We start from the raw sequence: 115343 nt of genomic DNA, 5'->3' as shown, positions 1-115343 counted from the left end.
GCGCTGCAGCCGTTGGCAGCCAAGGATGCCGCCGCGCGGCTCCGCATCACACTGAACGGATCAATGTCGCCCTATGTCTGGTCGATCAATTCGGAAACCTTCGGCCAGCATCACCCCTTGGAGGTGCGCGAGGGCCAGCGCGTCATCGTCGAGATGGTCAACCAGAGCATGATGGCGCATCCGATGCATCTGCACGGCCATCATTTCCAGGTGGTGGGCCTTGATGGCAGCAACTTCCAGGGTGCCATGCGCGATACCGTCCTGGTGCCCATCGGCGGTTCGGTGAGCATCGCCTTCGATGCCGACAATCGCGGGCGCTGGCCGTTCCACTGCCACAACCTCCTGCACATGGCCACGGGCATGATGACGGAAGTCGTGTACGCCTAAGGTAGCGACGGCCCCGGTGATCGCCGGGGCCGCGCTCACTTCCGGGCCATCCCGCTGATAAGCAGGTTCGCAGTCGCCGCGTTGCAGGCGAAGGGGATGTCGTAAAGGATGCTGAGGCGGATGAGCGCCTTGACGTCGACGTCATGGGGCAGGGCCGTCATCGGGTCGACGAAGAAGATCAGCGCCTCTACCTTCTTCTCGGCGATGAGGGCCCCGATCTGCTGGTCGCCGCCGAGTGGCCCGCTTTTGAGGCGCTTGATCTTCAGGCCGGGGCAGGCGGCAGCGACGATGCCCCCGGTCGTCCCCGTCGCGAACAGGCGGTAGCGGCTGAGCAGCTTTTCATGCCGCCTCGCCCAATCCCGCATGCCGTCCTTCATCTGGTCGTGCGCCACGATGGCGAGGCTGGGTGCGTGGCTCTTTGGGCTATCCATCTGTCAATCCTCGGAAATTCAGGATCCAGTTAAGGAAAACTCGGCCCTGTCGCAAGAAACGCTTGCTTGTCTACTAAGTCAGTAGAGATTTATCTTCAGCGCTGGAAGGGCGGCATGTGCAGGCACAAAGACTGCCTCAGCGAACGCGTATTTGAAAGCCTGGGAAAGGTGGGACCACGTGAGCAATCGCATCATCGCCGACCGCATCAAAGTCGAGCCCTTGGGGCCCGCGATCGGTGCGCGGGTCGGCGGCATCGATCTTGGCCGCCCGCTTGATGCTGCCAGCCGCGAGAAGCTGGGCGACGCCCTCATCGCGCATAAGGTCCTGTTCTTCGAAGACCAGATCATCACGCCGCAGCAGCAGCGCAACTTCGCCGCCGCCTTCGGCAAGCTGCATATCCACCCGATCTATCCGCAGGTCGAGGATGTGCCCGAGATCATCGTGATCGACACGGGCACCGAGAATCTGCCGGACAACGATAATTGGCACACCGACGTCACCTTCATCGAAACGCCGCCGCTGGGCGCCGTGCTCTATGCAAAGGAACTGCCGCCGACCGGTGGCGACACCCTCTGGGTCAACAATGAGGCGGCTTTCAATGCACTCTCGCCCGCTTTCCGCGCTTTCCTGGAACGCCTGACGGCGACGCATGATTTTGCCAAATCCTTTCCGGCGGAACGCTACGCGCGGACACCTGCGGAAGAGAAGAAATGGCTGGCGGCCAAGGCCAAAAACAAGCCGGTGAAGCATCCTGTCATCCGCACCCATCCGGTCAGCGGCGCCAAGGGGCTTTTCGTCAACGAAGGCTTCACCACGCGCATCAACGAACTGTCGGCGACCGAAAGCCGCCTGGTGCTCGACCTGCTTTTCACCCATGTGAACAGGCCGGACTTCCAGGTGCGACATCGCTGGAAGGCGAACGATGTGGCCATGTGGGACAACCGCTCGACCCAGCATTACGCGGTGGCCGATTACCTGCCGCACCGGCGCGTGATGCACCGCGCCACCATTCTCGGCGACAGGCCGTTCTGAGCTAATCATGGCGGCTGTCGGCGATCGTAGCGGACGGCGCATAGCCATCATCGGTGGCGGGTTCAGCGGTTCGCTGCTGGCCCTGCATCTGTTGCGGCGGTGTCGGCCGGAAGACCGCATTTATCTTGTCGAGCGCAATCAGAATTTCGGTCGCGGCCTTGCTTACACGACGGGAAATCCCAATCACCTGCTGAATGTCCGCGCCGGCAATATGAGTGCCTTCCCGGATCAGCCGGACCATTTCGTGCGCTGGCTGCAGAACCTGCCGGCCGACCAACGGGCCGGGATCGGGGAACCCAATACCGCGACCCTGGGTGCGTCGACATTCGTGCCGCGTCGCGTCTACGGCAACTACATCCAGGAGCTGCTCGGCGACAAGATCTGGCGCGAAGGTCAGGGGCACAACTTCTTCCTGCTGACGGATGAAGCGGTGGCATTGCATCGCGACGGCAAGGGCCTGTCGCTGGAACTCGCCGTTGGTCGCCGCTATCCCGTCGATCATGTCGTGCTGGCCGTCGGCAATTTCCCACCGACCGCCTCGACGCCAGGCTATTTCGGCGATCCCTGGAGCTCGACCTGCTTTGAGGGCCTCGCCCCCGATGCGCCGGTGCTCATGCTTGGCACCGGCCTCACCTTCATCGACACGGTGCTGTCGCTGCAGGATCGCGGCCACACCGGCAAGATCTATGCGCTCTCGCGCCGCGGCCTGCTGCCGCGGGTCCATGCCGCCGTGCCGGCACCGTGGCAATACGAGCTGCCGCCCTCCGGTCGTAATCTCGTCAAACTGCTGCGCGAGGTGCGTGGCATTGCCCGCATTGCCGAAAGTGCCGGCGTCGGCTGGCGTGCGGCCATCGATGGTCTGCGGCCGCATACCCAGCGCCTGTGGCAGGAAATGTCGCTCCCTGAACGCGCCCGCTTCCTGCGGCACCTGCGTCCCTGGTGGGACGCGCATCGTCACCGGGCAGCACCCAGGGTGATGGCACGAATCGAGCAAGCCATCGGGTCGGGCCAGGTCGAACTCCTCAAGGGCCGCATCGGCGATATGGCCCGCCTCGACGACACCAGTCTGGTTACCATTAACCTGCGCGGCGACAATGGAAGGCGCGAAGTGATCGTCGACCGTGTGATCGACTGCTCCGGTCCGCGCTCCGATGCGACCAGGCTCGACCAGAAACTCATCCAGCATCTGCTGGCCAGCGGGCAGGTCCGGCCCGATCCCTTGCGCCTCGGCCTCGACGTGGACCGCCATGGCAATGTCATCGATGCCGAAGGCAATGCGACACCCGATCTCCACGCCATCGGCCCCATCACCAAGGGTACCTTCTGGGAGATCATCGCCGTCCCCGACCTCCGCATCGCCTGCGCGGCGCTGGCGGAGCGGTTGCTGTAAGGTCCCTTTCGTCATGCCGGGCACCGTCGGCGAATGCCGACATTCGTCGGCTGGCCGGGCATCCAATCTCGTCGGCAAGCAGTGGATCCCCGGGTCCCCGCTGACGCATGTCGGCAAGCGCCGACAGGGCCTGGGGATGACGAACAGAATGGCGGACGACCTCAACAAATCCAAACAAACAAAACGGGGCCATCTCTGGCCCCGTTTTCATTTCACCCTAAAAAAGCTGCCGATCAATTCGCCGTCTGATAGATCTGGTCGAAGGTCCCGCCATCGCCGAAATGCTCGGGCTGCGCCTTTTTCCAGCCGCCGAAGGTGTCGTCGATGGTGATGAGATTGACCTTGGGGAAATCCTTCTCATGTTCCGCGGCAATCTTGGGATCCGTCGGGCGGTAGAAGTTCTTTGCGGCGATCTCCTGGCCTTCCGGCGTGTAGAGATAGTTGAGATAGGCTTCCGCGACTTTGCGGGTGCCGCGCGCATCGACCACCTTGTCGACCACCGCGACCGGCGGCTCGGCGAGGATGCTGACGCTGGGGACGACGATGTCGAACTGGTCCGGGCCCAGTTCCTTCACCGCCAGGAATGCCTCGTTCTCCCAGGCCAGCAGAACGTCGCCGATGCCGCGCTGGACGAAGGTGGTCGTGGAGCCTCGCGCGCCGCTATCCAGTACCGGTACGTGCTTATAAAGATTCTGCACGAAGGCCTTGGCCGTTTCCGGCGAACCACCCGGCTGCTTCAACGCCCAGCCCCAGGCCGCCAGATAGTTCCAACGCGCACCGCCCGAGGTCTTCGGATTGGGCGTGATCACTTCGACGCCTTCCTTGGTGAGATCGCCCCAATCCTGGATGCCCTTCGGATTGCCCTTCCGGACGAGGAAAACGATGGTCGAGGTATAGGGCGATGAATTATGCGGCAGCTTTGCCTGCCAATCGGCGCTGAGGAGCCCGCCCTTGGCGGCGATCTCATCGATGTCGTAGGCAAGGGCCAGGGTGACCACGTCGGCCTCAAGTCCATCGATCACGGCGCGGGCCTGCTTGCCCGACCCACCATGAGAGGCCTCGATGCTGAGATCCTCGCCGGTCTCCTTCTTCCAATGGGCGGCGAAGGCGTCGTTGAACGCCTTGTAAAGCTCGCGGGTCGGGTCATAGGACACGTTCAGCAGCTTGGTTTCAGCTTGCGCCAGGGATGGCAGCTGCGTTGTGGCGAGGGCCGCCAGGATCACCGCGATGGAAAGGGAACGTCGCGAAATCAACATCTTAGCCTCCAATGGCGCGGCTGACGCGCCGGTTTCTGTCCCCAGACGGGTGTCTGGTTGGAAGAAATACTAAATCTCTATCGATATAGTAGACAAACGAGCTTCACTTGAAAAGGCCACAAGTTTTTCTTAGGGCCGCCGGATTGGGCGGGCAGGGTCAAAATCCGCCCGTGACCGCTTCGCTCTATGCTAAACACCTCAGATTGCTTGGCGATTCCGTGTCGCCCCGGTTTGTGATGCCCAGCCCCGCGAGAGTATCCGTCTCAGATGTTTTCCCTGCGCTCCTTCGCCACCGTTGGCGGCATGACCTTGATGAGCCGCATCCTCGGCTTCGTGCGCGAGGTGCTGATCGCGCAGATTTTCGGCACCGGCCCCATCGCCGACGCCTTCATCGTCGCCATGCGGCTGCCCAATCTGCTCAGGCAGATTTTTGCCGAAGGGGCCTTCAGCGCGGCCTTCGTGCCCGTCTTCACGCGGCACCTCACCGAGCGCGGCATGTCGGGCGCCCGGATCTTTGCCGAACAGGTACTCTCGCTCCTCCTCATCGCGCTCCTCGTGGTGCTGGTGGGGGCGGAATTGGCGATGCCCTGGCTCATCCACATTTTTGCACCCGGCTTCGATGCCGATCCGGCGAAATTCCAGGCGGCGGTGCTCTTCACCAGCATCACCTTTCCCTACATCGTCTTCATGTCGCTCTGCGCGCTGCAGGGCGGCATGCTCAACGGGCTTCAAAAGTTCGCCGAGAATGCGGTGGCGCCCGTCATCCTCAACGCCATCCTCATCGCCACCATGTGGTTCATCAAAGGCAACGAGCTCTTCGTCGGCGAAGCGCTCGCCTGGTCCGTGACGCTTTCCGGCCTGGTGCAGTTCCTCTGGCTGACCAGCGCCTGTCACCGCGCGGGCCTCCGCCTGCGCTTGCCGCTGCCGCGTCTCACGCCCGATGCCGTGCAACTCTTCAAGCTGATGGTGCCCGGCCTGTTCGGCGCCAGCGTGGTGCAGATCAATCTCGTCGTCTCCACGATTCTTGCGACGCTTCACCCGGGCTCGGTCTCGGTCATCTATTACGCCGATCGTCTCTATCAATTGCCCTTGGCACTTATCGGATCGGCGATCGGCGTCGTTTTGTTGCCGGCACTCACGCGAGCGCTCCGCAGCGATGATCCGCAGGGTGCCATGCATATGCAGAACCGGGCGCTGGAACTGGGTCTCGTCTTCTCTCTGCCGTCGATGGTGGGCCTGATTGTCGCGGCCTTGCCGATCGTCACCACGGTCTATCAGCGCGACAAGTTCACCCCGGAGGATGCGCAAAACGTCTCGCTCGCGCTGATGATCATGTCGGCGGGCTTGCCTGCCTATGTCGCCAACAAGGCGCTGACCGCCGCCTTCCTGGCGCGCGAGGATACGACGACACCTTTCCGCCAGGCGGTGATCTCGGTCGGCGTCAATATCGCCATCAGCTTCTCATTGACCTTGCCCTTCGGCTATATCGGTGTCGCCATCGGTGCCATGGCTTCGGCCTGGGTCAACGCGATCCTGCTCGGCACCATCCTCTATCGCCGCGGCTTCCTCCGCCTCGACGCACGCTCGAAGCGGACCCTGCCGCGTCTCCTCCTCTGCTGCATCGGCCTGGGGTTCGCCACCTGGGCTGCCGTCTTCTGGCTCTGGCCGGGGCAGGCCGCAGCGACCCATACCCAGATCGTCGCCCTGGTCGCCATTATCGCCATCGCGGCGGCGGTCTTTGCCGGCCTTGTCCTGCTGTTCCGGGTCGTGGGCCTTGCCGAGTTGCGCAATCTGCGGCGCAAACGCTGATCCCTGTCGAAACTGGATTGGCAGGCGCCCCGTCGGGTGACTAAGCTGCGCCACCCGCCAGTTGATCCGGATTCTTGCCCATGTTCACGCCGACGCCGCGCCAGAATGAGATCCTTGGCCTTGCCCGCCTCAACGGCCGGGTCAATGTCGAGGAACTGGCTGCCAAATTCGACGTGACCCCGCAGACCATCCGCAAGGATCTGAATGACCTCTGTGGCCAGCGGCTGCTGACCCGCACCCATGGCGGGGCCATCCTGGCCTCCGGCGTCGAGAACGTGGCCTATGAGGCCCGCCGGCATCTGGCGGACGATGAGAAGCGGCGCATCGGCGAACATGCCGCCAGCCTCATTTCCAACGGTTCGTCGCTCTTCATCAATATCGGCACGACGACGGAAGAGGTGGCGCGCGCCCTTCGCGCCCATGAAGGCCTGCTGGTCATCACCAACAATATCCATGTGGCCGGCATCCTGCTGCCCTCGCAGCGTATCGACGTGATCGTCGCCGGCGGCATGCTGCGCCGGTCGGATGGCGGCATCGTCGGCGAGCAGGCGGTCGATTTCATGTCGCAGTTCAAGGTCGACTACGCCGTCATCGGCGTCTCGGCCATCGACGATGACGGCGCTTTGCTCGATTTCGACTATCGCGAGGTCCGTGTGGCGCAGGCGATCATCGCCAATGCGCGCAATGTCATCCTGGTGGCCGATTCGATGAAGTTCACCCGCACCGCGCCCGTGCGCATCGGCCATCTTTCCGAGATCAACATCTTCGTCACCGACCGCAATCCGCCGGAAGGCATCGCTGAGATCTGCCGCCACAGCGGCACCACCATTGCGGTGGCGCCCGGCGCCCCAGCGGACGAAATGGTGGAGGAATCCGAGCCCGTCTAGGCGGTTAGGCCATCTTTCGCATCTGCGAAACACGCAAATCAGCCCGTTCGTTTGGTGCGTTTATCCCTCGGATCTGAGTGGATTCGAACCAGAAGCGCCAGGATATTTTCCCTTGTCTTTCGTTTAGTTTCGTTTCACGATCCGCAGCGAAAGTAACGAAACTGATCACCTGCAACGACGCCGCCTCTGGCAGCAAGGTAGCTGTCTTTGGCGAGCCAAGGCCCGATTTTCACAAAGATCGGGGTCGGCGGTGATCGGATGCGGAGGAAGTGCCAGATCATGCCCAACGGGGCCGAAATCTTCGACATTGCCGTCATCGGCGGTGGCATCAACGGATGCGGAATCGCGCGCGATGCCGTCGGCCGCGGCCTCAAGGTCCTGCTTGCCGAGCAGAACGACCTCGCCAGCGGGACGTCCTCTGCATCGACGAAGCTGATCCATGGCGGATTGCGCTATCTCGAACATTACGAATTCCGCTTGGTGCGCGAGGCGCTGATCGAGCGCGAAGTGCTGTTACGCGCGGCACCCCATATCATCTGGCCGCTCCGGTTCATCCTCCCGCACCACAAGGGCTTGCGCCCCCGCTGGTTCATCCGCTTAGGGCTGTTCCTTTACGACAATCTCGGCGGCCGCAAGATCCTGCCCGGCACCCGCAGCATCGACCTCCGGCATGACGCGGCCGGGGCACCGTTGAAGCCGGGCTTCACGCATGCTTTCGAATATTCGGATTGCTGGGTCGAGGATGCGCGCCTGGTGGCCTTGAACGCGCGCGATGCCGCCGAACGCGGTGCCGCCATCCATGTGCGCACCCGCTGCAGTTCGGCGCGTCGCGTCGGTGATCTGTGGAACATCCGCCTCGAAAGCGAGAATGGCGCCGTGACCGAGATCAAGGCGCGCGCACTCGTCAATGCGGCCGGGCCCTGGGTCTCGAGCTTCCTCGGTGGCGCCGTCGGCATGAATGCGCCGGACAAGATCCGCACCGTGAAGGGCAGCCATATCGTCGTTGAAAAACTGTTCGACCACGACCGCGCCTATATCTTCCAGAATGCCGATGGCCGCATCTGCTTCGCCATCCCCTATGAGCAGGACTTCACGCTGATCGGCACCACCGATGCCGATTACCAGGGCGAACCCGGCAAGGTCGCGATCTCGGAAGCCGAGACCGATTACCTGCTTTCCGCCGCCAACGAATATTTCCAGGCGGCGGTGACGCGCGCCAATATCCGCTGGACCTATGCCGGTATCCGGCCGCTTTACGATGACGGCGCCAGCAAGGCGCAGGATGCGACGCGCGATTATGTGCTGAAGCTCGACCAGAAGGCCGGCGAAGCGCCGCTGCTGTCGGTCTTCGGCGGCAAGATCACCACCTATCGGCGCCTGGCTGAAGCGGCGCTCGAGAAGCTGCAGCCGTTCTTTCCGGCCATGAAGGCGCCGTGGACAGCCGCGGGCACTCTGCCGGGCGGCGATTTCCCCGTTAATGCATTCGCGGCCCAGGTGGGTTCCTTGCAGCAGAAATTCCCGTTCCTCGAGTTGAAGCAAGCGCGCCGCCTCATCCGCGCCTATGGCACGCGCGCCCTGCGCATCCTGGACAACGCCAGGAGTGCCGGCGATCTCGGCCGCAAATTCGGTCCCAGCTTGACCGAGGCGGAGGTTAATTATCTCATGGACCAGGAATGGGCCAGAAGCGCTGAAGACATCGTCTGGCGCCGTTCCAAATTGGGCCTGCATATGGCAGCGACGGATATCGACGCGCTGCAGGCCTATATCGCCGGTCGCATGGCAGCGGCTGCGCCAACCGCATTAACGGGTAGGTGATTTTCGTGGCAGTCGAGCTTGAAAATGTGGGGCTGACGGTGCGGGGGGCGGTGCATATCCACCCCACCTCGCTGCGCCTGGAACGTGGCACCATCAACGTGTTGCTGGGGGCGACGCTCTCCGGCAAGACGACGTTGATGCGCTTGTTGGCGGGCCTCGATCAGCCGAGTTCGGGCCGCGTCACTTATGACGGCCGCGACATGACGCGGGTGCCGGTCCGCAAGCGCAACGTCGCCATGGTCTACCAGCAGTTCATCAACTACCCGGCGCTCAGCGTTTATGAGAACATCGCCTCGCCGCTGCGGGTCCAGGGTATGTCCCGGGCGGAGATCGAGACCAAGGTGGCGCGAGCCGCATCCCTGCTGCGCCTCGAACCCTATCTCAAGCGCACGCCGCTGGAACTTTCCGGCGGTCAGCAGCAGCGCACCGCCATCGCCCGCGCGCTGGTGAAGGGTGCCGACCTTGTTCTTCTCGACGAACCGCTCGCCAATCTTGATTACAAGCTGCGTGAGGAACTCCGCGCCGAGTTGCCGCGCATCTTCAGCGAATCCGGCGCCGTCTTCGTCTATGCGACGACGGAACCCTCGGAGGCGCTGCTGCTCGGTGGTAACACCGCCACGCTGCATGAAGGCCGCGTCACGCAATATGGCCGCACGGTCGATGTCTATCGTCATCCGCATGACCGCATCACCGCTGAGGTTTTCTCCGATCCGCCGATGAACTTCGTCGACCTCGTTCTCGACGGTGCCCACGCGCATTTGCCGAACGGGCAAAACATCCCGCAGATCGGCACGCTGCAGGGCCTGGGTTCCGGCAGCTATGTCGTCGGCTTCCGGCCCAACCATGTGGCCGTTACGCAGCGCCCTGGCCTGGTGCCGGTTGCCGCCAAGACAGCCGTCAGCGAAATCACCGGCTCCGAGAGCTTCATCCATGTCGATGTCAGCGGCTTCCGCTGGATCGCACTCGAGGCCGGCGTCTACGAACTCAATCCGGGCACCGATCTCACCATCTATCTCGACCCCGCGCGCTTCTTCGTGTTCGACGGCCAGGGCCGTCTGGTGCGCACCCCGCAATCGGAAGGGGGCAGGTAAGCTCCATGGCCAAGATCGAACTCAAGAACCTCGCCCACTCCTACAAGCCCAATCCGAGCCAGCCGGCGGATTACGCACTGAAACCCATGAACATGACCTGGGAGCAGGGCGGCGCCTATGCGCTGCTCGGCCCCTCGGGCTGCGGCAAGACCACGCTTCTCAACATCGTCTCCGGCCTGGTGAAGCCGAGCCAGGGGCAGATCTTCTTCGACGGCAAGGATGTGACGGCGCTGCCGACCGAGAAGCTCAATATCGCCCAGGTCTTCCAGTTCCCGGTCATCTACGACACCATGACCGTCTATCAGAATCTCGCTTTCCCACTGAAGAACCGGCATGTGCCGGCCGCCGCCATCGACGCGCGCGTGCACGAAGTGGCGAAGATGCTGGATCTCGAACGCGATCTTTCGCGCAAGGCGCGTGGCCTCACCGCCGACATGAAGCAGAAGATCTCGCTGGGCCGTGGCCTTGTGCGCGCGGATGTTGGCGCTATCCTCTTCGACGAGCCCCTGACCGTCATCGATCCGCATATGAAATGGATGTTGCGCGCGCAGTTGAAGCGCGTCCATGAACAATCCAACGTCACCATGGTCTATGTGACGCACGACCAGACCGAGGCGCTGACCATCGCCGACAAGGTCATCGTCATGTATGACGGCGAAGTGGTGCAGATTGGCACGCCGCAGGAATTGTTCGAGCGTCCGGCGCATACCTTCGTCGGCTATTTTATCGGTTCGCCCGGCATGAACGTGATCGCGGCCGACATCACCGGCGATGTTGCGCGCATCGGTTCGCACCAGCTGTCGCTCGGCCGCGCCGTCACGGCACCGGCAGGCGCCAGGAAGATCGAACTCGGCATCCGTCCCGAATTCCTCACGCTGGGTGGCGATGCCGACGGTATCCCGGTGACGGTCAAGCGGGTCGAGGATACTGGCCGTTTCCAGATCGCCCGCGTCGAGCTCGACGGCATGCCAATGGCCGTCATCATGCCGGAGGATGCGCGCATCGACGGTGATGTCGCGCGACTCAGCGTTGATCGGAAGCATCTCCATGTCTATGCCGACGGGCATCTGGTGGAAGGATAAGGGACCATGGACAAGCCAATCGACAATCGCGCCTGGTTCCTGGCTCTGCCGGTGGTGCTCATCGTCGCCTTCAACGCGATCGTGCCGCTGATGACGGTCGTCAACTATTCGGTCCAGGATACGTTCGGCAATAACGAGTTCTTCTGGAACGGCCTCGGCTGGTTCCAGGAGTTGCTCGACCCCTCGACCGACCTCGGCGGCCGCTTCTTCGACTCGCTGGGCCGCAACGCGCTCTTCTCGGCGATCATCCTTGCCATCGAAGTGCCGCTCGGTGTCCTGGTCGGCCTCTGCATGCCCAAGAAGGGCGCCGGCGTCGCCTTCACGCTGGTCGTCATGGCGTTGCCGCTGCTGGTTCCCTGGAACGTGGTCGGCACCATCTGGCAGATCTTCGCGCGCGAGGATATCGGCCTGCTGGGCTGGATCGTGAACCATCTTGGCATCGAGTATAACTACACCCTGGGGCCGCTCGCCGCCTGGATCACCATCGTCACGATGGATGTCTGGCACTGGACCTCGCTCATAGCACTCCTCTCCTATGCCGGTCTTCGCTCGATCCCCGACGCCTATTACCAGGCGGCCAAGATCGACGGCGCCTCGCGTTTCGCGGTCTTCATGACGATCGAACTGCCGAAACTCCGCCGCGTGCTGCTCATCGGCGTGCTGCTTCGTTTCATGGACAGCTTCATGATCTATACCGAGCCCTTCGTCGTCACCGGCGGCGGCCCCGGCAATTCCACCACCATTCTCTCCATCGATCTGGTGAAGCTCGCTCTGGGTCAATTCGACCTCGGCTCTGCTGCCGCCATGTCGATCGTCTACAACCTCATCATCCTCGCTGCGTGCTGGCTGTTCTACACGGTCATGACCAATGTCGACGCGCAGCGCGACCCGGTCGAGAAGGGGGCCTGACACCATGAAAAGCCGCCATCTCATCCTCGGGGCTTACCTCGTCTTTCTCATGCTGCCGATCTATTGGCTCATCAATATGAGCTTCAAGACGACGACCGAGATCACCACGTCGATGACCCTGTTCCCGACGGCGCCGACTTTGCAGAACTACCATGAGATCTTCACCAATCCGGCCTGGTTCGACGGCTTCGTCTTCTCGCTCACCTATGTCGCCATCAACACCGTGATCTCGATCTTGGTGGCGCTCCCGGCGGCCTATGCCTTCTCGCGCTACCGCTTCATGGGCGACAAGCATCTCTTCTTCTGGCTGCTCACCAACCGCATGGCCCCGCCGGCGGTGTTTGCGCTGCCCTTCTTCAATCTCTATTCGGCGGTTGGCCTCTTCGACACGCCCTGGGCCGTCGCCTTGGCACATTGCATCTTCAACGTGCCGCTGGCGGTCTGGATTCTGGAAGGCTTCATGTCCGGCGTCCCGCGCGAGATCGACGAGACGGCCTATCTCGACGGCTATTCCTTCCCGCGTTTCTTCGTGAAGATCTTCGTGCCGCTCATCGCTTCTGGCATCGGCGTCGCCGCCTTCTTCTGCTTCATGTTCTCCTGGGTCGAGCTGCTGCTGGCGCGCACGCTCACCAACAACCAGGCGATCTCCTCGATCATGACTCGCACGGTCTCGGCCTCGGGCGTCGATTGGGGGCTTTTGTCGGCGGCCGGCGTGTTGACGCTCATCCCGGGTGCCCTGGTCATCTGGTTCGTCCGCAACTACATCGCCAAGGGCTTTGCCCTGGGCCGCGTCTAAGGGGAGGGCCTACACAATGGAAACAGCTTGGATGGCCTGGACCTGGCAGACGGGTCTCTTCTTCATCCTTCTCGCCAGCGTGCTAACCGTCATGACGCTGCTGGCGATCTTCAAGCCGGAAACCGAGCGGGTGGGGTGCTTGCGTATTCCAACGACACGCGGCGACCGCCTGTTCATCTCTCTGCTTTGCGCGGCCTTCATCCACATCGTCTGGATCTACCTCATGGGCAACAACCCGATCACGACGCTGCCGATCGGCGAGGAAGGGTTCGAGGTGACGAGTGTGTGGATCGCGACACTGATTTCCTTGGGGCTCGCCGGCGTGATCTTCCGCTGGGTCTGAGCCGTCAAGGGACAAGAAGACCGGCCTGGGTTGGCGTGCATCTCGGGTGGGTCGTTAAGTCAATCGCACGCATGGAGGAACTGGCATGAAAATCCGTTCAGGGGTGTCGGCAGCGGTCCTGCTGCTGGTCCTCGGTCCGGTCCACGCGATGGCTGATGAAGCCGCCGCCAAGAAGTGGATCGATTCCGAGTTCCAGCCTTCGACCCTGTCCAAAGAAGACCAGATGAAGGAGATGGAGTGGTTCATCAAGGCCGCCGAACCCTTCAAGGGCATGGAGATCAACGTCGTCTCCGAAACCATCACGACTCATGCCTACGAGTCTGAAGTGCTGGCCAAGGCCTTCACGGAAATCACCGGGATCAAGCTGAAGCACGATCTCATCCAGGAAGGTGACGTCGTTGAAAAGATCCAGACGCAGATGCAGTCTGGCAAGAATATCTACGACGCCTGGGTCAACGATTCCGACCTCATCGGCACGCATTTCCGCTACAAGCAGGCGATTCCGCTGACCGACTGGATGGCGGGCGAGGGCAAGGACGTTACCGACCCCTATCTCGACCTGAAGGATTTCATCGGCCTGTCGTTCACGACCGCGCCGGACGGCAAGGTCTACCAGCTGCCCGACCAGCAATTCGCGAACCTCTATTGGTTCCGCTATGACTGGTTCACCAACCCGGACATCAAGGCGAAGTTCAAGGCCAAGTATGGCTACGAGCTCGGCGTGCCGGTCAACTGGTCGGCCTATGAAGACATCGCCGATTTCTTCACCAACGACATCAAGGAAATCGACGGCGTCAAAGTCTATGGCCACATGGACTACGGCAAGAAGGATCCGTCGCTCGGCTGGCGTTTCACCGATGCCTGGCTCTCGATGGCGGGCTCCGGCGACAAGGGCATTCCGAACGGCCTGCCGGTTGACGAATGGGGCATCCGCGTCGAAGGCTGCAACCCGGCGGGTTCGTCGGTCGAACGGGGTGGTGACACCAATGGTCCGGCCGCCGTCTACTCGATCGAGAAGTATGTCGACTGGCTGAAGAAGTACGCGCCGGCCAATGCGGCGGGCATGACCTTCTCTGAATCCGGCCCGGTGCCGGCCCAGGGTGCCATCGCCCAGCAGATGTTCTGGTACACCGCCTTCACCGCCGACATGGTGAAGGACGGCCTGCCGGTCGTGAACGCGGACGGTACGCCGAAATGGCGTATGGCTCCGTCGCCGCACGGTGCCTATTGGCAGGAAGGCATGAAGCTCGGTTATCAGGACGCCGGTTCCTGGACCCTGCTGAAGTCGACCCCGGTCGATCGCCGCAAGGCCGCCTGGCTCTATGCCCAGTTCGTCACCTCGAAGACCGTCAGCTTGAAGAAGAGCCATGTCGGTCTGACCTTCATCCGCGAGAGCGATATCTGGGACAAGAGCTTCACCGAACGGGCTCCCAAGCTCGGCGGTCTGGTCGAGTTCTATCGCTCGCCGGCCCGCGTGCAGTGGACCCCGACCGGCACCAATATTCCTGACTATCCGAAGCTGGCTCAGCTCTGGTGGCAGAACATTGGTGACGCCTCGTCGGGCGCCAAGACTGCGCAGGAAGCCATGGACAGCCTCGCCGCCGCCCAGGACAAGGTCCTTGAGCGTCTCGAGAAGTCCGGCGTCCAGAAGGAATGCGGCCCGAAGATGAACCCGAAGAAGTCGGCCCAGGAATGGTTCGACGCCCCGGGTGCCCCGTTCCCGAAACTCGCCAACGAGAAGCCGCAAGGCGAGACCATCGACTACGACACGCTGATCAAGAGCTGGCCGGCCACGCCGCCCAAGCAATAAGTCAGGCATGTCCTAGGAACAGCTTGCTGCTCCCAACTGAAGGCCGGGCCCAAAGCCCGGCCTTTTTTCTTTTGGAATGGGCGGGCCGAATGTAAGCTGACGGACCAATATTACTGAACCCAGCTATGCAAAGGGGCCGGCCATGAAGGGCGACAAGAAGGTCATTCAGATCCTCAATAAGGTCCTGAAGAACGAACTGACGGCCATCAACCAGTACTTCCTCCACGCCCGCATGCTCAAGAACTGGGGCATGAAGAAACTCGCCGACGTGACCTATCACGAATCGATCGACGAGATGAAACATGCCGACAAGCTGATCGAGCGCATCCTCTTTCTCGAGGGCCTGCCCAATCTGCAGGATCTTGGCAAGCTGATGATCGGCGAGAATGTGAAAGAGATTCTGGCCTGCGATCTGAAGCTGGAGATGATCGCCCATCCCGACCTCAAGGCCGGCATCGTGCTGTGCGAGCAAGTGGGCGATTTCGTTTCACGCGAACTGCTGACCGACATCCTGGAATCCGAGGAAGAGCATATCGACTTCCTCGAGACCAATCTCGAAATCCTCGAGAAGATGGGCCTGCAGAATTACATCCAGTCGCAATATGAAGCGGGCGAGGGCGGCGGCTCCTGAGAGCTGCCGAGGCACGCCGATCCGCCTCGTCATGCCCGGGCCCGGCGCTGGTCCTTCTGGCCGGGCATCCAGCTTTGTGGAAATTGAGCGGCGGCTTTATTCCGCGGCGAGCGGCAGGGGCGTGGTGTCGTTCGACGCCTTCTGATGCGTCCCGTCGATGATCTCCTGCGCCATCGGCAGGCAGGAGCCGCAGCAGGGCGCGCTGCCCAGTGCTGCATAGACAGCGTGCGGGCTGGTCAAGCCGCCGGCACGGGCGGTCTGTTCAATCTCGCTGTCGCGATACCCATTGCAGATGCAGACATACATCGGTCATCGACCCGGCAATTGAGCCCCTAAAGGAGCGTGCCGGGTATATTTGGTATTCTGCGAATGATTGTCAATATCACAGTTCGGTGAGAGTGTCGCATCCCCTGCAAATGCGAATAATTATCACTTGCTGCGCATCGGTGGATTTGTTATCAGCTTAGTTGTTGCGAATTATTCGCAACTGGCGCGGCCCTGACAGGCCGCAAAATGCCCCAAACCGGTCGCAGGAGTGGAAACATGGACAGAGACGCACTCGATTTTCACCGTTCCGCCGCCCATTCAAATGCAGCGGTCGATCAGATGCCCATTTCCGACCATCGGCCCCCGCAGCGCCGCCTCGAACTCCGCCCGCGCGAGGTAACAGCCCGCGCCGTGCAGACCGTCGCCCTCAATTCGATCCTCAAGGGTGCGCGCGAGGCGATCATTGATTTCGACGGCGCCGCCTATCGTCTGCGCATCACCCGCAACCATCGACTCATCCTGACGAAATAGGCTCCTCCCGGGATCTTCCAGGCCCTTTGCCCCGTATCAATTAAGGGGGCAGGCGGCCTGGATATCGCGCCACCATCGCCTATATCTTCCCGACCGCCATACCTCAAGAAGGCCAAAGCAACCAGGGAGAGAGACCGATGAACCAGCGCGTAATCGACCTTTTCGACCGCTATACCCATGGCGAAATGGATCGCCGCAAGTTCCTGGAAAAGCTCACCTTGCTGGCCGGTTCCTCGGCCGCTGCCCTGGCCCTGCTGCCGGTCCTCGAAAACAACTACGCCAAGGCGGACCTCCTGCCCGAGGGCGATCCCCGCATCAAGACCGAGACGGTCGCGGTCCAGGGCATCAACGTCTACCTGGCCAAGCCCAGCAGCGGCGAGAAATGGCCGGCAGTCCTGGTCATCCACGAAAATCGCGGCCTCAACCCCCACATCAAGGACGTGACGCGCCGCCTGGCAGCGGAGGGCTTCCTCGCCGCCGGTGCCGACTTCCTCTCGACGGCCGGCGGGACACCGGCGGATGAGGACAAGGCGCGCGAGATGATCGGCGCCCTCGACAAGGCGGCGACGGAAGCAGCCGCCCGCAACGTCGTCGCGGCACTCCGCGCCCGCCCTGACAGCAATGGCAAGGTCGGTGCGGTCGGCTTCTGCTGGGGCGGCGGATTGGTCAATCGCCTGGCGGTAACCGACCCCACGCTCGACGCCGCTATCGCCTATTACGGCATGCAGCCCGATGCCAAGGATGTGGCCGGCATCAAGGCGCCGCTGCTGCTGCACTATGCCGGTCTCGACGAACGCATCAATGCCGGCATCGCCGCCTATGAAGCGGCGCTGAAGGCGGCGGGCAAGACTTACGAACTCAATGTCTATGACGGCGTCAACCACGCCTTCAACAACGACACCAATGCCGCACGCTACGATAAGGCGGCGGCGGACCTTGCCTGGTCGCGGTCAGTGGCGTTCCTGCATAAGACTCTTGGTTGATAATACTGCCGGGTCGGCGGCTGCCGGCTGCAAACCCGTGTAACACCGGGTTATCTGTTCCTTAATCCCTGGCGCTTTAGATGGATTGGTGGCGGCGTCGCTCATGCGGCGCCCTGCCAAGCCAGGGTAGGGAACATGTTCCGAGCGTCACTTTCATGGATCTTGGCAGGCTTTGTGACGACTTTCGTCCTCGCCAGCGGCCACGCCGGCCGGGCCGAAGAGCGCCGCGTCGTGCTTGCCTGCAATGATTTTCCACCGCTCAAGATCGAACGTCCCGGTGCCGATGGCCTGCAGGGAACGGATGTCGATGCCATCGCCGAAATCGGGCGTCGTGCCGGCCTGCGTCTTGAAGCGCATTTCATGCCCTGGAAGCGCGGCTATGCCGAAGCGTCCGAGGGCATAGTCGACGGCTTGTGCAGTTGTTCCTATCGCGAGGATCGCGCCGCTCTCTTTCATTTCTCCGAGGCGATCGGCAAGACGTCGGTGGGCATCTTCCACGCGCCAGGCGAGAATCCGGACCCGATCGCGAGCCTGGCTGAGATCAGCGAGGCGCGTATCGGCAAGGTCGGCGTGGTGAAAGGATACAATCTCGAAGCCGAACTAGACGATGCCAAGGTCCCCCATGTTGCCGTAAGCGGCGACAAGCAGGCCTATGACATGCTCATCAACCACCGCCTCGATCATCTCTATTCCTTCCGCGCGCCGATCGATTTCATCGCCTTGCATCAAAGCGGCAAAGTGGTGCCTTATAGCGAAATGCGCGCCTCGCCCTATTTCATCTGCCTCAGCAAGAAAGTGCCGGATACCGCCGCCATGATGCCCCGCATCAACGCGGCCATCGCCGCCATGCAGGCCGACGGCACTTTCGACGCGATCCAGCGGCGCTACGGCCAGGCCCCGATCAACTGACATGGCGCCGCGCGTAGAAGCAGCCGTCATCGGCTGCGGCCTGATCGGCGCCAGCTGGGCAGCGCTCCTCGCCGCCCACGGCCACGCGGTCAAGGCCTATGATCCCGACCCTGCGCGCCGGGCACAGCTTGCCGAAACAGTGGCACGTCTGCGCCGCCAGTTGCTGGAATTACGGGCCGACGCTGGTGGCAGTGTCACCGTCGCTGGCGATCTCGCCGCGGCCCTGGACGGTGCCACCTTCGTCCTCGAATCCGCGCCGGAACGCCTCGATCTCAAGGTCGACCTGCTGGCGGAGATGGACCGGCATTGTCCGGCCGATGTCGTCATCGCCACCAGCACCTCCTCGCTGCTGCTGAGCGACATGACGGCCAGATGCGCGCATAGGGACCGCTTCATCGTGGCGCATCCGTTCAATCCGCCGCATCTCATGCCCCTGGTCGAATTGTTCGGCACGTCGCCATCGGTGCTTGATCGCGCCGAGGCTTTCTTCCGGGCGCTCCATAAGCAGACGATCCGCCTGAAGCGCGAAGTGCCGGGCCACATCGCCAACCGCCTCGGTGCGGCCTTGTGGCAGGAAGCGGTGCATCTGGTGGCGAGCGGTGTGGCGGACGTGGCCGACATCGACGCCGCCCTTATCCATGGCCCCGCCATGCGCTGGGCGGTGCAGGGGACGCATCTCACCTATCATCTGGGCGGTGGGGCCGGCGGCATCCGCCACTATCTCGACCATCTCGGTCCCAGCCAGGAGCGGCGTTGGCAAAGTCTCGGCAAAGTCCAGCTCACCGCTGATGTGAAGAAAATGCTCATCGACGGTATCGAGCAAGAAGCGGCCGGCCGGTCGGTCGCCAATCTGGAAGCCGAACGCGACCGGTTTCTCATCGATCTGCTCAAACTGCGCGATCATCTCTAGACGAACCAGCAGCGTCCCGCCGATAATGCCAGCCTCATCCAAGGACGGCGGCGCCATGACCAGCTACGATTCGAAGAAGATCAGCGACATTCACCAGCATCTCCATAGCGAGCTGCCGAGCGATCCGGCCTTGCGCGTCAAGGCCCTGGAAAGCCTGCTGGTGGAAAAGGGCATGGTCGACAGCGGCGCCATCGACGCCTGGATCGACCTCTATGCCGAGGAGATCGGCCCCAAGCGTGGCGCGCGCGTCGTGGCAAAGTCCTGGGTCGATCCCGCTTTCAGGGCGCGGCTGCTGGCCGACGGCACGGCGGCCATTTCCGAGTTCGGCTATCAGGGCCATGCCACCGGCCATCTGGTGGCGGTCGAGAACACGCCAAAGATCCATAACCTCGTCGTCTGCACGCTCTGCTCCTGCTATCCGTTCTCGCTGCTCGGCATGTCGCCCGGCTGGTACAAGTCGCAGGAATACCGCGCCCGCGCTGTGCGCGACCCGCGCGGCGTCCTCAAGGAATTCGGCGTGGCGCTCGGCGATGATGTCGAGATCCGCGTCTGGGACAGCACGGCGGAACTGCGCTATCTCGTCGTCCCCGAACGGCCCGCCGGCACCGACGGCATGAACGAGGACGCGCTGGCCACCCTCGTTACCAGGAATTCCATGATCGGCACCGACCGCAACCTCAAGGCAGGAGCCTGAGCCATGCCGCGCGTGCACGATATGGGTGGGCTTCCGAACCAGGGTCCCATCGTCATGGATGCCGACGAACAGCCTTTCCATGCGACATGGGAAGCGCGCATGTGGGGCATCAATGAAGCGATGGAAGGGCCGGATGGCTGGTCGCTCGATTGGTGGCGCTATGTGCGCGAACTCATCCAGCCGGACGACTATCTCCAGCGGCCCTATTTCGATCAGTGGATGCAGGTCTATGCGGCGATGATGGTCGATTCCGGCATCGCCAGCGTCACCGAGATCGCCAGCGGCCACGCCACCAGTCCGAAGCCCGATTTGCGCAAGCCCATGACGGCCGCCGACGTCGCCAAAATCTCGGCCATCACGCGCGATTTCCGCCGTCCGGCCGCGCAGCCGCCGGTGTTCAAGGCCGGCGACAAGGTGCGCGCCAAGATCCTCACCGGCAACGCGCATACGCGGCTCCCCGCCTATCTCATGGGCAAGTCCGGCACCATCCACGCGCATCGCGGCAACCACCTGCTGCCGGATTCCGGCGCCAGGGGCGGCCATGACGCACAGCATCTCTACACCGTCTCCTTTGCCGCCGCCGATCTGTGGCCGGAAGGGCAGGGCAAGAACGACCGCATCTTCGCCGATCTGTGGGAGAGCTATCTTGAGCGCGCCTAAAGCCTGCATCGAACCGCCGGCCCCCTTGCGCTCGCGTGACGGCGACCCGCTCTTCGCCGAGCCCTGGCAGGCGCAGGCGGTGGCGCTTGCCTCGGCGTTGGTCGAACAGGGCCGTTTCACCGCGACACGCTGGTCCGAAGCCCTCGGCGCCGAGCTGCGCCGCGCTGCGGCAGCAGGTGCGCCGGACGACACGGCCACCTATTATCAATGCGTACTCACCACACTGGAAGCACTCTCCGCCGAGCACACGCTGACAGACCCCGCCGAACTGGCGCAACGCAAGGCGCAATGGATCCACGCCTATGAGCACACGCCGCACGGCCAGCCGGTCAAACTCACTGTTGCGGCCGGTGAATGAGACCCTCAATAGTCTACTGCTTGGCGGCGATGATACTTGCCAGTTCGGAGATGGCTCTGGCGCAAGAAGAGAAATTTGCTTGGACCCAGTGCGATGGGATGGGAACCGCGGCTTGCTCTCGGTTGATGGACTCACTAGATGTGCCAAACACCGAAAGAGAGGTAACTCACAAAGCGAGGGCCTCTTTGTTGCTCATGGGTGGCGACACTTTAGGAGCGATCGATGAGTATCGAGCATCTGTGTCAATCAATCCCGGCGACGGGATAACCTACAAGAATCTCGCCTATCTGGAGGGGCTGGCTGGAAAGTGGCAAGAAGCTGTCGTCGATATCCAAGCTTCTATTGGGTTAATGCCGGGCGATGCGGATTTGCGGCCGATGCTCGCCATAGCTCTTGCAAAGAGTGATCAATGCGTGGCTGCCACAAATGAGCTCCGACAACTAGAGTCGAATGCTCCAGTGTCGCCAAGAATCAACGAATCAAAGTCGATCGTCGCTGATCTCTGTTCTTAATATATGCACGCCTTAAATACCCTTCTTCGTCTTTTGCACCGCCAGCTCCAGCGCATTCAAAAACCGTGACCGGTCCGCGGCAGTGAAGCTCGGCCCGCCGCCTTTGATCTCACCCATATCGCGCAGTTGGCTTGAAAGCTCGCGCATGGCCAGCGCCGTGCCGATGCTGTTTTCGGTGAAGGGCTTCCCCGTCATCCCCAGCACCTGCGCGCCGGCCTTGAGGCAGCGATCGGCCAGCTGAATATCCGCCGTCACCACGATATCGCCGGGCCGGATGCGCTCGACGATCCAGTCATCGGCGGCGTCGAACTTGTCGCTCACCACCACATTGCGCATGAGCGGATTGCCGCTCGGGCGGAAGCCGCTATTGCTGACGATATGCGTCACGATCCCGTGCCGCTCGGCGACGCGCTGGATTTCCGCCTTCACCGGGCAGGCATCGGCATCGACATAGATCTCGCTCACCGCGCCACCTCGACTAGGACGCGGTCGCGCTTGACGCTTTCCACGCCCAGCAATTCCCGCGCCGCGCGGTGCCCGTCATGCACCGCCGTGGCGATGAAGGCCGGCGCCTTGCAATCGCCGATCCGCTGCACGGAAAAGCCGGTCTCCTCCGAGAGATCGCGCCAGAGCTGGTCGTCGGGTTCCCGCGACGTCACCGGCACGAAGCCGCCGCAAGGAATTTCCCGCGCGCTGCCGGTGAAGACGCATTTCAACAAGGCGCTGCCCGGCCGCAAGGCGGCCACCGTCTGGCTGACGATGATCTTGACGCCGGAATCAATGAGGCGCGCCTGCACGAGATGCTGCTCGTTGGTATAGAAGGACCAGGCCGACACCAGCCCGGCCGTGGCCACATAAGTGACGTCGCGACCTTCCTTGGCCAGCAGTTCGGCCAGCGCGCTTGCCATCATATAGCCTTCGTCGTCGAAGATGACGATCGGCCCCTCCGGGCGCTTGCCGGCCATGATCTCGTTGGCGCTCAAGGTGCGCGGGTCGGCAAAGCTTTCGACCGGTGCCAGATGCGTGCGCCCCAGCCCGTTCTTGCGCCAATGGCTGCCGGTGGCGACCAGCACATGGGCGGCACCAATCGCCCGCACATCCTCGGCGCTCATGTGGCTTTCCAGATAGACGCTGACATTGTCGAGCTTGCCGATCTGGTGCGCGCGGTAATCGCGCACACGAATCCATTCCCGAAGGCCCGGCAGTTTCGCTTCCGTGATGACGCGGCCGCCCAGTTCACGCGCAGCTTCCGTCAGCATCACCTCATGTCCCTGGCGGCCCAAGGTCAATGCCGCCTCGAGCCCCGCCGGCCCGGCGCCCACCACCAGTACCTTCGCGGTCTTTGCGGCCTTGGTCACGATTTCCGGATGCCAGTCCCGGCGCCATTCCTCACCCATGGTCGGGTTCTGCGTGCATCGCAGCGGCACGCCCTGGATGTCGCTCGCATAGCAGATGTTGCAGCCGATGCATTCGCGGATGTCGTCGCTGCGCCCTTCGGCGATCTTCCTGGGCAAAAACGGGTCGGCAATCGATGGCCTTGCCGAACCGATGAGGTCGAGCGTGCCGGACTTCACCAGCGCCAGCATCGCTTCCGGCGACGTGTAGCGGCCGACGCTCACGACCGGCTTTCCCACCCATTGCCGCACGTCCTTGAGGAACGGCTCCAGCGAGCCTTGCCCATGAAAGCGCGAGACCCCCATCTCCTGACCGTAATCGCTGATGGTGACGTCGAAGAGATCGGGGAGATCGCGGATCATCTCGAAGAGGGCGCGTTTCTCGCCAGTAGGATCTGATCCTGGCGAAACCTCGTCATCGAGCTCGATGCGCACGGCCACCGCGCATCTGTCGCCGATCGCCTCCTTGGTCTCCTCCAGCAATTCGCGCAAGATGCGCGCCCGGTTCTCCAGCGACCCGCCATAGCCGTCGTCGCGCCGGTTGATGTCCCGGTTGAGGAACTGGGCGATGAGATAGCCGTGCGAGGCATAGACATAGACGATGTCGAACCCGGCCTCGCGCGCGCGAAGGGCCGCCGCCTTGTGCGCGCGGCGATAGTCGCGGATGTCGGCCAGATCCATGCGCCGGCTCTGGACCGGTGCCTTGCCGGCCATCTGGCTCACCGGCCCCATCGGCGTCGCCCGGCTCAAGAGGTTCGATGAGCGGAAGCCGCCATGCCACAATTCAACGCCCGCCAGCGATCCGTGCTTGTGCACGCCTTCCGTCATCCGGGCCATGTTGCGCACATCGCCCTGGTCCCAGAGTGTCGCGTAAGGCGAGGGCAGGTCGTCGGCCGATGCGTCGATCGAGCAATATTCGGTGCACACCACGCCCCAGCCGCCCTCGGCCTTCATCGCACGCATGGCCGCCAGGGTTTCCGGCATCGCAAAGCCCATGCCAGTGCAATGCGGCACCTGGTAGAAGCGGTTGGGCGCCGTCACCGGGCCGATCTTGAGCGGCGCGAAGAGCGGGTCGAAGCGGGGATCACGCGGCATGGCTGGTCCTGATTCTGGCGTCGGCTGACGACACTCTGCCCGGAATCCGGTCTGTGCGACAAGGCTATGACCCTCGTTCGCAACGGTTTTTCCCGATATGCGCAATTGTGCCGCGCCCTTTGCGCCAATGAAGCATGGTGTTTTGCGGCCGTCTCCTGTATCAAGCGCGCTTAACCGATAGGCGCGCCGCCACGGGCCAGACATCCAGCAAATCGATCCAGACGCCGATTTAGGGGCAAGGGATCGTCGGATGGGCCGGAAAAGAGGTGCCCCGTCACCTTTTTTCCAGATGACCTTCAGAAGGTCGTCTCATTTCCCAGATCGGACAGACATGCCTTTCCCCAAGACGAATCCCGCGCTCGAACGAGCCTTGGCCGCGCGCGCCTATAACGAACCGACTGCCGTGCAATCCGCGGTCCTGGCCGACGAAGCCGCTGGCCGCGACCTGCTCGTCTCCGCCCAGACCGGCTCCGGCAAGACCGTCGCTTTCGGCCTCGCCATGGCGGCGACCCTGCTCGGCGATGCTGAGCGCTTCGAGCGTGCAGCCGAACCCCTGGCCCTCATCATTGCGCCGACGCGCGAGCTTGCCGTTCAGGTGCATACCGAACTTTCCTGGCTCTATGCCGATGCCGGCGCCCGCGTCGTCTCCTGTGTCGGCGGCATGGATGCCCGCGCCGAGCAGCGCCTGCTCAGCCAGGGCTGCCATATCGTCGTCGGCACCCCGGGACGCCTGCGCGACCATCTCGAACGTGGCCGCCTCGACATCTCTGCCTTGAAGGCCGTCGTCCTCGACGAAGCCGACGAGATGCTGGACCTCGGCTTCCGCGAGGATCTCGAATTCATTCTCGACGCGACGCCGAAATCGCGCCGTACCTTGCTGTTCTCGGCCACCATTGCCCGCGAAATCGCCAATCTCGCGCGCGACTACCAGCAGGATGCCCTGCGCATCGACACCCAGGTGCGCAACCAGGCCCATGGCGACATCGAATACCGCGCTGTCCGCGTTGCGCCGACCGACACGGACCATGCCATCGTCAATCTGCTGCGCTTCTATGAAGCGCGCGCGGCGCTCATTTTCTGCCACACGCGCGAAGCGGTCCGGCATCTCCATGCCAGCCTGTCCGAGCGCGGCTTTTCGACCGTGGCCCTCTCGGGCGAGCTCAGCCAGTCGGAACGGACCCATGCGCTGCAGGCCTTGCGCGACGGCCGCGCCCGCGTCTGTGTCGCCACCGACGTCGCCGCGCGCGGTCTCGATCTCCCGGATCTCAGCCTCGTGATCCATGCCGATCTGCCGCGTGAGAAGGCCACCTTGCTGCACCGTTCGGGCCGCACCGGCCGCGCCGGCCGCAAGGGCATCTGCGCGCTCATCGTGCCGTTCCCGCGCCGCCGTCATCTCGAACGCCTGCTGGCCGACGCCAGCATCAAGGCGATCTGGCAGGACCCGCCCAAGGCCGAGGAAATCCGTGCCCGCGACCAGGAGCGCATGCTGGAAGACCCGGCCATCAAGGAACCGGCGACGCCCGAGGATCTGGTCCTCGCGCAAGCCCTGCTAGCCAGTTATCAGGAGCAGGGTCGTCCGGCAGAGGAAATCGCCGCCGCCCTCATCCGCTTCTACCGGTCGCGCCTGCCGGCGCCCGAGGATATGTTCGACAGCGGCCCGGCGGATCTGCGCCAGGAGCGCTACGAAGAGCGTGGCGAGCGCAAGCGCCGCGACGATGGCGCCCGTAGTGACCGAGGGGGCAGTGACCGAAGCGAGGGCGGCCCCGTCTCCTGGTTCCGCCTTGATGTGGGCCGCGAGAACAATGCCGACCCGAAATGGCTCATTCCGCTCATCTGCCGCCGCGGCCACATCACCAAGCGCGAGATCGGCTTCATCAAGATCTTCGACCGCGAAACCAAGTTCGAAATCGCCGCCGATGTCGCCCAGCGCTTCATGGACGCGGTGGAGAAGTCCGGCGACCAGGAAGTGAAGATCCAGCCGACGACGCCGTTCGAAAAGGATCGCGGTCGCTCGAACGCCGATCGCCTTACCCGTGAGTCTCCCTCTGGAGACGAGGGCGCCTCGGCGCGTCCCCCGCGCAAATACGAGGGCGACAAGCCGCGCCCCTTTGTTGCCAAGCGCAGCGAAGGTTTCGCGCGTCCGAGCGACGACAGGAAACCGTTCCGGCGTGACGAGCGTTCTTCCGAGCGGCCGGCCTTCGAAGGCCGCCGCTCCAACAACCCGAAATTCGCCCACGCCACGCTGGACGAGCGCTCGGGCGACCGGCCCAAATACGACCGCCCCAAATTCGACAAGCCGAAATTCGGCAAATCCAAGTTCGACAAGCCGAAGTTTGATGGCCCGAAATCTGACAGGTCAAAATCCGACAGGCCAAATTCCGATAGGCCCAAGTTCGACAAACCCAAATTCGAGGGCAGCGGCAAGCCGAAGAAGCAGCACCGCAAGGGTCAAAGCCGGGCCTGATCATCGGCCTCGGCATCGGTTGATCTCGCATCGAAACGGCACGCCGGCGCAAGCCGGCGTGCCGTTTCCCTGTGATGCGTGCGCCAGACGCCGCCGCTTACAGCAAGGGTTGCTGGCAATTTAGGAAAATCGAATCTTAGTCGCTCTCGAGAATCATGCCGGGCGTGTTTGTTGCGCCGCGATAACCGATTCTTAACATGCGCCTGCGATGTCTTGGCCAAGGAAACCTGAGTCCAGGAGAGGCAAGATGCTCGATCGTCTGTCGGTAAACGCAGTTCTGAAATCCGTCGTCATCATTCTGGCAGGCATCGTGACGCTCATGCTGGCGGTCGGTGCCTGGCAATCCTGGCAACGTGTCGACGCTTCTGCGCGCATTTCCAAGGCGGCGGAAGCCGCAACCTTCGCCTTCCAGGCGATGCATAATCTGCGCACCGACCGCTCGACCACGCTGCGCGGTCTCGATACCGACGCGCCGATCAACGACAAGGCCCTCGCGGCTCTCGACAAGTATCGTGGGGCGGAAGTGCCGGCGCTTAGCTCGGCGCTGCAATTGCTGCCCGACCTCGACTATCCGGACAAGGGCAAGCTGCTGCCCCAGCTGCAATCGCTGGCCGCGACACTCGAGAAGCTGCACCCGGAATCGCGCGACGCCGCGCAGAAGCCGAAAGCGGAACGCCCGGCTGATCTTTCGGCGCAGTTCAAGAAGGTCGCGACCGATCTCATCAACAATCTGGACGCCACCTCGCAGAGTCTGACGGCTTCGGTCAAGCATGAGGACGCCTTCATCGACCAGATGCTGGCCATGCGCCAGCTCGCCTGGATGGTGCGCAATCTGGGCGGCGACGCGTCGCTGCTCGTTTCGAATGCGATGGGCGCCGGCAAGACGACACCCGAGCTGCTCGCCAAATACCACAATTCCGTCGCCGGCTCGGAGGCTGCCTGGGGTGCCCTCGAAAGTCAGGCCTATGGCGTTGTGCTGCCTCAAATACTCACCGATGCGATCGCCGCAGCCAAGCAAGACTATTTTGACGCTGCCTATATCGCTACCCGAGACGGGTTGATGGACGCGCTTACCAACGGCCAGGCGCCGTCCATGGATATCGACCAATGGACGGAACTCACCGTCGGGCGCCTCTCGGCGCTGCTCAAGGTGGCCGAAGGTGCGCTCGAAGGCGCCAAGCAGCATGCGGAGCAGGCATATACCGATGCCGTGCAGAGCCTCGTCGTCAAACTCACCCTGCTCGCCGCCGCCATCCTTCTGGCAATCGGTGCCAGCGTCCTCATCGGTCGCCGCGTCGTGCGCCCCTTGCACATCATCCGCGACGCGATGCTGCAGGTGGCTTCCGGTGACCTGACCGGCGAGGCGGCGTTCCCCGGTCGCCAGGATGAAATCGGCGCGCTGGCCGGTGCGCTCGGTACCTTCAAGCAGAACGCCGTCGACAAGGCGCGCTTCGAACAGGAGCAGAAGCAGCAGCATGAGCAGGAGCGGCTGCGCCAGCAGACGATCGAAGCCAATATCCTGCGCTTCGAAACCGACGTCAAAACCGCCCTTGATGCGCTGGGCCAGGCCTCGCGGCAGATGCTCGATACATCGAACGGCATGTCGCAGGCGGCCGAGCGCAGCAACCAGCAGGTTCGTATCGTCGCCAATGCCTCGTCCGAGGCTTCCTCGAATGTGGAAACGGTGGCGGCGGCGTCCGAAGAACTGAGCGCTTCGATCAACGAAATCAGCCGCCAGGTGTCGACCGCCGCGGAAATCGCCGGTCGCGCCGTTGCCGAAACGCGCGAAACCGATCGCACCGTGCAGAGCCTTGTCGAGATCGCCGGCAAGATTGGCGAAGTCGTCGGCCTCATCAACGACATCGCTGGCCAGACCAACCTGCTCGCACTCAACGCGACCATCGAAGCAGCGCGCGCGGGTGAAGCGGGCAAGGGCTTTGCCGTGGTAGCCTCGGAAGTGAAGTCGCTCGCCAACCAGACGGCCAAGGCGACTGAGGATATCTCGGCGCAGATCACAGCGGTGCAGAACGTGACCGGTGAAGCGGTCGGCGCCATCAAGCGCATCGGCGGCACGATCGCCGAAGTGAACTCGATTGCTTCGGCTATCGCCTCGTCGGTGACCGAACAGGGCGCCGCCACGCAGGAGATCACACGCAACACCCAGCAGGCGGCGGCGCGCACGCGCGACGTCTCCGAAAATATCGCCGGTGTGACGAACGAGGCCGATGCCACCGGCGCAGCTGCCGACGGGGTCAAGGCGGCTGCCGAAAGCCTCGGCCAGCAGGCCGAAAAGCTGCGCGGTCAGGTCGACGCCTTCCTGGCGCAGATTCGCGCTGCCTAGAGGCGCTGATCAGCTCACAGTGCTGAGCAAAGGTTTGAAGTCGAGCGCGGCGCGGTCCGGGGCAACCCAGACCCGCCGCGCTTCGACCGACATCAGCCGTTCCTTGCTCCAGAATTTGAGCGGCAGGTCGCGGGCTCCCAAGGGGCTCGCCATGAAGCCGGCCACGATTTCGCTCAGAGCTCGGCCCGCCGGAACCTGTGCCAGATAGGCTTTGACGGCGGCGATGTAGAAGCGCGTGATGGTCTCGTGATAGCCATCCGCATCGGTGTTCGCCGTGCCGGAAACTTCGTTATAGCGCCAGATGATGCCGGGCAGTTCGACCGCCACATCGATGTCGCGCCTCTCCCGCAGCAGATAGATACAGGCCGCGCAATGCGCGGCATGGGTCCAAGCCGCCTTGGGCAGGCTGCGCGCCAGCACGGCCTCGCCGAGCGCGATGATTTCCTGGTCGGAATACATGGTGATCCTATGACATGATGGCGTTGTTCAGCCGGTCGGCTGCGGCAGCTCCCAGGGCATGATGTCGATGCGCTCGGGAAAGGCGGTGTATTCCTCGATGGCCAGGCATTGGCGGATGATGCCGTTCACCTTCAGCGGAAACAGGCCGAAGCGCACGTCCATTTCGATGCCGGCCTGGTTGGGCCACGGATAGCTGTCGATCACCGCCTCGCCCGTGCGCCAGGCGCGGCGGTAACATTCGATGATATGCCGGATGGGTGCCCGCGGTTCCACGGCCAGGAACTCGTCGAGATAATGCCCGACGATGCTGACGCCCAGCCATTCATCCACCGCCGTTCCGGTCAGCCGGTAACGCACGCGAAACGGCTCGTCCTCGAACTCGGCGATGTAGAGATAAGGCAGCAGGGCTTTGAGGCGCCGCGGGTCGAGCAGGTCCCGTTCCGGGGCAGCGCCCCCGCCCAGCGCCATCCAGACCGCTTGCAACGCCGCCACGCTATTGGACGGTTGCCCCATCAAGCCTCTCCAAGCCCGGCGCGGCATGCGCCCTTATCCGGATATATGTAAGGGGCTTTAACCGCCGACGCAACCAATCCACCCGCTGTGCAATGCTGGGGCGGTTGTGGTCCTAACTATTTGAAAAGATTGGCGCACCCGATACGATTCGAACGTACGACCTTTGCCTTCGGAGGGCAAGGCGTCGCACTGGTAACATTCATAAATCCAGTATTTTCAATCATTTAAGATCGCTACGTGTCGCTGCTTGTCGCACTTTGTCGGACGGCAATGTGCCAAATCTGTGCCAAGGTTTGTGCCACGAAGAGCGCCAATAAATCCAGTAAAAATGGGCATTTCTGCGACACCATACGACAAGCTGAGATTCATGGCGATAGCCCATGGCACAATCCGGCACAATTCATACCCGTCCCGAACACGGCTCTGGCGTTGTTGCTGTCGATGGCTGCTGACGGCAGCAAAAGGGAGCGCATCGAGGGTTACAGCCTGATGTAACCGTAGTTTCATACACACGCTCTTTCATTTCAATTATACCGGAAATATGGAAAACGACAGCATCGCCAGTGGCTTTACGGCGCTCGGACAAACAACGCGTCTTGATCTGCTGCAGACGCTCCTGGCTGCAGGCGCGACGGGTTTGGCTGCGGGTGAGATTGCCGATCAACTCGGCATTGCCCCGTCAACCCTCTCCTTTCATCTCCGCGCTCTGGAACAAGCGGAACTGATCGTTGTCCAGCGGCATGGTCGCAGCCTGGTCTACGCCGCTCATATGGCGCGGCTTCGCGATCTGCTCGCCTTTCTCGCCAAGGCGTGCTGTGGGTTCGACCAGGGCCGCAATCTGGAACTCAGCCGATTTCTCGACTCTCTGACCTCGGAGGCTACTGCCATGCAACCCGATCCTTTCAATGTCCTCTTTCTATGCACGCGCAACTCCGCCCGCTCGATCATGGCGGAGGCGATCCTTCAGAAAATCGGCGGGTCACGGTTCCGTGCCTATTCGGCGGGATCGGAGCCAGCCACAGAAGGGCCGATGCCAGAAGTTCTGGCGCAGCTCAAGGCGCTGGGCCATGACGTTTCCGGGCTCCGCTCCAAATCATGGGATGAGTTCGTCAAACCGGATGCCCCGCAAATCGACTTTGTGATCGCGCTCTGCGATATCGTCGCTGGTCAGGTTTGCCCGGATTTTGGTGTCAGTGTTGTAACGGGGGCATGGCCCTTACCTGATCCGTCGAAGTTCACGGGCAGCGCCATCGAACGCACGACACTCATCAACGAAATCTATGCCGGACTTCGCCGACGCCTGGAGATCTTCATCAATCTGCCGCTGAACTCGCTAAACAGGATGTCCTTGAAGTCGAGGCTCGACGATCTGGCCGATCCTCATGTTCTCTCGCAAAGCGCCGCTGGGACAAGGTGATATCTGATGCGCGTTGGTATCAGCGGCATGGGCCGGATCGGGCGCCTAGCGTTTCGTGCGGCTCTCGGGGCCGCAGAACGGCCGGAAGACGATCCCCGCAAAGGCAATGGCCTTGAGATCGTCCATGTGAACGAGATCAAGGGAGGTGCAGCGGCCACCGCTCACCTCTTGGAATTCGATAGCGTTCAGGGGCGTTGGCGTGGGGCCGATATCTCCACAGATGGGCACAAGGCCATTCGCATCGGTAGCCGCCAAGTCGGGTTCTCGTCCGAGGGCGAGCCGGGCGCTATTCCATGGGGTGATCTCGGGGTCGATCTGGTTCTGGAATGCACAGGCAAGTTCCTGACACCTGCGGTCTTGCAAGGACATCTGGATCGTGGCGCCAAGCGGGTCGTCGTAGCAGCTCCGGTCAAGGTCGAAGGCGTTCTAAACGTAGTCGTCGGCGTCAATGACCATCTGTATGACCCGGCGAAGTACCCAATCGTCACGGCCGCTTCCTGCACCACCAACTGCCTCGCACCCGTGGTGAAGGTGGTCCATGAGGCGATCGGCATTCGGCATGGGCAGATCACGACCATTCACGATCCAACCAATACCAATGTCGTGACCGATGCGCCGCACAAGGACCTCCGGCGCGCCAGAAGCGCCATGCTGTCCTTGCAGCCGACGACAACGGGAAGTGCGACGGCCATTGCCCTCATCTATCCTGATTTGAAGGGAAAGCTAAACGGCCATGCTGTGCGGGCGCCCGTGCTGAATGCCAGCCTCACGGACTGCGTCTTCGAGCTCAATCGGGAAACGACCGCAGACGAAATCAATGGTCTCTTCAAGGCTGCTGCATCGGGGCCACTTGCTGGCATTCTCGGTTACGAAGATCGACCCTTGGTTTCGGTCGACTACGCGCACGATACCCGCAGCAGCATCATTGATGGCCTTTCGACGCTCGTGACCGATGGCACCATGCTCAAGGTATACGCCTGGTACGACAATGAGATGGGTTATGCCTGCCGCATGGTCGACTTGGCCTGCATTCTTGAGAAAGCGGGACTCTAAACAGCATGACGGCGTCATTGTCGGCACCAAGCGCCTCTGCCGCTACGCGCAATTACGCGATTGTCACACTGGCCTATTGGGGTTTCACGCTCACGGATGGCGCGCTTCGGATGCTGGTGCTGTTGCACTTCTTTCGCCTCGGCTATTCGCCTCTGACATTGGCATTTCTGTTCCTGCTCTATGAGGCGGCGGGCATCCTTGCCAACTTGATTGGCGGCTGGCTGGCTACTCATTTTGGCATCCCTCGGATGCTGATGGTTGGATTGGCGACTCAGATAGCGGGCTTTTTGATGATGTCGGCGCTGATGCCCGACTGGAGCGCGCTCGCCTCCGTGGCGTGGGTGGTCGCGGCCCAAGGCATCTGCGGTGTTGCAAAGGATCTGACCAAGACGGCCAGTAAGTCCGCTATTAAGCTCACAGCAGGAGACGCCGCGGGGAAGCTCTTCCGATGGGTGGCATGGTTCACCGGAAGCAAGAACGCGATGAAGGGCTTCGGCTTCTTCCTTGGCGGCGTCCTGCTCGAATTTCTTGGATTTCGTGGAGCACTTTGGGCGATGGCGGCGGCATTGGCCGTCGTGCTGCTGGGTGTCCTTCTGTCATTGCCACCAAAGCTCGGCAAAACGCAGGCTTCCCGTTCAGCCCGCGAGTTCTTCTCCAAGGGCCGCGGCGTCAATCTGCTGGCAGCGGCACGTGTCTTCCTGTTCGGCGCGCGCGATGTCTGGTTTGTCGTTGGGTTGCCAGTCTTCCTTTACTCCACAGGCTGGACCTTCACGATGGTCGGCACTTTCCTTGCCCTGTGGACCATTGGCTATGGCGTGGTGCAGGCGGGCGCGCCAGCTATTGTTCGACGCGGTGATGGCAGTCATCATACAGGCATCTCAGCCGCCAGATGGTGGTCACTTATCCTGGCGGCTATCCCGACGTTGATGGTCATTTGGCTGGTTCTGGGCCGCAATGAGGCCGCACTGATCGCGGCCTGGCCGGAGCCGCTTGGATCTTCGGCGTCCTGGCTCTTGCTGCATCCAGACGGTCCCGTCGTGCTTGGTCTTGTGCTCTTCGGAATCGCCTTTGCCGTGAATTCGTCGATTCATTCCTATCTTGTCCTTGCCTATGCGGGATCGGAGAAGGCCGCCGAGGATGTCGGGTTCTACTACGCCGCAAACGCAGCAGGCCGCTTTTTGGGGACGCTGCTTTCGGGATTGCTGTACGGCTGGGGCGGCCTAGAGGCCTGCCTCGCGGGTTCAGCCGCGATGCTGGCAGCCTGCTGGCTCTTCACACTGGCACTGCCACCGATTGGCACCAGAAGCCTATCCCTGCGTTGAGGCGCTCAGTAATCGCGATCCAAACGGCGCAAGAAATAGTTGGTGCGTGAAATGGTGGCGTGGCTCACTCAGGATGAGAGTTGGCACCCGCACCTTGGCGCTGGATCTTCCACGTAGAAATTCGCGCACGGATATCATGCAGCCCGAACTTCATTCTGAGATTACCTGTCCTCAGTGCGGCCACCGCAAGGTGGAGACCATGCCCACGAACGCCTGTCAGTTCTTCTACGAATGCGAAGGTTGCCACGCTCTCTTGAAGCCGCAGCCGGGCCATTGCTGCGTGTTCTGCTCCTATGGTTCGATCCCATGTCCTCCCATCCAGCTTGAACGTCAGGGCCAGGGCGATGGCTGTTGCCGAGCTGACTCCTCAACAAAGGCTTAGTGCTTCGGCGGAGAAGACAGGCCATTTCGCCTGACGGCTCCGCCAGATTCGTACCAGCTCTTGCTGGAATTCACGATCTTGACGACCGACAGCATGACTGGGACTTCGATCAGCACACCGACGACCGTTGCCAATGCCGCGCCGGAATGAAAGCCAAAGAGGCTAATGGCAGCGGCCACGGCCAGCTCAAAGAAGTTGCTCGCCCCGATCAGGGCAGACGGCCCCGCGACGCAGTGAGCCTCTCCGGTCCAGCGATTGAGCAAATATGCAAGGCCCGCATTGAAGTACACCTGGATCAAAATCGGGACCGCCAGCAACGCGATGATGATCGGCTGGGCGATAATCTGTTCCCCCTGAAAACCAAACAGCAGCACCAATGTCGTCAGAAGCGCGACGAGCGAGAGTGGCTGCAGGGCGTGAATGGCGCGACCAAATGCTTCTTCTCCGGCGGCGCGAAGGATGCGGCGCGCGACTTGTGCCACGACGACCGGGACAACGATGTAGAGGCCCACCGACAGAAGAAGGGTATCCCAGGGGACGGTGATCGCGGACAGGCCCAGGAGGAGGCCAACGATCGGCGCAAAGGCGATCACCATGATCACATCGTTGAGTGCCACCTGGCTCAAGGTGAAATGTGGCTCGCCGTCCGATAGATTGCTCCAAACGAACACCATCGCTGTGCAAGGAGCCGCCGCCAGGAGAATAAGACCCGCGACATAGCTGTCGATCTGCTCGCCTGGAAGGTAGGGTCGGAACAACCACCCAATGAACACCCACCCCAGTAGCGCCATCGAAAACGGCTTAATGGCCCAATTGATGAAGAGGGTGACGCCGATACCCCGCCAATGTTCTTTGACCCGACCCAACGCGGCGAAATCGATCTTCATCAGCATTGGAATGATCATGAGCCAGATGAGCACCGCCACGGGTAGATTGACCTTGGCGATTTCTGCCGCGCCTATTGCCTGGAACACGGCCGGAAAGATGTGGCCGAGAGCAATGCCGACCGCGATGCACAGGGCGACCCAGAGGGTCAGGTAGCGTTCGAAAAGGTTCACTTTGGAGCGTCTCCGGCTTTGAGCAGTGGTGGTGAGCTTTGGAAGCTATCTGTGCCGCCACATTTTGATGGCGGATATGATGAGGATGGCGACCAGGCCCGGTATGATGAAGCTGCTCGGTATGACCTTCAGAAGAAGCGCGCCGACAAACGTCCCTACAATTGACCCGATGGCCATGACGATCAGGAACGACCAGTTCCGGCTAATCACCGAGAAACTCGCATCTTTGCTATAGCGCGTAAAACCGACAATCATGGTCGGCAGGCTGATGACCAGTGAAAGGCTGCCAGCCAGTTTGATATCGAGTCCGTAAAGAAGAACCAGGGTGGGGATCAGTAGTTCGCCTCCAGCGACGCCAAGCAACGAGGCGATCGCGCCGATGGCAAATCCCGCCGTCACGCCGATCACCATTTGTGGCACGCCAGCAGACACAGCATGACCTTGACCGGAGGCTTCATGGCTAAAGGCGAGGACGAGTGCGATGACGAGCAATAGGATGGAGATGATGCGGTAGAGCTGCCCCGACTTTAGCCTCGTTGCCCAACTTGCGCCTACCCATGCCCCCAATAGGCTTCCAGCCAAAAGATTGACGATCACCTCCCATTGGGCGGCGACAGCGGCAAAAGGGATTGTCCACATGCGAAACGGCAGCGCGCTGGCAACAACGACCAGGCTAGTGGCCTTGTTGAGAATGACGGCTTCCAGCGCAGCGAAGCGGAAGAAAGCGATAAGGACAGGCAGGCGGAATTCGGCGCCGCCCAAGCCAACCAAACCCCCGAGGGTGCCAATTATAGCGCCGCTGCCGAACGCAGCTATGCCTCTTTTCTGCTTTAGGGAGTTCAAACGCGTTCTCCCTCCAGATCGATCTCACTGTTTCTGTGCAACGGCACCCCGTATCTGATTACGGGCAGCATGACGGCAACACGGCTTGCAGGAGCTTGTTGCACTCGGTTGCCTTGCCTTTGCAGCAATCTCTGACCAGGAATTCCAGCAGGCCTTTGACGCCATCCAGGTCAGCCGAATAGAAAATGGTGCGTCCCTGCCGCTCGGACCGTGTGAGTCCGGCCCGCGTCAAAATCGCCAAATGGGACGACATGGTGCTCGGCGGAACATCGAATTTGAGGGCGATGTCACCCGCCGAGACCTGATCCGGCAGTCGTTGGACCAATAGCCGGAACACGCCCAGGCGAGTTTCCTGCGCCAAAGCGGACAGCGCTGATATTGCTTGCGTAGCTTTCATATTTCCATAATCATAGAAATGAAGATCGCTTGTCAAGGCGACGACTGTAACAGTTTCGAGACGGCATGCTGCGCTGTGCGGGACTGGCTGGGAGGAGAATCGCTGTGCCGAACTCGTGCATGGAAGCGCTGCTTGCACGCCATTCAGTCGCCGTAAAGCGGCTCGGGGCGCCAGGCCCATCTGCTGCCGAACTGCTGTCGATCTATGAGGCCGCCACCACGGCGCCCGATCACGGTGCCTTGCGCCCGTGGCGGTTGATTGAGATCGGGAATGAGGCACGCCCCCAATTGGCGCAGCTCTTCATCGACGGGAAGCGACGCAGCCAGTCCGAGCTCTCTGCTGCCGAGATCGAGCGGGAGCGCGAGAAGGCGGTGCGACCTCCCGTGCTGTTGGCTTTCGTCGCGCGTCCGATAGCTAATCACCCGACGGTTCCGGCCGTCGAGCAACTGGCATCGGCGGGTGCCGCCATGCAGCTTGTCCTCGTGGCCGCACATTTCCTCGGGTATGGCGCGATTATCTTGAGCGGCGCACGCTGTGCCGACCGAAATGTGATGGCGAGCTTGCAAATCGGCGAGGATGAGATTTTCCTCGGATTCATCAGTATCGGTTCCATCGTCGATGAACCGCGTTTCGGCAAGCGGCCTGAGATTCATCAGGTCGTATCGAAGATGGAGCGGCTGAAGATCGAGTTGCGCGAAGAGGCCACGGTAGTCTGACCTTGCGATGATCGAAGGGATCACGCCGATGAAGAGACGAACACTGGTCAAAGCGATTGCAGGAATGGGCTTGGCTCAAGCGTTGCCATTTTCCGTGCCTGCCACAGCACAAGAACCCTTTAGTTTCGGCCTGACGCCTGTCTTCCTCGACTCAGATATCGAGCTGCTAAATGAGTTGGAGGCATATCTATCGGAAGCTATGAGTCGCCCGGTCTCCCTGGTGAAGCGACGAACCTATCAGGAGATAACGGCACTGCTCCTGTCAGGAGAGTTGGATGCTGCGTGGATCTGCGGCTTCCCCTTCGTTCAGCATGTTGACAGATTGGCTCTTGTTGCCGTCCCCCTGTATCGGAAACAACCACTCTATGAGTCGTACATCATTGTGCCTGCCAACCGCGGGATCACGCGCTGGGAGGACTTGCGGGGCGACATCCATGCGTTCTCCGATCCGGACAGCAATTCAGGATATCTCGTGACAGCGGCTCTTTTGGCACAAAGCGAACTCACGCCCGGTACATTCTTCTCCAAGACCTTCTTTACCTATGGGCATCGCAATGTCATTCGCGCGGTTGCCTCTGGTCTGGCTCAAAGTGGGAGTGTCGACGGCTATGTCTGGGATGTCATGAGTGCCAGAGAGCCGGAACTAGTTTCCCAGACCAAGGTTCTGCGAAGGTCTGAAGAGCTAGGTTTTCCACCCATCGCCTGCCTGCGTACCAATCTGGATACAGAGGAGATTGAGAAGCTCGCCGATGCACTCGTGTCGATCTCCAAGAATGAGACCGGACGGAATGTTCTCAGCATGCTTCAGCTCGATGGCTTCGCTGTGGAGCCGGAAACGACCTATGCGGGAATTGCGGCCAAATATGAGCTTGTCCAGCGTAAGGGCGGCTGATGCGGCGCCTCTACAGGATATTCGACAACCTACCCCTGGCGATAAAAGTGCCAGTGTCTGTTGCCGTCCTGACCGTCGTAGTTGCCGTGGTCATCTCTCAGGTCGTTCTGTCGCGGTTGGCGGACGAGCAGGAAGCTTCGCTGCGGAGCCTTGCTACCGCCTTTATGGACGGGGTGTCGACCGCGGTGACGCCCGGCCTGCTGCGACAGGATGTGTGGGAGACTTTCGATAGCCTCGATCGGGCTCGTCGCCAGTATGGCTCCGTCAAAACCCTCTTCGTTGTGGTCCTGCTGCCAAACGACCAGGTCCTGGCCGCGTCTGAACCCGAGCAGTTTCCGGTATCGTCTGTGCTTCCACAGCACCTCGCTCCTTTGGTGAAGATCGCGCGATCACTGACGCTCGATGAAGATAAGGGGAGAGCTTGGGCCGTTCGGCCGATAGATCAGGAGAATTTCAGAATCGGCACCGTGCTTGCCGAGCTCGATATCAGCGAAATCCTCGCTGTTCGAAATGAGGTCCTATGGACATTGATCCTGGTCAATACTGGTCTGGCCGCGATCTTCAGCTTGGCCGGATATATCCTGGTGCGCCGAATGGTGTCACCTCTCTCCGTCATTCAGCAACATCTGACAGCAGCGACAACAGGGCATCCTGAGCTGATTTCGGAGCGTGAATTTGCGCGCGCACCCGCCGAGTACGAGGAACTTTATCATCGCTTTAACGCCATGATCCGAGGGCAGGCTGAACGTGAAGCGTTAGCCGCCGAGCTGGCCAATCAAGAAAAAATGGCGATGTTGGGGCGGTTGGCCTCAGGGATGGCTCATGAGGTGAATAACCCCCTCGGTGGTCTCATGAATGCAGTGGATACCCTTGATGTCCATGGTGACAAGGAGAGTGTCCGACGGCGCACGATCGACCTCCTGAAAAGGGGCTTGGCGGGTATCCAAAATGTCGTCCGCGCGGCGCTGGTGACCTACAAGGCACCCGCGGGCTTAGGTCTTACCAAGGTCGACCTGGATGATCTCCCTTTCCTTATCCAGCACGAGATCGGTGCCAAACAGATCAATCTGGAATGGCGTAACGAGATCGAGGCCGTCATTCCGGTTGACGCCTCCGCGGTTCGGCAAATTGCCCTTAACCTTCTGCTCAATGCGTGTGCCGCGTCCCCTCAGAGCAGCACCATTAAGTTTTACGCCGTGGCTGCCCAGGACCAGTTCACGCTCATCGTTGAGGATGAAGGCCCTGGATTGCCGGAGGCAGCTCACCAGGCCGTCACAATTGGCGCCTCTGGTGCCAATGCCCCAGACGGTAGGGGACTTGGCCTCTGGACGGTTGGCAGGCTTGCTGCCAGACTTGACGCAAAAATGACCCTGCAATCGGGCCCCAGCCAAGGCGCCGTCATAGAACTGACGGTGCCGCTAGGTGAAGAGCGGGAGGAAACACATGTCGCCACGCGCGCGCATCGGGTTGGTTGAAGACGACCCGATAATGGGTGAGTCGATCGCCCATCGACTTGATCTTGAAGGCTACGCAGTCACTTGGTGGAAAACGGGCCAGACGGCGGTTTCTGGGGCACGGGCTGATACGCCAGACCTCGTCGTCTGCGATATTCGACTGCCGGATATGAGCGGTGAAGCGTTATTCAGCAGACTCATTCCCGAGAAGCCAGGCCTTCCATTCATCTTCATTACGGGCTTTGCCCAAGTTGATCAGGCCGTCCGCTTGATGCGAGCGGGCGCCGCCGATTATGTGGCCAAGCCCTTCGCGATGACGGACTTTCTCGACAAGGTCTCCTCGCTCCTGCAAGGCCGTATGGAGACCGAACAAGTGCTCGGTCAGTCATCTGCCATGGCGCAAGTTGAACAGACGTTACGCCGCGTCGCTGACATTGAATCGACCGTTCTGTTGTCGGGCGAAAGTGGTGTCGGCAAGGAAGTGGCCGCTCGCTTCCTGCATGCTGAGTCGGAGCGGGCAGAAGGCCCGTTTGTGGCGGTAAACTGTGCTGCAATCCCTGCAGATTTGCTGGAAAGCGAGCTGTTTGGGCATGAGCGCGGCGCCTTCACGGGTGCCGCTACACGGCATCTCGGCTATGTGGAACGGGCCGGAAGCGGTGTGCTCTTCCTGGACGAAATCGGGGAAATGCCGATGGGCCTTCAGGCGAAGTTACTTAGGTTGATCGAGACGCGCCGCTTTCAAAGGCTGGGTGGCGAGAGCGAGCTTCAGTGCCACGCCCGCATCGTATGTGCGACGAACATTGATCTGGATAGCGCCGTTCGCCATGGGCGTTTTCGCGCTGATTTATTGTTCCGCATTCGCGTCATCGACATTCTGATCCCGCCTCTCAGGGAACGGCCGGAAGATGTGCGCGCCCTCCTGGATCTGTTTCGGGCGCAGTTCTCTGCGGCATTCGGGCGCCATGTTGCGGGCTTTCACCAGGAAGCCATCGAGATGGCGCTCGTTCATGCTTGGCCGGGGAATGTCCGCGAGTTGAAGAACCGGGTCGAGCGTGCCGTCGCCCTAGCCGACGGTACTTGGATTGGAAAAGGGCAGTTGTTCCCGGACCTGACGCCACCTTCGATCAGCCCTGCCGATTTCGCCACCCTTGCATCGATGCGGGAACGGGTAGAGCGGCAACACATTCGGTCGGCCCTCGAACGAACCGAAGGGCGTGTCGATGAAGCAGCGCGACTGCTCGATGTTTCGCGGTCGACACTATTCGACAAGATGAAACGCTTGAGGGTTGAACATACCCGGTAATCCGGAAAATCGGACCCATCCAGGTGCCTGAGTCCGGATTTCCGGACTATGCTGCAATGCCGTCATCTAATTCGCAGCAAATTGACACACAATCTCGCGTCGCAACATGGCACGGTGCGCGCTCTTCCCAGGGCAATAACAAGATCAACTCTGGGGAGGCTTTCAATGACAAATCGTTGCAATAAGCTCGTCGACATCGGTCGGCGGCAGTTCCTTCGTGGTGGCAGTATCGCCGCGGCGGCAAGCGTTGTCACTGTGGTGGCTGGGGCTCCGGCGAAGGCGAACTCGCCGCTCGCGCGCGTAGATTATCCGAGCAATCGTTTGGGTAACATCAAGGATCTCAAGCCGAACGAGCCGCTCGACGTGTCCTATCCCGACGAGAATGCGCCGGGCGTGCTGTTGAAGCTCAGCAAGCCAGTGCCGGGCGGCGCGGGACCGGATGGCGACATAGTGGGCTTCACCACAATCTGCCCGCACAAGGGCTTCCTGCTTTCCTACAGTGCCTCGGACAACACTTTCAACTGCCCTGGCCACTATTCACGCTTTGATGCCGAGGCGGGCGGGCTGCAGGTGTGGGGACAGGCTACGCAGAACCTCCCGCAGTACACGCTTCGAGTGGACGACAAGGGCGACATCTATGCCGAAGGCGTGGACGAACTGCTCTACGGCCGCCTCAGCAACGTGCTTTAAGGGAGAACGGACATGGCTTTCAAACGACAGATCGACCGCCTGCCGATCATCCCGGCCGACGCGAAGAAGCACAATGTGACCTGCCATTACTGCATCGTAGGTTGCGGCTATCACGCCTATACGTGGCCATCCAATAAGCAGGGCGGCACCGACCCTAAGGCCAATGCCTTCGGCGTAGACCTTTCTCAGCAGCAGGCGGCCGAGACAGATGCGTGGTACTCGCCGTCGATGTACAACATCGTGAAGCAGAACGGCAAAGACGTTCACATCGTCATAAAGCCGGATCACGAATGCGAGGTGAATTCAGGGCTGGGATCAGTTCGTGGTGCCCGCATGGGCGAGTCCCGTTTCAGTGAAGCGCGTAGCACCCAGCAACAGCGCCTTACAGACCCGATGGTGTGGCGCTATGGATCGATGCAGCCGACCTCATGGGAGGATGCGTATGATCTCGTCGCCCGAGTCACTGCAGCGGTTGTCAAAGAACAGGGCGAAGACGGCCTTTTCGTCTCCATGTTCGACCATGGCGGATCGGCGGGCGGATATGAAAACACCTGGGGAACCGGAAAGCTGTACTTCGGTTCGATGAAGGTCAAGAACGTCCGCATCCACAATCGCCCAGCCTACAATTCGGAAGTCCACGCGACGCGCGACATGGGCGTGGGCGAACTCAACAATTGCTACGAAGACGCGGAACTAGCCGACACGATCGTCGCGGTCGGCACGAATCCTCTGGAGACTCAGACAAACTACTTCCTGAATCACTGGATTCCGAACCTGCGTGGTACGTCGCTTGACAAGAAGAAGGCGCAGCTTCCCGACGAGCCGCATGAGCAGGGGCGTATCGTCATCATTGATCCGCGCCGCACGGTCACTGTTAACGCCTGCGAAATGGAAGCTGGCAAAGACCGGGTTCTTCATCTGGCGCTCAACTCAGGCACGGACCTCATCCTGTTCAATGCCATCTTCACGCACATTGTCGAGCAGGGTTGGATTGACAAAGCATTCATCGAGAAGAGCACGATCGCTGAAGGAACAAAGCGACCAGCTCTCTACCCGGCGCGCGGCGAAGCGGATGGCAAACCGGGCCATCTGACCAATTTCTCAGGGGCAGTCGAAGGCTGCAAAGTCTCGCTGAAAGAAGCCGCCAAAGTGACCGGGCTGAAGGCAGAGGACATCGCCAAGGCCGCTGAGTGGATCGGTAAGCCAAAGGATGGTGGGAAGCGTCGGCGCGTCATGATCGGCTACGAGAAGGGGTTGATCTGGGGCAATGACAATTATCGTACGAACGGCGCCCTTGTGAACATCGCTCTGGCGACAGGTAATATCGGTCGCCCTGGCGGCGGTGTGGTGCGCCTCGGCGGCCATCAGGAAGGTTATGTGCGCCCGAGCGACGCCCATGTTGGCCGCCCCGCCGCTTATGTCGACAAGTTGCTGATCGAGGGCAAGGGTGGCGTACATCATGTGTGGGCGTGCGATCACTATAAGACGACGCTGAATGCACATGAGTTCAAGCGCGTCTACAAGAAGCGCACAGACATCGTAAAGGACGCCATGAACGCGGTGCCTTACGGTGATCGTGACGGCATGGTGAAGGCCATCTTGGCGGCCATCAAGGAAGGTGGCCTGTTCTCGGTCGATGTCGACATCATTCCGTCCCAGATCGGTCAAGCAAGCCATGTCTGGCTGCCCGCCGCAGAATCCGGCGAGATGAACCTTACCTCCATGAACGGCGAGCGCCGGATGCGTTTGACCGAGCGGTATATGGACCCACCCGGCAATGCCAAGCCGGACTGCCTGATTGCCGCCGGACTTGCCCAGCATATGGAACGCGTCTTGCGCGGCATGGGCGACGAGAAATATGCGGACCAGTTCAAAGGCTTCGACTGGAAGACTGAGGAAGACGCCTTCATGGACGGGTATCACAAGAACGCCGGAGGCGGCGAGTTCGTGACCTATGAGACTCTCCGTGCCATGGGAACCAACGGCTTTCAGGAACCAGCGACCGCCGTGAAGGATGGCAAGATCGTCGGCACGAAGCGCCTCTATACGGAGGGAGTCTTCTCGGGGGAGGATGGCAAGGCACGCTTCATGGACGCACCCTGGCGCGGCCTACAGGCTCCCGGCAAGGAGGAAGAGAAGGCCAAGTTTAAATTCCTGATCAACAACGGGCGCTCCAATCTGGTCTGGCAGAACGCGTTCCTGGACCAGGCCAACGACTTCGTCATGGATGCGTCGCCATATCCGTTCATCGAGATGAACCCGGAGGATATGGCGACCCTGAGTCTTGGCGCTGGCGATCTCGTGGAGGTATTCAACGATGCCGGATCGACCCAAGCGATGGTCTATCCGACGCCCACGGCCCGTAAAGGCGAGACCTTTATGCTCTTTGCCTTCCCAACGGGCGTGCAGGGCAACGTCGTCAATGATGGGGTCAATGAGCTGGTCATTCCCAACTACAAGCAGTCGTGGGGTGACATCCGGAAGATCGCGGCCGCTCCGGAGGTGACCAAGTCACTCAGCTTTAAATCGCGTGAATATAGAGTCGATTGAGCTCGCCTCCCTTCCCACCGACAGCGGGGTGACTCCATGTCACCCCGCAACTTTCCCCGTAAAGAGACCGAAACAATGGAATTGACGAAGCGTAAGCTGATCGGCATCAGCATGCTAACTGAGCCGACCTTCAGCATGATGATGATCGGCATTATGATGCTGGCACTGATGACGATGATGATGGGGCCGGGGTCGGCGGAAGCGCAGGATGCAAAAGCCGGAGAGGCGGTTTTCCGGCAGTGTGCAGCCTGCCACACTCTTGAGGCTGGAAAGGCCAAGATCGGTCCGTCGCTCCATGGTCTCTTTGGTCGCAAGGCCGGAACTGTCGAGGGATTTTCTTACTCTGAGGCGATGAAAGGCAGTGGGATCGTCTGGGACGAGCCATCACTGGCGGATTACCTAAAAGCCCCCAAGAAAGTCGTGCCTGGGACCAAGATGACGTTTCCCGGCCTCAAGGACGAGACCAAGCTCGACAATCTAATCGCCTACTTGAAGCAAGCCACCCAATAGGAGGTTCTCGTGCAGGACCCTTTCGGCAGGTCTATCAGCTACCTCAGGGTGTCGGTAACCGATCGCTGTGACCTCCGCTGCGTCTACTGTATGGCCGAGGACATGACCTTCCTGCCCCGAAAGGAGGTGCTGTCGATCGAGGAGTTGGATCGGCTCTGCAGTGCTTTCATCAGGATGGGCGTCAGGAAGCTTCGCTTGACGGGCGGTGAGCCGCTGGTTCGCCGGGAGATCATGAGCTTGATCCGGTCGTTGTCTCGGCATCTCGCCTCGGGTGAACTCGATGAGCTGACATTGACGACGAATGGCACCCAACTGGCCAAATATGCCGACGGCCTGGCCGACGCCGGGGTGAAGCGTGTGAATGTCTCGCTGGACACATTGCGGCCGGAAGCGTTCAAGGCGATCACACGCTGGGGAGACCTCGACAAGGTCCTGGAAGGCCTAGCTGCAGCCCGGCGCGCCGGGCTCAAGGTCAAGATCAACACGGTCGCCCTGAAAGGGGTCAATGACGGCGATGTCGACGATATCGTCACCTGGTGTGGCGACCAGGGCTTCGATATCGCCTTCATCGAGGTGATGCCGATGGGCGATATCGGCGGCGAGCGGCGTCTGGAGCAGTATTGGCCCCTGTCCAAGCTCCGGGCCGATCTGGAGCAACGCTGGACCCTGACGGACAGCGCTTTCCGGACGGGTGGCCCGGCCCGTTACGTCGACTGCGCCGAGACGGGGCAGCGGATCGGCTTCATTACACCGATGACCCATAACTTCTGCGAAAGCTGCAACCGCGTCCGGGTGACCTGTACCGGGCAGCTATTTATGTGTCTCGGCCAGGAGGACAGTGCCGATCTGCGGGCGGCCCTCCGCACTAGTGAAGGCGACGAGAAGCTGGAGGCGGCAATACGGGAGGCGATCGCCCGTAAGCCGAAGGGGCATGATTTCATTCTGGACCGCCGGGCGACCAATGTGTCGGTATCCCGGCATATGTCGGTGACCGGGGGATGATCTAACCTCGATGGCCATTGTTCGAGTCCATTTGCCGCTTAAGTGAAAAGGTTTTCTTTCTATTCTTGGTTTGGAGCCATTCCTTTTCACCTCGGAGGGCGTCGGCTCGTTATGGATGCCAGGGAGAATTGTCGTCGTCTTCTTCCACACCACGTTGGTTTGCTAGGATCTCCTGCACGGCGGTCTGCAATGTGGCGACATCATCATCTGATAGCTCAGGGAATTTCTTACGGCGGTTTTTCGATATAGAGCCATTGTTCTGCATGATGGAATTGATGAACAAGGTTGCCCGGTTGTCCGGCATATCGATGATGTCTAGCACGGCTGTGCGGGCGGCATCGTAAACTGAGACATAGTCCAGCTCTTCCTTGAGATCCTTCCGGACAGTCTCGATCACCTTCTCGTAGAGGAACTCGACCAATTGGGTAGCGTCAAAATATCGATACAGGTGGGCCGTATTGTTTTTGACTTCAATTGCCTGCTTTGATGTCCATTGCCAGTCGATGTAGGGCTGAATTGCATGGGAGAAACTCTCCAGTGCAGAATCATATCCTTTGATGTCTCGGACGATGGCGGCAGACACCGGGAAAAGTACGTCAGGCGGCGAGAATCCTTCAGCCGAGAGTATTTGGTGGATGAGATAGCGGTGTATACGACCGTTGCCATCTTCAAACGGATGAATGAAAACGAATCCGAATGCAGCCAATGCCGCGGACACTACCGGATGAGTTGCTTCCCTCAGGCGTTTTGTCATCTCTGCCCAATCGCGCATGAGCGATTCCACGTCTTCGGGGCGAGGGCAAATGAAGTGAACCACTTCGCGATAACCGCCAATGGTCTCCCCTACAAAGTTCTGGAAGTCTCTAAAACCCTTCGCTGCGTAACGTGGATCTACAATCACGTTCTGAAGGGCGACCAGAGAATCGAACTTGGTTGCGTCAAATTGTTTCGCAGCACGCAAAGCGGCAACGAATCGTTCAGCGCGTTGACCCTTCGCGGTCTCGCGTTCAATCTCAAAGCTGCTCTTTGTTTCCTTCGTGTAGAGATAATTAATCGCCCGCGCCAAGACCTTTGGATCACACCCAGCGATAAGCTGGCGCGCTTCTTCATCGATCGCCTCCGCCATAAAGGCATCGATAACGGGGGTCTTCCGCACGGTAGGGCAGAAATTTGGACTGCCGAGCAAGTTGTTGATGACCTTGTGTCGCCTTGAGTGAAGCCCCGTGGCGACGATGTGTTGTTCTGGATCAAGCGCATCAACATAGGCAACCGGGCCTGCGTCCGCGATATCAAGCGTTTTGCCAGTGAGCCATTCGTAGAAGAACCAAGCCTTTCGAGCATACGCCCCGTTCGGCTCCGCCCTGACCCAGGCTTCAATCTCGCGAGGGTCGCAGACCGCAAAGGTTTGTGCGAGAACGCCGAGATCTGTCGGTTCGTATCGCAAAGCGAATTTGAGGTGGCCGACTAAATCGTCGCTCGGCACGTATGTAGCGGGATAGTGTTCGGCCGTCCGCCTGGCGTCGATGACGGTGCGACGCGCGCCAGCTCCTGCCGTGCTGGTTACAGACGGCGGCGGAACTTTCAGACCGAATTTGGCAATTAGCCCTTGATGGCCAACGGGGATAACTCCAGGGGGCAGTGCCATTATGTTCTCAGTTCCTGTAACGGATCATGCGAAAGGCCGTGATCCTGTGGTAGAGGTGCGAAAACGTTCATTCGCCTGCGAAAGAACACCTGTTCTGAGGTTTGCCTGCGGAAACGTTTGCAGATCTGCGAAAACGTTCTTAATCGTGAGCTCTCCTGTGGAAAGGTTCAAGAGGAGAGTTTCGCTGCCTGCGAAAACAGTCGCACGCATGCGAAAATGTTCGCAAATCCGCCAATGGGTGCGAAAGTAATAGATCGCCTGATAGTATGGGAATAAAAACACAATTCCCCTTCAACCTGAGCCAAGGTCGATCCCGCCAGGTGTCGACAACACGGAGCTACTTCAGTGTCAAAATGGACCCGACAGTCCGTATTTCCGTGATCCTTGCGTCTGTTTCGACACTCTAAGCAGGGGGCAATATATTTCGAGAAAATTAGAAATAGATCTTGACCGGGGGCGTGGTTGCCGACATTCTACTTCCATGAAACTCGAAATAGCCGCCCAACAGCTCTCGTCCCTCGGCAACCCCATTCGCCTGAAGCTTTTCCGAGCTCTGGTGCGGGCGGGTGACGATGGCGTTCCCTGTGGCACCCTTCAGGACAAGCTCGGGATCGCAGCGTCGACCCTGTCACATCACATCAAACACCTGATGGATGCCGGATTGATCCGCCAGGAACGCCAGGGGACGACCCTGTTCTGCCATGCGAACTACCCCTCGATGAATGCGTTGGTCGGCTATCTCGTCGACGAGTGCTGCATGGATGCGAAATGCAAAACCGATGAGGCGGCAGCCTGAGCTGCCCCTTTTTTTGACCAGATATTTCGAAGAATTTTGAAATAGGAGACGCCAGATGCTTGATATCCAGAACCTGCCGATCGCCATTATCGGCGCTGGGCCGATCGGCCTCGCTGCTGCCGCTCATCTTGTTGAGCGCGGTATGAAGGTGAAGGTCTATGAGGCTGGCGCGTCAGTTGGCGCCAACGTGAGGGATTGGGCCCACGTGCGTATTTTCACGACATGGGAACAGAGCGTCGACACCGCCAGCGTCCGATTGCTGGAGAAGCACGGCTGGAAGCTGCCGCAGGCCAATAAGCTCCCGACGGGTGGTGAGATCCACGACCAGTATCTGAAGCCGCTTGCGGCCGTGCCGGAGCTTGCTGGCGCCATCGAAACCAACGCCAAGGTGCTGTCGATCAGCCGCCTGGGCTTGGATAAGGTCACCTCCAAGGGCCGAGACAAGAGACCGTTCGAAATCCGTGTCGCCGGGCGCGGCGGCGAAGTACGAGTCGAGTACGCCCAGGGTATCATTGATGCCTCCGGCACCTGGCAGAACCAGAACCCGGCAGGTGCTTCCGGCACCACGGCACCGGGCGAGGATCGGCATGCCGATCGGATTGCTTACGGCATGCCGGATGTCCTGGGTGCCGTTCGAAATGACTATGCCGGAAAGCGAATTGCCGTCATCGGCGCGGGCTATTCTGCAATTAATGTCATTTTGGATATCACGAAGCTCGCGGAAACAGCTCCCGGCACAAAGGTCACATGGGTAGTGCGCGGCACCAACATGAACAAGATCTACGGAGGCGGCGCCAACGACCAATTGGAAGCCCGCGGTGCGCTCGGAACGGCTCTGAAGCGGCTCGTCGACCAGGGCAAGGTTCAACTCATTACTGGCTTCTCGACCTCAGCCATTCGCGGCCAGGGCAATGACCTTGAACTTGTCGGCATGCAGAACGGCAAGGAGATCGCCCTGCCGATCGTCGACCGGATCATCGTCTGCACTGGGCAGCGCCCCAATCTGGAGATGACCCGAGAACTGCGGCTGGAGCTCGACCCATGGCTTGAGGGCGTGAAGGCTCTCGGGCCGCTGATCGATCCCAATGAGCATTCTTGCGGCTCGGTCCCGCCACACGGTCACCGTGAGCTTTCTCACCCGGAGCCGGGCTTCTACACCATCGGCGTCAAGAGCTACGGCCGGGCGCCAACCTTCCTGCTATTGACTGGATACGAGCAGGCGCGATCCGTGGCCGCTGTGCTGGCGGGCGATCTGCAGGCGGCGGATAACGTCCAGCTCGTTTTGCCTGAGACCGGAATCTGCACCACCGACTTTGAAACCGACGCAAATGGCTGTTGTGTCACCCCAACCCAGGTAGCGGCCAGTTCGTGCTGCGGTGGCCCAGCCCCGGCTGAAGTGGATGCCTGCTGCGTAGCTGACGTGGTCGCCAAGGATGCGGGCAAGAAGGGCTGCGGCTGCGGAGAGGGCGCTTGAGTTCAGGCACCGATGGCGGGGGTGATCTTCGGCGATCGCCCCGCATCGTGGTTCCAGTCTTAGGCGTTACCCAGATTCTCGCTTGGGGTTCGTCCTACTATCTCCCAGCCGTTCTGGCAAAGCCGATCGCGGAGGCGACGGGCTGGTCGCTGTCGTGGATCGTTGGCGGCCTATCATTAGGACTGCTGGTCGCGGGACTGGCATCGCCATTGGTAGGCCGCCGAATCAAGAGCAACGGCGGCCGACCCATCTTGATCGCCAGCGCAATATTGCTCGCGGCGGGCCAGTCAGTCCTGGCGATCGCTCCGAACCTGGGCATCTTCTTGATAGGTTGGGTTGTGATCGGATTGGGGATGGGCGCAGGACTATATGATCCGGCATTTTCAACCTTGGGCCGCCTGTATGGCCACGGCGCCAGGCAGCTCATTACAGCTCTGACACTGTTCGGCGGCTTTGCCAGCACGGTCTGCTGGCCACTTTCCGCTTTTCTGGTGTCTGAACTGGGATGGCGTGGCGCATGCGCCTCCTACGCCATCATCCAGCTATGCATCAGCCTGCCGCTCTATGTGTTCGCTTTGCCGAAAGAACGGGTGGGCGGCGATATCATTCCGGCGAACGAGGTGGAAAGTGATGTGAGCATGCGGACGCCGCCTCGGTCACTGTTCCTGCTTCTCGCGACGACCATCATGATCGCGTCGATGGTGTCGACGGTGATTTCCGTCCACCTGCTGACGCTCCTCCAGGCCCATGGCCTTACAATGGCGGCTGCCGTGGCTTTGGGCGCCTTGGTGGGCCCGTCTCAGGTTGGCGCTCGATTTATCGAAAGTCTAATCGGGCAATATCACCATCCCATCTGGACGAAGCTGGCATCCGTCAGCAGCGTCTTGATCGGTCTTGCACTCCTCTGGGCAAACATACCGCTCGTATTCCTGGCGCTGATCTTCTACGGCGCGGGGATCGGTCTGGAGTCGATCGCCAGAGCAACCCTGCCGCTCGCTCTGTTTGGCCCGGCGGATTACGGCCCCATCATGGGACGGCTAGCACGCCCGAGCCTGATTGCCCAAGCCGCCGCACCTTCGATAGGTGCTGCATTGATCGAGTCATTCGGCGCCAGCAATGCCCTGGGCGCCATCGTTTTTGTGGCAGGGGCGAACCTCGCACTCGCGATCCTGCTATATAGGCATATAGCGACGACCAGGCAGCCATTGGCTCTCAAGGCGCATTGAACTCAGGGTCGGATTGCGGTCATCCTGATCTGTATCAATGACTGCTTCCCCACGCCGACGGATATGTAGCATTGGGATTCCCGTTCTCACAGCGCTTCTCCAGATGAATTGCCATCTGAGGCGAGGCGGCGCGTTTATCCTGTCGGTCGTGAGGCGGGCTGGTTGATCATGGGTGACACGGATATGGCTGTACTTCCACTCGGCATTCTGACGCGGCCCACGCGCTTTATCTTCTTCACTGGAAAGGGTGGCGTCGGCAAAACGGCGCTGTCATGCGGCATTGCCATCGCGCTCGCCGATTCGGGCAAGCGCGTCCTCCTCATCAGTACCGATCCGGCATCCAATCTGGATGAAATGCTGGGGGTCCGTCTCGATCGGCTCGCCAAAGCAGTTCCCAATGTGGATCGCCTCTTCGCGCTCAACATCGATCCAGAAGCATCCGCGGAAGCCTATCGTCGGCGGGTCATCGGCGCCATGGGTCCGGCGGATGAAACCGAGATCGCCAAGGTGCGTGAGCAACTGTCGGGCGCCTGCACGACCGAGATCGCGGCCTTCGACGAATTCGCCGAATTGTTGTCAGGCGAACACGAGGAAGGAAAAAAATACGATCACATCATCTTCGATACGGCGCCGACCGGACATACGCTGCGACTGCTCAGTTTGCCCAAAGCCTGGTCGTCGTTTTTAGAGACCAACGAAAGAGGTGCGTCGTGCCTCGGGCCACATTCGGGATTGCAAATGCAACTGGCGGTGTTCGAACGTGCGCTTAAATCCTTAACCGATCCGAGCACGACAACGGTGGCACTCGTCACGCGGCCGGAGCCATCCGCCTTGCGGGAAGCCGCAAGATCGGCGGAAGAACTATTGGCATTGGGGCTCGGAAATCAGCGTCTGATCGTCAATGCGACATTTCGTGCTGCCGATCCATCGGATTCAGTTGCCTCCGCCATGGAGCGGCGCTGCCAATCGGCTCTGGCGAAGATGCCAGTCTCGCTGACTGGGCTGCCGCGTGACGAGATCCCGATGCGCGCCTACGACATGGTGGGACTGGTCGCCTTGCGCAGATTTTTGAGTGTCGATCAGGAAAAATCCACCCCGTCTGCGTCTCAATCGGCCGACGGCTATCCGGATCTCGGCGCGATGGTGGCGGAAATCGAGGCTGCCGGGAACGGCGTCGTCATGGTCATGGGCAAGGGCGGCGTGGGGAAGACCACAGTCGCCGCGGCAATCGCCGTGGAACTCGCGAGCCGGGGCCACCAGGTCCTGCTGACGACGACAGACCCCGCCGCGCATGTTAGCTGGGCTCTGGCCAGCGATACCATGCCCACTCTCAAGGTCGAGCGGATCGATCCGGCGGTCGAGACCGAGAGATACATCGATCGTATCATGGCCGGGCGTGGTGCAGAACTAGATGATGCCGAAAAAGCGCTTCTGCTTGAGGATCTGCGCTCGCCGTGTACGGAGGAGGTCGCCGTTTTTCATGCCTTCTCTCGCGTGGTACTCGGCGCGCGAGACGGTTTCGTCATTATCGACACCGCGCCAACAGGGCACACCTTTCTCCTGCTCGACGCCACAGGAGCCTATCATCGTCAGGTTCTGCGCGATTCACAGCAGATCGGGCAAAGTGGCCGATTGGTGACGCCCTTGATGCGACTGCAAGACCCGGCTTACACAAAGATACTTCTCGTAGCTCTACCCGAAACGACACCGATCTCAGAGGCCTCAGCCCTGCAGGATGATCTTCGTCGGGCCGGAATCGAACCTTATGGCTGGGTCATCAACAATTGCCTTGGGCCTACCGGAACGCATGATCCGCTATTGCAATTCCGCATCGGCAGCGAAGCCAAGCAGATCAACCGCGTCCGCGACGGATTAGCCAAGCGCCTCGCAGTGATCACCTGGCAACAGGAGCCACCTACGGGGATAAAGGCTCTTCGACATTTAATAACGTAGCATTTGGCAATTGATCTGCCGCGAATTCATTGATGGATTCAGCTTAACCCAAGAGCTGCTGGCCGATGAAGGAACGTCTAGCGCGATCACGATTCCTGTGAAAGGGAGATTATACTGCTAGTAATTTGCGCACTGCCATCGGAGGGCAAGGCTGTGCACTGATAACATTCATGAATGCAGCTGTTTCAATCATTTAGCTTCGCCGTGTATCGCTGGATATCGCTGCTTTTCTGTCGGCAATGTGCCAAATATGTGCCAAGACTTGTGCCGCAGAGAGTGTTCATTTGTCCTAATAAAATGGGCAGTTCCGCGACACCATACGACAGCCAGCGATTCATGGCGATAGCCCCTGGCACAGTACGGCACAGCGCGATAAATGGTGATATAGATGGCATTTGAATAAAGTCAAAAATGTTGACCTATCTGGAAACCTGAGTCAGCATTCTGAGGTCGGGCGATAGTCCGATCGGGCCGGACAATACGTGCCGGGGACCATGCTTCCCCGGTGGCACCCAAAAAGGCGACGAGCCGACGAAGTGGCTGCCCGAACTCTTCACGCGGTGTCTGACGTGGAGTCTCTCGAAAAAGAGACTCCTGAAATGTCTGAACCATTGCTTCTCGATTATCCTTCCGCCGCCGCTGCACTCTCTATGAGCCGCCAAGCGCTGGCGGATTTGGTCTACAAAAATCGTGGCCCAGCCATCGTCAAACTCGGAAGCCGGACCTTTTTCACTCCTGACGACCTGAAAGCTTGGATCTCCCAGCACCGCTTGGCTGCGAATGATCCCAGGCCTGTGAAGCTTCCGGCCGCGGTCGTCGAGGCCGCCCTGGCGCCGGGAAAGCGAAAGCGCGGGCGACCGACAAAAGCCGAGCAGCTTGCTCGTGCTCAGCATTTTGAGACCCGTGACTAAGCACGGGTCTCAGGGCCACTCCACCACTGAAATCGTGACCCCCGGCGGCACCGCATCAATCTTCGCCTTAGGAGCGACTTGCATCTGCCGAGACGGGCGTCCGCAGCGGATGCAAGTCTGGCTTCCGGTCTCCCCAGGAAGCGGGGACAGGTGCATCCACCCGCAGCGACATACGAGCCATTCCCGGCCAGGGAATTGATGATCACTCATTACCTGCCCTCAAGCCTGTACAGCGTGTTCATCGTCCGCACCCAGCCGTCTCCCATCAACACAATTGGCGATGTCTGCCGGACCTTCTTCCGCCCCTCGATCTCCACCCCACCAACCAGCGACGGCACCGACCGAGGCTGGATCACCGGGTTCTGCAAAATCTGCGCCCTGGCCAGCTCCTCACGCGGGGGATACCCGGCCCCCGAATGCAGCACGTTGAGATCGAAAAGCAGGATTTCGAGCCGCCGAATTTCCGCCCCGACATCCTTGCGCCAACTGCCGTCGTCTCCAATCTTGATCATCTATGACATCCCGTTATGTAGGATAAGCCCTCTTAAACTACCTATTCTCATATTCCGGTTTTCATTCGTCGGTGGGATCGTCTCCGCGCAAAATGGCTTCCAGCTCGTTCATCACGTCGTCGAAATCGTGCCAATTTCCAGCCTCGATCTCCTTGCGCCCCTGGATGATAGCTTGCACTCGCACACCTTCTGCCGATTTCAGCCAGGCCTTGAATGTGTGTTCGAAAAGTTCCGCCGTACTCAGCGGAACGTATTCAACAATGTTGACGAGCTGACGCAGAAAATCGTGGTCGTATACCGTCTCCCGCGACGATGAATTTCCGTGCTTCAACAAAATCGTCATCTCGGGCTTCCAACCATTTTCATCCCTCATCTTAGTGCCTCGCTGCCGCCTGTTCCCTGGCCCTCAAGGCACCCTCAATCAACCTACGCAGATACCTGATGCTGGGTTGACGGCTCCAGGCCCTGCCAATCGCATTGAGTTCCATTTGATCAAGCGGCTGGTGCCATTGATCGTGGCCGTGTTGGCTGCCAATTTCGCGCAGGATCGTGGCGCTGAGGGCGGGCAAGTGGGTGAGGCTGGGGTTGTCGACATGAATAATGCGCATGCGGTCGAGCAGGGGGCTGGGGAGGCCGCTCAAGCTGTTGGCTGTCGCCAACCAATTGATGGCGGAAATGTTGACAGGACCTTGGATGAATGGATCGTTCCACGCCTTGCTGGTTTCGGTTTCCAGCATCGACAACAACACATCATGAAAATTGCCGTTATGCTTGGAGGTTGCCGATTTCTCGATTTCATCAAGCACAAGCACGGGATTCGGCACGCCACTTTGCCGGATTAAATCCAACGGAGAACTGGGGTGACTGGAATGCCATCCCCTCGACACCCCACCAAAATGGCTGTCGGAAACCCCGCCACACGGCGTAACCCTGTAGCCAATTTGCAGGCTTTCGGCGACACGGCGCGCGAGCCGACTTTTCCCGCAACCGGGCGTGCCAACAAGCAACGTCGGCTTGAACATCAACGCCCGTTTCCCGTTCATCGAACGCGAAACCAGGTCCCCATAAATCGCGTCAACGGCACTTCCAGCATGCGGGAATTCAGCCAAAAGCTCCTGGCGCCAACCGCTCAAGTCCGTCGGCATCGAGGCGAGGCGCATCGGCTCCATCAATTTCTCGATGCTCCGGAGAGCCTGTTTCGTCTCATCGCGCGCCACGTCGCGGTTACCAATGCTGTGGACGACGCGAATAGATTCGGGCGCAATTGCGCGTTCCTGGGCCAGTCGGCGCAGGGCTTGGAGACGGGTTTTCGGGACGTATGGACCGGGCGGCGGCGTGTCACCGACAGTGATTTCGTCATCGATTGCGTCGTCGGTGTCGCCTTTAGCACTCGAAGCTTTGGCAGCTTCGCGCTCGGCATTCTCATCGTTCATGCGCTCGTCAGCGGCAGCTTGCTCGCCTGACATAAACGCCTCAATACTACTTTTCACGCGCTCGCGCTCGGATGCCGGAGCTTGCGCCATGATGCCACGAACCAGGTATTCCCCCGCTTGGCTCATGGCCGTGTCCACGGGATTGTCGTTGGGTTCCAGGGGGGTGATTTCCCTGCATCCGCTGGCAATCGCGAGGGCGCCGAGGGCGAAGCTCAGGAGGCTTTTGTCGCAAGAATGATAGCCCCGGCGCACGGCAAAAGAGGCGGCTTCGAGGAGCGCAGCTCTGTCACCAGCGAATGCGAGTGGCGCAATCAACGCTTCGATTTCTTCGCGGAAATCAGTGTCTTTCTGGTGCCGCATTGCATCAACGAGCTGCCAGCAAGCAACGAAATCGGAGGGGTTGTCCAAAATGTGATTGCAAAGTGTTTCGAATTTCGAAGAAGTCCGGTGCCTGATGTATGCGACGACCGCGCCGAGCTGGAGCAGGGGCGATTCCGTGCCGGACGTGTATACGCTCTCGGCAATTCTCCCGCACAGAAACACCGGAAGCCGACCGGGTCCGTCAACGGAATTCCATGAGTCATGATAGCGATCCGCGCCCGACTGAATAACGGCATCGTTGCCGTAGGCATTGCGGCTGACAACTGCATCGAAAGTCGAAGCATCAAGTGTCAGAGCTTTAATTTGGGCAACGAAATTGTAACCAAGCGAGTTGACAATGTCAGGCGTGCTCTCGATGCCGTTACGCAGGGCCGTCAGGCTGCAGGCATCCACGGATTGCTGCATCCACCCCAGGGCCTGGAGCAACATTCGATCCCGTTCGACACTCGAAATATCGCGGTCATGCTGCCAGCAAAAAAGAATACGCCATGCGACGAACCGCTCGGCGTCGACATCGCCGAGCAAGCCGAGGAGAGCTTGCACGGCTGCCGGAATTCCACTGTTGATGTTAGTCGCCCATTTGTTGACGGTGGCAAGCAGGTCAGTGGCATTCGAAAGGCTGTGCGAGCGGTCGAGTGCCAGAAGCGCTTTGCTGACATCAGCAAATTTCGCGAAATGACTGTCAGCGGAGACCGCCTGCTCGATGAGCTTGATGGCCTGGCCGACGGCAAAATCGGCGCCTTGAAGGTTCACAATGCGGAAAAACAGGTCGAGCTTAACGTCGGCCATCCAGATCACTCCATCATACGTGTAACCGCGTGTCGCGCCGACGGCGTGCCGGGCGAGTAGGGACGATTACCGTATGAAGGAGGAGCGGGTGTGCATGGAGCGAGATGTAGTCGCCCCATGCAGTCTTGTCAACTTTTGGTGTTTGAGAAAGATCTTATGGGCTCGGAGGCTAGTACGGCAGCTCGACTAGCTCACGTTCCATCTCGGCCATCATTGAACGATAATTGTCACCCACGGGGATGTCGTCCTCCCCACGCTCCAAGCGGCTTTCCAGACATGCCTCGTAACTGAGGTCGGACGCAGAGCTGATCTGCGCACGGATCGCTTCGTCTTCGCCCAGATACTCGACATAATCCTCTTCGGCGACCTCGGCCTTCCGCCATTTTCTCATGTGATCGGAACTCACACGGTCCCTATCCTCAATCATTCCTCTAATGTCTTTCGCCAGTTCTGTGAGGCAAAATCGCTTTCTTCTGACAGCCTTCGCGATCTCGGCTCGAACATCGATGGATAGGGTCGATTCCCAACCGATAGCGCGTCGATTTCTATCGTCGATAGCTTGGCGGATAAGATCGCGGTCGTAGATGTAATAAGCAATACTTGCATTTCTGAGCTCTGACAAAACCAGCTTCCAGCATGCCTCGACGGGGCCAAGATCGTCGATGGTCTTTAACAGCGCCCTACCGCGAAATGGCGCCCTGGTATAACCTTTGTCCAGCGCCTCGCCGGAGTAAGCTTCAGCGAGCGCCAGAAGCCACATTCCAGAAAGAATGGTCGGTGGCACGCCGAAATGCCGCCCAACCCGTAGAAAGAAAGTCTCAGGGATACGAAGCTCCGGTAAGTCGTATTCGCGGAGCACTGTCGGAACAGCGCCTCCCGGAACTTTGAGGCTTCTCCAATCGACGGCGATTGGTGTCATTTCAAAGACGATATCGCCGAAGTTATTCATCTGGGCACTAATCCGGTGTTGCCTGATATGCGCGAAATCAGTCGCCAGGCGAACGAGCACCTCTCGCTTGAATATGCTTGCTTTGAACGGCACATTAGGCTTGATCCAGCCAATGCTCTTTGCAAGCTCCTCCGGGGTAGTCTTATAGAGAATGACGCTGCCGCCATGGATACGAAGGTTCATCCAGCGTTTCCAGGTACGGGTCATAAGAATCTTGTAAGTGGCCTGGGACCATCGTGACTTCATCTGTGGCAGCGTGGCGATTTCGATGTAGCCATATGATTGAAGAGTCGTCTGCAAGGCAGCAAACTCTGGTGCCAGTCGGAATACAATGAGCCTGGCGCCATTCTGATCAGTCTCGACACTGAGTGCCGAGAAGATGGGTCTTTCGGTTTTGTCAGTCCACAACCCTTTGATACGCCGGACAACCCGATAACTGCCATTGTGTAGGCGCGCAATTGACTTATCCAGATATCGTGGGTTCCGGTCCCACCCCATGAATCGAAGGATATCGCGCGCTGGGACGACGTAATCCTGGTTATCGAACATGTCCCGGCGGCCGACAGTGATCAGCAGCTCCAGGAGTGCAAGGTCCGACGCTGTAAGATCGTCAGAAAACCGGGTATGTCGGAGATGCAAATACGACCGCGGTGAAGTTGGGTGGATATCTTGCATCGCGGCGTCGCTTTGCAATGCAACAAGAATATCGCCTCGATTTCTAGGAAGAATCCGTGGACCGCAATACTCCTCGTATCGTTTGGGTCTATCAAACTCTGATTGAGCGATGCCGTACATTTCTTTATCTCGATTTCCGCACCACTTCATGTGGCTTCATGCATAAAGGGTTGGCCGTCGCCGCGCCTCTGTCAAGAGCGCCTCGACGTTTCCCCACAACGGCACACCATCAAATTTGTTGACGCGTGTTGATGTCGTCTGACGAAAATGCCGGAATCCGAGGATGGAAATATTTTCGTATACTGGAAGAGATATTCGCACCGTCGGTCGATGGTGCCGTCGCCTGGTGATGAAGATGTTTCGTGCTTCGAGGTACTTTTCAGCCATTCCCCATATCAGCACACCATCGATTTTGTTGACGCGGGATTGCCGCACAAGGATGAGTCGGCCGATTGAGCGTGAGTCATTTTTGTCATATTCTAGAAGAGAAATTTGGCTCGAAGCAAAAGGGCTTCGCCATCGTCGCCCGAATGGGAGAAATGGACGATGTGTCATAGCCTTTGGCCATGGGCATCTGGAGTAGATGCTCGCTGCGCTGCGCTTTTCCGGGCGCTGCGCGCATATGTGTATAGAGCGAGGTCGATCCGAGCATCGAGGTCACCCATCAAGACAGAGCTAGACGATCCTTCGAGATGGGATTAGCGCACCTTCCTCTTAGAAGCCCTTCGGGCGCAGCCCTCATAGATGCCTATCGCCGAAGACCTCATTTGGTCGCCCGTGCTTCCCCTAAAACTCTAGGCATCTTCGAACCTTGAAACCTGGTGCCAAGCTCCAGCCAGCGAATTTTTGTTTCTGACATGTCAGATATATTTCGTTTCTTGCAAGCCGACGGCCAATCCTGATTCAGAGCCGGACTTTCCCGGATCAAGAACAGGAGATCACAATGTCGTCACTCAATCAGGTCGAACTCGCGGCGCTGATGAAGGCGGCCATGAACCCCAAGCCCGTAACACCCAATAGAGAATACAAGCGCCGGAGCCGACAGATAGCGGCATCAATGTCCAAGGACGGCAAGCTCGCATTCAACTCGGAGACAATGAGTAAGGCTCTCCTGGACGCCATCGCCTCGGCCATCCGCACCGGACACCCAGACCTCACCATCGCCGACATCATCCAGGCCGCATCACAGCGCTTCCTGGTCCCGGCCGTCGCGGAGGTCGCCATATTGGCCCGCCTAGCCTCCCGGAAGCCCGCAGCGGCCGCAGGAGGGCATGATCATGAGTAACTTGGAAACAGGGGCCAGGAGAGCGCGGACGGCTGCCGAAAGGAAAAGAGATCAGCGTTTGAGACAAGTGGTTGACCCGGCGGAAGGGAAGCCGCCGTTGACTGCTGAGACGATGCAGATGGCGCTGATGGAAGCGATGAGCCTGATGCTACGTGATCGCCATTTCGAAGACCATGTCGAGGCCGTGATATTTCAAGCTGGAAGCATGCTGTGGGATAGCAAGCGAGCGCGGGCTGAAATGCGGCGGCGGCTGCAGAGAAGGCTGCCGAAGATTTACAAGGTGCCCGTGATCCTGGCCCAGCGCGCAAATTGTCAACATTGGGACGGTGAGATCAGAAGCTGAATGCGAATTTGGCTTCTGGTTCCTTGCAAGACCATGAAACACACTGGCTTTCTTAAGAAGCTGACTAGGGAGTGTGTCACATGGCACGGGGTGCAGATCGAAAGCGCAGGGTCGCGTTGGCTGCTCAAGCAAAATATGAGGAGAGCCGGAAGGCGCGTCGCGCACCGCGATCCGAGCGAATTTACCGCGCGGTTGCCAAGGCTCTTTTTGTAGAGAGTGTGGCCCAGATCATCGATACGCGGACGACACAGATCGAAAGCGCATTCGTCGCACGGGTTATGAAGCGTGCGCTAGCATCAGTGAAGGAGGATGGTTTCAGCGGTAATGAAACCCGGTTCCGGCTCAACGCGCTGATCTCACAAAGCCGCCATGAGGCCAAGCCGAAAGCTCTGGTCGACCCGGATATTCAGCACGTGATCGATGAAATCGAAAAGAGCCTGTCGTCTGGCCGGAAATCGGCGCGGTCCCAACAATAGTCCTTAATAGAAATCTTATATGGCAAGCATAAGAAGGTGATGAAATGACACGATATACTCGCACTCATGAAACACAATCCGATTACTTGACGCGCGCACATAAGCTGCTTGAGCGGTATCGCGCTGCAAATGATCTGGACATATCCAAATCTGACATCGATGTCGTGGCATTCACGTCGTGGCTGATCAGTATCAAGCCGACATACAAGGTGTCGTCTTGGCGGACGATGCGCCAGTCAGTGCGCACATTGCTGGAAGCGTGGCCTATCGATGGTGCCGACAATGCCATTGCTATGCTCGACGCCGACATTGCTGAGTGCATTGCAAACCCGAGGGAGCCGGATGACGACAGTGATGATCGTACCAGCGCTCTCAAAGAAAAGAAGATGCCGCACGGCGATTTGACAAAGCTGCTCGTGTACCTCACCCATTTTTCACGGTCGTCATGGTCGCAAACAGCGGTTCATTGGCTCAATGCAGGTCTGTCCACGGGCCTGCGCCCCAGCGAATGGAAGACAGCAAAAATGGTCAAGTCTGGTGACCAGGTGCTGTTGATCGTGAAAAACGGAAAGAACACTAACGGACGGGCGAACGGTCCTTTCCGTACCCTGGACATTTCCGACTTCACGCCGGAAGGCCTGAAGTCGGTCGAGTACATGGCTGCTCACGGCGCTCTCTGGAATGTCGAGGGTCGGTACGCTGGGGTCCAATCGTCGGTATCTCAGCTTATCTATCATGTTTGTGAGCGTATCTTCGACGGACGCATCTACTGCTTATATTCGTTGCGGCACCAGTTTGTAGCTAACATGAAAAGCCTGAAGGAACTGAAAGAGATCGCCGCGCTCTTGGGGCATTGCGTCACCGCGACATCGACGCAGCATTACGGAAAGCGTCGTGATGCCTGGGCAGAAGAACACATTGTCGACATCCCCGATGCACGCGAAAGCGAAACTGAGACTGTGCGGGAGAATGCGAAGTACTTTGAGCGCATTCTGGACGAAGCAATCAATGAGAATCGGAGGGCCGAGGAGCCGGAGAACATGGCCGAGTACCTAGCGGCGCTCTTCTAATGCCGCCCGAACCCCTCTGGCTCCAGGTACCGCCCACGGCCCCTCCGGCATCCCGGTCGATCTGCGCGAAGCGTTCGCCAACCAGCGGTGGCCCGGCCATCCCGAGCTGCGCCGAATCTTTCTCTGCTCAGCCGACAAAGCCATCGCATCCCTTGGACCGCGACGTGCTCGATCGAGAGCTGCGTTAGAAGATCAGTATGGTGCGTCTGCTCGGCCAACCTTCTCACTAACAGTGCCGAACCCCGGTAAAGCAAAATCGCAGTCGCTAGGTGTCGCTGCGCGTCGCTAGGTGTCGTTGCGTATCGCTGGGTATACGGTAGAAGCGTAAAAATGAGTAAGAGCTTTATGGCTGCAATGTTGACAAGTCATTGATATTTGGATATATACTTTGAAATAGGGCGTATTTTTTAGTTGACCAAAAACCGCATATAAGCTAACTTAATCCTCGTAAGGTTGCTTCCCCTGCGAAAGCAGGGTTCTTCCCCAGCAATGGGGTTCCCCTGCGGCAGCAGGGATTGTCGACCCTGCGCATGCGGGGCTTCTACCCCTGCATGCGCAGGGTTTCCTCCCTAAACGGGAGGGTGGTTCAAGTTGAGTAACCTTACGTTGAGTAACCTTACATTCGCTGCTGAGTAAGCAGACTTCCACCTGCCGGGGCGTAAGCCCCGGCAACCCTCTTCATCATCTTTTTCAACGGCCGGGCGCGTTCCGGCCGATGGAGAAACTCATCCTTAAAGAAAGGGAGACATCATGGTTGATATATCGAACTACTACGGCGCGTTTGACCGTCTCATCACAGTAGCGCGCTCGGACACCGGGCAAAGCCGTCGGGTTGCCGATTTTATCCTTGCCTGCTGGAACGCTGATGGCTGCGGGAAGTGGGATCCGGCAGAGCTCTGGGATCTCGATCAGACACTCCGCGATGACATCCTCACTATTCTCATCGAAATGAGTAAACCCGGTAGCACGGGAACCTATCCGACAGAGAGGCGCGAGGAGATTGAAATGGTGCGCCTCCGCTGGCGTCGAAGAAAGCTGCGTAAGCGAGGCTAGTAGGCGCTATCGCATCCGGGGTCGTTCCCCGCACGCGATAGCGCCACCACTGGATGCTGCCGTAGATCCGGTTCTCCCTAAAACCGCCAAAGCCTCTGGTACTGCAGTTTAGTTGATCTTCAGCAGCGTCTTGCGAAAAGCCTCGCGGCTGCTCTCGCCAGCAACTCGACATCCGAATTACTAACCAACACGAAATCGCGCGCGAATAGCGTCGCGGAAAGGACGCCCCATGCCTACTTGGCTCGATAAATGGTTCAACAAGAAGTTACTGGAGTATGCACACAATGAAATTCTCGATCTGGCAACACTCAATTTCTGTCTGGACCGATTTCGCCAAACGCGTGATGGCAGCGACGAGTTCTGCCACATGCTTCGCGAGTTCATCACGCCTGAAACAAACCCGCTCTCGTTTCAATTACCGCGTGACTTGGCATGCATGCTGGCTGCGTCACGAGTGGCTCAAAATGTGCTTTCTTTCGGCTGTAAGGAGATAGCAAAGGCGGGAGCTGCATACATTGACTTGCCGCCTGGATCTATCCGCTTCAATGACAAGTTGGAGCTGATGGCTATCTTTGTCCGTAGCGACGGAGCACATTGGATGGAGTTCACGGCAATCGTTAAAGATGAAATTGGAGAAGTGGCTTTGTCGCGCTTTCTTTCCTGCGACAGAGACGGAATTATCCAATTTAAGATGTTGCCCGTAGAGGTATTGCCAGGAGCCTTGGAGTTCAGACGTGATTATGGTGTGGAGATGGACCAGATCATGTTTCGAGTTGCTGAGTTTTCCACGCTTGTAGTTGCTCATGCGGCGACAGTGTCGAACGGGCGGGAAGAGCTTCTTCCTTATCTTCCCTCGTATCATGCTCGCCGCACTGGCCGGAAGGCGCGTCAAGTCGCAAAGAAGTTCAGCTTGTTCAGCGTTCGACGACTGTCTTCAAGTGCCAAGATTCTCGGTAGATCTGCGGTATCGAAAGGGGACCAGGTTACGGGTATCCGCCTTGACTGTCGTGTCACAGTGCGTGGGCATTTCAGGATGCAAGCGTGCGGACCAGGCCGTAGCCGCCGTCGTCTCTGCTGGATCGACGAACACGAGCGCGGGCCGGAACACGCGCTTCGTCGACTTCCCATGCTGGCGCTCCGATCACATGTCGCTGCTCCTCTTCAAGTGTCGGCTTAGGGGGGAGTGCATGAGAAATCGCCTCTTATACCTGCGAGCACGGCAAGTCGAAGTCGTACTTGAGCAGGAGGTGGATGGGCAGAAGCAGCTTATGCGGCCACGCCCGTTGGCCCTGTTGGGAAAGATGGCAGTAGTCGCCAGGCGCTTTCTCAATCGTGGCCTCGACCCGGATGACGCGGCATATGCGACACTTTTCTGGTCGCGCTTCATAGCCGAGGACGCGGAGCTGCGGCCTTCGCCAGACAGGACGTTCGGCTGGCAATTGGTGCTGAAGCCGTGGCCGGATTTTGCCGACGAAGGTCACGGTGAGAAGTGCCGCTGACAATTTATACTCAACCCCGTTTCCCCTAGACCCCTGGTGCCGTATGGCTCAGGGGTCTTTCTTTGGCTGCAACCGAGCGGCCGACTGTCCTGCATGGCGGGAATACCCAATTTCTTACCCGATTATACCCAAAATTGAGAAATAAGGCCCCAGGTAGCTGGATTCTCCCAAAACCTCCGGCCAAAAGTTCGGATCATAGGTGGAAAATCGGGTAATATCGGGTACAATCGGGTATGAAATCGAATATCCGAGTCACTCAGCCATGAGAGAGCCCCAGATCGCCCTCGGTGCCGATCTCGTGAAGCTCATCGCCGAAATCGATGAATTCAAGGGGAGGTGGGAGGCCCTCAAGACGCTTGCGCCGGATCGACTGAACGCGCTCCGTAAGGTCGCGACGATCGAGAGCATTGGCTCAAGCACTCGCATCGAAGGTGCGAAGTTGACGGATGCCGAGGTCGAGGACCTCCTGTCGCAGTCCCTCTCGATCAAATCCTTCAAGACCAGGGACGAGCAGGAAGTTGCTGGCTACGCCGAAGCGATGGACCTCGTGTTTGAGGCTTTTGCCGATATGCGGCTGACAGAGAACCATATCCGACAATTGCACCAGACCTTGCTGCGGCACAGCACCAAGGATGAGCGTCACCGAGGGGCTTACAAGACGTTGCCCAACAATGTCGTGGCGTTTGATGCGAATGGCCGCGAAATCGGCGTGATCTTCGAGACGACATCTCCGTTCGACACGCCGCGAGAAATGGAGGAGTTGGTTGCCTGGGCACGGAAGGCGATCGATGAAGAATCCATGCATCCGCTGCTGATCATCGCCGTTTTTGTCGTGACGTTCCTCGCTATCCATCCCTTTCAGGACGGTAACGGACGATTGTCGCGGGTGCTTACCACCCTCATTTTGATGCGCGCAGGCTACGCCTATGTGCCGTATGCATCACTTGAGCGCGTGATCGAGGAAAACAAGGACCTATACTACAAGGCGCTTCGTCGCACGCAGGCAACGCTCAAGGTCGAAGCGCCTGACTGGGAACCATGGGTCGGCTTCTTCCTCCGCTGTCTGAAGAGGCAGAAGGACGCTCTCGCCGTGCGACTGGAGCGAGAGCGCGTTTCGCAAGGCAGCGAAGCTGACATGCCGGAGCTATCCCTTCAGGTGCTCAAGGCATTGCGCGGGCAAGATCGCCTCACCATCAGTCAGCTCGCGTCCATCACGGGAGCAAATCGAAATACGCTCAAGGTGCGTTTGCGGGATCTTGTGGCAATGCGGCGCATCCGCCAGCACGGTAAGGCACGCGCAACATGGTATTCGCTAACCTAAAATTGCGCGAAATACCTACGCGAAATGCGATCAATTAGTGTTAAGATTTAGGGGGCTTGGTGACAAAGATAAGCAACAACGTTCAGAGCTTAAGCAGCTTTGCTTGGTCTATCGCGGACATTCTTCGAGGTGACTTTAAGCAATCGGAGTACGGCAAAGTAATCCTCCCATTTGTCGTGCTACGCCGCCTGGACTGCATCCTGGAAAAATCGAAGGACGCGGTGCTCAAAGCAGCCGAGACCCTCCCCAAGGGTGTGGACGATGCCACGCGCGACATGATCTTGTTCGCCGCGGCAGGAGAGGACATCAAGGTCTATAACCTCTCGCGCCTCACCTTCGCTTCCATTAAGGGCCAGGAGCCTAGCCAGGTTCATGCCAATCTGATGGACTATATCACCAATTTTTCAGGCAATATCCGAGACATCTTCCTCGATAAATTCTTGTTTACCGACCAGCTCAAGCGTCTCAACGACGGAGGCATTCTCTGGCAGGTATTCGATCGCTTTGCCCAGATCGATCTGCACCCAGGCCGAGTGAGCAATATTGAGATGGGCTACCTGTTCGAGGACCTGATCCGGAGGTTCTCGGAAATCTCCAACGAGACCGCTGGCGAGCATTTCACGCCGCGCGAGGTCATCCGCCTGATCGTTGAGCTGCTGATCGCCAACGACGATACCAAGCTGACCGGAAAGGGCATCATTCGCCAGGTCTATGATCCGGCTTGTGGTACGGGCGGCATGCTGGCGCTGACCGAGGAAGCGCTGAAGGACTTCAACCCCGCCATTCGCGTCGAACTGTTCGGGCAGGAACTGAACGGGGAATCCTACGGTATCTGCAAGTCCGACATGCTGGTGACCGGCCACGACCCTGAACAAATTGCATTTGGAAATACGCTCATCAATGATGCCCACAAGGGCAAATCCTTCCATTACATGCTGTCAAATCCGCCCTATGGCGTGGATTGGAAAAAGTACCAGGATCCAATCCGAGATGAGGCTGAAACGCTGGGTTTCGATGGCCGATTCGGTGCGGGACTGCCGCGCATCTCCGACGGACAATTGCTGTTTCTGCAGCACATGATCGCCAAGATGCGCGACGATGAAACCGGCTCGCGCATCGGCATCGTCATGAACGGATCGCCGCTCTTCACCGGGGGCGCGGGCTCCGGCGAAAGCGAAATCCGCCGCTGGATGCTGGAGAATGACTGGGTGGAGGCGATTGTCGCGCTGCCGACCGACTTGTTCTACAATACCGGCATCCAGACCTATGTATGGCTTCTGACCAACCGCAAGCCTAAGGCGCGGCGCGCTAAAGTTCAGCTTATCGACGCCAGCAGCGAACGCTTTTGGAAGTCCATACGCAAGTCGCTCGGCTCTAAGCGTCGGGAAATCCCCGATGAAGCGCGCAAGGAGATCGTGCGCATCTACGCCGAAATGCTGAACGGCGATGGCCAGTATGGCGAATTCTCGAAGATCTTCGACACCACTGACTTCAGCTATCGGGAAATCCGCGTCGAGCGGCCCTTGCGGCTGAACTTCCAGGCCACGGCAAAGCGCATCGAGCGGCTTAAGGCCGAAAAGGCTCTCAGCAAGCTCGACGCCAGCGAACAGGCTGCTATCCTTGACGGGCTGTTTGCTCACCTACCGAAGACGCCCTTCACCAACCGTGACGCCTTCGACAAGGCGCTGACCAAGGCGCTGAAGGGTGCGAAACTGAAGATTGCGGCATCTGTCCGTAAGGCCATTCTCTCAGCCCTGTCCGAGCGGGACGAAGAGGCCGACATCTGCACAGACAAGGATGGCAACGCGGAGCCCGACACTGAACTGCGCGACCACGAACTAGTGCCGCTGAAGGAGGACTGGCGAGAATATGTGGCGCGCGAGGTCACTCCCTTCGTGCCCGATGCTTGGGTGGACGAGAGCCACCGCGACCCCCGCGACGGCGATGTGGGCCGCGTCGGATACGAGATCAATTTCAACCGCTACTTCTATCGCTACGTCCCGCCGCGCCCATTGGAGGAGATCGACGCCGAGCTGAAGGCGCTGGAAGCCCAGATCGCCAGGCTACTGAAGGAGGTCGCGGCGTGATAACTCTTCAAGAGCGCGTACATTCGGCACCCCCACCTGCCCATTGGCGATTGAGCAAGCTCCATCGCATTTTTCGCGTTAGAAAAGGCTACAAGAACACCGGAATGCAGGAAGAGAATCTTCTTTCCTTGAGCTATGGCCGCATCATCCGGAAAGACATTGACGCAGCCGAAGGCCTGTTGCCCGAAAGCTTCGAGACCTATCAGATTGTAGAGCCCGGCAACATCGTAATGCGCCTGACCGATCTGCAGAACGACAAGCGCAGCCTACGGCAGGGGTTAGTCAACGAACGCGGGATCATAACGTCCGCCTATGATGCGCTTGAAGTAGGCAAGGATCACGACGCGCGCTTCTGGGCGTATTCCTTGCTCGCGCTTGATCTAGCAAAATACTACTATTCGCTCGGCGGGGGCGTACGGCAGTCAATCAAATTCGCAGATTTTCCAAATGACTGGATCGCAAGCCCCGGTCCCGCCACCCAAGAGGCCATCGCGGATTTCCTCGATCGCGAGACCACCCATATCGATCAGTTGATCCAAAAGAAGCTGTGGCTGGCGGAGTTGCTGAACGTAACTATCATCGCGGCCCCATTGCGCGTCATGGCCAGCGGCATCGGACAAGTTGGATATGATGCGGAACGTAGCCGCGTTACCTTCTCCAATTTAGCAGAAGGCTGGCGGCGCGTTCGTGTCAAACAAGTGGCGAGCCATATGACCTCTGGTTCACGCGGCTGGAGCGACTTCATTCAAGATCAGGGTGAACTGTTCCTTCAAAGCGGCAGCATCGATCGACACATGGGCGTTTCCTTTGAGGATTCTCAACGGGTCAGGCCGCAGTCTGGAGCGGAGGCTGAACGCACGAAGGTTAGCAACGGCGATACGCTGGTTTGCATTACCGGCGGTCGTACAGGCGCCGTAGGGTATGTTTCGGGGTTGTGCGAACGTGCCTACATTAACCAGCATATCTGCCTCATCCGACCATCCAAAGCGATCAGCAGCAGGCTTCTTGCGCAAATTCTTTTCTCGGAAATCGGTCAACTTCATTTCCAGATGGCGCAGTATGGGCTCAAGCAGGGAATGGGCTTTGAGCAAGTCGCAAACACCGCGATCCCCTTGCCCCCTAGAGAGGCGCAGGACAAAATCTCTTCCGAGATCGACCACCGGGCCGCGAAGACTCGGCGGGTCGCTGAAGAAATAAGTGCTTCCATCGACCGCCTCCATGAGTTCCGCTCAGCACTGATCACCGCTGCCGTCACTGGCCAGATCGACGTTGCCACCTGGAGCAAGCGTGGGACCACTGACCGGCGACTGGATGCCATCCAACGGGAGGTGGCGTCATGACGCGCCTATGGATCGTCCGGGCAGGCAAGCAGGGAGAGCGCGAGCTTGCGGCCATCGAACAGGGTAGGCTTCTCCCTGGTTTCCTCGAAGTCGGTGACTTGAGTACGTGCAAGGGACGAGATGCCATACTTGCCCATCTGGAGCAGGTGATGCCTGACGCGGGCCGGAATCGTCTGAAGAACTTTGCGGCCCAGCTCAACCAGTTTGCCTACGCAATTCAGGTTGGCGACCTAGTGGTGATGCCGCGGAAAGTTACCGATGGCGTCGCTGTTGGCGAGGTAACCAGCGAATACAAATTTCATTCCGAGGACCCCTTTCGCCATTCCCGCGCGGTGAAATGGCTGAATGAGGCGGTTGCCCGCGACGCTTTTAAGCAAGACCTGCGGCATTCCTTCGGCGCCTTCATGACGATCTGCGAGATCAAGCGCAACTCTGCATTGGAGCGGGTTCGGGCCGTCCTAAAGACTGGAATCGATCCTGGCTCTCTTCTCGGTAAGCAGGGTAAGGCCGCAATCCCGCCTTCCGATGAGGACGTGGAGGCGGAAGACTACGCTTCCGACATCGAGGACATTGCCAACCAGCAGATCATCTCGCTGATCAAGTCCGAGTTCGCTGGGCACGCTTTGGCGGATCTCGTAGCGGAGATTCTGCGTGTCGAGGGGTACACCACCAAGGTGTCACCGCCGGGCGCTGATGGAGGTGTGGATATCCTGGCGGCTGGAGGTACGCTCGGCCTTGGGGAGGACCGTATCTGCGTTCAGGTTAAATCCGGCGATGGGACCGCCAATCATGATGTTGTGCTGCGGTTGATCGGTTCGGTATCGAACACGCAGGCGCGTACGGGTCTATTGGTTAGCATCGGTGGTGTGAACGCGGCCGCGCAGAAGGAACTGGACAACAACTTCTTCAAGCTGCGCTTGTGGCAAATGCCAGACCTGTTGAAGGCTCTCTTCCGAGCCTATGGCGAACTCTCCGACGAGACCCGCGCTAAGCTTCCTCTGAAGCAAATATGGGCGCCCATCTCTGGGGGCGATGAATGAATGTCTTCACCGAAGCACAAATGCATCGGCCCCTGTTTGAGGACCCGGCGCCAGCTATCGAGCGACCCGACGAATGGTCAGAGCCGCTCGGCTTCCTTGTTGGCGGCGCTGCGAACCAGCGCTTTCAGCATCTTGGCCAGCAATACTTCAATGCGGCCAATGCACTCGTTGAGGCGATAAAGCATCAGGATATTGCGGACTGTGAGGTCGCGAACCCTGTCCTCTATCTATATCGACATTCTGTTGAGCTGTTCTTGAAAGCGATTATGCAAGAATCAGCGAAGACACATAATTTGGATACCTTATCGGCAGAGTATCAAGCGTTCATAGGTTTTGAGTTTGACGCTGCTGTACCTGACTGGATTGTCGGCAGAATGCGGGAGCTAGGAGCCATTGATCCCAACTCCACAGCATTTCGCTACAATCTCAACTACGATCGTATCACTAAGACCGACCAGCCCATTGAAGGCGAGTACCACGTAAACCTGCATCACCTTCAATCCGCCATGTCTGCGCTTGTGACAGCATTGGTGGGAGTAATCGCGGCCATCGCTTGCGGAGAGGGGAAATCCGCCAAATGACGACGCACACTAACCAGACCGCTCATCGTGAGATCGTCCTTGAGCAACATGTGGTTGATCATCTGGTCGCCAAACAGGGGTATGTTGCGCGGCGTCCTGAAGAATACGATCGAGTTCTGGCGTTGGACCGAGAGCTTCTCCTCCGCTTCGTAAAGGAAACGCAGCCCGAAGAATGGCGAAAACTGGAAGAACAGTATGCCGCTGCGGCGGAAGCCGAGTTTTTTAAGCAACTGGAGAAGGCGCTGAAGACGCGCGGCTCGCTGGACGTATTGCGTCAGGGACTAAAACTCATCCCGAACATTAAGCTGGCGCTCTGCTTTTTTAAGCCTGCATCTGGATTGAACGCCGAGTTGGTCAGGTTCTACGAAGCTAACATTCTGTCTGTCGTTCGTCAGCTCCGCTACAGTCAGCGCTCAGAGAATGCCATTGACGTGACATTGTTCGTCAATGGATTGCCTGTGGTAACGGTGGAAATTAAGAACCTTCTAACAGGCTCTTCCTTTCGCCACGCTGAGAAGCAGTACCGTCACGACCGCTCTCCTGCTGGGGAGCCCCTTCTCACCTTCAAGCGAGGTGCGCTCGTCCATTTTGCAATGGACGAGGACAATATCTCGATGACGACACGCCTTCAGAATGGCAAGACGCGCTTTCTACCCTTCAACCGCGGACGCGATGGGGGGGCAGGCAATCCCGACGTTCAGGGCGACTTCCGAGTAGCCTATCTCTATGCCGACCTGCCGGAGGGCAAGGCGGTATTATCGCGCGAGGTGCTGCTCGATATCATCGGCCGTTTCCTCCATCTGGAGCGGCAGGAGGTACCGACAGCTAGTGGATCGACTGAGGTGCGGGAGGCCCTGATCTTCCCTCGCTTCCAACAGCTTGACGCCGTGCGAAAGATGATGTCGCACGCGCGCACATTTGGCTCTGGCTATAACTATCTTATCCAGCATTCGGCGGGGTCCGGAAAATCCAACACGATCGGCTGGACCGCGCACCAAGTGACCAGTTTGCATGACGATGCCGACAAGCTGATTTTCAATTCGGCCGTCATCGTAACGGATCGGGTTGTGCTCGACCGACAGCTTCAAGGCACGGTAGCGCAGTTCGAGCAAACCAAGGGTGTGGTGAAGAAGATCGATGGCACGTCACGCCAGTTGAAGGCGGCGTTGGAGAGTGGAGCGCGCATCATCATCACCACCATCCAGAAGTTTTCAACGGAGCATCTGAAGGAGTTGTCGGGCCAAGGCACGCGCACTTTTGCTGTCATTATCGATGAGGCTCATGGTAGCCAGTCCGGTAAAAGCGCCCAGGCGATGAGCGATGCATTGACGCGCGATGAAGCCGATGGGGGCCGCGATATCGAGGATATGATCGCCGAGTATCAGAAGGCGCGCGGGCCCCAGCCCAATATCAGCTATTTCGCCTTCACCGCGACCCCGCGCAACGTGACCCTAGAGCGATTTGGCACGAAGGGAGCAGATGGGCTGCCGCATCCCTTCCATCTCTATTCAATGCGTCAGGCTATCGAGGAGGGATTCATTCTCGATGTGCTGCAAAACTACATGACCTATAAGGCCTATTATCAGCTCGAAAAGGCCATCGAAGACGACCCCGAACTGAACACCCGCCGCGCTCAGCGACGGGTGGCGCGGTTCGCCTCACTCCATCCGACTGCTATCGGCCAGAAGGTGGAAGTGATCGTGGAGCACTTCCGACGCCACGTGATGGACGAGCTGGACGGTCGCGCAAAAGCGATGATCGTAACGGGGAGCCGCGAACATGCTTTGCGTTACTATTTTGGCGTCCGCGACTACATCAAGGCCAATGGTTACGCAGATGTAAAGCCGCTTGTCGCGTTTTCAGGTGAACTGGAGTTGGATGGCCAAGCCTATTCTGAGGCTGAGCTGAATGGCTTCGCGGAAACCGAACTGCCGCGGCGTTTCGACAGCGATGCTTATAACGTGCTGATCGTAGCCGAGAAATATCAGACCGGGTTCGACCAGCCGAGGCTATGTGCGATGTATGTGGATCGAAAGCTCGCTGGACTTCAGGCCGTGCAGACGCTCTCGCGCCTCAACCGGACATGTCCAGGTAAGGATCAGACATACATCCTCGATTTTCAGAACACGACGGAAGATATCAAGAGCGCCTTCAAGTCGTTCTTTGAGGCAACGGGACTGGAGGCGAACTCCGATCCCAACCAGATCTACGAGCTGGAAGGGCGGCTTAAGAAATTCGGCATCCTCGATCAGGGCGAGATCGATCGCTTTGCCGATACTTTCTACAAGGGCGCACTAGACACCCATGATCGGGCGAAGTTAGAGGGGTTAGTGCGACAGGCAGTTGCTCGCTTTGAGACCGAAGACGATGAGGGACGGCGGGAGGAGTTCCGCCAGCTTCTCAGGAGCTACATGCGATTCTACAGCTTCGTGGCACAGGTAGTTCGATTGGGCGATACTGGGCTAGAGAAGCTCTACTCATATGCCGCCTGGCTCTGGCGCCTTCTGCCAAACAGAGAAGTACCACCCGACATTGAGATTACCGAAGACATGCTCCGGCTTCAGGCTTTTCGTGTCGAGCAAAAGGAACAAGGCTCGGCATCGCTCGCGCCAGGCGACACAGAAGCTCTCAAGCCAATCAGCGAATTTGCTGCAAAGCCCTACACTGAGGAGGAGGAGCGATCACTCTCCGAGATCATTAAGGCGTTCAATGATCGCCACGGAACCGAATTCTCGCGTGAGGACTTCCTCAGATTTGAGCAGGTCAATCGCGAGATCATGGACGACGATCTAACCGAGATGCTGCGCAACAATGCGCCAGATGTAGTTTTCTCGGCCTTCAGCCAAGCCTTCTTCAAGGGCGCCATTAAGATGTTCCAGCGCGACAATGAGATGAAGAACATCGTGTTGAGCGATCCTCAGGCCCGTGAACAAGCAATCCGCCACTTCTTCAATCGAGCGCTGCGGGAGGTGCGGGAGGGGAGCAGAGTCTGAGTACGGGCTTGGACACACAGGCGGCGGCTGACAAGATTGTGACCACGGTAGTGATAGTGGACGAATAGAGAACTCAGGTGAGGCGGCGCTCGAGTATCAACGCAGCCATGAGTGAACATTTAGCGACATAACCTGGGGAGAAGCATCAAGTGGCCCGCGACCCCAACGACGATCAGAGACGCGACCGAATTAGGCGTCAAAGAGAAGGCGCCATCCAGATGCGGATAGGCGAGGCAGATGAGGGCGGGATCGTCGCAATGATTCCTCTTGGCCACTTCCTGTACACCGTGAAAGAACGCGCAATATATCGATTTCAGGAAGCAGATCGTATCGACCCTGAGCGCACTAATCCGGATATACCCCATGTCCAGCAACGCGTCGTTACAGCGGGGAGTGAATCGATCATTGTCTCCAAGACCTTTCTGACAGGATACAAGCTGCTTAGTCCGCATTACTTCAATTGTGGAGTAGACCTTCTGGGAACCCTGCAGAAGACACTCGATTTGGCTCTTCTCCTTCTTTCTGCCAAGGAGGTCGCCGATGCATTGGAGAGAGATCAAACTGCTGCACTAGCACAGAGACCGCAACGATTTGGGAACGTTGCAAATGTCCCAGCCGTTGGACATGTTGTTGAACGCGCAAACACTTTCGTGCAGAAAATGGCCCTAGCTGTGCAAGGGGTCTATGACATGGTCGTCGCCTTCTATGGCGTAGAAGCGATAGAAGCGAATAAGCCGCGCAATGTTAGAGGCGCATATTTTGACGGCTTCTCGAATTTGATTAGAACAAAGATCGAGCCAAACGATCCAATGTTGGAAGTAATCGATAGCATTGTTGGCTTTTCAAAAATGGTGCGAAATATTAGGCACTGCATCGAACATCAATCCGACACCCAGCGTCTCAATGTTACCGATTTCTCAATATCTCCAGACGGCGCAATTTTGGTGCCCCAGTTTCAGATCGTTCATCCAGAGATTGACCCGGAAACGACTTCAATGCTGGGTGCATTTGCTCAGTTTGTCGATACTCTTGCGGAGCTATCTGAAACAACACTTGCACTAATTTGTGGGTTGGAGTGCGTGCAGGAGTTTGCTGGGGCACCGATTGGGGTAGCTGCTTGGCCGAGACGTTGGCACGATATGCCGCACGTCCAGTATGGTTACGTGGTCGAACATAATGGGGATTGGACCCCGCTCGGTTAGACGAGGTGCTAACAAGTGCAGGGGGCTTAGATCTGTATTTCCTCAGCGCGTACTAGCCATTCAGGTCTTACAATCTCATAGAATACGAGACCTAGGTCCTCTTCCTGTGTGCCTGAGCTGAACTCCGGGAAAAACTGCTTCCACGCCCAGTGTCCAATCAGCTTTCGAATAAGATCAAAGGGCTCGCCATTTCGAATGGCAGCGAATTTATTGGCGTAAGCGATCATCCTATCGACGGCGACATCTCCAGGCATCTCGAAGGTCAGCAGGTACGGTGTCGTTCCCCGCTTCATGATATCGGCCCTGCCCTGAGCAGTCAGAAGCTGAATAAAGCGCTGGTCAAATTCAGCGCCGTAGACGAGGTAGTGATTGAAGCCATGGGTCACCCCGCCACGCGAGATTGTGAGATGAACCTGTCCGGCACGGACCTTTTGGTGGTGCTTGTTGAGGAATTCATGGAGCGCGGGCTCAAATCGCAATCGAAGCTGGTTCCAGTCAGGATGCTCCTGCAAAACGCGCTTGGTGCGGTTGACACGGTCCTGGATCGTGGTTGGCACAAGACCCTTCTGCTGGATGCTGTTAAGCTCATCGGGGAAGAGTCGTGTTCCGTGATAAGCGCGAAACGGACGCTCGCATAGCCAGCTCTCAACAGCGCCATACAGGCGCTTTTTGTCCACTCTGATGTTGCGTATCACCAGGTCTCGCGCGTCTTCGATATATTCAGGCGGCGTTGACTGGCTCTGCATGATAGCCTCGATCGGAACAATTCCAGAGAGTGTCTCGCTAAGAAACGGATTCCAGTCGTCGATTGAATCAAAGTCAAAAAAGGGTAGGACGGCGGTCAATCGTTTCTCCTCGGAGGCCTATCGCAATTGGGATTTACGTATGTTTCGTCCACTCAAACCATTCCAACACAATCCGCGGCAACCTCCGAAGCGGAATGAGAGCTCTCTGCCCCAAGAGCACTGTCTGTGCGTCCGTGAACCGCGATACCTTCATGTCTTTCATTGATCCTAGCATGTGAAGTGGCAGCGGAGAACGCTACCTCAAAACGACTCTACTTGCCCGAGGGTAGAACAGTGCCAGAGAAGAGAAAATAATCGCGAACATCAATTGGCCGAAAATCTCAATCGATCCGCAAATCTCATATTGAGTTGCACGCGTATCTGATTGAAATACTCTCGATCAATGTCAGCTAGGTCCAAGATCGACTGGGTTTGAGCGATCAGCGATGCCATGAGGCGTTCGAGCGGGACTCTCAAGGCCCTAGCCTTCTTGTTCGACACAACAGCGGCATGTGCTGCTTTCGCGGCCCAGTTTGATAGAGCCAAATATTCGATGACACGATTCTGTTCGGCTTCGTCGTTTTCGACGGCGAGATTCTGCAGGGCGCGGGAGACACCAAAATGCTGCTGGAGTAAGCGGCCTATGAGTCGTGGCCAGTCATGCCCGTCCGTAGTATATACGGGTAGGATCTGTGAGGCGAAGTATGATCCTGAAAGCGGCTGGGCATGACTCAATATGATCTGCATTAGCGCACGTAGCCGGACCATTTCGGAGGTCGAAATCCGCTCATGGATTAGCACCTTCGACCGCATCTCGAAGGCGGTGACCGCCTCTTGGAACTTCTTGGCGGTCGCTAGCGTCTGTGATCGTGCACCTATCGGGCGCGGTGCCTCGGGATCGTTATCGCGTTTCCTGTGTTCGTCGTCCTCCAGCTGAGGCTCCGTGGTTCTGAAATCGACGGCACCGTTTGTCTGTATGTCCTTTTCTTCGATTTCGGCCAATTCGGGGCCGACGAGACCTATCATACGGTTGAGGCAATGGCTCACGAAGTTAGTCGCTCGGTCACGGTTGCTGTTGAGGTAGAGACCTATTGGCTTTCCCCGTGCATTTGCCAATGTACGCGCACGAATAAAGTCTTCGTAGGGAAGGACCGCATAGTCGCGGACAGCTTCCTCATGCACCTGCGGAGTGGCCTTGGGGAGGGGCTGGGACGAAAGCTCCTCGTCTTCAATAGACTCAAGCTGGTTGAGCGCTTCGATTAAGTCCAAATCCTCATGGATCACCTCTGCCAGCATGTCCATCAGTCGCTTCTTTCGGCCCTTCTGAGGTGGGAGCGTCGTTATAGCTAGGCAATCCAAATCTACGACCTGTATCGGGGCAGAGGTGGTCCCGTCCGCGCATGTTAGCACGCCATATTTGGGGCGCGGGCTCGTCGGCGGAATAGAAAGTACGGAGGAATTTGCACCACCTATTTCCATGGGCATAAGTGTGTCGCCGTCGCGGTCATAAAGCTGGACGGAAATGGGACTTGCTGGTGATCTCTTCGGGCCAGACCACGTCACTATCCCTCTCTGTAGGGTAAGCAGTCCGCCATCGACGGATAGTTCTGGCGTCTCTACCTCTTCGAATATCTCTTCGAGCCGGGCGAGTTGCTCTTTTTCGAAGGGGTAACTCGGGTAGTCCGATAAGCCCAACGCGTCCAATGCAGTGCCGCGTGTGGCGCGCCTATAAATGGCAGCTTCCGCGTTGCCGCCGCGTGAAGGCCCCATCAGCGCAGGGAAAGTGCAGTTCATGCTGCCGGAAACAACATGATCGAATGCCTCACCCAACGCGATAATCAGCTTCGCGTGTAGGAATCTTCCGGTGGTGCCGAAGCTGATGTCGAATAGCGTGATGTCGGAAAATCGCGAAAGCTGGTCTGCCGGGAAACCATTTTCGTCGCCTTTAATCAGAACATCTATGGCTGGATCACCTAAGCCTGCCTTGAGGTGAGCAACTCCCTCCAGTTTGGAGTCCCAATATGGAGAAACGACGATGAGGCGCCCAATAGGATCGTCGCCAACGCATGCGATAATCTGATTAAGTAAGCTAATGTCGAGGCGGTCGAATAGCAGGTTGAGTGGTTCCGTGCCCTCCGTACTGAATGAGGGATTGAACATGCTGTCGCGAAGCCATGGAGATGATCGCAGTGCACGTTGTAAACTCGTCGTGAACCATTGATCCTCTGCCGGAACGTACCGCCGCAGGTAGGTGAGTACGGATATAAAGAACTTGGCGTTCTCTGGCGTTTCGGCCGACCAGGTGATGGTGGCAACCTGTTCTTTGTTGCCACCCAACCCAAGGGCAGTAAGGTTCGCAGACCCCACCATCAGCCGTGCTTTGGTTTCGCCCAGTAGCATAGTGATCTTTGGATGAAATGCACCTGGTGCAACGGTCTTTATGAGGTGGTAACTCGTGCCTGCGAAGCGTGGCGGGCCAAAATCCGAGAACGCCTGATTGACCATACCCGTGTCCGCCAGAACGACGATGTTCCTGCATCCCGCCCCGCGCAATTTCGGGAAAGGGATATCTTCGAACGCGAGCGATCCGAACGCGTAGGTCGTCATGAAGGCAGAGTGAAACCCACCCTCGCCGAAAGTCTCAAAATACTTCATGCCGTCGCCAGTTCCGCTCTGCCTATAGCCGTCACGCCGCCGTCATCGATCAGGCTAATGTCGCGGAGAAAGCGAAGCGCCTGATCTAGCCGCGGGCTGCTTGGTGAAATGCGGATCGGCGCGCGATAGCGCAGATTGCCTTCCTCCGGCTCCATGTGAAAGGTGTAGGCTTTTTGATTCCGAAACTTTCGGGAGGCGACCCATAAATGTCTCTTTAGAATCCTTTCCCGGATCAAATCCGATATCACCGCCGTTGCATCGGTGGTGCGGTTACGATCAAGAAAATCAGTTTCGGTTCGTAGCGACTGAAAGTAATCGTGAGCGCTAAGGGTGATTTCTACTAAAGCGAAATCTGTCGCCGCCGTGTCAGCTAGAATAGCGATCAGCGATATCGCGTTTCGCACTTGCTCACTGGTCTCGCCCGCGCCCATTGCGTCCAACATGGCGGTGGCATGGTGACGGGCAGAGGAGGTTTGCGCTTTTGCATTGACCGTAGTCGAAAAATTGTCCCAACTTTCACCTCTAGTGGTCTCAACAGTGTCTGCCAGTTGTCTCGTTAGCTCGCCAAGTGGCATTCGATGGCGAGGGGCCGCGTCGATCGTCGTGAGAGCGGCTGAGAGGATGACCTCGTAGGCCAGCCTCATCAGGTCGCAGGCTTGATAAAGGAACCACAAGCGCGGAACCTGATCTTGCTCGGCGGCATCCTTGGTAGGCACGTTTTCGAACCAATGCCACTTTACAGCTTCGGCGCTCGGCACGGCATCGAGCGCTTCGGAGATCTTAAGTAGCATCTTGAGCGTACTTTGCCGCATTTGTGCGGTATGGCTGCGCGGATCTGATAAGCCCAGCAGGACCTCCTTAAGCAGTAAATGTTCACGGCTTCCGGGCTGGAGATTTGAAGGTTTTATTGCGACGAACGAGCCGAGCTCGGCGACTGGGACTTTTCCTTCCTCTACGACCTCAAAGAATCGGCTGTCTTTGTCTCCCAGCCCGGATGCAAGCGCGTCTGCCAGACGAAGTCCGACATCGGAACATACCGGGTTTGGATTTGGCTGGCCTGGGTCGGGAAAATGAATGAGACCCATCTCCGACATCTGCGTCGAGTAGATCGCGCCAAACGCGCCGCCCTTGTTCTTCAGATACCGTAAGCTCTCGTCCGCATCGGCATCGGCTCCAATCGAGAAATCTATGATCCCGTGATCGTCGGCTTCGGCGAGTATTTTGTTGGCCCAATCCGATCCAGTGATGCCAAGCTCGGGTTCTCCATGCGTACAAATCAGGGCGAATAACGCCTCGCATCGACGTTGGAATTTCCTGAACACCGCCGGGTCGGGATGCCGGATATTGTTCTCGTAGTGCCTTAGGATATACGGGAAAAATGAATAGTAGCGATAGCGAAGCGTGATGGTGCTGATGCCGGGAACGAGAGATTGGTAAATGACCTCTATTGGACGCTGCATGCCGAGAGGATCAAGTCCGCTGTCCTGGCCTAGTTCGGTCCATTCCGGAAAACCTTGCCCCAGGTCCATTCTTAGCCCTCCAAGCGCTCACAATGAAGCCGATATCCTCGAAAATAGAAGAAGACAATTTTACTACATCTATAAGAAGTTGGGCATGCCGCACAAGTTCTGTTTGGAGCTTCTCCTCGGCGTAACAGCCGCGAGAGTGTGCCCAATGCAGGGGTGTCTATGCACGATGCCAGCGCGACGACCGCTTTCAATCAGCCAGTGGGCGCGATTGGCCGTCATACTTCCGGTATACGCAAGTTCTAGAAGGCATTGGTATCACCCGAGATCTGGTGAATTGATATCGCCCTCTCTCAGGGATAGGCCTCCATATCGGTGAGGCGAGTCAGCTCGCTGGGCGTCGAATATTCTCCGACGCTGGGCCGCGCCAACTCACGAACATGAAAAGTGAGGGAAAAGTCAGCAGTCTTGCCGCTTCGTGGCGGTGACCTGTCGCTAGGCGGCTACGCCGTATCGGTTGGTTTAGGCCTCTTCGCGCGCGGCTTTGGGAAAGGATTCGGTCTAATGAGGCTCAGTGAGGCTGGAAACTTCTGCCAGAACTCCCTGATGGCTGCTCCAATTGCGACAAGCTGACTCTGGGTCAAACTCAGGAAGGTATGATCGGCGAGAAGCGTCAGTATCTCTTTCTCATGCACGTCTTCGTCGTGAAATGTGCCTCTCAGATACTGCGGATAACGTTCGGCTAGTTCATCGAAAGATGTTCCCTTGCCGTGCTTGAAGACATTCATGATGAGACGTGCAGCGTCAAGCAGCGGAAAGAATGGTTCACTTCGAACATCCCAAGCAAATTGATTCAACCAGTTCATTAGAGTGTCAAAATCAACCTGCCAGACAACGACGCCCTCATCCGTCGAGATCGAATGATTGTGGCGAAGTTCAAGTTCGACGTGTTCCCGCACGTTCCGATCCCATTCGTGATAGATGCCTGCCAAGGCTCCCATCATTAAGTTGAACATGAGACCTTGAAGTAGATCGTATTGTGCGGCGGAGTTGTCCTGGACAAGCTCAGCAATCTGAGAGCCGTCCACCCCCTCGCCCCAAGGCATCGTCTGTAGCCGATCCCATTCGCGGTCAGGAAATTCTTCCGCTTGCTGCGCAATGTCGGCAAACTGGGACAGTAAGCGAACACGGGTCTGTTCAACCAAGAAATCGTGGCGTTCGATCAGATACTCCCGATAAGGCTGGTACATCGGTTCCCCGGGCTTTGCGACCAAGCGGTCTAGACCATTGCCAGAATGTCATCGATCCCATGGGGCAGAGCAAGCGCAAGAAATCTCGCTGCTCCCCTTCGGGCGTCCGGCGCGGCTCGGTGAGGATGCGGGAATGCCTGGTTGATCTGCTCGGTCATACTTTGCGCCCGGTCCGGAGTTAATTTTGACAGCGCGGCGGCCGCTTTTTCAAGCTGTCGTGAATCATGAAGGCTAAATGTCTGCTTGACCCCGGTGTCGTGGAACAACTGCTTCAGCCAGGTCCCGTCCATTTCGGGGTTATCACTCAGCATCTGCTTCCCACTGCTCAGTTCATTGATCCGCCGGGCCGCATCGGCTGCATCGATACCGTGATCACGTAGCTCTTGCGGCAGAATGCCATGCATCGATTCTGATGCGAGGCTCCAGTCCCCCCACTGCTTCATCGGTCGAATAAGAAAGCTCTGCGATTTCAAATCCGCGCCAGTCCACCCGAATTCGCACGGCCAACTCTTTACGCTCAGTGAACTCGCTTCCAAATCAATCCACAAATAATTCGGGAACAGCCCCATAAAATTAATCTTGGTCAACTCTATCCTCTCGCTCCTGACGCCCTTCTGTACTAGCGGATTCTAGTACAGCAGAGGCTACCGGGGAGCCCCCCATCAGGCGATTTTCGTCGGACAATTTTGGGCGTTTTGTCTCTTGCAAGGATTGCCCTGATTTTGATTAGCAGGCGAGGATTTCACGCTGCGTTGACTATAGAAATCAGAGGAGGGCTCTTCATGAGTAGTCTTAGATCAGCGGCATCGGTCATTGGTACAGCAATCAAGTCGGCCGTCAAAGCAATCGGCTATGCGGTAAAGAAAATCGGCAAAGCGAGTGTCGGCGCTGTGAGGCTTGCCGGGCGCTCTGCCTTAGCTACCGCGCGAGTGGGCTACCGCACGGCATCCGTGGCTACGCGTATCGCCGCCAACATGGCGCACAGCTTGATCGATCTCTTCGGCCGTGGCAGCCCAGAGCTTCCGGAAGCACCGGAAAGCCAAGTGTTTTCACCCACAGAAGAATGGCTTGCTGAAATGGAAGAATCGCACCTCGACCACGAACTCGGCGAGGTCGATAAGTTAGTCGATGATGATCCACGGGCCATCGTCTACTCCTACATGGTAGCCCCGGATGATGCCGCGCGCCGCAAAATCGACCTCTCTTTGCTTCCTGATGATGTGCGGAGCTGGGCTTGCAGGATGATCGAGCCTGAGCGTCTGCTGGTTCGTCGCGCTGGCTGTGAGCGTATGCTGGCCCACCTTGATGGAACGAAAATGATTAAGGGCGTCAGGAAGTTGACCCCGCGTAAAGCTGTGATCGATTTCACGCAGCGGAAGTCGTCGGACAGCTATTCGATGGCCGATGATTTCGGAGGTCCTGGTACAGAGATGAGGCTGGCGCTGTAATCAAGAGGTTGTGATCAAGCGTTGCGGAAAACGTCCAGCTCAAACTGGGCGTTTTTCAATCGTGCACGCAAAGTACGATTGTCGGCCATGGCGCGGGCAAGAGCGCGTTCGGCGCGGATGGCGCGCTGCTTCTGGGCATCGAGCGCGCGGGACCAACGCTGCACGGTGCCGAGGGCGCGCTGATGCTGGACACTGGCATCAACCGCTTTCGAAGCGACGATGCCCAGGCCCACCATACCACCCGCAACCATTCCGGTGCCGAATCCTTCGTATCCCATGCCGTGACTCATATCGTGATCTCCCGTGGTATCCGATGATGGGATACATGTGGATTCAGGAACACGGATCTCAAGCGATCGTTGCGAAAAATGTGGTCTGGGGTCAGGATTTCGCTTACAAATTGCGATGGATCTTATGTGATCTGGGCAAGGGACCATGCTGGCTATCATCGCAACGAGTGCGGGTGTAAAGCGGCGCTCGCGAATCCGATCAAAGTTGCTCAGCACTCAGTCCGTCGTCGCCGCGCTTTCGCGTCAGGATGGAGGTCTAAAAATGGGCAAGCGGGATCGTTGGACAGAAGACGACGTGGATGGCTTGGCTTCCGAAGAACCAGACGTATTTGATCGAAAGAGTGGCCTTCTCTATGACGACCTGAATAAGCTCCGATCCACCTTGGGGAAGGCAGTTTCAGCATTCGCCAACTCGGGTGGCGGATCGCTCGTGTTAGGCGTCGAGGACAACGGTGTGCCGGATGGTCTACCGAAGCAGCATGGTAAGACCGCCATGCGGGACTGGATCGAGCAGATCGTCCCGACCCTTGTCGATTACCCGCTGTCAGATTTTAGGGTTCACACAGTGATCCCGAAGACACCTTCAAGAATTCCAGTTGACAAAGTCGTCATTGTTGTCGATGTCGGCGACAGCGCTATGGCACCGCATCAGTCAAAGTCAGACAGTCTATATTATCATCGCGAAGGAGGGCGCTCCGTTCCCGCTAAGCATTTCTATTTGGAACTTCTGCGGCAGCGGTTAACAAATCCCGTGCTGAAAGCGGAGCTAATGGACGTAATTCCGTTGCGATTTAGTCAGTACAACGGTGGCCTTTTTTTTCAAGCTAAACTCAAGTTTCACATTGACAATGTTGGGCATTTTGCCGCGCATGTCTGGCAGATGATACTGCGGGAGATTGATCACCCGACGCCTGGATATTATCAACTTCACGAAGGTGATTTCTATTTCGACAAGTCCAGCTATCCCGTTCATCCGCACTCGTCGGGTGGCATTCGTATCGACTCTACTATCTTGCCTGGCATGAAGTTCCGCGAAGAGAAAGACATCGCGTGGACGTTAAGGATGGAGCAATCTAACCGATTGGCCCTTCGAGAAGAACTCGAAAACAAGGTCACAAAATTGAGGCTCACATATCAGATCGCAACCGAAAATTCTCCTGGAGAGAGAATAGAGTTCTTTCTTGATCCTGCCTTCGACATTTCACGAGCAATCAATGCCGCATACTCAAGCTGCCCCGAGTTTTTCGTCGACGGATAATTGGCGTATATGGAAATCCTATGAGCCAGAGATCAAAGCCAGAGGATGAGAAAAAGTGGACAGGCTGGGATATCGCCACAGCCATCTTGGGCGTGCTGATTTTGATCAGCCTCGTGATGAATGGCGTGCCTTGGCTCTACAACAACATTTTCCATTTTTCGGAAATGCAGGCTCAGCGCGATAAGGAGAACACGGAACGGGAAAACCGACGAATCATGCGTGCGATTGCGGAGACAAAGCTGAGGTGTGAAATCAACCAGTGCAATCGCGGCGCTCTATGTGACTTCAACTGCAACCTTGTTGAATAGGGGATGTGCAATGAGCAAGACCGGACGCTATATCGGTGGTCACACCCTAGTCGGTCCGGCAAACTCAAGCTGGTTCTCCAAGGGTTCCACGACAAAAAAGAAAGCCAAATCGAAGAAGGCCAATCCCCGAGTTGCCGTGAGCGTGTTGCCCAGCCCAGTGAAGCTGATCACAAAAGAGGAAATGGAGCAGGCACTCTTGCAGCGGGAAGCCGACAAAGCTGCGTGGAATGCTGAGAGCGCACGCAGAGAAGAGAAGAAGAAAGCTGCGCGGGCAGAGAAGCGAGCAGCCCGAAAGAGGCTAGCAAAGTGATCGACTGGCCTGCCGCCAGTCCCAGGGCGGCACAAGTTCACCGCTCCAGAGGCCAGCCCTAGCTGACCGCGCCCGATCCTCTTCATCGACGTAATCCCGGCTATATTTCTGGTAGGCCACAGCCCACCCGGCTGACACCAACCAGCCGTTGATATCGGTCCCATCGACCCAGCACACCGCCACCGCTCGGCCATATCGATCCGTGTCTCGAACTATGCAATCGACCTCCCGGCCATTGATGGATTCAATCAGCGCACGGGTCGCCGTTTGGCCGCAAGCATAGCGCTGGCCGTCGGCGGAGGTGCAGGGTTGATCTCTCTCCGGCGAGTCGATGCCGTAGAGGCGGATGCGGGTGCCTGTCACGCGGATGGTATCGGCGCCGATGATTCCGGGCCTGCCGACAATGTTGACGGGGTCGGATAGGGCAGGGGTGGCTATAGCGAGGAGTAGGGTGAAGGCGGCCAGCGACAGCGCGCATCCTCTCAATTTGAATACTCTGGATCGTAGCTTGGTATCCAGTGTGCTCCAATGAGGATCACAATCGCTGCAATTAACACTGTCATGAGAATGCAGAAAGTTAGTTGGTTATCATGAAAGGTTAGTCTGTCGTCCGCCTCCTCAGGTATCCAGAGTCCTCGACTACTGCCGATAACCGCAACCACCAAGACATAGAACATGCCGAGAGCGACTGCATGGATTCCCCAGTACTGAACAAAGTGCCACAGTCCTTCAAATGGCTGGGCGTCGTCGTCGATATCGTGGCGAACGTATGTCACCGCAAGACTAGTTATAGTGAAGAGAGCGCGCAGTCTGTTGGTCTGGCTTAAGGCACCCATGGAAGCATCCTGAAGAGAATGTAGCAATTTGCGGCATCTAGCGTGGCTGACAAAGGATCGCAACAATTGGCCGCTATTCCGATCCTATTCCGCCGCTCTATTCTTCCGCATGGCTTCAATTTTAGCCTGAGCCTCGGCGATCTCCCTCTCAAGTCGGGCTTCGATTGCCAATTCGTCCTTGGCCAGTAACCCGGCTTTCTTGCGCTCTTCGAGGCTCTTCAGGGTGTTCGCCAGCACCTTCGTGTCCGGATTCACATATCGTTCGACCGAACGGGAATCTGCGTGACCCGTGACACCCATAATTTCCAGAACGGTATGTCCATTCTCACCCATGTAGGACGGCAACTCGTGACGTTGGTCATGGAAACGATAGCGCTCCAACCCGAGCTTTTCCCGTGCTCGGTTGAACGCTGATTTCAATGCATCTTTCGTGATCGGAAAGACGCGCTTATCACCCTCAATTCGCGGGACCTTATTGAGGATCTCGATGGCCCTTGGTGAAAGGGGGGCGAGGTGATCTCGGACTACATCGGGATTCTTTGAATTCTTGATGTCTCGCCACAGGACCTGTTCCTTGGGGATATTCACATCCGGCCATTCGAGCTTCAGGAGTGACCCGCGCCGTCCTGTCGATACTCGGGCGAACTCAACCACGGCGACGATGTATGGGTTCTTTGACTTCGCAAGCTCTGCCAAGAGTGCGGCCGCCTCCTCTTCGGTAATTCGTTCCCTTCGCTGATCGTTGTACGCAGGCCTGGGAACATCTTTCACAGGATTGTTCTGCAATCCTAGCTTTTTCCGATATTGCTCAAAAACTCGCTCAAGCAAGGTCAACTCGCGATCTAGCGTAGAGAGGGTGATGAGCTTCGGTGGCTTCGGCGGTCGCTTCGGCTTTGCGGCATTGGCGCGAGGCGTGCCGTCCTTCCTGAGTTTAGGCTTGTAATCCAGTTGCGGTTTATACTGCCCACGACCGCCCGGCTTGCCGCGCTCAACATGCTCAGTGGTCCGCCTTTCCGACCACTTGATAAAGTGCTCATCGCGAAGATGAGCGCATGCGGTCGAACAGATATCGGTCTCGACGCGAAGGAATCGATTCAGACGGGAGGTTTCGGCTGCCCTAGATTCCTCTCCCCGGCGCTTGGCTGTCACCTCTTTCAGGTAGCTCTTGATGAGGTCACCATATGTCGTCTCTAAGGCCCTTGAGCTATCGACCCAAGTCCCGCGCTTCATAGCCATCTCGGTTTCGTCGGCCCAAGCTTTAGCAAGCTTGTAAGTCTCAAACGTCCGGGTCAGGTGTGGCCAGCCCTTCAGGCGAATCTGCGCCCGCCACTGGAATGGGATTGGTTTTCCATCTGCGTCGAGCCGCTGTTTAATCGTCGCCATCACATCACTCCTGATTTCAAAGTGAGTGTGCCAAAATTGTGCCAATAAATCGTAAAGCGGCCCTGAATTAACAGAGCCGATTTACTAACCAACTGATTCTGTTGGGAAAATTTGGCGCACCCGATACGATTCGAACGTACGACCTTTGCCTTCGGAGGGCAACGCTCTATCCAGCTGAGCTACGGGTGCATGCCGTCTTGGATGGGGCGGAACATAGCTGCGGGGCGGCCAGAGGGCAAGTGCCAGGGTGGGCAAATTGGGGGCGAGGGGTCAATCGTGACTGCAGCCGCCGAAGGCGTCCAGGGCATGGCGGCGCAGGGCGCTCACGGGTTCGACCGGTTCGAGGACCCGCTGGTCGATCGTCGGCAGCGCGTCGCGCTCCTCGACCGAGGAGAGGGTGGGGCCGAGATCGCGCAGGAGCCCGTCATGGATGCCGTAGATCCAGCCATGGAGGTGCAAGGTCTGGCCGCGATCCCAGGCCTGTTCGATGATCGGTGTTGCGGCGATGCGGCGGACCTGCATCTCGACATTGATCTCGCACATCCGGTCGATCTTCTGCACCGGGTCGGCGATCTGGTCGAACACCGCATGATGCTTGCGGTAGAGCATCGAAATGGGCTGCAGCCAATGATCCACCATGGCGCCCCGCTCATGTGTCAGCGCCCGCTGGATGCCACCGCAGGCATAATGTCCGCAGACGATGACATGAGCGACCTGGAGGTAGTCGACGGCGAATTCCAGGACCGAGAGCAGGTTGAGGTCGGAGGTGTGGACCACATTGGCGATGTTGCGGTGGACGAAGACTTCGCCGGGGTCGAGGCGCAGGACATCATTGGCGGTGACGCGGCTGTCGGAGCAGCCAAGCCACAGATAGCGCGGCGCCTGCTGCTCGGCCATGCGACGGAAGAAGTCGGGATCGTCCCGGGTCTTCTGCTGCGCCCAGATGACATTCTGATCGAAAAGATGGTCCAGCGAGCGCGTCATGGAACGAGTTTGGCTGATTGGCGGGCGGCTGGCAATCGGTGCTATAATAAGCATTATGCTGTTGAAAACACCCAAATCACCGCCGCCCGATCCGGAGACCCTCGGCTTGCAGGCGCTGGCCTTCCTGACGGCCGATGACGATCGGTTGAGCCGGTTCCTCAGCCTCACCGGGCTCGATGGCGGGGCGCTGCGGCAGATCGCGCACGACCCCCACGGCTTGGGCGCCGTGCTCGATTACCTGCTGGGCTTCGAGCCGCTGCTGCTGGAATTCGCGGCCGAGATCGCCGTCGATCCGGCGGTCATCGCCAGCCAGCGGCGCCAGCTCCCCGCCTGAAGTCTTCTGGCCTGAAGCTTTTCCAGCCCGTTTTTTTCAGGGTGCCTTATCGGCGCCCGATGGCAGGTTGGCTGCCGGGTCGCGGATCCAGGCGGCGATGTCGTCGTAAAGCACCCGCGCCTGCAGGTCGCGCAGCATCATGTGATGGCTCTGCGGATAGAGGGCGAGGCGGCCTTGCTCCGGCGGTAGCTTGGGCAGGCTGCCGATGAAGCTGGCGACTGAGTCCGAGGTGAGGATGTCCTCGCGATCGCCGAACATGATCAGCCAGCGCGGATTGCCGGTGAGCTTGGCGCCGGCATCGAAGGCTTCGGTCATCAGTTCGACCAGGCCGAAGGCGGTGTCGACGCGGGTCGCCTTGATGATCTTCGGATCGCGCCACATCTGGCGCAGCATGTAGTGATTGTTCGAGGCCTCACGGTAGACGCCGTTGGGCTGCACGGCCACCCGCGGCATCACCGCCATCGCAAAATCCATGACGGCGCGGTTGAGGCTGCTCTGCGTCTGCCAGCCCCAGATCGCGGGGGCGGCGAGGATGATGCCGTCGACCGGCATGTCGGCATGGCGCGTGACGGCGGCAAGCATGACAGCCGCCCCCATGCTTTCGCCCAGCAGATAGACCGGCTTGTCCGGATGCGCTGCCTTCGCCAGTCTGGCGGCGGTGGCGAGATCGTCGATCATCTGGTCGGTGCTTGACCACAGCCCGCGTTGCGGCGCGCCGCCGAAACCACGCTGGTCGAAGGCATAGAGGGCAAAGCCCCGGCGCGCGAGGCCCTTGCCCGGCGCGTCAAAGGCGCGGTTGTAATCGTTGAAGCCATGCAGGCCGATGATCGAGGCCTCGAGCGGCTTGTCCCAGGGCAGCCAGATGCGCAGCGGCAGATCGGCGCCGTCGGCGGTGTGGAAGGCTTTGTCGGTGAAATGCGGCGTGTCGACCGGCGGGCCGATCTCCTGCCATTGCGACGTGCAGGCCGCCAGCAGGACGAGCAGGATGAGGCTGGCGAAAAGCCGCTTCATGCCGATTGGGGCTGGCGCCTGGTGAGTTCGAGGAAGATGTCCTCGAGATCGGATTCGACGGTCGAGAGGTCGGCGATTTCCAGATCCGTGCTGCGGATCGCATCGAGAATGGCGCCGACCTTGGCCTGGCTCGGCCGGTAATGCAGCTTCAGGCGGCGCGGCCCCAGCAATTGCGGCTCGAACTCGGCAAGCGCTGACGGAATCGCCGCGATATCGGCCGACAAGGTCAACACGACTTCCTTGCGGTCCAGGCGATTGACCAGGGTCGCCGTGGGTTCGCAGGCGATCACCTTGCCATGGTTGATGATGGCGATGTTGTCGCAGAGCTCCTCGGCTTCCTCGAGATAATGGGTGGTGAGGAGCACGGTGACACCGGCCTTGTTGAGTTCGCGCACATAGGCCCAGAGCTGTTGCCGGAGTTCCACGTCGACGCCGGCGGTGGGCTCGTCCAGCACCAGTACCGGCGGATTGTGCACCATGGCCTTGGCCACCATCAGGCGCCGCCGCATGCCGCCCGAGAGTGTGCGCGCATAGGAATTGGCCTTGTCGCCGAGCGAGAGCGCTTCCAGGAGTTCCATGCTGCGCCGTTCTGCCTTGGGCACGCCATACATGCCGGCCTGCAGATCGAGGAGATCCTTCGGCGTGAAGAAGGGGTCGATGTTGAGCTCCTGCGGCACCACGCCGATCGCGGCCGCGGCATGCCGCGGATCGGCATCGAGGTCGATGTCCCAGATCTTGACCGACCCTTCCGTCTTCCTGACCAGCTGCGCCAGGATGTTGATCAGCGTCGACTTGCCGGCACCGTTGGGCCCGAGCAGGCCGAAGATGCCGCCCCTGGGAATGGCGAGGTCGACATGGTCGAGCGCCAGCTTCGGTGCCCGGTTGGCCTTGTTGCCGGCATAGATCTTCACCAGCCCCTTGATCGAGACGGCGAGGTCGGGGAGCGCGGTGTTTTGCTGGGCGGGCATGATTTGCTGTCGCGGGATTGATTCAACCGTCCCGCCTGCCTATCATTGCGGCATGTGAAGCGTCAATCTCGAGCCGAGTAACCCTATGAAATCTATTGAAACCCAGGTCGTCACCGAAACCCGCATCGCCTGCGACGGCGGGGGTGACCCGTCCGGCCATCCCCGGGTCTTCCTCAATCTGGGGAAAGACGGCCATGCCGAGTGCCCCTATTGCGGCAAGAAATTCGTGCTCAAAGAGGGTGCCGCTGCAGGCGCGCATTGAGCGCGTGACCGCCTGATGTCAGCCGCAGCGCCCAAGAAGCCGGACCACGTCTATCTCATCGACGGCTCGGGCTATATCTTCCGAGCCTTCCATGCCTTGCCGCCCCTGACCCGCAGCGACGGCACGCCGGTGAATGCGGTGCTGGGTTTCAGCAACATGCTGCTGAAGCTCATCGAGGATTCCGACGCCGAATATATCGCCGTCATCTTCGACGCCGGCAGGAAGACGTTCCGCAACGAGATCTATGCGGAGTACAAGGCGCACCGGCCGGAAGCGCCGCCGGAGCTCATTCCCCAATTCGCCCTCATCCGCGAAGCGACGCGCGCCTTCAACGTGCCCGCGATCGAGATGCCGGGCTTCGAGGCCGACGATCTGCTGGCGACCTATGCGACGCAAGCGGCGGCGCAGGGGCATGAGGTCACCATCGTATCCTCCGACAAGGACCTGATGCAGCTGGTCAGCGATCATATCGCGCTCTATGACCCGATGAAGAACCGCAAGATCGGGCGTGCCGAGGTGATCGAGAAGTTCGGCGTGGGGCCGGAGAAGGTGATCGACATCCAGTCGCTCGCCGGCGATTCCTCGGACAATGTGCCGGGCGTGCCGGGGATCGGCCTCAAGACCGCAGCGGAACTCATCACCACTTATGGCGATCTCGATACGCTGCTGGCGCGCGCGACTGAGATCAAGCAGCCCAAGCGGCGCGAGAATCTGTTGGGCAATGCCGAGATGGCGCGCATCAGCCGCGACCTCGTCACTCTGAGGCGCGACGTGCCGGTCGAGGTGCCGCTCAGCGATTTCGCCAAGCGCGCGATCGACGGCGCTGCCATGGATTTCCTGGTCAAGAACGAGTTCCGTACGCTGGCGGCCAAATTGAATGCGCGTCTCGGCGAAGCGGCGATCAAATCGGCCCGGACCAGCACGGCGCCGTCGCCTGCCGGCGATAATGAAGCGCCGGCCGCTGCGCCATCGCAAGGTGCCGTGCCGACCTTCACCGCCAAGATCGGCGACGGTTACGAACTGGTGCAGGAAGTGGCCGCGCTGGAAAAATGGGTGGCGACTGCCCACAAGGTCGGGTCGGTGGCGTTCGACATCGAAACCACCTCGCTCAACGTCAATGAGGCAAAGCTCGTTGGCGTGTCCCTGGCGACGGAAGCGGGCCATGCCTGCTATGTGCCGCTGGGTCATGTCGGCAGGACGGGCGATCTGCTCGGTGGCGGCGCCGAGGCGCCCAAGCAGATCGTCCTGGCCCGTGCGCTCGATATCCTGAAGCCGCTGCTGGAAGACCCGGCGGTGCTGAAGATCGGGCACAACATCAAATACGACATGGCTGTGATGGCGCGTTACGGCGTCGATGTGGCGCCCATCGACGATTCCATGCTGATCTCCTATGTGCTGGAGGGCGGCGCCCATGGCCATGGCATGGACGAGCTTTCGGAACTGCATCTCGGCCACAGCACCATCAAGTTCAACGACGTGGCGGGCAGCGGCAAGTCGCAGGTCACGTTCGATCATGTGCCGCTCGACAAGGCGCTTGCTTATGCGGCCGAGGATGCCGACGTTACCTGGCGCCTGCATGGCACCTTGAAGCCGCGCCTCATTGCCGAAGGGTTGATGACGATCTATGAAACCATCGAACGGCCGCTCATTCCGGTGGTGGCGCAGATGGAGCGCGACGGCGTCAAGATCGATGCGCAGGAACTGTCGCGCCTCTCCCAGGATTTCGCCAAGCGCATGGGCGAGATCGAACGCGAGATCCACGCCATCGCCGGGACCGAATTCAATGTCGGCTCGCCCAAGCAACTTGGCGAAATCCTCTTTGACCAGTTGAAGCTGCCCGGCGGCAAGAAGGGCAAGACCGGCGCCTATGCGACCGGCGCCGACGTGCTGGAGGAACTCACCGTCACCTCGGGCCATCCGCTGCCGCAGAAGATTCTCGACTGGCGTCAGCTCTCGAAGCTGAAGAGCACCTATACCGACGCGCTGCCGCTGGCGATCAACCCGGAGACGGGGCGAGTGCATACGTCCTTCGCATTGGCCGCCACCTCGACCGGGCGCCTCGCCTCGACCGATCCCAATCTGCAGAACATCCCCATTCGCACCGAAGAGGGGCGCAAGATTCGGCGCGCCTTCGTGGCGGAGCCGGGCAACATCCTGCTCTCGGTCGATTACAGCCAGATCGAGTTGCGCCTCGCTGCCGAAATGGCCGAAATCGAACCGCTGAAACAGGCCTTCCGCGAAGGCGCCGACATTCATGCGATGACGGCAAGCCAGGTTTTCGGTGTGCCCATCGAAGGCATGGACCCGATGGTGCGCCGGCAGGCAAAGGCCATCAATTTCGGCATCATCTACGGCATCTCGGCCTTCGGCCTTGCGCAGCAGCTCAGCATTCCGCAAGGCGAGGCCAAGGCCTATATCGAGGCCTATTTCAAACGCTATCCCGGCATTCGCGACTATATGGAGCGGATGAAGAAGTTCGCGCGCGAGAAGGGCTATGTCGAAACGCTGTTCGGCCGGCGCTGCCATGTGCCGGGCATCAACGACAAGAATCCGGCCAGGCGTTCCTTCATGGAGCGCGCAGCGATCAACGCACCGCTGCAGGGAACGGCCGCCGACATCATCAAGCGTGCCATGATCCGCATGCCCGCGGCTTTTGCCGAGGCAGGATTGAAGGGCCGCATGCTCCTCCAGGTGCATGACGAACTCCTCTTCGAAGTGCCCTTGGCCGAGAAGGACGAGTCAGCCCGCGTCGCCCGCGCGGTGATGGAGAGCGCGCATCTGCCCGCACGCGAGATTTCGGTCCCGCTGATTGCCGACGCCGGTACCGGTCCAAACTGGGCGGAGGCGCATTGATCGGGGTCATCGACCTGTTGATCATTCTGTCGGCGGCGCTTTCCGCCTGGTTCTGGTGGAAGGCGAGCGGCCGCAGGCTACGTCGCGTCGAGCGAAACGAAGAACTCGATTCACGCGATCTCAATCGCATCATCGTCGCGATCAACCGCTCGCAGATCCTCAATGCGCGGGCGGCCATCTCCACCGCGGTGTCGGCGGCACTGATTGCACTGCATTACCTGATGAGCTTTCTCGGCCTTCTTTAACGGGCAACCGTCTCCATCCACACATCTGTCATCGCTCGGGGCAGCTATGGTCGGCGTTTTACCCGCACCGATGCGGTTGCGTCGGGATTTCCTGCCCGGCCAGGGATCGGCTTGTCCCAACCGTTCCGGGGGATCGCGTGTCCGTGGCGATCCGCAGGGGCGCCCGTGTCCATGGGGCGCCGCAGGGGACATGTTTGGCCGCCCAACGTCCAGGCGGGACCGCTTCACCCATTGCGGCCGGGGAGCCGGGTCATGCGCGACCGGCCGGAACGGGCGCCCCAAAGGGCACCGGAAACCAGCCTGCGCCCAGTTTTCCTGAGCCTGTGCCGGCGGACAGCCGAGCGATGGCAGAAGAGCGGATCAGGCTCCCGCCGCGGGTGATAAGCGCGCTAGTTTGATAGTATCGGATTCCTAGTTGCCTGTCAAGAACAAAATAGGAACATAGAGGAGGGCGGGGGTACCCGTCACTTGGCAGCCCCCCTCCCGACCTCCCCCTGAAGGTGGGAGGAGTCGCTGTTGCGATCAGCTCGTTCTAAAGCCCTCCCGCCTTCAGCGGGGAGGGTTGGGCGGGGGCTACCGAACTCAATACGGCGAGAGGGCGTTCACCAAATCCTTGGTGTTCGGATTGCTGACCTTGCGGTCGATGACGATCTGTTGCGGGAGCACGCCGGGGCCGTAATAGACGGCGTTCCAGTCGTTCTTCCGGAGGATGCCGGCGCCGTTGAAGCTGACGCCGCCATAGAGGCCGGCGGTCTTGGCGAAGCTGTAGACGTCGGCGTCGAGATTGGTGGTGGTGTTGGCGCCGACACCCTTGCCGATCGGGCCGGCGGCCACGGACATGTCTCCGCCGAATTTCATCTGATCGTTCAAGACGGCCTGCAGGGCCTTGTCGCTCATGATGGTGAAGATCGTCTCGGAAGACTGCCCGCCGATCTGCAGGCCGACCGAGCCGGCGGCCAGGGTATAGAAAGCCGGCTGGCTCCAGCCCTGATTGGGATCGCGCACCATGAGGACGCCATTGCCGCCTTCGCCGCCGATAACGAAGCCCGCCTTGAAAATGTCAGGGAAGATCATCACGGCCTTGGCGCGCTTCAGATAGCCCGGCAGCTCGCCGAATTCGTAGGAACCGATCAGCTTTTCAAAGGTGATGCGGGCCTTGTCGACCAGCTCCTGCTGCGGCGTCAGCGCCTGGGCGGGCATAGCCTGGCCGAGGCTGAGCCCGATGGAAAGGGCAAGGCCAAGGAACGGGGCCGTCAATTTGCGCAGAAAGCTCATCTTCCAGAATCTCCTCGTCGATACCCACATAGATGCAGGGCTGCTTAGAACGCAGGCGCCCGCGCATGGTTCCCGATCTGCCGCCACAAGTGTTAACGCTCGCCGCGACTCGGGAGCGGACCGGAATTAGAGATAAACCCGACGGACTCGCGCTGCAATGCGGCTCACGGAAGGTTGAGGGGGAGGTCGGGTGAGGTCCCGTGCCTACGCGGCGGGCTTCGCCACGGCCATGTAGTTGACGTCGAGATCGCGGCTCAAATGGAAGCTGTCCTTGAACGGATTGTAGCTGACGCCGCTAAGCTCCGTGACGCCGAGGCCGTGGTGGCGCAAGCTCCGGGCCAGTTCCGAGGGTCGGATGAAGCGATTCCATTGATGGGTGCCCTTGGGCAGCCAGCGCATGACGTATTCGGCGCCGATGATGGCCATGGCATAGCTCTTCACTGTGCGCGACATGGTGGCGACGAACATGATGCCGCCCGGTTTCAGGAGCTGTGCGCAGGCTTCGAAGAAGGCGTCGACGTCGGAGACATGCTCGACGATCTCCATCGCCAGCACGACATCGAAACGCTGGCCCTTGGCGACGAGATCCTCAGCCGCGCAATTGAGGTAGATGGCGCGGATGCCGCTCTGCTCGGCATGGAGGCGGGCGATTTCGACATTCCGCGGGGTGGCGTCGACGCCGGTCACCTCGGCCCCCAGCCGCGCCATGGGCTCGGTCAGCAATCCCCCGCCGCAGCCGATGTCGAGCAGGGTCAACCCCTCTAGCGGCGCGGCGCCGGCAGCATCCCGGCCGAAATGGGCGGCAACCCGGTCGCGGATGAAACCGACGCGCACCGGGTTGAGGCGGTGGAGCGGGCGGAACTTGCCCACAGGGTCCCACCAGGCTTCGGCCATGGCGGCGAATTTCTCGATTTCAGCCCGGTCGATGGTGGTCTTGAGGTTGCTGCCTAAATTTTCACCAGCATGGCCGGCATTCTGGGCAGGGGTGGCGGCCGGTCCCGGGACCATGAGAAAAACCCTTCAACTGATTGAAAAACAGGCCGGGAATCGGGCGGGAATGCTTGCGTCCGCGGCTTTGGTTCAGTATGGATACGCCCGCCCGGCAAAACAAGATTTCACCCTCCATAATTTCTCTCCCCCCGATATCATGCGGGCGAGATCATATTTTCCCGGTTATTCGAAGGTTTAGGGGCAGTTCCCGATGAGCGTGAGTGAGCGGCAGAGCGGGTCCAGGAAGACCCGGATCGTGATGAAATTCGGCGGCACCTCGGTTGCCAATATCGAGCGTATCAAGTCGGTCGCAGCACGCGTTAAACGCGAAGTCGACGCGGGACATGAAGTCGCAGTCGTGGTTTCGGCCATGTCCGGCGTCACCAACCAGCTGGTCGATTGGTGCAAGGAAATCGCCCCGCTGCATGATGCGCGCGAATACGACACGGTGGTGGCGTCGGGCGAGCAGGTGACCTGCGGCCTCACCGCCATCGCCCTCCAGGAACTGGGCGTCAATGCGCGCTCGTGGCTCGGCTGGCAGGCGCCGATCGTCACCGACGACGCGCATGGCAAGGCCCGCATCGTCTCGATCGCCTCTGAAGAATTGGATAAGCGCTTTGCGCAAGGCCAGGTCGCGGTGTTCGCCGGTTTCCAGGGCGTGGGCCCGGACAACCGTGTCACGACCCTTGGTCGTGGCGGGTCCGATACCTCGGCGGTGGCCATCGCGGCGGCAATCAAGGCCGACCGCTGCGACATCTTCACCGATGTCGACGGCGTCTACACGACCGATCCCAGGATCGTCGCCAAGGCGCAGAAACTGGATAAGATCACCTATGAGGAAATGCTGGAAATGGCGTCGCTGGGCGCCAAGGTCCTGCAGACCCGCTCGGTGGAAATGGCGATGAAGCATCGCGTGCGCGTGCAGGTTCTCTCCAGCTTCGAGGACAAGCCGGGGACGCTGGTGGTGGATGAGGAAGAGATCATGGAAAAGGAATTGGTGAGCGGCATCGCCTATAGCCGCGACGAAGCGAAGATCACGCTGACGCGTGTCGCAGACCGGCCGGGTGTCGCCGCCGGCATCTTCGGCCCGCTCACGGACGCCAACATCAATGTCGACATGATCGTCCAGAACATCTCCGAGGACGGCGCTACCACCGACATGACCTTCACCGTGTCGAAGGGCGATTACGACCGGGCGCTGAAAGTTCTCGAAGGTTCGCGCAACACGCTCGAATTCAAGGACCTCATCTCGGACAAGAACGTGGTGAAGGTCTCGGTGATCGGCGTCGGCATGCGTTCCCACGCCGGCATCGCGCAGCGCATGTTCAAGGCGCTGGCGGAAAAGGGCATCAATATCCAGGTCATCTCGACATCCGAGATCAAGATCAGCGTGCTGGTCGCGGAAGAATATACCGAGCTTGCGGTCCGCGCCTTGCATTCGGCCTATGGCCTGGACGCCGCCTAAACACTTTTAGCAGGAGCCACCGCACATGGACCGAGCCCACGCGATCGCTCACCTCGACGCGCTGTGGCAGCGTGGCCGTGATTTCCTCGGCACACGCTATGCCATCATGGGCGGCGCGATGACCTGGGTCTCGGAGCGCAATCTCGTCTCGGCCATATCCAATGCCGGCGGCTTTGGCGTCATCGCCTCAGGTTCGATGCCGCCCCATATCCTGGAAGCGGAACTGAAGGCCACGCGCGCAAAGACCGACGCGCCCTTCGGCGTCAACCTCATCACGCTGCATCCGCAGCTGGACCAGCTGATCGATGTCTGCCTCGACCTCAAGATGTCGCATATCGTGCTGGCAGGCGGCCTGCCGCCGGGCGGCGCCTTGAAGAAGATCAAGGACGGCGGTGCCAAGGCCGTGTGTTTCGCGCCGGCCGTGGCGATCGCCAAGAAGCTGGTGAAGTCCGGCGCCGACGCCATCGTCATCGAGGGCATGGAAGCGGGTGGCCATATCGGCCCGGTCTCCACCTCGGTCCTTGCGCAGGAGATCCTGCCGGTCATTACCGACGTGCCGGTGTTCGTCGCGGGCGGCATCGGCCGCGGCCAGGCGATGCTGGGCTATCTCGAGATGGGAGCCGCGGGCGTGCAGCTCGGCACGCGCTTCGTCTGTGCCACGGAATCGATCGCACATCCCAAATTCAAGCAGGCCTTCATCCGCGGGGCGGCGCGCGATGCGGTGCCGTCGACGCAGATCGATCCCAGGTTCCCGGTCATTCCTGTGCGGGCCCTCGCCAATGACGGCACCCGGAAGTTCATGGAAATGCAGCGCCAGGTGATCGACCGGTTCAATGCCGGCGAGCTCGACCAGAAGGCGGCGCAGCTCGAGATCGAGCATTTCTGGGCCGGTGCGCTGCGCCGTGCCGTGATCGACGGCGATGTCGAAACGGGCTCGGTCATGGCTGGGCAATCGGTCGGCATGGTGACCAGGGAAGAGCCGACGGCCGATATCATCCGCGACTTCATCGAGGGTGCGCTGGCGGCCCTGGCCGACCGAAGACATGTGTCGGCGTCCGCCGACCAGCGACACCTGCAGGGATAAGCTGGCATGACACAGCAGGGCGGCGCCTCGGGTGGTGATCTGACGGGCGCGCGGCTGTTGCTGAAACGCATCCGGACCACGATGGCGCGCAACCTGCCGGCGCAAGCCCGGCTGGACGAGGTGGTGCGCACCATCGCCGGGGCCATGGTGGCCGAAGTCTGCTCGGTCTATGTGCTGCGCGCCGGCGAAGTGCTGGAACTCTTTGCGACCGAAGGCCTGAAAGCCGAAGCTGTCCATCTGACGCGCTTGCGCGTCGGCGAAGGCCTGGTCGGCGACATCGCCAGCCATGCGCGGCCGCTGGCCTTGGCCGATGCGCAGCATCATCCGCAATTCGCCTATCGGCCGGAAACGGGCGAGGAACTCTATCAATCCTTCATGGGTGTGCCGGTGTTGCGCTCGGGCCGCGTGCTCGGCGTGCTCGTGGTGCAGAACAAGACGCGGCGCCACTATACGGAAGAAGAAGTCGAGACGATGGAGACCGTCGCCATGGTGGTGGCGGAGCTCGTCGCCGGCGGCGAACTGATCGGGCGCGAGGAGCTCACCCCCGTCACCGGCATCGGCGTTCTCCCCGAACGCATGGATGCACAGGCGCTGGCCCCGGGCCTGGCGCTGGGCGTTGCGGTGCTGCACCAGCCGGACATCACGCTGACGCAATTGGTGGCCGAAGAACCCTTGAAGGAAATCGAGCGACTGGACGATGCCTTCACCTCGATGAAGCTGGCGCTCGACGAGCTGCTGACCGAAGAAGACGGCGCCGGCGGCGGCGAGCATCGCGAAGTGCTGGAAACCTATCGTATGCTGGCCGAGGATCGCGGCTGGGCCAACCGCATCATTGAGGCGATCGAGACCGGCCTCACCGCGGAAGCCGCGGTGCAGAAGGTACAGAACGATATGCGCGCGCGCATGCGCGACATCCAGGACCCTTACTTGCGCGAGCGCCTGTCCGATCTCGATGATCTCAACAACCGCCTGCTGCGGCATCTGCTGGGTATCCAGGAACTGCCGGAGGCGCGCGACCTCCCCGACAATGCGATCCTGGTCGCGCGCAACATGGGGCCGGCGGAACTGCTCGATTACGACCGCAAGCGCCTCAAGGGCGTGGTGCTGGAGGAGGGCACGGCCAGTTCGCATGTCGCCATCGTCGCCCGTGCCCTCGACATCCCGCTGCTCGGCCATTGCGTGGGCCTGATGGGCAAGGTGCAGGCGGGCGATTCACTGGTGCTCGACTGCGAGAACGAGCAGGTTTTCCTGCGTCCTTCCGAAGACATCCTGCAGACCTTTGCCATCAGCATGCATGCGCTGTTGGCGCGCCAGGAAAGCTATGCCGCCAATCGCGACCTGCCGACCGTCACCAAGGATGGCGTCGGCATTCAATTGATGATCAATGCGGGCCTCCTCATCGACGTGCCGCAGCTTGCCGCCACGGGTGCCGCCGGCATCGGCCTCTATCGCACCGAAGTGACCTTCATGGTGGCGCATTCCTTCCCCGACGTGGCGCGCCAGCGCGACGTCTATGCACGCGTGCTCGACGTTGCCGACGGCAGGCCGGTCGTTTTCCGCACGCTCGATATCGGATCGGATAAGGTGCTGCCTTATTGGCATCGCGATGCCGAAGAGAATCCGGCGATGGGCTGGCGCGCGCTCCGGATCTCGCTCGACCGGCCCGCCATGCTGCGCCAGCAATTGCGCGCGATGATCCTGGCGGCCGCCGGTCGCACGCTGCATGTGATGTTCCCGATGGTGTCGCTGGTCGAGGAGTTCGACGACGCCAAGGAAATTCTCGATCTCGAATTGCAGCGTGCCGAGGAGAAGGGCAGCGCGCTGCCGGAAGCGGTGCGCGTCGGTGCGATGTTCGAAGTGCCGGCACTCTACTGGCAGCTCGATGAAATTCTGGCACGCGTCGATTTTCTTTCCATCGGCAGCAACGACCTCGCGCAATTCGTCTTCGCGGCCGATCGTGGCAACGCGCAATTGCAGGGTCGCTACGATCCGCTGTCGCCTGCCTTCCAGCGCCTGATCGGTGGCGTCATCGATGCAGGCGCGCGGCATGGCAAGTCGATCAGCGTGTGCGGCGAGATCGCTGGCGACCCGATCGACGCGATGGCGCTCCTCGCCTTGGGGCTGCGGACGTTTTCCATGGCGCCGCCGGCAATCGGACCATTGCGGGCGATGATTCGCAGCCTCGATCTCGGGCAGTTGCAGGCCCATGTGGCGGCCCTGGGTGCCCAGCGTGGGCAGGATATGCGCAGTTCGCTCCGCGCCTTCGCCCTGGATCACGGGGTGGCGATCTAGGCCGGCAATCGTACCTTCGTGTGTGTTTTCGGCCATCTGACTGCGGCCGGAATGTTAAAGGCGATTGCGATTAAATCTGGACGAATATATATAACTAGTTGACTCGGCGTGGCCTTTTTATGCTGGCCACGGTGCTGAGGGCGGTAACCAGGATCGCTAATGGCCAGTCGTAAAGTGGGAATGTTCGGCGTCGAGCCGAACGAGTTTATTGATGATCGCAACGAGGATGGCGTCGCCGCCCTCTTGCGCCGCCGCCGCGAAGAGCTAGGCCGGGATGTGGCCACCGTGGCGCGCCAGCTCCGCATTCGCGCCGTCTATATCTCCGCCATCGAAGAAGGGCGCCTGCAGGACCTGCCGGGCACCGCCTATGCCGTGGGATTCGTGCGCGCTTATGCCGATTACCTGGGCCTCGACGGCAACAGCGTCGTCGGCGACTACCGCGACGAACTTGCGCGCCGGTCGCGTCAGAACCAGCTGATCTGGCCGGTCGACCAGGTCGAGCACAAGCATTTCCCGGGCGGAATCGTCTTGATCGTCTGCCTTCTGGTCGCCGGCGCTCTCTATGGCGGCTGGTATGTGGCCTCGCAGCCGGGTGGGACAGGCATCGATCTTATCGACCAAGTACCTGAATTCATGAAGAAACAGACCAGCGACGGTGCGACTGAGACCGTGCCGCCGGCTGAAGAGGGGCAATCTGGCGCGCAAGTGCCGGCCAGCGATACCGGCGGGACACCCACCAGCGCCCAGGCGTCGCAGGCCCCAACTCCAGCGGCGCCGGCACCTGCCGTCAGCACGGCGGCTGCACCGGCAGCAGAAATTCCCGCAGCGGTCCCGACGCCTGCACCTGCGGCAGCCGATGCGGCACCCGCTGCCCCAGCCGAGACTGAAGAAGAGGCCAGCGTGCCGGATGCGACGCCGGAACCGCAGCCGGTTTCGGAAGCGGTCGCGGCGTCCACCGCCGAGCCCGCCCCGGCGGCTGAGATTCCGACCGCCCAGCCGGCGACGACGCAGACGCAGACCGCCGCCGTGCCGGCTGCCGAAACAGCGGTGGCGCCGGCGGCCGAAGCCGAAGTTGCGGCGGCCCCCTCCGGCAAGCGCATCGTCCTGCGGGCCACCAAGGATTCCTGGGTCGAGATCTTCGATGCCAAACAGGAAGTTGTGCTGCAGCGGATCCTGCGCGCGGGCGAGACTTTCGCGGTGCCGGACCAGCCGGGTCTCACCATGAACACCGGCAATGCCGGTGGGGTGACGATCGAGGTCAATGGCAAGGCGCGGCCGGCCCTGGGCTCGGTCGGCGTCGTCAAACGCGGCGTCAAGCTCGACGCGGCCTCTCTGGGTGTCCAATAAACCTCTGAATTCGCGGGCTATTTTGGTCCGCGACAGATGCGCTAAGCTGGCGCCGGGGCTTGATCTTTTGCCCCGGGCAGCGCATGTTCAGGCCAAATCAGCCACCAGGGTTGCCTGGAGGAAGTGACACCGGCGGGTAAAGCCCCCGGAGCCAAGCCCCTTAGCCAATTGTGAGCGACATCGAACCATGAGCGTCCGGCCCTATCGCGATATCCAGCGCCGCAAATCCCGCCAGATCCGGGTCGGCAACGTCCTGGTCGGCGGCGACGCGCCGATCAGCGTACAGACCATGACCAACACGCTGACGACCGATATCGCGGGCACCGTCGCGCAGGTCAACGCCGCGGCGGCGGCGGGTGCCGACATCGTGCGCGTTTCCTGCCCCGATGAAGAGTCGACCAAGGCGCTGAAAGAGATCGTCAAACAGGTCTCGGTGCCGATCGTCGCCGACATACATTTCCACTATAAGCGCGGCATCGAAGCGGCCGAAGCGGGGGCTGCGTGCCTGCGCATCAATCCCGGCAATATCGGCAGCGCCGACCGCGTGCGCGAAGTGGTGAAGGCCGCCAAGGATCATGGCTGCTCGATGCGCATCGGCGTCAATGCGGGCTCGCTCGAGCGCGAGCTGCTGGAGCGCTATGGCGAACCTTGCCCGGAAGCGATGGTCGAGAGCGGCCTCAACCATGCCCGCATCCTGGAAGACCATGATTTTCGCGAATTCAAGATCAGCGTCAAAGCCTCTGACGTGTTCCTGGCGGTCGCGGCCTATCAGGGCCTCGCCGATGCCTGCGACTATCCGCTCCATATCGGCATCACCGAAGCCGGCGGAACTCGCATCGGCACGGTCAAATCCTCGATCGGCCTCGGTTCGCTGCTCTGGGCCGGCATCGGCGACACGGTCCGCGTCTCGCTCTCGGCCGATCCGGTCGAAGAGGTGAAGGTCGGCTTCGACATCCTGAAGTCGCTGAATTTGCGCCACCGCGGCGTCAACATCATCTCGTGCCCCTCCTGCGCGCGGCAGAATTTCGACGTCATCAAGACGGTCGAGGCGCTGGAGAAGCGTGTCGCCCACATCACGACGGCGATGTCGGTCAGCATCATCGGCTGCGTCGTCAACGGCCCCGGTGAAGCGCGCGAGACCGATATCGGTTTCACCGGCGGCGGCAACAACACGCATATGGTCTATATCGCCGGCAACCAGCACCATCGCTTGAAGGATCAGGACATCGTCGAGCATATGGCCGAGCTCATCGAGCAGAAGGCCGCGGCGATCGAGGAAGCCAAGAAGGCGGAAGCCGCCGAGTAGCGGGCCACTTTCAAACAGCTGCCAACCTTCGCCGATCTCCCCGATCAAACCGTCCTACGACCAGACCATCCGGAACACCTCAGAAATGTCAGCCTTGCAGCCGGTGCGCGGCACCCACGATCTGTTGCCCGAAGATATGCGACGCTTCCGCCAGGTGGCGGATACAGCGCGCCGCGCCGCTTTGTGTTTCGGCTATCACGAAGTCGCAACGCCGATCTTCGAATTCACCGAAGTGTTCAAGCGCACGCTGGGCGATACGTCCGACGTCGTCACCAAGGAAATGTATACCTTCACCGACAAGGGCGGCGAGACGCTGACCCTGCGGCCGGAAGGCACGGCGGGCGTTGCGCGCGCGCTGATCTCGGGCGGGCTCACGCAGCATCTGCCGCTCAAATATTTCTATGTCGGCCCGATGTTCCGCTATGAGCGGCCGCAGAAGGGGCGCATGCGCCAGTTCCACCAGACCGGCGTCGAACTGCTCGGCGTCAAGGAACCGGCCGGCGATGTCGAGGTCATCGCCATCGGCGTCGAATTCCTGCGCCGCATCGGCGCCTGGGACCGCTGCGAGCTGGAACTCAACACGCTGGGCGACGCGGCGAGCCGCCAGGCCTATCGCCAGGTGCTGGTGCAGTATCTCGACGGGTTCCGCGACCGGCTGTCGAAGGAAAGCCTTGAGCGGCTGGAGAAGAATCCGCTGCGCGTGCTCGACAGCAAGGATGAAGGCGACCAGAAGATCGTGGCCGAGGCCCCGGTCTATACGGATTATCTGACGCCGGAAGCCAAGGCTTTCTTCGCCGAGGTGAAGGCCGGCCTCGATACGCTGGGCATCGCCTACCGGGTCAATCCGCGCCTGGTGCGCGGTCTCGATTACTACTGCCACACCTGCTTCGAGATCACCTGCGCCGATCTCGGTGCGCAGAAGACCGTGCTGGCCGGTGGGCGCTATGACGGCCTCGTCGGCATCATGGGCGGACCGGAAACCGCCGGCGTGGGCTGGGCGAGCGGTGTCGAGCGTTGCTCCATGCTGCTCAAGGAAACGCCGCCGGCCCTGCGCCCCATCGCCATCGTGCCGCTGGGCGAGGCCGCCGAACGCAAGGCGGCGCAGCTTGCCGGAGAGCTGCGCGCGAAGGACTTCATGGTCGATCTGGGCTATAGCGGCAATATGGGCAAGCGCATGAAGCGCGCCAACAAGATCGAAGCCGTCGTCGCCCTCATTCTGGGCGACGACGAATTGGCCAAGGGCGAGGTTTCGCTGAAGCTGCTCGACAGCGGCGAACAGATGAATGTCCGCTTCGATGATCTGGAGGCGGCGCTCGCCGCCTATCGGTGATCTGCTTGGGATAGCGCCGCGCACATTCCTGGTGGTCGGTGCCGAACATAAACGGGCACCCATCCTGCTGCGCGAGCATCTGCAGGGCGACGAATCCGACGCCCTGCGGCTGCTGTCGCGCTGCCGCGAGGTCGGCCTTGACCAGGCCATGGTCCTTGCCACCTGCGATCGCTGCGAAGTCTGGGCGGCGGTCGATGATGCGGCGCGGGCGACGCGTGACATCACGGCGCTGATCGCCGAGGCTGCCGGACAGGAAGTGGCGGCGATCGCGCCGCAACTGCATGCACTGACGGACGATGCCGCTTTGCGCTATGCCTTTGCCGTGGCGGCCTCGCTGGAGAGCCAGGTGATCGGCGAGCCGCAGGTGCTGGGCCAGGTCAAGGACGCCTATCGGCTGACGGCGCGCTCCGGCATGTCAGGGACGACGCTGGATGCCGTGCTGCAGGCGGCCCTGGCGGCGGCCAAGCGGGTGCGCAGCGAGACGGACATCGCCGCGCAATCGGTTTCCATGGCGGCCTGCGTCGTCAAGGTCGGGCGGCAGGTGCATGGCAAGCTCGACAAATGCGCGGCCCTTCTCATCGGCGATGGCGATCTCGGCGAATTGGTGGCCGATCAATTGAGCGAAGCCGGCATCAAGCGCTGGTCGGTGGTGCATCCGATTGCCGCGCGGGCGCGGGAACTGGCCAATCGGCGCCAGGCCCATGCGACGACGCCGGATCAGTTGGCCGACATGCTGGCGGAGGCGGATATTGTCGTCGCGGCGCAGGACAGCCTTTCTTACGTCATCACGGCGCCGATGATCGAAACCGCGTTGAAGAAGCGCCGCCGTCGGCCGATGCTGCTGCTCGATCTCGCGGTGCCGGGCGATATCGATCCCGCCATCGACAAGATCGACGATGCCTTCCGCTATGGTTTCGACGATCTCGAACGGTTGGCGATGACCGGGCGCAAGGAACGGGCTGAGGCGCAAGCGGCGGCCTATACGGTCATCGATGCGGAACTGGCCCAGTTCCAGCGTGCCCAGGAAGAGCGTGGGGCGGCGGATACCGTGGCGGCGCTGCGGGCGCATTTCGAGGCGGAGCGGCTGGCGCTGCTCGCCGAGAATCCGCAGATGGATGGGCCCGAGCTCACGCGTCGGCTCATTGGCCGCCTGCTGCACCGGCCGAGCACGGCATTGAAGCAGGAACAACCGGATACGTCGCTCGACACCGCCGCCCGGCGGCTGTTCGGGCTGGATGAGGAATAGGAGACGAGGAGGGACCCCTCACCCCGACCCTCTCCCCACTTCGTGGGGCGAGGGAGGTTCGATCGAGTTCGACCTCAAGCCCCTCGCCCCATTGGGGAGAGGGGGTTGGGGTGAGGGGCCTTTCAGAAGAGACGTAGAGAAAGAGACCAAGAAAAGATGTCGTTTCGCGATAAGCTCGGCCGGGTGGTCAAGCGTCATGAGGAATTATCGGCACTGCTGGCCACGGGTGGGCAGAAGGACGCGCAGGAATTTGCGCGTCTCTCCAAGGAATATTCCGACCTCGGCCCCATCGTCGAGACCATCACCGAATTGCAGAAGACCGACCGCGAGATCGCCGACCTGACGGCGATGGTGGCTGATCCTGCCGCCGATGCGGAGATGAAGTCGCTGGCGGAAGATGAACTCGGCGAATTGAAGCGCCGCCTGCCGGAACTTGAGCAGAAGGTGAAGGTCTCGCTGCTGCCCAAGGACGAGGCCGATGCCCGCAACGCCATCCTCGAAGTGCGCGCCGGCACCGGCGGCGAGGAAGCGGCACTCTTTGCCGCCATGCTGTTCCGCATGTATGCGCGCTACGCCGCCTTGAAAGGCTGGCGTTTCGAGCCGATGGAAATCAGCGAGACGGGATTGGGCGGCTATCGCGATGCCACCGCCTCGATCACCGGGCGCAACGTGTTCGAGCGGCTGAAATTCGAATCGGGTGCCCACCGCGTGCAGCGCGTGCCGGAAACGGAAGCCTCGGGGCGCATCCACACCTCGGCCGCAACCGTGGCTGTCCTGCCGGAGGCCGAGGAAGTCGATATCAAGATCGACGAGAAGGACCTCCGGATCGACGTGTTCCGCTCAAGCGGTCCGGGCGGCCAGTCGGTCAACACGACCGACAGCGCCGTGCGCATCACCCATTTGCCGACAGGTCTTGTCGTACAGCAGCAGGACGAAAAGTCACAGCACAAGAACAAGGCCAAGGCGCTCAAAGTGCTGCGTGCGCGGCTCTATGACCTCGAACGCTCCAAGCTCGATGCCGAACGTTCCGCCAACCGCAAGAGCCAGGTGGGGTCCGGCGATCGCTCGGAACGCATCCGTACCTACAATTTCCCGCAGGGCCGCTGCACCGATCACCGCATCAACCTCACGCTCTACAAGCTCGACCGCATTATCGAAGGCGAGGCGCTCGATGAAATCATCGAAGCGCTGATCGCGCATGATCAGGCCGAGCGGCTTGCCGAGGTCGAATGAGCGGGCAACGCATCGCCGATCTTCTCAGCGAAGGCATGACGGCACTTAAAGGTGCCGGCATCGAGGCGCCGGCGCGCGAGGCGCGGCTGCTGCTCGGACTCGCCGCGCAGGTGCCGCCCACCATCATGATCGGCTTTCCCGAACGCAGCGTGCCGCAGGACGCGGCCGACGCCTATCGCGCCCTGGTGGCAAGGCGCGTCGGGCGCGAGCCGCTGTCGCATCTGCTGGGGCGGCGCGAATTCTGGTCGCGACCCTTCCTGGTGACGCGCGATGTGCTCGATCCCCGCCCAGACAGCGAAACGCTGATCGAAGCGGTGCTCGAGGAAATCGTCGATCGGCAACGGCCGTTGCGGGTGCTCGATTTCGGCGTGGGCTCAGGATGCCTGCTGCTCACCTTGCTGGCCGAACTGCCGGCAGCGATCGGCTGGGGTGTCGATCTCAGCGCCGCTGCTCTTGCCATTGCTGAGCGCAATGCCGACATGCTCGGCCTTGCCTCGCGCGTGACGTGGCGGCAAGGCAGCTGGCGTGCGGCTCTGACACCGGAAGATCCCGGCAGTTTCGACCTCATCGTCAGCAACCCACCCTATATTCGGCGCGACGATATTCCGGGCCTCGCGCCGGAAGTGACGCGCCATGAGCCGCTGCTGGCCCTCGACGGTGGCGCGGATGGGCTCGATGCTTATCGCCAATTGGCGCCGAAGATTGCCGGATTGCTGGCACCGGATGGATTGGTGGCGCTCGAGATCGGTCTCGGCCAAGGCGAGTCGGTGCGCGCCTTGATGACGCAGGCCGGTTTGACGCCCGCCGGCAGCGCTTTCGACCTCGCCAACAGGGAACGTTGCCTGCTCTTTCGAAAGTCCTGAATTTAGGCCTTTTCTCAAACGATTAGGCGCAAGCGGGAAAAATGCGCCAAAGATCGTCGAAGATCGGCACCGATGCAAAAAAGTTGTTGGAATTGAAGGACGAAGCGGATACGGTTTGCGCGGCATCGGGGCGAGCAATTGGGTGACGGCCAGAGGGCCGAACCGCCCCCACCGGGCCTCCGCACATCACGTTTTTTCCGGGACGTTCATTCCGGGACGTTTAAGCCGGGGAGTCTGAACCTGCCATCGGCAGTCGGTTGACTGTCTTTCGATGGCCGTTGGACCACGGAATTGAGCGGAAAAGCCGACGCCGCAACAGAAGCGAATGATCGACGCATGAGACCAGGCAACAACAATAACCGACGCGGCCGCAATCGTGGTCCGCGCAAGCCGCATGGCGGCATGCCCAATAAGAGTCAGAGTTTCGACGGCGGCGGATCCGATACCAGGGTGCGCGGCAATGTCTATCAGGTGCTGGAGAAGTACCTGCAATTGGCGCGCGATGCCGGTGTTGCCGGCGACCGTGTCGCTGCCGAGAATTTTCTGCAGCATGCCGATCACTATTACCGTGTCATCACGACGATGAACGACGGTCAGCGACCGCGAGTCGGCGGCCGCGAGATTTCGGTGGCCGACGTCAACGTGCAGAATGTGAGCCAGGGGCTCTCGGCCGCACTCTATAGCGGTGGACCGTCACAGCCGAATATGACCGATGGCGGCAGCAATCCGGGGCCGCAGCAAGGCAACGGCGGTGCGCAGAATTTCAACGGCCAGAACGGCAATGCCGGCAATGGTCAGGGCAACAATGCGCAAGGCGACGACGGCCATAGCGAAGATGGCCAGGATGGCGATCAGCAGGGCGAAGGTGAGGGCGGCAACTACCAGCAGCGCCCGCAGCAAGGCCAGGGCCAAAACCGCGACCGCGACCGCAATCGTCAGCGGCGCGAGTTCCGCCAGAATGATGGTCGGCAGAATGAGGGCCAGCGCGACAACCGCCAGAGCGACAACCGTCAGCACGACAATCGGCAGAATGATGGGCGCCAGAACGACGCCCGGCAGAATGATGGCCGCCCGAATGATGGCCGCCCGAATGATGGCCGGGGCGGCGAGTTCCGCGATCGCGGCAACAGCCATCAGCCGGCAGTGACCGAGCGCCAGCCAGAGCCCGTCGCGGCCCCGGTCCCAGCGCCTGTGGCAGTGGTGGCCGACGAGCAGCCGGATTATCCCGAGCATCTGTTGCCGCCGGCGGCGGAAGCGCCGGCCGAGGCGCCCCGTGCTGCCCGTACGCCGCGCCCGCGCCAGCAGCGCGTGCGTCGACCGCGCGCTGTGGAAGGCGAGGGCGAGGATGGGCCGGAGCCGGCACCTGTGGCCGAGGGCAGCGAATAGGCTGCATTTGCGGAGCGGCATTTTGGCGCAGGCCGGAATGCTCGATTTAATCGGCGATTTTCTGGGGGCCGGGCGATTTTCGTCCCGGCCCTTCGCTTTTGGGCCCTTGTTTTGGCGTTAACCTTTTCCATATCCCCTATTGAACCCGGGGGCGTTCAAGCACAGGATTTCCGAGACTTGCATTTCCCCGACTGGCATCCAGGGCCGTGTGCCTCATAGAGGGCGCGGCCGAGAGAGGGCTTGAGACGATGGATATGGAAAAATTCACCGAGCGTTCCCGCGGCTTCCTGCAGGCTGCCCAGACCCTGGCCTTGCGCTCGGGCCATCAGCGGCTGACACCCGAACACCTCCTGAAGACATTGCTCGACGACAAAGAGGGCATGGCGGCCAATCTGATGAAGGCTGCCGGCGCCGACCCGGCGCGGGCGCTTTCCGGCGTCGAACGCGAACTCGACAAGCAGCCGCGCGTTGAGGGCAGCGGTGCCGGTCAGGTCTACATGGCGCCGGAGACGGCGCGCCTGCTCGCCCAGGCCGAAGAAGTGGCCGAGAAGGCCGGTGACGGTTTCGTCACGGTCGAACGCCTGTTGCTCGCGCTCGCCATGGCCAGCGAGACGCCGGCCGGCAAGCTCCTGAAAGAGGCCGGCCTCGTTCCGCAAAAGCTCAACCAGGCGATCAACGATTTGCGCAAGGGCCGCAAGGCCGACAGCGCCAGCGCCGAAGAGGGCTATGACGCCTTGAAGAAATATGCCCGCGACTTCACGCAGCTGGCACGCGAAGGCAAGCTCGATCCGGTCATCGGTCGTGACGAGGAGATTCGCCGCACGATCCAGGTCCTCTCGCGCCGGACCAAGAACAATCCGGTGCTGATCGGCGAGCCCGGCGTCGGCAAGACGGCGATCATCGAGGGCCTGGCGCTCCGCATCGCCAATGGCGACGTGCCGGAAGGCCTCAAGAACCGCAAGCTGATGTCGCTCGATCTCGGTGCCCTGATCGCCGGTGCCAAATATCGCGGCGAGTTCGAGGAGCGCTTGAAGGCCGTGCTGCAGGAAATCGCGGCGGCGGCCGGCGAGATCATCCTTTTCATCGACGAGCTGCATACGCTGGTTGGCGCGGGCAAGGCGGAAGGAGCGATGGACGCCTCGAACATGCTCAAACCCGCCTTGGCGCGCGGCGAGCTGCATTGCGTGGGCGCCACCACGCTCGACGAATACCGCAAATATATCGAAAAGGACGCGGCGCTGGCGCGGCGCTTCCAATCGGTCTTCGTCTCCGAACCCACGGTGACGGATACCATCTCGATCCTGCGCGGGCTCAAGGAGAAATACGAGCTCCATCACGGCGTTCGCATCACCGACGCGGCGATCGTGGCGGCGGCTACGCTGTCGAATCGCTACATCACCGACCGCTTCCTGCCCGACAAGGCGATCGACCTCGTCGATGAGGCCGCATCGCGCCTGCGCATGGAAGTGGAATCGAAGCCTGAGGAGATCGACGAGGTCGACCGCAAGCTCATCCAGCTCAAGGTCGAGCGCGAGGCGCTGAAGAAGGAAACCGATGCCGCCTCGAAAGAGCGCCTGCAGCAGCTCGTTGAGGAGGTCGAAGGGCTCGAGGCGAAGTCGCGCACGCTGACCGCACAGTGGAAGGCGGAAAAGCAGAAGATCGACGATGCGCAGAAGCTCAAGGAGCGCATCGACCAGGCCAAGAGCGAAGTCGAGCAGGCGCAGCGCAATGGCAATTTTGCCCGTGCCGGCGAACTCACCTATTCGGTCATTCCCGATCTCACCAAGCGCCTCGCCGAAGCCGAGCAGGCGGCCGAACACCGCATGCTCAATGAGGTGGTGAAGGAGGAAGATATTGCCGGCGTGGTCTCGCGCTGGACCGGCATTCCGGTCGACAAGATGCTGACCGGCGAACGCGACAAGCTGCTGGCGATGGAAAAATCCATCTCGGCCCGCGTCATCGGCCAGGACGAGGCGGTGAAGGCTGTCTCCAACGCCGTGCGCCGCGCGCGTGCGGGCCTCCAGGACCCCAACCGCCCGATCGGCTCCTTCCTGATGTTGGGCCCGACCGGCGTCGGCAAGACCGAGCTGTGCAAGGCGCTGGCCGGATTCCTGTTCGATGACGACCAGGCGATGGTCAGGATCGACATGTCCGAATTCATGGAGAAGCACGCGGTGTCGCGCCTCATCGGCGCGCCCCCGGGCTATGTCGGCTATGAGGAAGGCGGCGTGTTGACCGAAGCGGTGCGCCGGCGTCCCTATCAGGTGATCCTGTTCGACGAGGTTGAGAAGGCGCATCCGGACGTTTTCAACGTGCTGCTGCAGGTGCTGGATGACGGTCGCCTGACCGACGGCCAGGGCCGCACGGTCGATTTCCGCAACACGATCATCATCCTTACCTCGAATCTCGGCAGCGAGTTTCTCGTGGCGCTGGGCGAAGGCGAGGATTCCGACAAGGCGCGGGATCAGGTGATGGGCGTGGTGCGGCAGGCGTTCCGGCCGGAATTCCTCAACCGCTTGGACGAAGTCATTCTGTTCCATCGCTTGAGCCGGCGGAACATGACGGGCATCGTCGATATTCAGCTGAAGCGCCTCGACGCGCTGCTGGCTGAACGCAAGCTTGAACTGGAACTCGACCAGAAGGCCAAGGAATGGCTGGCGGAAGCCGGTTACGATCCGGTCTATGGCGCAAGGCCCTTGAAGCGCGTCATCCAGCGCGAGCTGCAGAATCCGCTGGCGATGCTCATTCTCGAAGGCAAGTTCAAGTCGGGTGAGACGATCGCCGTCTCCGCCGACAAGGACGGCCTCACCATCGGCGGCGCCAAGCTGTCGCAAGCTGCCGCTTAAAGTCGGCGTTCATCAAAGGAAAAGCCGCATGGCGGGGTGACCTGCCGTGCGGCTTTTGTTTGCTGCGGGATGGGTGCTATTCGGCCGGTTGTGGCGTCGGCGCCTTGGCTGCCGTCTGCACTTTCCATTGCGGCAGGCGTCGGCCAAGCAGGGACATGATGGCCAGGGCGACGACCCCGATGGTGAAGGCAGGCAGGGGAAACTCGCCATTTCCCAGCATCACCAGGATGGGCACGGCGACTGCCGGCGGGTGCAGGATGTCGAGCGCCTCGAGGGCCAGCATGGCGCCGCCGGTGGTCAGAGCGACCGCCCACCATTCCGGGGGCAGGACGTCCTTCAGCAACACGGAAATCACCGCCGCAACGACATAGGCGGCGATGAGGACGTTCGGGGCCGAACCGGGGCTGCGCGGCTGGGTCAGGATGACCAGGATGCTCGGCGCAAACGGGGCCAACAGCAATGGCTGCGAGGAGATGTGGGCGATGAGGGACAGGACGCCCACAGCCAGCACGACCAGGCCGGCATTGTGCAGGCGGTGGGCAAGTAAAAGCAGCAAACTCATGTGAAATCGGCCTCAGTATGTGGAATTGTGCCGCATGTTAAGGATTGTCGGCCCTGCGTCCAATCGAAACGTCGGATCAGGTCATCAGGTGCATTTATCAGCCGCGCGCAGGAAAAAGGCGGCGGGATCCGGGATCGCCGCCGCCTTTGTCATTGCTTCACCCAGCGATAAGGCTAGTTCTGGCAGCCCTGCGCGTCGTCGCAATCAGCCGGCGCCGCGTCGGGACGCTCGGCGATCTCGACCGCGCCACGCATGCGCTGGCGGTCGGCATCGATGCTGGCAACCTGATCCTTGAAGGCCTTGAGATCCTTGCCGGCAAGCTTGCTGCTGCCGGTCGACTTGATCTTCTTCGGGTTCACCTGCACGCCGTCGACCAGCACTTCGAAGTGAAGATGCGGGCCGGTGGAACGACCGGTGGTGCCGACATAGGCGATCACTTGGCCCTGCTTGACCTTGTCGCCCTTGTGCAGGCCCTTGGCGAAGCGGCTGGTGTGGGCATAGGCTGTCTGGTAGGTGCCGTTGTGCTTGATACGCACATAATTGCCGTAGGCGCCCTTCGGCCCCATCTCGACGATCGTGCCGTTGCCGGCGGCGTAGATCGGCGTGCCGGTCGGCGCACCGAAATCCATGCCCTTGTGCATCTTGGTGTAGCCGAGAATCGGATGCTTGCGCGCGCCGAAGCCGGAGGTGATGCGGGCGCCATCGACCGGCGTTGCCAGCAGGGTCTTGCGGACCGCTTCGCCCTTCGAATTGTAGAACTCGCCTTCGCCATCATGCTCGAACCAATAGATCTGGCGCGTGATGCCGCTGGTATTGAGGGCGGCATAGAGCATCTGGCCGGTGCGGGCGAGTTCGCCGTCGGCATTCTCCAGCCGTTCATAGACGACTTCGAAGCTGTCGCCTTCCTGGATGTCGCGCTGGAAGTCGACGTCGTAGGAATAAGCCTTGATCACATCGGCAATCACCGAGCTCGGCAACCCGGCCTTCATCGCCGCGTCATAGAGGCTGAAGGTGATGACACCGGCAGCGCGCGCCCTGGTTTCGGTTAGCGGCTTGTCGACTGCCTCGGCGATCAGTTCGCCTTTGGAATCGCGGCTAACCGTGACGTCGCGCTCGACCGAGGGTTCGAGGCTGAGGCTGACCAATTGCGGCTGCGGCGTCGTGACGACACCGCCGGCGCCGGTGGTGAGATTGAGCGTGATTTCCTGACCGGCCTTCAGGTTGCGCGGCGAGAAAACGTCAGCGAGCGCGCCAACCGTATCCTTGGCTTCGGTCTCGGAAAGACCAGCTTCGACCAGCACGCCATAGAGCGTGTCGCCGCGCTGCACTTCGATGACCTTCTGCACGTCGCGCTTGGCTTCGCGCACGACCGAATCGTCGGCATCCCAATCGCGACGGCCGGCACCCATGCCGAACTCGGCGGCGACAGCCTCAAGCGGCGTTGAGAGAACGGGTTCGATGGGCGCTGCGCTGGGAACCGGATCGGTGCTCGCGGTTTCCATCTCCATATCGCTGTCGGGCGTGGGCTCCAGGGCGCTGCCCGGCATCAAGGTGGTAAGAGCAGGTGCTGCCACGAAGGGGGCAGGTGCCGCACTGCCGGATTCGGCGGCGGCCACGGTGAATGTGTTGGTACCGGTGGGAATGCGTTGTGCCCAGACGGGCAGCGTTTCGTCGCTGCCCAAGGTGCCGAGATTGGCAAAGCCCTGGCTCACGGCATTGGTGCCGGAGAAGGCGGCGACGAGATCCGACGCCAATGCCGGCGATACACTCGCAGGACGATGCGCTTCGAACGCGCCGACGCCGCCCATAATGGCGATACCGGCAGTGGTATAGGTCAGATAGCGCCGAAGCGTGCCCCAAACATGCGTGTGCGGCTTTTGCAAAACTGTCACCAGGTACCCGAACTTTTGTTGATTACGCAGCGAACTCCCGGCTCCGACTATCACCCATGACGGTGATTCCCCCGGAGAACGAGGGTTCAGACATGAAAGCAATTCTGACCTTGCCCCCGGGTCGGGAGTCTTGTCAACCAAGAATTCCCCAAGTGGATCAAAACATTATGTGATTAACGCCCATTTTGGGAGCAGTCCCCACCAGCATAGTTAATGGCGCCGCCGAGCCTGTTAACGAGTTTCGCGGGCGGCACAGGAATGGATATCCGCTGCCAGGCAGCAAAAAAGATGGACCGATCGGCAAGAAAATCGACCGGTCGCGGCGTTCGGACGCAGGATTCGGCCTTGTTCCGGGACAGCTAGGTACCCAGATTCCCTAGTGTTTCCGCCGCTTTCCGCCGTTCTCGCGGATTGTTACGAAAATAATTAAGACGGGCGTTGACAGCGTCGGAAAAGGGGGGGTATAAGCCGCTCCCTCGACGCGGCCCACCGGCCACCGGGTGCAAGCCCGGGAGACACCAAGGTACGCCTTGGAAGGAAGCGCCGAGCAGCTATTTGACATTGTGATATTCGAAGAAGGGATACGCGGACGGCGGGTCTTTGGGCTTTGTTGCTTGAGGATTTTAGTGAAGCTGTCGCGTGTTTCTGAATGGAGACCTGGGTCTATGGGGTGGCTGCCCAATCTTAGCAATAAGAGTGGCTGGCTGCTTTTGTGGTTTGGGTTTCCCTATGCAGTAAGACGATGACGTGTTTTGCGACGGATCAATTGGTTAACGTTGATTGGGCTTTGGCCTGATTGGCGAGATTAACCTGAGAGTTTGATCCTGGCTCAGAACGAACGCTGGCGGCATGCCTAACACATGCAAGTCGAACGGGATCCAGGCTTCGGCCTGGTGAGAGTGGCGGACGGGTGAGTAACACGTGGGAACCTGCCTTTTGGTTCGGGATAACCGCGGGAAACTGCGGCTAATACCGGATGCTCCCGAGAGGGGAAAGATTTATCGCCAGAAGAGGGGCCCGCGTCCGATTAGGTAGTTGGTGAGGTAATGGCTCACCAAGCCGACGATCGGTAGCTGGTCTGAGAGGATGATCAGCCACACTGGGACTGAGATACGGCCCAGACTCCTACGGGAGGCAGCAGTGGGGAATATTGGACAATGGGGGCAACCCTGATCCAGCAATGCCGCGTGAGTGATG

105 protein-coding genes, 1 tRNA gene and 1 rRNA gene (1 of these 107 running past the window's edge) are annotated in these 115343 nt (G+C 59.9%); 75 read left to right on the top strand and 32 right to left on the bottom strand.

What is annotated here, in order from left to right; translation table 11 throughout:
* Window positions 1-387 carry the end of a multicopper oxidase family protein gene (locus tag ACE3OA_RS14435; RefSeq protein WP_374311866.1) on the top strand. 1083 nt of this gene lie to the left of the window's left edge, so 387 of the gene's 1470 nt are visible here — the last part of the coding sequence; its start codon lies beyond the left edge, outside the window; the stop codon is at window positions 385-387.
* 35 nt (window positions 388-422) lie between these two features.
* Here the strand turns inward: ACE3OA_RS14435 and ACE3OA_RS14430 are convergent, their stop codons facing one another.
* A complete protein-coding gene (locus ACE3OA_RS14430) occupies window positions 423-818 on the bottom strand; it encodes a methylglyoxal synthase (protein WP_374311864.1) in 396 nt (131 codons plus the stop codon).
* Window positions 819-996: 178 nt separating this feature from the next.
* Here ACE3OA_RS14430 and tauD point away from each other — a divergent pair, with 178 nt between their 5' ends.
* Window positions 997-1851, top strand: coding sequence for a taurine dioxygenase (tauD, locus tag ACE3OA_RS14425; protein WP_374311862.1), 855 nt, complete (start codon window positions 997-999; stop codon window positions 1849-1851).
* A 7-nt stretch (window positions 1852-1858) separates the two neighbouring features.
* On the top strand, window positions 1859-3241 hold the full coding sequence (locus ACE3OA_RS14420) for an FAD/NAD(P)-binding protein (RefSeq protein ID WP_374311860.1): 1383 nt from the start codon (window positions 1859-1861) through the stop codon (window positions 3239-3241).
* A 233-nt stretch (window positions 3242-3474) separates the two neighbouring features.
* Here ACE3OA_RS14420 and ACE3OA_RS14415 read toward each other — a convergent pair whose 3' ends face one another.
* Entirely contained in the window at window positions 3475-4497 is a 1023-nt protein-coding gene (locus ACE3OA_RS14415) for a sulfate ABC transporter substrate-binding protein (RefSeq protein ID WP_374311858.1), read from the bottom strand.
* Between the two features lie 267 nt (window positions 4498-4764).
* On the opposite strand from ACE3OA_RS14415, the gene murJ reads away from it, so the two are divergent.
* From murJ to bfr, 10 genes are all read left to right on the top strand, one after another.
* Window positions 4765-6306, top strand: coding sequence for a murein biosynthesis integral membrane protein MurJ (gene murJ / locus ACE3OA_RS14410; RefSeq protein ID WP_374311856.1), 1542 nt, complete (start codon window positions 4765-4767; stop codon window positions 6304-6306).
* 80 nt (window positions 6307-6386) lie between these two features.
* Window positions 6387-7193 carry a DeoR/GlpR family DNA-binding transcription regulator gene (locus ACE3OA_RS14405; protein WP_374311854.1) on the top strand — a complete coding sequence of 269 codons (807 nt, stop codon included), beginning with the start codon at window positions 6387-6389 and terminating at the stop codon, window positions 7191-7193.
* Window positions 7194-7472: 279 nt separating this feature from the next.
* Window positions 7473-9008: a glycerol-3-phosphate dehydrogenase gene (glpD, locus tag ACE3OA_RS14400; RefSeq protein WP_374311852.1), complete on the top strand. Its 1536-nt coding sequence runs from the start codon at window positions 7473-7475 to the stop codon at window positions 9006-9008.
* 5 nt (window positions 9009-9013) lie between these two features.
* On the top strand, window positions 9014-10099 hold the full coding sequence (locus tag ACE3OA_RS14395) for an ABC transporter ATP-binding protein (protein ID WP_374311850.1): 1086 nt from the start codon (window positions 9014-9016) through the stop codon (window positions 10097-10099).
* 5 nt (window positions 10100-10104) lie between these two features.
* The gene (locus ACE3OA_RS14390; protein WP_374311848.1) at window positions 10105-11181 is read left to right on the top strand and encodes an ABC transporter ATP-binding protein; all 1077 of its coding nucleotides are present in this window, start codon (window positions 10105-10107) and stop codon (window positions 11179-11181) included.
* Window positions 11182-11187: 6 nt separating this feature from the next.
* Window positions 11188-12090, top strand: coding sequence for a carbohydrate ABC transporter permease (locus ACE3OA_RS14385; RefSeq protein ID WP_374311846.1), 903 nt, complete (start codon window positions 11188-11190; stop codon window positions 12088-12090).
* A 4-nt stretch (window positions 12091-12094) separates the two neighbouring features.
* On the top strand, window positions 12095-12886 hold the full coding sequence (locus ACE3OA_RS14380) for a carbohydrate ABC transporter permease (protein ID WP_374311844.1): 792 nt from the start codon (window positions 12095-12097) through the stop codon (window positions 12884-12886).
* A 16-nt stretch (window positions 12887-12902) separates the two neighbouring features.
* Window positions 12903-13229: a DUF2160 domain-containing protein gene (locus ACE3OA_RS14375; protein WP_374311842.1), complete on the top strand. Its 327-nt coding sequence runs from the start codon at window positions 12903-12905 to the stop codon at window positions 13227-13229.
* An 85-nt stretch (window positions 13230-13314) separates the two neighbouring features.
* Window positions 13315-15039: an ABC transporter substrate-binding protein gene (locus ACE3OA_RS14370; RefSeq protein ID WP_374311840.1), complete on the top strand. Its 1725-nt coding sequence runs from the start codon at window positions 13315-13317 to the stop codon at window positions 15037-15039.
* 142 nt (window positions 15040-15181) lie between these two features.
* Entirely contained in the window at window positions 15182-15670 is a 489-nt protein-coding gene (gene bfr / locus ACE3OA_RS14365) for a bacterioferritin (RefSeq protein WP_374311838.1), read from the top strand.
* A 96-nt stretch (window positions 15671-15766) separates the two neighbouring features.
* On the opposite strand, the gene ACE3OA_RS14360 is transcribed toward bfr, so the two are convergent.
* The gene (locus ACE3OA_RS14360) at window positions 15767-15976 is read right to left on the bottom strand and encodes a bacterioferritin-associated ferredoxin (RefSeq protein ID WP_374311836.1); all 210 of its coding nucleotides are present in this window, start codon (window positions 15974-15976) and stop codon (window positions 15767-15769) included.
* A gap of 237 nt (window positions 15977-16213) precedes the next feature.
* On the opposite strand from ACE3OA_RS14360, the gene hemP reads away from it, so the two are divergent.
* From hemP to ACE3OA_RS14320, 8 genes are all read left to right on the top strand, one after another.
* Window positions 16214-16468: a hemin uptake protein HemP gene (hemP, locus tag ACE3OA_RS14355; protein ID WP_374311834.1), complete on the top strand. Its 255-nt coding sequence runs from the start codon at window positions 16214-16216 to the stop codon at window positions 16466-16468.
* Between the two features lie 137 nt (window positions 16469-16605).
* On the top strand, window positions 16606-17451 hold the full coding sequence (locus ACE3OA_RS14350) for a dienelactone hydrolase family protein (RefSeq protein WP_374311832.1): 846 nt from the start codon (window positions 16606-16608) through the stop codon (window positions 17449-17451).
* 174 nt (window positions 17452-17625) lie between these two features.
* On the top strand, window positions 17626-18360 hold the full coding sequence (locus tag ACE3OA_RS14345; RefSeq protein WP_374311830.1) for a substrate-binding periplasmic protein: 735 nt from the start codon (window positions 17626-17628) through the stop codon (window positions 18358-18360).
* A gap of 1 nt (window position 18361) precedes the next feature.
* Complete coding sequence (locus ACE3OA_RS14340; RefSeq protein WP_374311828.1) at window positions 18362-19270, top strand: 3-hydroxyacyl-CoA dehydrogenase NAD-binding domain-containing protein; 909 nt, start codon at window positions 18362-18364, stop codon at window positions 19268-19270.
* A gap of 55 nt (window positions 19271-19325) precedes the next feature.
* The gene (nthA, locus tag ACE3OA_RS14335; RefSeq protein WP_374311826.1) at window positions 19326-19964 is read left to right on the top strand and encodes a nitrile hydratase subunit alpha; all 639 of its coding nucleotides are present in this window, start codon (window positions 19326-19328) and stop codon (window positions 19962-19964) included.
* 3 nt (window positions 19965-19967) lie between these two features.
* The gene (gene nthB / locus ACE3OA_RS14330) at window positions 19968-20624 is read left to right on the top strand and encodes a nitrile hydratase subunit beta (protein WP_374311824.1); all 657 of its coding nucleotides are present in this window, start codon (window positions 19968-19970) and stop codon (window positions 20622-20624) included.
* Window positions 20611-20982, top strand: coding sequence for a nitrile hydratase accessory protein (locus ACE3OA_RS14325; protein WP_374311822.1), 372 nt, complete (start codon window positions 20611-20613; stop codon window positions 20980-20982). The genes nthB and ACE3OA_RS14325 overlap by 14 nt, the downstream gene beginning before the upstream one ends.
* Window positions 20983-21032: 50 nt before the next feature.
* Window positions 21033-21494, top strand: coding sequence for a tetratricopeptide repeat protein (locus ACE3OA_RS14320; protein WP_374311820.1), 462 nt, complete (start codon window positions 21033-21035; stop codon window positions 21492-21494).
* Window positions 21495-21506: 12 nt separating this feature from the next.
* Here ACE3OA_RS14320 and ACE3OA_RS14315 read toward each other — a convergent pair whose 3' ends face one another.
* The gene (locus ACE3OA_RS14315) at window positions 21507-21959 is read right to left on the bottom strand and encodes a YaiI/YqxD family protein (protein WP_374311818.1); all 453 of its coding nucleotides are present in this window, start codon (window positions 21957-21959) and stop codon (window positions 21507-21509) included.
* Window positions 21956-23983 carry an FAD-dependent oxidoreductase gene (locus ACE3OA_RS14310; protein WP_374311816.1) on the bottom strand — a complete coding sequence of 676 codons (2028 nt, stop codon included), beginning with the start codon at window positions 23981-23983 and terminating at the stop codon, window positions 21956-21958. The genes ACE3OA_RS14315 and ACE3OA_RS14310 overlap by 4 nt, the downstream gene beginning before the upstream one ends.
* A gap of 331 nt (window positions 23984-24314) precedes the next feature.
* On the opposite strand from ACE3OA_RS14310, the gene ACE3OA_RS14305 reads away from it, so the two are divergent.
* Together ACE3OA_RS14305 and ACE3OA_RS14300 are read left to right on the top strand one after the other, a co-directional pair.
* A complete protein-coding gene (locus tag ACE3OA_RS14305) occupies window positions 24315-26447 on the top strand; it encodes a DEAD/DEAH box helicase (RefSeq protein WP_374311814.1) in 2133 nt (710 codons plus the stop codon).
* A 247-nt stretch (window positions 26448-26694) separates the two neighbouring features.
* On the top strand, window positions 26695-28788 hold the full coding sequence (locus ACE3OA_RS14300; protein WP_374311812.1) for a methyl-accepting chemotaxis protein: 2094 nt from the start codon (window positions 26695-26697) through the stop codon (window positions 28786-28788).
* 9 nt (window positions 28789-28797) lie between these two features.
* On the opposite strand, the gene ACE3OA_RS14295 is transcribed toward ACE3OA_RS14300, so the two are convergent.
* Both ACE3OA_RS14295 and ACE3OA_RS14290 read right to left on the bottom strand, forming a co-directional pair.
* Window positions 28798-29247, bottom strand: a complete 450-nt coding sequence (locus tag ACE3OA_RS14295; protein WP_374311810.1) for a hypothetical protein — start codon at window positions 29245-29247, stop codon at window positions 28798-28800.
* Between the two features lie 27 nt (window positions 29248-29274).
* On the bottom strand, window positions 29275-29760 hold the full coding sequence (locus ACE3OA_RS14290) for a PAS domain-containing protein (RefSeq protein WP_374311808.1): 486 nt from the start codon (window positions 29758-29760) through the stop codon (window positions 29275-29277).
* A gap of 237 nt (window positions 29761-29997) precedes the next feature.
* Here ACE3OA_RS14290 and ACE3OA_RS14285 point away from each other — a divergent pair, with 237 nt between their 5' ends.
* From ACE3OA_RS14285 to ACE3OA_RS14265, 5 genes are all read left to right on the top strand, one after another.
* Window positions 29998-30255 (top strand): hypothetical protein, encoded by a 258-nt coding sequence (locus tag ACE3OA_RS14285; RefSeq protein ID WP_374311806.1) that lies wholly within the window; start codon window positions 29998-30000, stop codon window positions 30253-30255.
* A gap of 46 nt (window positions 30256-30301) precedes the next feature.
* Window positions 30302-31177, top strand: a complete 876-nt coding sequence (locus ACE3OA_RS14280) for a metalloregulator ArsR/SmtB family transcription factor (RefSeq protein WP_374311804.1) — start codon at window positions 30302-30304, stop codon at window positions 31175-31177.
* A gap of 6 nt (window positions 31178-31183) precedes the next feature.
* On the top strand, window positions 31184-32230 hold the full coding sequence (locus ACE3OA_RS14275) for an ArsJ-associated glyceraldehyde-3-phosphate dehydrogenase (protein ID WP_374311802.1): 1047 nt from the start codon (window positions 31184-31186) through the stop codon (window positions 32228-32230).
* Window positions 32231-32235: 5 nt separating this feature from the next.
* Window positions 32236-33552, top strand: a complete 1317-nt coding sequence (gene arsJ / locus ACE3OA_RS14270; protein ID WP_374311800.1) for an organoarsenical effux MFS transporter ArsJ — start codon at window positions 32236-32238, stop codon at window positions 33550-33552.
* Between the two features lie 136 nt (window positions 33553-33688).
* The gene (locus ACE3OA_RS14265) at window positions 33689-33934 is read left to right on the top strand and encodes a GDCCVxC domain-containing (seleno)protein (protein WP_374311799.1); all 246 of its coding nucleotides are present in this window, start codon (window positions 33689-33691) and stop codon (window positions 33932-33934) included.
* On the opposite strand, the gene arsB is transcribed toward ACE3OA_RS14265, so the two are convergent.
* From arsB to ACE3OA_RS14250, 3 genes are read right to left on the bottom strand one after another with little or no spacing between them, the layout of a single operon-like run.
* Entirely contained in the window at window positions 33931-34992 is a 1062-nt protein-coding gene (gene arsB, locus ACE3OA_RS14260) for an ACR3 family arsenite efflux transporter (RefSeq protein ID WP_374311797.1), read from the bottom strand. The genes ACE3OA_RS14265 and arsB overlap by 4 nt on opposite strands.
* A 45-nt stretch (window positions 34993-35037) precedes the next feature.
* Window positions 35038-35835 (bottom strand): sulfite exporter TauE/SafE family protein, encoded by a 798-nt coding sequence (locus tag ACE3OA_RS14255; protein WP_374311795.1) that lies wholly within the window; start codon window positions 35833-35835, stop codon window positions 35038-35040.
* 58 nt (window positions 35836-35893) lie between these two features.
* The gene (locus tag ACE3OA_RS14250) at window positions 35894-36232 is read right to left on the bottom strand and encodes an ArsR/SmtB family transcription factor (protein ID WP_374311793.1); all 339 of its coding nucleotides are present in this window, start codon (window positions 36230-36232) and stop codon (window positions 35894-35896) included.
* A 119-nt stretch (window positions 36233-36351) separates the two neighbouring features.
* Here ACE3OA_RS14250 and ACE3OA_RS14245 point away from each other — a divergent pair, with 119 nt between their 5' ends.
* The 8 genes from ACE3OA_RS14245 to moaA all read left to right on the top strand — a co-directional run bounded on the left by ACE3OA_RS14245 (window position 36352) and on the right by moaA (window position 45349).
* Window positions 36352-36948, top strand: a complete 597-nt coding sequence (locus tag ACE3OA_RS14245) for a nitroreductase (protein ID WP_374311791.1) — start codon at window positions 36352-36354, stop codon at window positions 36946-36948.
* Between the two features lie 7 nt (window positions 36949-36955).
* Entirely contained in the window at window positions 36956-37840 is an 885-nt protein-coding gene (locus tag ACE3OA_RS14240; protein WP_374311789.1) for a PhnD/SsuA/transferrin family substrate-binding protein, read from the top strand.
* Window positions 37840-39315: a sensor histidine kinase gene (locus ACE3OA_RS14235; protein ID WP_374311787.1), complete on the top strand. Its 1476-nt coding sequence runs from the start codon at window positions 37840-37842 to the stop codon at window positions 39313-39315. The genes ACE3OA_RS14240 and ACE3OA_RS14235 overlap by 1 nt, the downstream gene beginning before the upstream one ends.
* Entirely contained in the window at window positions 39284-40597 is a 1314-nt protein-coding gene (locus ACE3OA_RS14230; RefSeq protein ID WP_374311785.1) for a sigma-54-dependent transcriptional regulator, read from the top strand. The genes ACE3OA_RS14235 and ACE3OA_RS14230 overlap by 32 nt, the downstream gene beginning before the upstream one ends.
* Before the next feature lie 165 nt (window positions 40598-40762).
* The gene (locus ACE3OA_RS14225; protein ID WP_374311783.1) at window positions 40763-41287 is read left to right on the top strand and encodes an arsenate reductase (azurin) small subunit; all 525 of its coding nucleotides are present in this window, start codon (window positions 40763-40765) and stop codon (window positions 41285-41287) included.
* Between the two features lie 12 nt (window positions 41288-41299).
* Entirely contained in the window at window positions 41300-43837 is a 2538-nt protein-coding gene (locus ACE3OA_RS14220) for an arsenate reductase (azurin) large subunit (RefSeq protein ID WP_374311781.1), read from the top strand.
* Window positions 43838-43912: 75 nt separating this feature from the next.
* Window positions 43913-44347, top strand: coding sequence for a cytochrome c family protein (locus ACE3OA_RS14215; protein ID WP_374311779.1), 435 nt, complete (start codon window positions 43913-43915; stop codon window positions 44345-44347).
* Window positions 44348-44356: 9 nt separating this feature from the next.
* Entirely contained in the window at window positions 44357-45349 is a 993-nt protein-coding gene (moaA, locus tag ACE3OA_RS14210) for a GTP 3',8-cyclase MoaA (protein WP_374311777.1), read from the top strand.
* A gap of 109 nt (window positions 45350-45458) precedes the next feature.
* On the opposite strand, the gene ACE3OA_RS14205 is transcribed toward moaA, so the two are convergent.
* The gene (locus tag ACE3OA_RS14205) at window positions 45459-46994 is read right to left on the bottom strand and encodes a Fic family protein (protein ID WP_374311775.1); all 1536 of its coding nucleotides are present in this window, start codon (window positions 46992-46994) and stop codon (window positions 45459-45461) included.
* A 481-nt stretch (window positions 46995-47475) separates the two neighbouring features.
* Between ACE3OA_RS14205 and ACE3OA_RS14200 the strand changes: the two genes are divergently transcribed.
* From ACE3OA_RS14200 to ACE3OA_RS14180, 5 genes are all read left to right on the top strand, one after another.
* Window positions 47476-47790: an ArsR/SmtB family transcription factor gene (locus ACE3OA_RS14200; RefSeq protein WP_374311773.1), complete on the top strand. Its 315-nt coding sequence runs from the start codon at window positions 47476-47478 to the stop codon at window positions 47788-47790.
* Between the two features lie 55 nt (window positions 47791-47845).
* A complete protein-coding gene (locus ACE3OA_RS14195) occupies window positions 47846-49264 on the top strand; it encodes an NAD(P)-binding domain-containing protein (protein WP_374311771.1) in 1419 nt (472 codons plus the stop codon).
* The gene (locus ACE3OA_RS14190; RefSeq protein ID WP_374311769.1) at window positions 49261-50490 is read left to right on the top strand and encodes an MFS transporter; all 1230 of its coding nucleotides are present in this window, start codon (window positions 49261-49263) and stop codon (window positions 50488-50490) included. The genes ACE3OA_RS14195 and ACE3OA_RS14190 overlap by 4 nt, the downstream gene beginning before the upstream one ends.
* A 168-nt stretch (window positions 50491-50658) precedes the next feature.
* Entirely contained in the window at window positions 50659-52443 is a 1785-nt protein-coding gene (gene arsA / locus ACE3OA_RS14185; protein WP_374311767.1) for an arsenical pump-driving ATPase, read from the top strand.
* A 599-nt stretch (window positions 52444-53042) separates the two neighbouring features.
* Window positions 53043-53354 (top strand): helix-turn-helix transcriptional regulator, encoded by a 312-nt coding sequence (locus tag ACE3OA_RS14180; RefSeq protein WP_374311765.1) that lies wholly within the window; start codon window positions 53043-53045, stop codon window positions 53352-53354.
* A gap of 209 nt (window positions 53355-53563) precedes the next feature.
* On the opposite strand, the gene ACE3OA_RS14175 is transcribed toward ACE3OA_RS14180, so the two are convergent.
* From ACE3OA_RS14175 to ACE3OA_RS14160, 4 genes are all read right to left on the bottom strand, one after another.
* Window positions 53564-53866 (bottom strand): hypothetical protein, encoded by a 303-nt coding sequence (locus ACE3OA_RS14175; protein WP_374311763.1) that lies wholly within the window; start codon window positions 53864-53866, stop codon window positions 53564-53566.
* A 61-nt stretch (window positions 53867-53927) separates the two neighbouring features.
* Window positions 53928-54209: a hypothetical protein gene (locus tag ACE3OA_RS14170; protein ID WP_374311761.1), complete on the bottom strand. Its 282-nt coding sequence runs from the start codon at window positions 54207-54209 to the stop codon at window positions 53928-53930.
* 31 nt (window positions 54210-54240) lie between these two features.
* On the bottom strand, window positions 54241-56469 hold the full coding sequence (locus tag ACE3OA_RS14165; RefSeq protein WP_374311759.1) for an AAA family ATPase: 2229 nt from the start codon (window positions 56467-56469) through the stop codon (window positions 54241-54243).
* Between the two features lie 169 nt (window positions 56470-56638).
* Window positions 56639-58213: a hypothetical protein gene (locus tag ACE3OA_RS14160; RefSeq protein ID WP_374311757.1), complete on the bottom strand. Its 1575-nt coding sequence runs from the start codon at window positions 58211-58213 to the stop codon at window positions 56639-56641.
* A gap of 823 nt (window positions 58214-59036) precedes the next feature.
* Here ACE3OA_RS14160 and ACE3OA_RS14155 point away from each other — a divergent pair.
* The 14 genes from ACE3OA_RS14155 (at window position 59037) to ACE3OA_RS14090 (ending at window position 74383) form a co-directional block, all read left to right on the top strand.
* Window positions 59037-59378: a hypothetical protein gene (locus ACE3OA_RS14155; RefSeq protein WP_374311755.1), complete on the top strand. Its 342-nt coding sequence runs from the start codon at window positions 59037-59039 to the stop codon at window positions 59376-59378.
* Window positions 59371-59721, top strand: coding sequence for a hypothetical protein (locus ACE3OA_RS14150; protein WP_374311753.1), 351 nt, complete (start codon window positions 59371-59373; stop codon window positions 59719-59721). The genes ACE3OA_RS14155 and ACE3OA_RS14150 overlap by 8 nt, the downstream gene beginning before the upstream one ends.
* Before the next feature lie 80 nt (window positions 59722-59801).
* Window positions 59802-60197 carry a hypothetical protein gene (locus ACE3OA_RS14145; RefSeq protein WP_374311751.1) on the top strand — a complete coding sequence of 132 codons (396 nt, stop codon included), beginning with the start codon at window positions 59802-59804 and terminating at the stop codon, window positions 60195-60197.
* Between the two features lie 44 nt (window positions 60198-60241).
* Complete coding sequence (locus tag ACE3OA_RS14140; protein WP_374311749.1) at window positions 60242-61267, top strand: hypothetical protein; 1026 nt, start codon at window positions 60242-60244, stop codon at window positions 61265-61267.
* Window positions 61268-62017: 750 nt separating this feature from the next.
* Window positions 62018-62320 (top strand): hypothetical protein, encoded by a 303-nt coding sequence (locus ACE3OA_RS14135; RefSeq protein ID WP_374311747.1) that lies wholly within the window; start codon window positions 62018-62020, stop codon window positions 62318-62320.
* Between the two features lie 229 nt (window positions 62321-62549).
* Entirely contained in the window at window positions 62550-63497 is a 948-nt protein-coding gene (locus ACE3OA_RS14130; RefSeq protein WP_374311745.1) for a hypothetical protein, read from the top strand.
* 124 nt (window positions 63498-63621) lie between these two features.
* The gene (locus tag ACE3OA_RS14125) at window positions 63622-63819 is read left to right on the top strand and encodes a hypothetical protein (RefSeq protein ID WP_374311743.1); all 198 of its coding nucleotides are present in this window, start codon (window positions 63622-63624) and stop codon (window positions 63817-63819) included.
* Between the two features lie 262 nt (window positions 63820-64081).
* Entirely contained in the window at window positions 64082-65140 is a 1059-nt protein-coding gene (locus ACE3OA_RS14120; RefSeq protein ID WP_374311741.1) for a Fic family protein, read from the top strand.
* A 59-nt stretch (window positions 65141-65199) separates the two neighbouring features.
* The gene (locus ACE3OA_RS14115) at window positions 65200-67227 is read left to right on the top strand and encodes an N-6 DNA methylase (protein WP_374311738.1); all 2028 of its coding nucleotides are present in this window, start codon (window positions 65200-65202) and stop codon (window positions 67225-67227) included.
* 104 nt (window positions 67228-67331) lie between these two features.
* The gene (locus tag ACE3OA_RS14110) at window positions 67332-68567 is read left to right on the top strand and encodes a restriction endonuclease subunit S (protein ID WP_374311736.1); all 1236 of its coding nucleotides are present in this window, start codon (window positions 67332-67334) and stop codon (window positions 68565-68567) included.
* The gene (locus ACE3OA_RS14105; RefSeq protein WP_374311734.1) at window positions 68564-69607 is read left to right on the top strand and encodes a restriction endonuclease; all 1044 of its coding nucleotides are present in this window, start codon (window positions 68564-68566) and stop codon (window positions 69605-69607) included. The genes ACE3OA_RS14110 and ACE3OA_RS14105 overlap by 4 nt, the downstream gene beginning before the upstream one ends.
* The gene (locus tag ACE3OA_RS14100) at window positions 69604-70188 is read left to right on the top strand and encodes a hypothetical protein (protein WP_374311729.1); all 585 of its coding nucleotides are present in this window, start codon (window positions 69604-69606) and stop codon (window positions 70186-70188) included. The genes ACE3OA_RS14105 and ACE3OA_RS14100 overlap by 4 nt, the downstream gene beginning before the upstream one ends.
* Entirely contained in the window at window positions 70185-73181 is a 2997-nt protein-coding gene (locus ACE3OA_RS14095; protein ID WP_374311727.1) for a type I restriction endonuclease subunit R, read from the top strand. The genes ACE3OA_RS14100 and ACE3OA_RS14095 overlap by 4 nt, the downstream gene beginning before the upstream one ends.
* A 149-nt stretch (window positions 73182-73330) precedes the next feature.
* Complete coding sequence (locus tag ACE3OA_RS14090; protein WP_374311725.1) at window positions 73331-74383, top strand: hypothetical protein; 1053 nt, start codon at window positions 73331-73333, stop codon at window positions 74381-74383.
* Window positions 74384-74409: 26 nt separating this feature from the next.
* Here the strand turns inward: ACE3OA_RS14090 and ACE3OA_RS14085 are convergent, their stop codons facing one another.
* The 5 genes from ACE3OA_RS14085 to ACE3OA_RS14065 all read right to left on the bottom strand — a co-directional run bounded on the left by ACE3OA_RS14085 (window position 74410) and on the right by ACE3OA_RS14065 (window position 81126).
* Window positions 74410-75228: a hypothetical protein gene (locus ACE3OA_RS14085; protein ID WP_374311723.1), complete on the bottom strand. Its 819-nt coding sequence runs from the start codon at window positions 75226-75228 to the stop codon at window positions 74410-74412.
* Window positions 75229-75492: 264 nt separating this feature from the next.
* Window positions 75493-77823 carry a hypothetical protein gene (locus tag ACE3OA_RS14080; RefSeq protein WP_374311721.1) on the bottom strand — a complete coding sequence of 777 codons (2331 nt, stop codon included), beginning with the start codon at window positions 77821-77823 and terminating at the stop codon, window positions 75493-75495.
* Window positions 77820-79352: a hypothetical protein gene (locus ACE3OA_RS14075; RefSeq protein WP_374311719.1), complete on the bottom strand. Its 1533-nt coding sequence runs from the start codon at window positions 79350-79352 to the stop codon at window positions 77820-77822. The genes ACE3OA_RS14080 and ACE3OA_RS14075 overlap by 4 nt, the downstream gene beginning before the upstream one ends.
* Before the next feature lie 440 nt (window positions 79353-79792).
* Window positions 79793-80539 (bottom strand): hypothetical protein, encoded by a 747-nt coding sequence (locus ACE3OA_RS14070; RefSeq protein ID WP_374311718.1) that lies wholly within the window; start codon window positions 80537-80539, stop codon window positions 79793-79795.
* A gap of 29 nt (window positions 80540-80568) precedes the next feature.
* Window positions 80569-81126 carry a hypothetical protein gene (locus ACE3OA_RS14065; RefSeq protein WP_374311716.1) on the bottom strand — a complete coding sequence of 186 codons (558 nt, stop codon included), beginning with the start codon at window positions 81124-81126 and terminating at the stop codon, window positions 80569-80571.
* A 195-nt stretch (window positions 81127-81321) separates the two neighbouring features.
* On the opposite strand from ACE3OA_RS14065, the gene ACE3OA_RS14060 reads away from it, so the two are divergent.
* Complete coding sequence (locus tag ACE3OA_RS14060) at window positions 81322-81987, top strand: hypothetical protein (RefSeq protein WP_374311714.1); 666 nt, start codon at window positions 81322-81324, stop codon at window positions 81985-81987.
* A 14-nt stretch (window positions 81988-82001) separates the two neighbouring features.
* On the opposite strand, the gene ACE3OA_RS14055 is transcribed toward ACE3OA_RS14060, so the two are convergent.
* On the bottom strand, window positions 82002-82277 hold the full coding sequence (locus ACE3OA_RS14055; RefSeq protein WP_374311712.1) for a hypothetical protein: 276 nt from the start codon (window positions 82275-82277) through the stop codon (window positions 82002-82004).
* 145 nt (window positions 82278-82422) lie between these two features.
* Between ACE3OA_RS14055 and ACE3OA_RS14050 the strand changes: the two genes are divergently transcribed.
* From ACE3OA_RS14050 to ACE3OA_RS14040, 3 genes are read left to right on the top strand one after another with little or no spacing between them, the layout of a single operon-like run.
* Window positions 82423-83535, top strand: coding sequence for a helix-turn-helix domain-containing protein (locus ACE3OA_RS14050; RefSeq protein WP_374311710.1), 1113 nt, complete (start codon window positions 82423-82425; stop codon window positions 83533-83535).
* Between the two features lie 20 nt (window positions 83536-83555).
* Window positions 83556-83843 (top strand): hypothetical protein, encoded by a 288-nt coding sequence (locus tag ACE3OA_RS14045; protein ID WP_374311708.1) that lies wholly within the window; start codon window positions 83556-83558, stop codon window positions 83841-83843.
* A gap of 10 nt (window positions 83844-83853) precedes the next feature.
* The gene (locus ACE3OA_RS14040) at window positions 83854-84153 is read left to right on the top strand and encodes a hypothetical protein (RefSeq protein ID WP_374311706.1); all 300 of its coding nucleotides are present in this window, start codon (window positions 83854-83856) and stop codon (window positions 84151-84153) included.
* Here the strand turns inward: ACE3OA_RS14040 and ACE3OA_RS14035 are convergent.
* From ACE3OA_RS14035 to ACE3OA_RS14015, 5 genes are all read right to left on the bottom strand, one after another.
* Window positions 84142-84516: a thermonuclease family protein gene (locus tag ACE3OA_RS14035; protein ID WP_374311704.1), complete on the bottom strand. Its 375-nt coding sequence runs from the start codon at window positions 84514-84516 to the stop codon at window positions 84142-84144. The genes ACE3OA_RS14040 and ACE3OA_RS14035 overlap by 12 nt on opposite strands.
* 119 nt (window positions 84517-84635) lie before the next feature.
* Window positions 84636-84989, bottom strand: a complete 354-nt coding sequence (locus ACE3OA_RS14030; protein WP_374311703.1) for a hypothetical protein — start codon at window positions 84987-84989, stop codon at window positions 84636-84638.
* Window positions 84990-85073: 84 nt separating this feature from the next.
* Window positions 85074-86372, bottom strand: a complete 1299-nt coding sequence (locus ACE3OA_RS14025; RefSeq protein WP_374311701.1) for a tyrosine-type recombinase/integrase — start codon at window positions 86370-86372, stop codon at window positions 85074-85076.
* A 112-nt stretch (window positions 86373-86484) separates the two neighbouring features.
* Window positions 86485-86561: transfer RNA gene (locus tag ACE3OA_RS14020), tRNA-Arg, on the bottom strand.
* An 81-nt stretch (window positions 86562-86642) separates the two neighbouring features.
* Complete coding sequence (locus tag ACE3OA_RS14015) at window positions 86643-87356, bottom strand: carbonic anhydrase (protein WP_374311699.1); 714 nt, start codon at window positions 87354-87356, stop codon at window positions 86643-86645.
* Between the two features lie 61 nt (window positions 87357-87417).
* On the opposite strand from ACE3OA_RS14015, the gene ACE3OA_RS14010 reads away from it, so the two are divergent.
* Window positions 87418-87690, top strand: coding sequence for a DUF3572 domain-containing protein (locus ACE3OA_RS14010; protein ID WP_374311697.1), 273 nt, complete (start codon window positions 87418-87420; stop codon window positions 87688-87690).
* Window positions 87691-87726: 36 nt separating this feature from the next.
* On the opposite strand, the gene ACE3OA_RS14005 is transcribed toward ACE3OA_RS14010, so the two are convergent.
* Both ACE3OA_RS14005 and ACE3OA_RS14000 read right to left on the bottom strand, forming a co-directional pair.
* The gene (locus ACE3OA_RS14005; RefSeq protein ID WP_374311695.1) at window positions 87727-88701 is read right to left on the bottom strand and encodes an alpha/beta fold hydrolase; all 975 of its coding nucleotides are present in this window, start codon (window positions 88699-88701) and stop codon (window positions 87727-87729) included.
* Entirely contained in the window at window positions 88698-89669 is a 972-nt protein-coding gene (locus ACE3OA_RS14000) for an ABC transporter ATP-binding protein (RefSeq protein ID WP_374311693.1), read from the bottom strand. Before ACE3OA_RS14000 ends, ACE3OA_RS14005 begins: the two co-directional genes overlap by 4 nt.
* 85 nt (window positions 89670-89754) lie before the next feature.
* Here ACE3OA_RS14000 and ACE3OA_RS13995 point away from each other — a divergent pair, with 85 nt between their 5' ends.
* Genes ACE3OA_RS13995 through ACE3OA_RS13985 form a run of 3 tightly spaced genes read left to right on the top strand, consistent with a single transcriptional unit; the run spans window position 89755 to window position 93029 of the window.
* Window positions 89755-89931: a zinc-finger domain-containing protein gene (locus ACE3OA_RS13995; protein WP_374311691.1), complete on the top strand. Its 177-nt coding sequence runs from the start codon at window positions 89755-89757 to the stop codon at window positions 89929-89931.
* A 15-nt stretch (window positions 89932-89946) separates the two neighbouring features.
* Window positions 89947-92784, top strand: a complete 2838-nt coding sequence (polA, locus tag ACE3OA_RS13990) for a DNA polymerase I (RefSeq protein WP_374311689.1) — start codon at window positions 89947-89949, stop codon at window positions 92782-92784.
* Window positions 92781-93029, top strand: a complete 249-nt coding sequence (locus tag ACE3OA_RS13985; protein ID WP_374311687.1) for a hypothetical protein — start codon at window positions 92781-92783, stop codon at window positions 93027-93029. The genes polA and ACE3OA_RS13985 overlap by 4 nt, the downstream gene beginning before the upstream one ends.
* A gap of 582 nt (window positions 93030-93611) precedes the next feature.
* Here the strand turns inward: ACE3OA_RS13985 and ACE3OA_RS13980 are convergent.
* Together ACE3OA_RS13980 and ubiG are read right to left on the bottom strand one after the other, a co-directional pair.
* The gene (locus ACE3OA_RS13980) at window positions 93612-94304 is read right to left on the bottom strand and encodes a lipid-binding SYLF domain-containing protein (protein ID WP_374311685.1); all 693 of its coding nucleotides are present in this window, start codon (window positions 94302-94304) and stop codon (window positions 93612-93614) included.
* 204 nt (window positions 94305-94508) lie between these two features.
* Window positions 94509-95312 carry a bifunctional 2-polyprenyl-6-hydroxyphenol methylase/3-demethylubiquinol 3-O-methyltransferase UbiG gene (gene ubiG, locus ACE3OA_RS13975; protein ID WP_374311683.1) on the bottom strand — a complete coding sequence of 268 codons (804 nt, stop codon included), beginning with the start codon at window positions 95310-95312 and terminating at the stop codon, window positions 94509-94511.
* A 193-nt stretch (window positions 95313-95505) separates the two neighbouring features.
* Here ubiG and ACE3OA_RS13970 point away from each other — a divergent pair, with 193 nt between their 5' ends.
* The 11 genes from ACE3OA_RS13970 (at window position 95506) to clpB (ending at window position 111692) form a co-directional block, all read left to right on the top strand.
* Window positions 95506-96759, top strand: coding sequence for an aspartate kinase (locus tag ACE3OA_RS13970; protein ID WP_374311681.1), 1254 nt, complete (start codon window positions 95506-95508; stop codon window positions 96757-96759).
* A gap of 25 nt (window positions 96760-96784) precedes the next feature.
* Window positions 96785-97843 carry an NAD(P)H-dependent flavin oxidoreductase gene (locus tag ACE3OA_RS13965; RefSeq protein WP_374311679.1) on the top strand — a complete coding sequence of 353 codons (1059 nt, stop codon included), beginning with the start codon at window positions 96785-96787 and terminating at the stop codon, window positions 97841-97843.
* 6 nt (window positions 97844-97849) lie between these two features.
* On the top strand, window positions 97850-100135 hold the full coding sequence (gene ptsP, locus ACE3OA_RS13960) for a phosphoenolpyruvate--protein phosphotransferase (RefSeq protein WP_374311677.1): 2286 nt from the start codon (window positions 97850-97852) through the stop codon (window positions 100133-100135).
* A gap of 159 nt (window positions 100136-100294) precedes the next feature.
* Window positions 100295-101482 carry a RodZ domain-containing protein gene (locus ACE3OA_RS13955; protein WP_374311675.1) on the top strand — a complete coding sequence of 396 codons (1188 nt, stop codon included), beginning with the start codon at window positions 100295-100297 and terminating at the stop codon, window positions 101480-101482.
* 187 nt (window positions 101483-101669) lie between these two features.
* Window positions 101670-102788, top strand: coding sequence for a flavodoxin-dependent (E)-4-hydroxy-3-methylbut-2-enyl-diphosphate synthase (ispG, locus tag ACE3OA_RS13950; RefSeq protein ID WP_374311673.1), 1119 nt, complete (start codon window positions 101670-101672; stop codon window positions 102786-102788).
* A gap of 85 nt (window positions 102789-102873) precedes the next feature.
* Complete coding sequence (hisS, locus tag ACE3OA_RS13945; RefSeq protein WP_374311671.1) at window positions 102874-104118, top strand: histidine--tRNA ligase; 1245 nt, start codon at window positions 102874-102876, stop codon at window positions 104116-104118.
* Window positions 104072-105364: a glutamyl-tRNA reductase gene (hemA, locus tag ACE3OA_RS13940; protein ID WP_374311669.1), complete on the top strand. Its 1293-nt coding sequence runs from the start codon at window positions 104072-104074 to the stop codon at window positions 105362-105364. The genes hisS and hemA overlap by 47 nt, the downstream gene beginning before the upstream one ends.
* Before the next feature lie 156 nt (window positions 105365-105520).
* Window positions 105521-106597, top strand: a complete 1077-nt coding sequence (gene prfA, locus ACE3OA_RS13935) for a peptide chain release factor 1 (protein WP_374311667.1) — start codon at window positions 105521-105523, stop codon at window positions 106595-106597.
* Window positions 106594-107460, top strand: a complete 867-nt coding sequence (prmC, locus tag ACE3OA_RS13930; RefSeq protein ID WP_374311665.1) for a peptide chain release factor N(5)-glutamine methyltransferase — start codon at window positions 106594-106596, stop codon at window positions 107458-107460. The genes prfA and prmC overlap by 4 nt, the downstream gene beginning before the upstream one ends.
* Before the next feature lie 336 nt (window positions 107461-107796).
* Window positions 107797-108846: a DUF4167 domain-containing protein gene (locus tag ACE3OA_RS13925; protein WP_374311663.1), complete on the top strand. Its 1050-nt coding sequence runs from the start codon at window positions 107797-107799 to the stop codon at window positions 108844-108846.
* A 248-nt stretch (window positions 108847-109094) separates the two neighbouring features.
* Entirely contained in the window at window positions 109095-111692 is a 2598-nt protein-coding gene (gene clpB / locus ACE3OA_RS13920) for an ATP-dependent chaperone ClpB (protein ID WP_374311661.1), read from the top strand.
* Window positions 111693-111768: 76 nt separating this feature from the next.
* Here the strand turns inward: clpB and ACE3OA_RS13915 are convergent, their stop codons facing one another.
* Both ACE3OA_RS13915 and ACE3OA_RS13910 read right to left on the bottom strand, forming a co-directional pair.
* Entirely contained in the window at window positions 111769-112254 is a 486-nt protein-coding gene (locus ACE3OA_RS13915; protein ID WP_374311659.1) for an HPP family protein, read from the bottom strand.
* A 173-nt stretch (window positions 112255-112427) separates the two neighbouring features.
* A complete protein-coding gene (locus tag ACE3OA_RS13910; RefSeq protein ID WP_374311657.1) occupies window positions 112428-114146 on the bottom strand; it encodes a peptidoglycan DD-metalloendopeptidase family protein in 1719 nt (572 codons plus the stop codon).
* Window positions 114147-114952: 806 nt separating this feature from the next.
* Here ACE3OA_RS13910 and ACE3OA_RS13905 point away from each other — a divergent pair.
* Window positions 114953-115343, top strand: a 16S ribosomal RNA gene (locus ACE3OA_RS13905); the annotation flags it as partial.

This window comes from Dongia sp., from assembly GCF_041906375.1.
In the GTDB taxonomy this organism is placed as follows: domain Bacteria; phylum Pseudomonadota; class Alphaproteobacteria; order Dongiales; family Dongiaceae; genus Dongia.
Note: the sequence above shows the minus strand (reverse complement) of the source record. Positions and strands in the feature narration are given on the sequence as shown.

What these genes read in the sequence shown, in the direction of transcription:
- ACE3OA_RS14295 (WP_374311810.1), bottom strand. Translation starts at nt 29,247, where the DNA reads ATGTATTCCGACCAGGAAATCATCGCGCTCGGCGAGGCCGTGCTGGCG.
- ACE3OA_RS14415 (WP_374311858.1), bottom strand. Translation starts at nt 4,497, where the DNA reads ATGTTGATTTCGCGACGTTCCCTTTCCATCGCGGTGATCCTGGCGGCC.
- ACE3OA_RS14030 (WP_374311703.1), bottom strand. Translation starts at nt 84,989, where the DNA reads ATGGGTGCCTTAAGCCAGACCAACAGACTGCGCGCTCTCTTCACTATA.
- ACE3OA_RS14155 (WP_374311755.1), top strand. Translation starts at nt 59,037, where the DNA reads ATGTCGTCACTCAATCAGGTCGAACTCGCGGCGCTGATGAAGGCGGCC.
- ACE3OA_RS13925 (WP_374311663.1), top strand. Translation starts at nt 107,797, where the DNA reads ATGAGACCAGGCAACAACAATAACCGACGCGGCCGCAATCGTGGTCCG.
- ACE3OA_RS14000 (WP_374311693.1), bottom strand. Translation starts at nt 89,669, where the DNA reads ATGCCCGCCCAGCAAAACACCGCGCTCCCCGACCTCGCCGTCTCGATC.
- ACE3OA_RS14390 (WP_374311848.1), top strand. Translation starts at nt 10,105, where the DNA reads ATGGCCAAGATCGAACTCAAGAACCTCGCCCACTCCTACAAGCCCAAT.
- ACE3OA_RS14360 (WP_374311836.1), bottom strand. Translation starts at nt 15,976, where the DNA reads ATGTATGTCTGCATCTGCAATGGGTATCGCGACAGCGAGATTGAACAG.
- ACE3OA_RS14215 (WP_374311779.1), top strand. Translation starts at nt 43,913, where the DNA reads ATGGAATTGACGAAGCGTAAGCTGATCGGCATCAGCATGCTAACTGAG.
- ACE3OA_RS14125 (WP_374311743.1), top strand. Translation starts at nt 63,622, where the DNA reads ATGGCAGTAGTCGCCAGGCGCTTTCTCAATCGTGGCCTCGACCCGGAT.
- ACE3OA_RS13915 (WP_374311659.1), bottom strand. Translation starts at nt 112,254, where the DNA reads ATGAGTTTGCTGCTTTTACTTGCCCACCGCCTGCACAATGCCGGCCTG.
- ACE3OA_RS14250 (WP_374311793.1), bottom strand. Translation starts at nt 36,232, where the DNA reads ATGAAAGCTACGCAAGCAATATCAGCGCTGTCCGCTTTGGCGCAGGAA.
- ACE3OA_RS14070 (WP_374311718.1), bottom strand. Translation starts at nt 80,539, where the DNA reads ATGTACCAGCCTTATCGGGAGTATCTGATCGAACGCCACGATTTCTTG.
- ACE3OA_RS14235 (WP_374311787.1), top strand. Translation starts at nt 37,840, where the DNA reads ATGCGGCGCCTCTACAGGATATTCGACAACCTACCCCTGGCGATAAAA.
- ACE3OA_RS14080 (WP_374311721.1), bottom strand. Translation starts at nt 77,823, where the DNA reads ATGAAGTATTTTGAGACTTTCGGCGAGGGTGGGTTTCACTCTGCCTTC.
- prfA (WP_374311667.1), top strand. Translation starts at nt 105,521, where the DNA reads ATGTCGTTTCGCGATAAGCTCGGCCGGGTGGTCAAGCGTCATGAGGAA.
- ACE3OA_RS14430 (WP_374311864.1), bottom strand. Translation starts at nt 818, where the DNA reads ATGGATAGCCCAAAGAGCCACGCACCCAGCCTCGCCATCGTGGCGCAC.
- ACE3OA_RS14370 (WP_374311840.1), top strand. Translation starts at nt 13,315, where the DNA reads ATGAAAATCCGTTCAGGGGTGTCGGCAGCGGTCCTGCTGCTGGTCCTC.
- ACE3OA_RS14025 (WP_374311701.1), bottom strand. Translation starts at nt 86,372, where the DNA reads ATGGCGACGATTAAACAGCGGCTCGACGCAGATGGAAAACCAATCCCA.
- ACE3OA_RS13970 (WP_374311681.1), top strand. Translation starts at nt 95,506, where the DNA reads ATGAGCGTGAGTGAGCGGCAGAGCGGGTCCAGGAAGACCCGGATCGTG.
- ACE3OA_RS14180 (WP_374311765.1), top strand. Translation starts at nt 53,043, where the DNA reads ATGTCTGAACCATTGCTTCTCGATTATCCTTCCGCCGCCGCTGCACTC.
- ACE3OA_RS14045 (WP_374311708.1), top strand. Translation starts at nt 83,556, where the DNA reads ATGAGCCAGAGATCAAAGCCAGAGGATGAGAAAAAGTGGACAGGCTGG.
- ACE3OA_RS14120 (WP_374311741.1), top strand. Translation starts at nt 64,082, where the DNA reads ATGAGAGAGCCCCAGATCGCCCTCGGTGCCGATCTCGTGAAGCTCATC.
- ACE3OA_RS14310 (WP_374311816.1), bottom strand. Translation starts at nt 23,983, where the DNA reads ATGCCGCGTGATCCCCGCTTCGACCCGCTCTTCGCGCCGCTCAAGATC.
- ACE3OA_RS14175 (WP_374311763.1), bottom strand. Translation starts at nt 53,866, where the DNA reads ATGATCAAGATTGGAGACGACGGCAGTTGGCGCAAGGATGTCGGGGCG.
- ACE3OA_RS14140 (WP_374311749.1), top strand. Translation starts at nt 60,242, where the DNA reads ATGACACGATATACTCGCACTCATGAAACACAATCCGATTACTTGACG.
- ACE3OA_RS14220 (WP_374311781.1), top strand. Translation starts at nt 41,300, where the DNA reads ATGGCTTTCAAACGACAGATCGACCGCCTGCCGATCATCCCGGCCGAC.
- ACE3OA_RS14150 (WP_374311753.1), top strand. Translation starts at nt 59,371, where the DNA reads ATGAGTAACTTGGAAACAGGGGCCAGGAGAGCGCGGACGGCTGCCGAA.
- nthA (WP_374311826.1), top strand. Translation starts at nt 19,326, where the DNA reads ATGACCAGCTACGATTCGAAGAAGATCAGCGACATTCACCAGCATCTC.
- ACE3OA_RS14170 (WP_374311761.1), bottom strand. Translation starts at nt 54,209, where the DNA reads ATGACGATTTTGTTGAAGCACGGAAATTCATCGTCGCGGGAGACGGTA.
- glpD (WP_374311852.1), top strand. Translation starts at nt 7,473, where the DNA reads ATGCCCAACGGGGCCGAAATCTTCGACATTGCCGTCATCGGCGGTGGC.
- ubiG (WP_374311683.1), bottom strand. Translation starts at nt 95,312, where the DNA reads ATGGTCCCGGGACCGGCCGCCACCCCTGCCCAGAATGCCGGCCATGCT.
- ACE3OA_RS14135 (WP_374311747.1), top strand. Translation starts at nt 62,018, where the DNA reads ATGGTTGATATATCGAACTACTACGGCGCGTTTGACCGTCTCATCACA.
- ACE3OA_RS14055 (WP_374311712.1), bottom strand. Translation starts at nt 82,277, where the DNA reads ATGAGTCACGGCATGGGATACGAAGGATTCGGCACCGGAATGGTTGCG.
- ACE3OA_RS14230 (WP_374311785.1), top strand. Translation starts at nt 39,284, where the DNA reads ATGTCGCCACGCGCGCGCATCGGGTTGGTTGAAGACGACCCGATAATG.
- ACE3OA_RS14005 (WP_374311695.1), bottom strand. Translation starts at nt 88,701, where the DNA reads ATGAAGCGGCTTTTCGCCAGCCTCATCCTGCTCGTCCTGCTGGCGGCC.
- ACE3OA_RS14040 (WP_374311706.1), top strand. Translation starts at nt 83,854, where the DNA reads ATGAGCAAGACCGGACGCTATATCGGTGGTCACACCCTAGTCGGTCCG.
- ACE3OA_RS14165 (WP_374311759.1), bottom strand. Translation starts at nt 56,469, where the DNA reads ATGGCCGACGTTAAGCTCGACCTGTTTTTCCGCATTGTGAACCTTCAA.
- ACE3OA_RS14075 (WP_374311719.1), bottom strand. Translation starts at nt 79,352, where the DNA reads ATGGACCTGGGGCAAGGTTTTCCGGAATGGACCGAACTAGGCCAGGAC.
- ACE3OA_RS14100 (WP_374311729.1), top strand. Translation starts at nt 69,604, where the DNA reads ATGAATGTCTTCACCGAAGCACAAATGCATCGGCCCCTGTTTGAGGAC.
- ACE3OA_RS14385 (WP_374311846.1), top strand. Translation starts at nt 11,188, where the DNA reads ATGGACAAGCCAATCGACAATCGCGCCTGGTTCCTGGCTCTGCCGGTG.
- nthB (WP_374311824.1), top strand. Translation starts at nt 19,968, where the DNA reads ATGCCGCGCGTGCACGATATGGGTGGGCTTCCGAACCAGGGTCCCATC.
- ACE3OA_RS14380 (WP_374311844.1), top strand. Translation starts at nt 12,095, where the DNA reads ATGAAAAGCCGCCATCTCATCCTCGGGGCTTACCTCGTCTTTCTCATG.
- ispG (WP_374311673.1), top strand. Translation starts at nt 101,670, where the DNA reads ATGAGCGTCCGGCCCTATCGCGATATCCAGCGCCGCAAATCCCGCCAG.
- arsJ (WP_374311800.1), top strand. Translation starts at nt 32,236, where the DNA reads ATGACGGCGTCATTGTCGGCACCAAGCGCCTCTGCCGCTACGCGCAAT.
- ACE3OA_RS14225 (WP_374311783.1), top strand. Translation starts at nt 40,763, where the DNA reads ATGACAAATCGTTGCAATAAGCTCGTCGACATCGGTCGGCGGCAGTTC.
- hisS (WP_374311671.1), top strand. Translation starts at nt 102,874, where the DNA reads ATGTCAGCCTTGCAGCCGGTGCGCGGCACCCACGATCTGTTGCCCGAA.
- ACE3OA_RS14245 (WP_374311791.1), top strand. Translation starts at nt 36,352, where the DNA reads ATGGAAGCGCTGCTTGCACGCCATTCAGTCGCCGTAAAGCGGCTCGGG.
- ACE3OA_RS14160 (WP_374311757.1), bottom strand. Translation starts at nt 58,213, where the DNA reads ATGTACGGCATCGCTCAATCAGAGTTTGATAGACCCAAACGATACGAG.
- ACE3OA_RS14060 (WP_374311714.1), top strand. Translation starts at nt 81,322, where the DNA reads ATGAGTAGTCTTAGATCAGCGGCATCGGTCATTGGTACAGCAATCAAG.
- ACE3OA_RS14200 (WP_374311773.1), top strand. Translation starts at nt 47,476, where the DNA reads ATGAAACTCGAAATAGCCGCCCAACAGCTCTCGTCCCTCGGCAACCCC.
- ACE3OA_RS14205 (WP_374311775.1), bottom strand. Translation starts at nt 46,994, where the DNA reads ATGGCACTGCCCCCTGGAGTTATCCCCGTTGGCCATCAAGGGCTAATT.
- ACE3OA_RS14050 (WP_374311710.1), top strand. Translation starts at nt 82,423, where the DNA reads ATGCTGGCTATCATCGCAACGAGTGCGGGTGTAAAGCGGCGCTCGCGA.
- hemA (WP_374311669.1), top strand. Translation starts at nt 104,072, where the DNA reads ATGTCCGCTTCGATGATCTGGAGGCGGCGCTCGCCGCCTATCGGTGAT.
- polA (WP_374311689.1), top strand. Translation starts at nt 89,947, where the DNA reads ATGTCAGCCGCAGCGCCCAAGAAGCCGGACCACGTCTATCTCATCGAC.
- ACE3OA_RS14095 (WP_374311727.1), top strand. Translation starts at nt 70,185, where the DNA reads ATGACGACGCACACTAACCAGACCGCTCATCGTGAGATCGTCCTTGAG.
- bfr (WP_374311838.1), top strand. Translation starts at nt 15,182, where the DNA reads ATGAAGGGCGACAAGAAGGTCATTCAGATCCTCAATAAGGTCCTGAAG.
- ACE3OA_RS13955 (WP_374311675.1), top strand. Translation starts at nt 100,295, where the DNA reads ATGGCCAGTCGTAAAGTGGGAATGTTCGGCGTCGAGCCGAACGAGTTT.
- ACE3OA_RS14275 (WP_374311802.1), top strand. Translation starts at nt 31,184, where the DNA reads ATGCGCGTTGGTATCAGCGGCATGGGCCGGATCGGGCGCCTAGCGTTT.
- clpB (WP_374311661.1), top strand. Translation starts at nt 109,095, where the DNA reads ATGGATATGGAAAAATTCACCGAGCGTTCCCGCGGCTTCCTGCAGGCT.
- arsA (WP_374311767.1), top strand. Translation starts at nt 50,659, where the DNA reads ATGGGTGACACGGATATGGCTGTACTTCCACTCGGCATTCTGACGCGG.
- ACE3OA_RS14340 (WP_374311828.1), top strand. Translation starts at nt 18,362, where the DNA reads ATGGCGCCGCGCGTAGAAGCAGCCGTCATCGGCTGCGGCCTGATCGGC.
- ACE3OA_RS14375 (WP_374311842.1), top strand. Translation starts at nt 12,903, where the DNA reads ATGGAAACAGCTTGGATGGCCTGGACCTGGCAGACGGGTCTCTTCTTC.
- ACE3OA_RS13980 (WP_374311685.1), bottom strand. Translation starts at nt 94,304, where the DNA reads ATGAGCTTTCTGCGCAAATTGACGGCCCCGTTCCTTGGCCTTGCCCTT.
- ACE3OA_RS14130 (WP_374311745.1), top strand. Translation starts at nt 62,550, where the DNA reads ATGCCTACTTGGCTCGATAAATGGTTCAACAAGAAGTTACTGGAGTAT.
- ACE3OA_RS14350 (WP_374311832.1), top strand. Translation starts at nt 16,606, where the DNA reads ATGAACCAGCGCGTAATCGACCTTTTCGACCGCTATACCCATGGCGAA.
- ACE3OA_RS14240 (WP_374311789.1), top strand. Translation starts at nt 36,956, where the DNA reads ATGATCGAAGGGATCACGCCGATGAAGAGACGAACACTGGTCAAAGCG.
- prmC (WP_374311665.1), top strand. Translation starts at nt 106,594, where the DNA reads ATGAGCGGGCAACGCATCGCCGATCTTCTCAGCGAAGGCATGACGGCA.
- ACE3OA_RS14015 (WP_374311699.1), bottom strand. Translation starts at nt 87,356, where the DNA reads ATGACGCGCTCGCTGGACCATCTTTTCGATCAGAATGTCATCTGGGCG.
- ACE3OA_RS14320 (WP_374311820.1), top strand. Translation starts at nt 21,033, where the DNA reads ATGGCTCTGGCGCAAGAAGAGAAATTTGCTTGGACCCAGTGCGATGGG.
- ACE3OA_RS14145 (WP_374311751.1), top strand. Translation starts at nt 59,802, where the DNA reads ATGGCACGGGGTGCAGATCGAAAGCGCAGGGTCGCGTTGGCTGCTCAA.
- ACE3OA_RS14110 (WP_374311736.1), top strand. Translation starts at nt 67,332, where the DNA reads ATGCAGGAAGAGAATCTTCTTTCCTTGAGCTATGGCCGCATCATCCGG.
- ACE3OA_RS14290 (WP_374311808.1), bottom strand. Translation starts at nt 29,760, where the DNA reads ATGGGGCAACCGTCCAATAGCGTGGCGGCGTTGCAAGCGGTCTGGATG.
- ACE3OA_RS14280 (WP_374311804.1), top strand. Translation starts at nt 30,302, where the DNA reads ATGGAAAACGACAGCATCGCCAGTGGCTTTACGGCGCTCGGACAAACA.
- ACE3OA_RS14420 (WP_374311860.1), top strand. Translation starts at nt 1,859, where the DNA reads ATGGCGGCTGTCGGCGATCGTAGCGGACGGCGCATAGCCATCATCGGT.
- ACE3OA_RS13995 (WP_374311691.1), top strand. Translation starts at nt 89,755, where the DNA reads ATGAAATCTATTGAAACCCAGGTCGTCACCGAAACCCGCATCGCCTGC.
- murJ (WP_374311856.1), top strand. Translation starts at nt 4,765, where the DNA reads ATGTTTTCCCTGCGCTCCTTCGCCACCGTTGGCGGCATGACCTTGATG.
- ACE3OA_RS14405 (WP_374311854.1), top strand. Translation starts at nt 6,387, where the DNA reads ATGTTCACGCCGACGCCGCGCCAGAATGAGATCCTTGGCCTTGCCCGC.
- ACE3OA_RS14265 (WP_374311799.1), top strand. Translation starts at nt 33,689, where the DNA reads ATGCAGCCCGAACTTCATTCTGAGATTACCTGTCCTCAGTGCGGCCAC.
- ACE3OA_RS14305 (WP_374311814.1), top strand. Translation starts at nt 24,315, where the DNA reads ATGCCTTTCCCCAAGACGAATCCCGCGCTCGAACGAGCCTTGGCCGCG.
- ptsP (WP_374311677.1), top strand. Translation starts at nt 97,850, where the DNA reads ATGACACAGCAGGGCGGCGCCTCGGGTGGTGATCTGACGGGCGCGCGG.
- ACE3OA_RS14300 (WP_374311812.1), top strand. Translation starts at nt 26,695, where the DNA reads ATGCTCGATCGTCTGTCGGTAAACGCAGTTCTGAAATCCGTCGTCATC.
- ACE3OA_RS13965 (WP_374311679.1), top strand. Translation starts at nt 96,785, where the DNA reads ATGGACCGAGCCCACGCGATCGCTCACCTCGACGCGCTGTGGCAGCGT.
- hemP (WP_374311834.1), top strand. Translation starts at nt 16,214, where the DNA reads ATGGACAGAGACGCACTCGATTTTCACCGTTCCGCCGCCCATTCAAAT.
- ACE3OA_RS14195 (WP_374311771.1), top strand. Translation starts at nt 47,846, where the DNA reads ATGCTTGATATCCAGAACCTGCCGATCGCCATTATCGGCGCTGGGCCG.
- ACE3OA_RS14105 (WP_374311734.1), top strand. Translation starts at nt 68,564, where the DNA reads ATGACGCGCCTATGGATCGTCCGGGCAGGCAAGCAGGGAGAGCGCGAG.